This window comes from Streptosporangium sp. NPDC049248 (assembly GCF_040678965.1).
Classification (GTDB): Bacteria; Actinomycetota; Actinomycetes; order Streptosporangiales; family Streptosporangiaceae; genus Streptosporangium; species Streptosporangium fukuiense.
The window spans coordinates 1-115,343 of sequence record NZ_JBFAQY010000031.1 but is presented as its reverse complement, the minus strand read 5'-3'; the positions used below and the strand labels follow the sequence as shown (position 1 = coordinate 115,343).

The 115,343-nt window shown below is 70.8% G+C and carries 75 protein-coding genes, 2 pseudogenes and 1 riboswitch (1 of these 78 running past the window's edge); of the genes and pseudogenes, 26 read left to right on the top strand and 51 right to left on the bottom strand.

Annotation, left to right across the window (positions count from 1 at the left end; translation table 11 throughout):
* The 7 genes from AB0K21_RS37115 to AB0K21_RS37085 form a co-directional block, all read right to left on the bottom strand.
* Positions 1 to 504 carry the 5' portion of a cation:proton antiporter gene (locus tag AB0K21_RS37115; protein ID WP_364156724.1) on the bottom strand. Its footprint begins 825 nt before the window's first position, so 504 of the gene's 1,329 nt are visible here — the first part of the coding sequence; its start codon is at positions 502 to 504; its stop codon lies off the left edge, out of view.
* A 28-nt stretch (positions 505 to 532) separates the two neighbouring features.
* Positions 533 to 1,987, bottom strand: coding sequence for a cytochrome P450 (locus AB0K21_RS37110; RefSeq protein WP_364156721.1), 1,455 nt, complete (start codon positions 1,985 to 1,987; stop codon positions 533 to 535).
* Complete coding sequence (locus AB0K21_RS37105) at positions 1,978 to 3,105, bottom strand: alpha-hydroxy acid oxidase (RefSeq protein ID WP_364156718.1); 1,128 nt, start codon at positions 3,103 to 3,105, stop codon at positions 1,978 to 1,980. Before AB0K21_RS37105 ends, AB0K21_RS37110 begins: the two co-directional genes overlap by 10 nt.
* Positions 3,102 to 4,670: an NAD(P)-binding domain-containing protein gene (locus tag AB0K21_RS37100; protein ID WP_364156715.1), complete on the bottom strand. Its 1,569-nt coding sequence runs from the start codon at positions 4,668 to 4,670 to the stop codon at positions 3,102 to 3,104. Before AB0K21_RS37100 ends, AB0K21_RS37105 begins: the two co-directional genes overlap by 4 nt.
* A 70-nt stretch (positions 4,671 to 4,740) precedes the next feature.
* Positions 4,741 to 6,309, bottom strand: coding sequence for an AMP-binding protein (locus AB0K21_RS37095; RefSeq protein ID WP_364156712.1), 1,569 nt, complete (start codon positions 6,307 to 6,309; stop codon positions 4,741 to 4,743).
* Between the two features lie 318 nt (positions 6,310 to 6,627).
* Complete coding sequence (locus AB0K21_RS37090; protein ID WP_364156709.1) at positions 6,628 to 7,848, bottom strand: MFS transporter; 1,221 nt, start codon at positions 7,846 to 7,848, stop codon at positions 6,628 to 6,630.
* A 95-nt stretch (positions 7,849 to 7,943) separates the two neighbouring features.
* Positions 7,944 to 8,369, bottom strand: coding sequence for a carboxymuconolactone decarboxylase family protein (locus tag AB0K21_RS37085; protein ID WP_364156706.1), 426 nt, complete (start codon positions 8,367 to 8,369; stop codon positions 7,944 to 7,946).
* 133 nt (positions 8,370 to 8,502) lie between these two features.
* Between AB0K21_RS37085 and AB0K21_RS37080 the strand changes: the two genes are divergently transcribed.
* Entirely contained in the window at positions 8,503 to 9,903 is a 1,401-nt protein-coding gene (locus tag AB0K21_RS37080; RefSeq protein ID WP_364156703.1) for a PLP-dependent aminotransferase family protein, read from the top strand.
* Positions 9,904 to 10,404: 501 nt separating this feature from the next.
* Positions 10,405 to 11,859 carry an RICIN domain-containing protein gene (locus AB0K21_RS37075; protein WP_364156700.1) on the top strand — a complete coding sequence of 485 codons (1,455 nt, stop codon included), beginning with the start codon at positions 10,405 to 10,407 and terminating at the stop codon, positions 11,857 to 11,859.
* A gap of 232 nt (positions 11,860 to 12,091) precedes the next feature.
* Here the strand turns inward: AB0K21_RS37075 and AB0K21_RS37070 are convergent, their stop codons facing one another.
* The 8 genes from AB0K21_RS37070 to AB0K21_RS37035 form a co-directional block, all read right to left on the bottom strand.
* Complete coding sequence (locus tag AB0K21_RS37070; protein ID WP_364156697.1) at positions 12,092 to 14,314, bottom strand: DEAD/DEAH box helicase; 2,223 nt, start codon at positions 14,312 to 14,314, stop codon at positions 12,092 to 12,094.
* Between the two features lie 181 nt (positions 14,315 to 14,495).
* Entirely contained in the window at positions 14,496 to 15,800 is a 1,305-nt protein-coding gene (brxD, locus tag AB0K21_RS37065; RefSeq protein ID WP_364156694.1) for a BREX system ATP-binding protein BrxD, read from the bottom strand.
* 123 nt (positions 15,801 to 15,923) lie between these two features.
* Positions 15,924 to 18,587, bottom strand: coding sequence for a BREX-2 system phosphatase PglZ (gene pglZ, locus AB0K21_RS37060; protein ID WP_364156691.1), 2,664 nt, complete (start codon positions 18,585 to 18,587; stop codon positions 15,924 to 15,926).
* The gene (locus AB0K21_RS37055) at positions 18,584 to 22,339 is read right to left on the bottom strand and encodes a DUF6079 family protein (RefSeq protein ID WP_364156688.1); all 3,756 of its coding nucleotides are present in this window, start codon (positions 22,337 to 22,339) and stop codon (positions 18,584 to 18,586) included. The genes pglZ and AB0K21_RS37055 overlap by 4 nt, the downstream gene beginning before the upstream one ends.
* A 4-nt stretch (positions 22,340 to 22,343) precedes the next feature.
* Positions 22,344 to 26,006, bottom strand: a complete 3,663-nt coding sequence (gene pglX / locus AB0K21_RS37050; protein ID WP_364156685.1) for a BREX-2 system adenine-specific DNA-methyltransferase PglX — start codon at positions 26,004 to 26,006, stop codon at positions 22,344 to 22,346.
* Between the two features lie 452 nt (positions 26,007 to 26,458).
* Positions 26,459 to 26,764, bottom strand: coding sequence for a DUF397 domain-containing protein (locus AB0K21_RS37045; protein WP_364156682.1), 306 nt, complete (start codon positions 26,762 to 26,764; stop codon positions 26,459 to 26,461).
* Between the two features lie 44 nt (positions 26,765 to 26,808).
* A complete protein-coding gene (locus AB0K21_RS37040; RefSeq protein ID WP_364156679.1) occupies positions 26,809 to 27,027 on the bottom strand; it encodes a DUF397 domain-containing protein in 219 nt (72 codons plus the stop codon).
* Between the two features lie 19 nt (positions 27,028 to 27,046).
* Positions 27,047 to 27,904, bottom strand: a complete 858-nt coding sequence (locus tag AB0K21_RS37035; protein WP_364156676.1) for a helix-turn-helix transcriptional regulator — start codon at positions 27,902 to 27,904, stop codon at positions 27,047 to 27,049.
* Between the two features lie 229 nt (positions 27,905 to 28,133).
* On the opposite strand from AB0K21_RS37035, the gene AB0K21_RS37030 reads away from it, so the two are divergent.
* Both AB0K21_RS37030 and AB0K21_RS37025 read left to right on the top strand, forming a co-directional pair.
* The gene (locus AB0K21_RS37030) at positions 28,134 to 28,427 is read left to right on the top strand and encodes a hypothetical protein (protein WP_364156673.1); all 294 of its coding nucleotides are present in this window, start codon (positions 28,134 to 28,136) and stop codon (positions 28,425 to 28,427) included.
* Positions 28,424 to 28,831: an ATP-binding protein gene (locus AB0K21_RS37025; protein WP_364156670.1), complete on the top strand. Its 408-nt coding sequence runs from the start codon at positions 28,424 to 28,426 to the stop codon at positions 28,829 to 28,831. Before AB0K21_RS37030 ends, AB0K21_RS37025 begins: the two co-directional genes overlap by 4 nt.
* 599 nt (positions 28,832 to 29,430) lie before the next feature.
* Here AB0K21_RS37025 and AB0K21_RS37020 read toward each other — a convergent pair.
* The gene (locus AB0K21_RS37020) at positions 29,431 to 30,255 is read right to left on the bottom strand and encodes a M55 family metallopeptidase (protein ID WP_364156667.1); all 825 of its coding nucleotides are present in this window, start codon (positions 30,253 to 30,255) and stop codon (positions 29,431 to 29,433) included.
* Between the two features lie 236 nt (positions 30,256 to 30,491).
* On the opposite strand from AB0K21_RS37020, the gene AB0K21_RS37015 reads away from it, so the two are divergent.
* On the top strand, positions 30,492 to 31,532 hold the full coding sequence (locus AB0K21_RS37015) for a DUF6461 domain-containing protein (RefSeq protein WP_364156664.1): 1,041 nt from the start codon (positions 30,492 to 30,494) through the stop codon (positions 31,530 to 31,532).
* A gap of 355 nt (positions 31,533 to 31,887) precedes the next feature.
* Here the strand turns inward: AB0K21_RS37015 and AB0K21_RS37010 are convergent.
* Positions 31,888 to 32,858 (bottom strand): annotated as a pseudogene (locus AB0K21_RS37010) (IS701 family transposase).
* Positions 32,859 to 33,070: 212 nt separating this feature from the next.
* Between AB0K21_RS37010 and AB0K21_RS37005 the strand changes: the two are divergent.
* On the top strand, positions 33,071 to 33,523 hold the full coding sequence (locus tag AB0K21_RS37005) for a GNAT family N-acetyltransferase (protein WP_364156661.1): 453 nt from the start codon (positions 33,071 to 33,073) through the stop codon (positions 33,521 to 33,523).
* A 287-nt stretch (positions 33,524 to 33,810) separates the two neighbouring features.
* Here AB0K21_RS37005 and fxlM read toward each other — a convergent pair whose 3' ends face one another.
* Both fxlM and AB0K21_RS36995 read right to left on the bottom strand, forming a co-directional pair.
* Positions 33,811 to 35,043 carry a methyltransferase, FxLD system gene (gene fxlM / locus AB0K21_RS37000; protein ID WP_364156658.1) on the bottom strand — a complete coding sequence of 411 codons (1,233 nt, stop codon included), beginning with the start codon at positions 35,041 to 35,043 and terminating at the stop codon, positions 33,811 to 33,813.
* Positions 35,044 to 35,126: 83 nt separating this feature from the next.
* On the bottom strand, positions 35,127 to 36,161 hold the full coding sequence (locus AB0K21_RS36995; RefSeq protein WP_364156655.1) for a hypothetical protein: 1,035 nt from the start codon (positions 36,159 to 36,161) through the stop codon (positions 35,127 to 35,129).
* Positions 36,162 to 37,354: 1,193 nt separating this feature from the next.
* On the opposite strand from AB0K21_RS36995, the gene AB0K21_RS36990 reads away from it, so the two are divergent.
* From AB0K21_RS36990 to AB0K21_RS36965, 6 genes are all read left to right on the top strand, one after another.
* The gene (locus tag AB0K21_RS36990; protein WP_364156652.1) at positions 37,355 to 38,398 is read left to right on the top strand and encodes a hypothetical protein; all 1,044 of its coding nucleotides are present in this window, start codon (positions 37,355 to 37,357) and stop codon (positions 38,396 to 38,398) included.
* Positions 38,395 to 39,273, top strand: coding sequence for a thymidylate synthase (locus tag AB0K21_RS36985; RefSeq protein ID WP_364156650.1), 879 nt, complete (start codon positions 38,395 to 38,397; stop codon positions 39,271 to 39,273). The genes AB0K21_RS36990 and AB0K21_RS36985 overlap by 4 nt, the downstream gene beginning before the upstream one ends.
* A gap of 65 nt (positions 39,274 to 39,338) precedes the next feature.
* The gene (locus AB0K21_RS36980; RefSeq protein WP_364156648.1) at positions 39,339 to 39,926 is read left to right on the top strand and encodes a hypothetical protein; all 588 of its coding nucleotides are present in this window, start codon (positions 39,339 to 39,341) and stop codon (positions 39,924 to 39,926) included.
* Between the two features lie 8 nt (positions 39,927 to 39,934).
* Complete coding sequence (locus AB0K21_RS36975; protein ID WP_364156646.1) at positions 39,935 to 40,540, top strand: 3'-5' exonuclease; 606 nt, start codon at positions 39,935 to 39,937, stop codon at positions 40,538 to 40,540.
* On the top strand, positions 40,534 to 41,136 hold the full coding sequence (locus tag AB0K21_RS36970; protein WP_364156644.1) for a hypothetical protein: 603 nt from the start codon (positions 40,534 to 40,536) through the stop codon (positions 41,134 to 41,136). Before AB0K21_RS36975 ends, AB0K21_RS36970 begins: the two co-directional genes overlap by 7 nt.
* Positions 41,133 to 41,609 (top strand): aldo/keto reductase, encoded by a 477-nt coding sequence (locus AB0K21_RS36965; protein ID WP_364156641.1) that lies wholly within the window; start codon positions 41,133 to 41,135, stop codon positions 41,607 to 41,609. The genes AB0K21_RS36970 and AB0K21_RS36965 overlap by 4 nt, the downstream gene beginning before the upstream one ends.
* Before the next feature lie 36 nt (positions 41,610 to 41,645).
* On the opposite strand, the gene pglW is transcribed toward AB0K21_RS36965, so the two are convergent.
* Positions 41,646 to 45,824 carry a BREX system serine/threonine kinase PglW gene (gene pglW / locus AB0K21_RS36960; RefSeq protein ID WP_364156638.1) on the bottom strand — a complete coding sequence of 1,393 codons (4,179 nt, stop codon included), beginning with the start codon at positions 45,822 to 45,824 and terminating at the stop codon, positions 41,646 to 41,648.
* Between the two features lie 378 nt (positions 45,825 to 46,202).
* Between pglW and AB0K21_RS36955 the strand changes: the two genes are divergently transcribed.
* On the top strand, positions 46,203 to 47,270 hold the full coding sequence (locus tag AB0K21_RS36955) for a hypothetical protein (protein ID WP_364156635.1): 1,068 nt from the start codon (positions 46,203 to 46,205) through the stop codon (positions 47,268 to 47,270).
* 190 nt (positions 47,271 to 47,460) lie between these two features.
* On the opposite strand, the gene AB0K21_RS36950 is transcribed toward AB0K21_RS36955, so the two are convergent.
* From AB0K21_RS36950 to AB0K21_RS36905, 10 genes are all read right to left on the bottom strand, one after another.
* Complete coding sequence (locus AB0K21_RS36950; protein WP_364156632.1) at positions 47,461 to 47,808, bottom strand: hypothetical protein; 348 nt, start codon at positions 47,806 to 47,808, stop codon at positions 47,461 to 47,463.
* Between the two features lie 504 nt (positions 47,809 to 48,312).
* Complete coding sequence (metH, locus tag AB0K21_RS36945) at positions 48,313 to 52,026, bottom strand: methionine synthase (RefSeq protein ID WP_364156629.1); 3,714 nt, start codon at positions 52,024 to 52,026, stop codon at positions 48,313 to 48,315.
* Between the two features lie 14 nt (positions 52,027 to 52,040).
* Positions 52,041 to 52,116: riboswitch (S-adenosyl-L-homocysteine riboswitch) on the bottom strand.
* A gap of 59 nt (positions 52,117 to 52,175) precedes the next feature.
* Entirely contained in the window at positions 52,176 to 56,408 is a 4,233-nt protein-coding gene (locus AB0K21_RS36940) for an amino acid adenylation domain-containing protein (RefSeq protein ID WP_364156626.1), read from the bottom strand.
* Positions 56,389 to 56,688: a phosphopantetheine-binding protein gene (locus tag AB0K21_RS36935; protein ID WP_343973501.1), complete on the bottom strand. Its 300-nt coding sequence runs from the start codon at positions 56,686 to 56,688 to the stop codon at positions 56,389 to 56,391. Before AB0K21_RS36935 ends, AB0K21_RS36940 begins: the two co-directional genes overlap by 20 nt.
* Positions 56,685 to 57,113 (bottom strand): aspartate 1-decarboxylase, encoded by a 429-nt coding sequence (panD, locus tag AB0K21_RS36930; RefSeq protein WP_364156738.1) that lies wholly within the window; start codon positions 57,111 to 57,113, stop codon positions 56,685 to 56,687. The genes AB0K21_RS36935 and panD overlap by 4 nt, the downstream gene beginning before the upstream one ends.
* A gap of 13 nt (positions 57,114 to 57,126) precedes the next feature.
* Positions 57,127 to 60,252 carry an amino acid adenylation domain-containing protein gene (locus tag AB0K21_RS36925; RefSeq protein WP_343973504.1) on the bottom strand — a complete coding sequence of 1,042 codons (3,126 nt, stop codon included), beginning with the start codon at positions 60,250 to 60,252 and terminating at the stop codon, positions 57,127 to 57,129.
* Positions 60,253 to 60,260: 8 nt separating this feature from the next.
* Positions 60,261 to 61,673 (bottom strand): amino acid adenylation domain-containing protein, encoded by a 1,413-nt coding sequence (locus AB0K21_RS36920; RefSeq protein ID WP_364156623.1) that lies wholly within the window; start codon positions 61,671 to 61,673, stop codon positions 60,261 to 60,263.
* Positions 61,670 to 64,468 (bottom strand): beta-ketoacyl synthase N-terminal-like domain-containing protein, encoded by a 2,799-nt coding sequence (locus AB0K21_RS36915; RefSeq protein WP_364156620.1) that lies wholly within the window; start codon positions 64,466 to 64,468, stop codon positions 61,670 to 61,672. Before AB0K21_RS36915 ends, AB0K21_RS36920 begins: the two co-directional genes overlap by 4 nt.
* Positions 64,465 to 66,162 carry a fatty acyl-AMP ligase gene (locus AB0K21_RS36910; RefSeq protein WP_343982781.1) on the bottom strand — a complete coding sequence of 566 codons (1,698 nt, stop codon included), beginning with the start codon at positions 66,160 to 66,162 and terminating at the stop codon, positions 64,465 to 64,467. The genes AB0K21_RS36915 and AB0K21_RS36910 overlap by 4 nt, the downstream gene beginning before the upstream one ends.
* Positions 66,159 to 70,469 (bottom strand): SDR family NAD(P)-dependent oxidoreductase, encoded by a 4,311-nt coding sequence (locus AB0K21_RS36905; protein WP_364156617.1) that lies wholly within the window; start codon positions 70,467 to 70,469, stop codon positions 66,159 to 66,161. Before AB0K21_RS36905 ends, AB0K21_RS36910 begins: the two co-directional genes overlap by 4 nt.
* A 143-nt stretch (positions 70,470 to 70,612) precedes the next feature.
* On the opposite strand from AB0K21_RS36905, the gene AB0K21_RS36900 reads away from it, so the two are divergent.
* The 6 genes from AB0K21_RS36900 to AB0K21_RS36875 all read left to right on the top strand — a co-directional run bounded on the left by AB0K21_RS36900 (position 70,613) and on the right by AB0K21_RS36875 (position 78,676).
* Entirely contained in the window at positions 70,613 to 72,109 is a 1,497-nt protein-coding gene (locus AB0K21_RS36900) for an amino acid adenylation domain-containing protein (protein ID WP_364156614.1), read from the top strand.
* On the top strand, positions 72,106 to 73,446 hold the full coding sequence (gene ccrA, locus AB0K21_RS36895; RefSeq protein WP_343981564.1) for a crotonyl-CoA carboxylase/reductase: 1,341 nt from the start codon (positions 72,106 to 72,108) through the stop codon (positions 73,444 to 73,446). Before AB0K21_RS36900 ends, ccrA begins: the two co-directional genes overlap by 4 nt.
* A 9-nt stretch (positions 73,447 to 73,455) precedes the next feature.
* Complete coding sequence (locus tag AB0K21_RS36890; RefSeq protein ID WP_343981567.1) at positions 73,456 to 74,064, top strand: TIGR00730 family Rossman fold protein; 609 nt, start codon at positions 73,456 to 73,458, stop codon at positions 74,062 to 74,064.
* A gap of 19 nt (positions 74,065 to 74,083) precedes the next feature.
* Positions 74,084 to 77,143, top strand: a complete 3,060-nt coding sequence (locus AB0K21_RS36885; protein WP_364156610.1) for a condensation domain-containing protein — start codon at positions 74,084 to 74,086, stop codon at positions 77,141 to 77,143.
* Between the two features lie 88 nt (positions 77,144 to 77,231).
* The gene (locus AB0K21_RS36880; protein ID WP_343974500.1) at positions 77,232 to 77,408 is read left to right on the top strand and encodes an MbtH family NRPS accessory protein; all 177 of its coding nucleotides are present in this window, start codon (positions 77,232 to 77,234) and stop codon (positions 77,406 to 77,408) included.
* On the top strand, positions 77,405 to 78,676 hold the full coding sequence (locus tag AB0K21_RS36875) for a Zn-dependent hydrolase (protein WP_364156606.1): 1,272 nt from the start codon (positions 77,405 to 77,407) through the stop codon (positions 78,674 to 78,676). Before AB0K21_RS36880 ends, AB0K21_RS36875 begins: the two co-directional genes overlap by 4 nt.
* A gap of 190 nt (positions 78,677 to 78,866) precedes the next feature.
* Here AB0K21_RS36875 and AB0K21_RS36870 read toward each other — a convergent pair whose 3' ends face one another.
* The 4 genes from AB0K21_RS36870 to AB0K21_RS36855 all read right to left on the bottom strand — a co-directional run bounded on the left by AB0K21_RS36870 (position 78,867) and on the right by AB0K21_RS36855 (position 85,080).
* Positions 78,867 to 82,040: a BTAD domain-containing putative transcriptional regulator gene (locus AB0K21_RS36870; RefSeq protein ID WP_364156603.1), complete on the bottom strand. Its 3,174-nt coding sequence runs from the start codon at positions 82,038 to 82,040 to the stop codon at positions 78,867 to 78,869.
* Positions 82,041 to 82,552: 512 nt separating this feature from the next.
* Positions 82,553 to 82,996 carry a hypothetical protein gene (locus AB0K21_RS36865; RefSeq protein ID WP_364156600.1) on the bottom strand — a complete coding sequence of 148 codons (444 nt, stop codon included), beginning with the start codon at positions 82,994 to 82,996 and terminating at the stop codon, positions 82,553 to 82,555.
* Positions 82,997 to 83,208: 212 nt separating this feature from the next.
* Positions 83,209 to 84,255, bottom strand: a complete 1,047-nt coding sequence (locus AB0K21_RS36860; RefSeq protein WP_364156597.1) for a hypothetical protein — start codon at positions 84,253 to 84,255, stop codon at positions 83,209 to 83,211.
* Between the two features lie 231 nt (positions 84,256 to 84,486).
* Positions 84,487 to 85,080, bottom strand: coding sequence for a TetR/AcrR family transcriptional regulator (locus tag AB0K21_RS36855; RefSeq protein WP_343974519.1), 594 nt, complete (start codon positions 85,078 to 85,080; stop codon positions 84,487 to 84,489).
* Between the two features lie 137 nt (positions 85,081 to 85,217).
* Between AB0K21_RS36855 and AB0K21_RS36850 the strand changes: the two genes are divergently transcribed.
* Positions 85,218 to 86,480 (top strand): amidohydrolase family protein, encoded by a 1,263-nt coding sequence (locus tag AB0K21_RS36850; protein ID WP_343974522.1) that lies wholly within the window; start codon positions 85,218 to 85,220, stop codon positions 86,478 to 86,480.
* 242 nt (positions 86,481 to 86,722) lie between these two features.
* Here the strand turns inward: AB0K21_RS36850 and AB0K21_RS36845 are convergent, their stop codons facing one another.
* From AB0K21_RS36845 to AB0K21_RS36825, 5 genes are all read right to left on the bottom strand, one after another.
* Complete coding sequence (locus AB0K21_RS36845; RefSeq protein ID WP_343974525.1) at positions 86,723 to 87,331, bottom strand: amino acid transporter; 609 nt, start codon at positions 87,329 to 87,331, stop codon at positions 86,723 to 86,725.
* A gap of 38 nt (positions 87,332 to 87,369) precedes the next feature.
* Positions 87,370 to 89,568: a prolyl oligopeptidase family serine peptidase gene (locus tag AB0K21_RS36840; RefSeq protein ID WP_364156592.1), complete on the bottom strand. Its 2,199-nt coding sequence runs from the start codon at positions 89,566 to 89,568 to the stop codon at positions 87,370 to 87,372.
* Positions 89,568 to 91,355, bottom strand: a complete 1,788-nt coding sequence (locus tag AB0K21_RS36835) for an N-acetylglutaminylglutamine amidotransferase (RefSeq protein ID WP_343974531.1) — start codon at positions 91,353 to 91,355, stop codon at positions 89,568 to 89,570. The genes AB0K21_RS36840 and AB0K21_RS36835 overlap by 1 nt, the downstream gene beginning before the upstream one ends.
* Positions 91,356 to 91,409: 54 nt before the next feature.
* The gene (locus tag AB0K21_RS36830) at positions 91,410 to 93,947 is read right to left on the bottom strand and encodes a carboxylate--amine ligase/circularly permuted type 2 ATP-grasp protein (RefSeq protein ID WP_343974533.1); all 2,538 of its coding nucleotides are present in this window, start codon (positions 93,945 to 93,947) and stop codon (positions 91,410 to 91,412) included.
* A gap of 211 nt (positions 93,948 to 94,158) precedes the next feature.
* Positions 94,159 to 94,551, bottom strand: coding sequence for a hypothetical protein (locus tag AB0K21_RS36825; protein WP_343974536.1), 393 nt, complete (start codon positions 94,549 to 94,551; stop codon positions 94,159 to 94,161).
* A gap of 191 nt (positions 94,552 to 94,742) precedes the next feature.
* Here AB0K21_RS36825 and AB0K21_RS36820 point away from each other — a divergent pair, with 191 nt between their 5' ends.
* The gene (locus AB0K21_RS36820) at positions 94,743 to 95,393 is read left to right on the top strand and encodes a methyltransferase domain-containing protein (protein WP_364156587.1); all 651 of its coding nucleotides are present in this window, start codon (positions 94,743 to 94,745) and stop codon (positions 95,391 to 95,393) included.
* A 57-nt stretch (positions 95,394 to 95,450) separates the two neighbouring features.
* Here the strand turns inward: AB0K21_RS36820 and AB0K21_RS36815 are convergent, their stop codons facing one another.
* Genes AB0K21_RS36815 through AB0K21_RS36770 form a run of 10 tightly spaced genes read right to left on the bottom strand, consistent with a single transcriptional unit; the run spans position 95,451 to position 106,576 of the window.
* Entirely contained in the window at positions 95,451 to 97,091 is a 1,641-nt protein-coding gene (locus tag AB0K21_RS36815) for an ABC transporter ATP-binding protein (protein ID WP_343974542.1), read from the bottom strand.
* Positions 97,088 to 97,876: an ABC transporter permease subunit gene (locus AB0K21_RS36810; RefSeq protein ID WP_343974545.1), complete on the bottom strand. Its 789-nt coding sequence runs from the start codon at positions 97,874 to 97,876 to the stop codon at positions 97,088 to 97,090. The genes AB0K21_RS36815 and AB0K21_RS36810 overlap by 4 nt, the downstream gene beginning before the upstream one ends.
* The gene (locus AB0K21_RS36805; RefSeq protein ID WP_364156583.1) at positions 97,873 to 98,880 is read right to left on the bottom strand and encodes an ABC transporter permease; all 1,008 of its coding nucleotides are present in this window, start codon (positions 98,878 to 98,880) and stop codon (positions 97,873 to 97,875) included. Before AB0K21_RS36805 ends, AB0K21_RS36810 begins: the two co-directional genes overlap by 4 nt.
* Entirely contained in the window at positions 98,877 to 100,418 is a 1,542-nt protein-coding gene (locus AB0K21_RS36800; protein WP_343974551.1) for an ABC transporter substrate-binding protein, read from the bottom strand. Before AB0K21_RS36800 ends, AB0K21_RS36805 begins: the two co-directional genes overlap by 4 nt.
* Positions 100,406 to 101,269 (bottom strand): class I SAM-dependent methyltransferase, encoded by an 864-nt coding sequence (locus tag AB0K21_RS36795; protein WP_343974554.1) that lies wholly within the window; start codon positions 101,267 to 101,269, stop codon positions 100,406 to 100,408. The genes AB0K21_RS36800 and AB0K21_RS36795 overlap by 13 nt, the downstream gene beginning before the upstream one ends.
* Positions 101,270 to 101,294: 25 nt before the next feature.
* Positions 101,295 to 102,461: an MFS transporter gene (locus AB0K21_RS36790; RefSeq protein ID WP_343974557.1), complete on the bottom strand. Its 1,167-nt coding sequence runs from the start codon at positions 102,459 to 102,461 to the stop codon at positions 101,295 to 101,297.
* The gene (locus AB0K21_RS36785) at positions 102,458 to 103,465 is read right to left on the bottom strand and encodes an enolase C-terminal domain-like protein (RefSeq protein WP_364156578.1); all 1,008 of its coding nucleotides are present in this window, start codon (positions 103,463 to 103,465) and stop codon (positions 102,458 to 102,460) included. The genes AB0K21_RS36790 and AB0K21_RS36785 overlap by 4 nt, the downstream gene beginning before the upstream one ends.
* Positions 103,462 to 104,517 carry a PLP-dependent cysteine synthase family protein gene (locus tag AB0K21_RS36780; protein WP_364156575.1) on the bottom strand — a complete coding sequence of 352 codons (1,056 nt, stop codon included), beginning with the start codon at positions 104,515 to 104,517 and terminating at the stop codon, positions 103,462 to 103,464. Before AB0K21_RS36780 ends, AB0K21_RS36785 begins: the two co-directional genes overlap by 4 nt.
* On the bottom strand, positions 104,514 to 105,329 hold the full coding sequence (locus AB0K21_RS36775; RefSeq protein WP_364156572.1) for a DUF364 domain-containing protein: 816 nt from the start codon (positions 105,327 to 105,329) through the stop codon (positions 104,514 to 104,516). The genes AB0K21_RS36780 and AB0K21_RS36775 overlap by 4 nt, the downstream gene beginning before the upstream one ends.
* Entirely contained in the window at positions 105,326 to 106,576 is a 1,251-nt protein-coding gene (locus AB0K21_RS36770; RefSeq protein WP_343974570.1) for an ATP-grasp domain-containing protein, read from the bottom strand. Before AB0K21_RS36770 ends, AB0K21_RS36775 begins: the two co-directional genes overlap by 4 nt.
* Positions 106,577 to 106,733: 157 nt before the next feature.
* Here AB0K21_RS36770 and AB0K21_RS36765 point away from each other — a divergent pair, with 157 nt between their 5' ends.
* Positions 106,734 to 107,693, top strand: a complete 960-nt coding sequence (locus AB0K21_RS36765; protein ID WP_343974573.1) for an endonuclease/exonuclease/phosphatase family protein — start codon at positions 106,734 to 106,736, stop codon at positions 107,691 to 107,693.
* Positions 107,694 to 107,725: 32 nt separating this feature from the next.
* Here AB0K21_RS36765 and AB0K21_RS36760 read toward each other — a convergent pair whose 3' ends face one another.
* Positions 107,726 to 108,940 (bottom strand): MFS transporter, encoded by a 1,215-nt coding sequence (locus AB0K21_RS36760; protein WP_343974576.1) that lies wholly within the window; start codon positions 108,938 to 108,940, stop codon positions 107,726 to 107,728.
* A gap of 239 nt (positions 108,941 to 109,179) precedes the next feature.
* On the opposite strand from AB0K21_RS36760, the pseudogene AB0K21_RS36755 reads away from it, so the two are divergent.
* The 3 genes and pseudogenes from AB0K21_RS36755 to AB0K21_RS36745 form a co-directional block, all read left to right on the top strand.
* A pseudogene (locus AB0K21_RS36755) lies at positions 109,180 to 109,440 on the top strand (class I SAM-dependent methyltransferase); the annotation flags it as partial.
* A 332-nt stretch (positions 109,441 to 109,772) separates the two neighbouring features.
* Positions 109,773 to 111,485, top strand: coding sequence for an ABC transporter ATP-binding protein (locus AB0K21_RS36750; protein ID WP_343974579.1), 1,713 nt, complete (start codon positions 109,773 to 109,775; stop codon positions 111,483 to 111,485).
* Positions 111,482 to 113,377 (top strand): ABC transporter ATP-binding protein, encoded by a 1,896-nt coding sequence (locus tag AB0K21_RS36745; protein ID WP_364156565.1) that lies wholly within the window; start codon positions 111,482 to 111,484, stop codon positions 113,375 to 113,377. The genes AB0K21_RS36750 and AB0K21_RS36745 overlap by 4 nt, the downstream gene beginning before the upstream one ends.
* Before the next feature lie 49 nt (positions 113,378 to 113,426).
* On the opposite strand, the gene AB0K21_RS36740 is transcribed toward AB0K21_RS36745, so the two are convergent.
* Positions 113,427 to 114,323 (bottom strand): helix-turn-helix transcriptional regulator, encoded by an 897-nt coding sequence (locus AB0K21_RS36740; RefSeq protein ID WP_343962559.1) that lies wholly within the window; start codon positions 114,321 to 114,323, stop codon positions 113,427 to 113,429.
* Positions 114,324 to 114,669: 346 nt separating this feature from the next.
* On the opposite strand from AB0K21_RS36740, the gene AB0K21_RS36735 reads away from it, so the two are divergent.
* Positions 114,670 to 115,343 (top strand): M23 family metallopeptidase (locus tag AB0K21_RS36735; RefSeq protein ID WP_364156561.1); only part of this gene is annotated, 674 nt, incomplete at its 3' end.

The following is a 115,343-nucleotide window of genomic DNA, read 5'->3' as shown; positions in this document are numbered from 1 at the left end:
GATCCTGGCCAGCATGGGAAACGCGGTCAGCGACAGCGCTCCCCCGAGGAACAGGGCGAACTCCCACCGGCTGACGTCGGGACGCGAGAGCATGTCCCACAGGAGCAGGCCGACGCAGAAGCCGAGGGTGAGCGCGGGGACGATGCCGGCGACCGCCAGGGTCGCCGCCCGGCGGCCCTGGCCGGGCGCCTCCGCGCCGTGCCCCAGCCCCGCCCCCACCAGGAACATGTACAGCGTCAGCCCGATGGTGCTCAACACGTACAGGACCGGCCTGACGTCGGCGGGAAACACGGCCGCCTGGGCCTCGGGGAACAACGCGCCGAACAGCGTCGGGCCGAGGAGGACGCCGGCGACCATCTCGCCGAGGACGCGCGGTTGCATCATCATGAGCGCCAGCCGGCCGCATACCGCCGCGGCCAGCAGGACGACGACCAGGGCGGGCAGGACCTTGAGGATCAGTTCAAGGTTCGGGTCACCGGCGGTGACCTGTGCCAGTACGGGCATGCTGTCTCTCCGCTCGTGCTTCGGGCGATCATCTGCTTTCCGTGGCGGCCAGGCGGTCGGCTTCCGTGAAGTGGCGCTCACACAGCCGCTGGCGGCGCGCGTCCCAGACCATGTAGGTGCCGAGAACGAGTTGCACGAGGCTGCGCCAGACGTCCTCCCAGCGGTCGCGGAACCGCATGAACACCAGCGTCGCCCGATGGGCCGCCCTCCTGGGGGCACCCCTCGGCACCAGCAGGCACGGTCCCCGGTTGGGCATCGACCGGGTGTGGGAGGCGGAGGTGTCGAGAGTGTAGGCGCGCACGACCTCCCGCGCCGCGACCCGCATGGTGATCGGCGCCAGCCGCCAGGCGGGGCAGGGACGGTTGGCGGCGACGCCGAACGGGATGTGGTTGAGTTCCCGGACCGCGGGCCGGTCCTGGCGGGTACGGCCTGAGTCCTCCGGCTTCGGCGGGACCTGGTGTGAACGGTCCAGATGCGAGTAGTTCGCGTGCGAGCGGTCCGCGGCGAACCGGCCGGGATCGAACCGGCCGGGATCGGAGAAACCCTCGCGGTGGAAGGCTGGGTAGTCGAAGCACAGCACCGAGCCGGCCGGGATCGTCGTGCGCTCGTCGAGGGAGATGTCGCCGGTGGTGACCCGGTGGGCGATGCCGAAGAGCGGGTAGAGCCGCAGCGTCTCGGAGATGACGCGGTCGAGGTGGCGGTCGTCGCCCGTGAGCACCCCTGCCTGGGCGTCCGGGTGCTGGGCGAGGACCATCAGCAGGTGGGCCATGGCCTCCGACATCTGGACGACCGCGGTGTTGAAGAAGGTCCCCTGCAGATAGAGGACCTGCTCCCTGGCCGACAACCCCGCGGGGAGCCGGTCTCGCACCCGGGGCAGCAGGCCGGCGAGATACCGGGTCAGCCGGTCGCGCCGGTCCATGTGCCGCAGCCCGCAGCACTTGAGCGCGGTGACGACGTCGTCCGCGTTGCCCACGATCAGGTCACGCGCCGCCGGCGGGCACGGCTCACCGAAGACGAGCTCGTAGTAGAACTCCGCCCAGACCGGCATCATCAGGTCGCGCAGCCGGACCAGGCCACCCGCGTCCCGCAGCGTCCGGGCGACGCAGCGGCGGGTGAGCTCCTCGGCCTCCACCCGCGGCACGGACAGGAAGCCTCGGGTGGCACGGGCGACCGCGTCGTACCGCTCCCCCGCCTCAAGGTGTTCCTGGTGGATCTCCGCGCCGGGCGACAGCCAGTACCAGAACAGGTCCGACAGCGCGGCCCCCCTGCTCCGGCCGTCGGCCGCCGGATGGGAGTAGAGCTCCCTGAACCTCTCGACGCCGACCAGGTCTCCGGGGACGGTGATCCCCTCCTCCCCGTTGATGCGGGCGAAGACCCGCGTCCGCAACGCCACGATCCTGGCCGGGAGCCATCGGGGCAGGCTCAGCACGGCGGCGACGGCGACCGCGACCGCCACCCCCCTGACCGGCGCGGTCACCGACATGACCGTCGCACCATGCCCGGATCGAGGTCGTGGACCGACGCGCAGCCGCACAGGGTGAGCGCCTGCTCGACCTCCGAGCGAAGCAGGTCGAGCACGCGGGTCACGCCGCGCTCGCCGTCCGCGGCCAGACCCCAGATCACCGGGCGGCCGACCGCGACCGCGCCGGCGCCCAGCGCCATCGCCTTCAGCACGTCGGTACCGCGCCGGACGCCTCCGTCCATCAGCACGGGGACGGCCCCGCCGACGGCGGCCACGATCTCCGGCAGCAGGTCGACGGCGGCCGGGACCGTGTCGAGCTGGCGGCCGCCGTGGTTGGACACCAGCAGCCCCGAGACACCGTGGCCGAGCGCGAGACGCGCGTCGGCGGGATGCGCGACGCCCTTGAGGATGATCGGGAGCGTCGTCATCTCCCTGAGCAGGTCGATGTGCTCCCAGGAGATCTCCGGCGACATGACGATCGGCCGTACCCGCCCGCCGTCGCGCAGGTTCTCGCAGGCCATCCCCTCGGGCAGGTCCCAGAAGCCGTGGTGCCGCTCCCGGTCCCGCAGGCCGCGGGCCGGTGAGTCCACCGTGACGACCAGCGCCCGGCACCCGGCCGCCTCGGCGCGCCGCACGAGCGTCTCGGTGAAGGCCATGTCCGGCTGGACGTAGAGCTGGAACCACAGGGTGGCCTCGGGCGCCGCAGCGGCCACCTCCCCGACGGCGACGGTGGAGGCCATGCTCACGATCATGATCGTCCCCGTGGCGGCCGCCGCCCGCGCGGTGGCCCGCTCGCCCTCGGGGTCGGCGAGCCGGTGGAACGCGGTCGGCGCCACCAGCACGGGCATCGCCGCCCGGCCGCCGGGCAGGGTGACGTCGGTCCGGGGCCTGCCGGCTCCGCGCAGCACCCGCGGCAGCAGGGAGAGCCTCCCGAACGCGGCCTCGTTGGCCCGTACGGTGACCTCCTCCCCGGCCCCGCCCGCGAAGTAGTCGTAGTGCTCCGGGGCGAGGCGCGCGCGGGCCGCGGCCTCGAACTCACGCGGGGTCCACGGGACAGCCGGGGGCGGGATCACCGGTGTACCCGTGTCCGTCACGTGCGGGGACTCGCCCGCCATCCGCGTCGTTCCCACGCCTGTCACGCCGGTAGCGAGGCGGTCTGGCGGGCGAAGAACGCCCGGAGCGGTTCGAGGTGAATCTCCCGGGAGGTCCAGTCGTTCTCCAGGTTCTCGGTGACGTGGTGCACGACCGGCGGCGCGCCGGCCCGGTGGTGCCGCACCACCGGATGCAGATAGTGGCCCTCGGCGGCGCGCTCGGCGTCGTTCTGCCGGATCCGGCCCACCTCGACGTCGAACGGATCGACCTTGTCGTGCTCGGGCCCGTACTCCAATGTGATCGTGAAGTGGCCGCCGTCGCCGATCGGCGGGCCCTCCAGGTCGACCGGCAGCTCCTCCAGATAGCGCGCCCCGCCGTGGCCGTCGAGGACGACGACGTCGCCCAGCAGCCCGAACTGCTGCCACAGCGCCGAACTGCGGTTGACCCGTTCGAGCACCGCCGCCGCGAGCGCCTCCGGATCGGCCGGGAGCTCGCGGCCGGGCCATTCGGCGTCGTGGTACCTGTTCTCCAGGACGCGGTGCAGTGCCCGGGTGCCGTACCGGAAACCGTGTATGAACCCGCTGGTGCCACGCTTGAAGTCGCGGGACTGTGTCAGGGTCCCCGCGAAGTAGAGGTCGGGCACGTTGACCGACTCGTAGGCGGGGGTGAGCGCGGGAAACCTGTCGTTGATCATCAGGTCCGGACGGCACTCGTCGGAGAAGATCGAGGCGTCGATCCGGAAGCCGGTGCAGACCAGAACCCTGTCGTAGGGGATGTCCTTGGTGACCTCGTCGGCGCGGACGAAACTCACCGTCACCAGGTACGAGCCGTCGGCCTGGCGCTCGATCCGCTTGACGTCGCCGTCCAGCAGCGCGTTCTGGGACTTGAGCTGGTAGGTGTCGAGGAAGTTGTTGTTGACCGCGCGCAGGTTCCCGACGAAGTGGGTGCGCCACGCCATCCGGACGGACTTCGGCCCGGCGACGTGGATCACCGCGGCCGTCTCGACCAGGCTGTCGGCCGTCTCGAACGCCGAGTTGCCCTTGCCGATGACGAGCACCCGCTGGTTCACGTAGTCGGACGGGTCGGTGGAGAAGGTGTCGTACGGTTCGGCCGTCTCGATGCCCGGTATCGGCGGCACGTTGGGCCGGCTGACCCCGGTCGCGACGACCAGCCGTCTGGTCTCGTGGGTCCGGCCGAGCTCGTCGCTCACCAGGAAGTGGCCGCTGCCGGAGGCACGGGTGACCTGGCAGACCCGGGCGTCGTAGGCGACGCGCAGGTCGCAGGCCGCGGCGAAGTCGGCGAGATAGCGGACCATGTCGTCGGCATCGGGGAAGTAGCGGTCGCTGTAGCGGGTGAACAGCAGGCCGGGATCGTCCGACAGCAGCGAGTTCCAGTCCATCCGGAGGTTGAGCTCCGGGTCGTCCGAACCGGTGTACCTCTTGTTGATCGAGATGAGCCGGCGGTGGCGCGGGAAGGTCCGGAAGAACGTGCCCGGCGCGGGGCCCGCCTCCAGGATCAGGTAGCTCCGCCCCGCCTTGCCGAGAAGGTATCCCAGCTGCAGCCCCGCGGGGCCGGCACCGATCACCACGTAGTCCAGGGCATTGTCCGGCACGTACACCTCCGTCACAGCGATCCGGTCGAACGGACGCCATCAGTGTTGGCGGGTGATTCTCAGAGAAGGATCAGAGAGCCGACCGGCCGGGCAGATCCAGCAGCGCGCGCTTGTCGGGCTTGCCGCTCGCGGCGACCGGGACGGAAGACATGATCGTGATCGTCCGGGGGACGCTGTTCTCGCCGAGTTCGGCGCGCACCAGCGCGGCCAGCGCGGCGCGGTCCGGGCCCCTGCCCGCGGTCGGCACGACGAACGCGTGGACGGCCTCTCCGGTCAGCTCGTCCGGGGCCCCGGCCACGTAGGCCTCGCCGACGTCGGGATGACCGCTCAGCACCCGCTCGATGGGCCCCGCGTACACCACCATCGCGTTGACCATGATCACGTCGCGGGTGCGGCCGACCAGGTGCAGGAAACCCTTCTCGTCCAGGTGCCCGAGGTCCCGGGTGCGCAGCCAGCCGTCCCGCAGGATGTCACGAGTCTCCTCCGGATTCCCCCAGTAACCCGACATCAGGTACGGGCTGCGTACGTGGATCTCACCGGTGCCTCCCCCGGCCACCTCGCGGTCCCCCTCGTCGCGCACGCTGAGCTCGACGCCCGGGCACAGCCGGCCGACCGAGGACAGGGCGTGGTCCGGGAACGCGGCGATGTCCCCGGGAGTGAGCACCGAGATCAAGCCCCCCTCGGTCTGCCCGTACCCCTGGTAGACCACGGGCCCGAGCCGGTCCACCGCCTCGGCCAGACGCCCCGGGCCGATCGGCGATCCGGAGACCATCAGCGCGCGCAGGCAGCCGACGTCGACCGGCTCGTCCCGAAGCAGGTCGAGCATCTGGCACAGCCGGGGCACGGTCACGATGGAGCCGGTGATCCGGTGACGTTCGATCGCGTACGGGAACAGGGGCCGCCCGTCGTCCTCGGGGATCACCGCGGTGCCGCCGCCCAGCAGGCACAGCCCCAGGAAGTCCAGGACCACGATGCTGGCCAGGGTGCCGAACAACAGGCAGCGCCCGAAGCCCGTGGCGAGCTCGTCCGTGACCGGGGACCACACGCGGGGCTGCCACGACCAGTGCTCGCCGAGCGCGCGATAAGTGATCGCGCAGCCTTTGGGGCGGCCGGTACTGCCGCTGGTGAAGCTCAGGGCGGCCACATCGTCCGGACGGGCGGCGCAGGCGAGCGGCCGCCTCTCGTCGGCGCAGGCGAGCAGGTCGATCGCCGCGAAGGGGGACCGGCCGGGCACCTCGGGGCACGGCCCGAGCGACAGCAGCGTGACGGGTCCGGCGGCCCCGAGCAGCTCCGGCGTCACGGTGGACCGATCGACGAGAAGCGCGTCGACTCCCATCCCGAACACATGGGCGAGCTGGGCCGGCGGGTAGCCGGGCCGGATGCCCATGACCCGACAGCCCAGCGCGTGGGCGGCCATGTGGGCGGCGAACGCCTCGGGGGAGACGCCCGTGCGGATGGCGACGGCCCTGCCGGGGCCCAGCCCGGCATCGAGCATCGCCCCCGCCAGTCGTCGGATGATCTCCAGTAGCTCGCCTCGCGAGACGATCCTGTCCCCCTGCTCGAAGGCCGGGCCGCCGGGTGAGCTCCGCAGCGCTTCGAGAAGGGGGTGCGGGAACGGCGGCTCGGCGGGAACGTTCACGGTCGGCTCCTCTGGTCTCACGCGGGTCACCGCGGCGTCTCCGCGATTCCGAATCTCTTCTGGTGCCTGTTCCGGTCTCTTCCGAGGGGTTTCCGGGACCCTCACAGGTCCCTGCGGCGGCTTTTGGACTCGCCTGTAGCGGCCATGCCGCCGGATGACCGGCATGGCGCTCACCACGAAACTAGACAGCGCAGATCAGAGAATCATCAGAGATCCCGCCCGACCGGCCGCCGGTCGTCGTGCTGCCGTCCGGCAGGCGCCGGGTGTGGGAGATCGGCCTGCCCCTGCTCGCCGGGGATCTCGTGGTAGACGCGGCGCTCACCCGGGCAGATCTGGGCGAGGAACCCTGTGGCGAGGCATGGCACCGACGATCGGGAGCACCAGAATGGCCAGCACGCCACCGATCCACAACACGCTCACCGTTGAGGCGGTGTCGACCACCAGGCCGCCGGCGAGGGCGCCCAGGGCGATGGACAGGTTGAACATCGACACGTACAGGGAGGACGCGGCCTCGGTGGCCGTCGGCGCGGCGTTCAGGATCCAGGTCTGGAAGGTGACCGGGACGGCGCCGTAGCCCAGACCCCAGACGATGAGTATCGCGGCCACCGAGAAGGTGTTGTGGTCGGTCACCGCGAGGGCGGCCATGGCCGCGGTGAGGAGTACGGAGATGCCGCACACGGTCTGCCGGAGACGCTTGGTGATCAGGGCGCCGGCGATGAAGTTGCCGCAGATGCCGGCGATGCCGAAGACCAGCAGCAGCACACTGATCATGCCGTCCGCCACACCGTCGTGCTGGAGGATGGGCCGGACGAAGGTGTAGGCGGTGAAGTGCCCGGTGATGACCAGGAAGGTCATGGCGATGCCGACGCGTACCGCGCTGTGCGTCCGGAACACCCGTGGCAGGGCCCCGAAGGTCATCGTGCGCTCCGGTGCCACCTTCGGCATCACGACGACCATGCAGACCAGCGAGATCAGACCGAGCACACCCACGACCGCGAACGCGGTTCGCCAGCCGCTGAGGTCGCCGACCAGAGTGCCCGCGGGCACACCCAGCACGGAGGCGGTCTCGACGCCGCCGAAGACGACGGCGGTGGCCCGCACGACGTGGTGCTTCGGGACCAGACGCAGGGCGATGGCGCCGGCCAGGGACCAGAAGCCGCCGACGCTGATGCCGATCAGAAAGCGGGCCAGCAGGACGACGGCGAAACTCGTGGCGAAGGCGGAGGCGAGGTTGGCCGCGCCCATCATCCCGATCAGCACGGCCAGCACCAGCCGGCGGTCGATCCTGGCGGTGGCCACGGTGACCAATGGTGCCGCGACGGCGGCGACCAGCCCAGGCACGGTGACCATGAGCGCGGTGGTGCCCTCGGAGACGTCCAGCGCGGTGCCGATCGGGGTGAGGAGTCCGACGGGCAGCAGTTCGGAGGTCATCAGGGCGAAGATTCCCAGCGTCACGGCGAGGATCGCGAGCCAGCCCCGGACCGGTGAGGGGCTCGTCTCCCGGGCCACGTCCGGTGGCGGGAAGTCGACGGATGTCATGCTGTCGGCCTTTCCTGGAAGTCGTGCGAAGGGCGGTGGCCGCGGGGACGCGGGCCACCGCCCGGGGGTGGAGGAGAACGAGGGCGCAGGCGTGACTACTCGGTTCCGGGGGTCTTGCGCGTGGTCACGTTCATGCGGTTCCAGGCGTTGACCGTGAAGATCATCGCGATGAGCTGGGCGAGTTCTTCGTCGTCGAAGTACCGCGTGGCCTCGTCGTACACCGCGTCGGCGACCCCCTGGGGAAGCAGGGTCATCGCCTCGGTCAGGGCGAGGGCCGCGCGCTCCTTGGCGGTGTAGAGGCTGGACTCCTGCCAGGCGCTCAGCTGGTAGATGCGCGCCTCGCTCTCACCCGTCCGGCGGGCGTCACCGGTGTGATAGTCGATGCAGTACGCACACCGGTTGATCTGGGAGGCGCGGATCTGCACCAGCTCGATCAGGACCGGGTCCAGTCCCTCGCGGGCCACAGCGTCCAGGGCCAGCACGGCCTTGAAAATCTTGGGAGCGACAAGCGACAAGTTCATGCGTGCGGGAATGGCAACGTTCGTCATGCTCATGACCCTAAGGACACGATCGACCCAAGATATGGTGCATTCTCGTGGATATTCTGTGGGCCAATTTCGGGCACGACGGCCAGGGCCGGCGCAGGGTGAGGCGATGAGCGGCCTCCGTCCGGAAAGCGGCGGCGACCTGCACCTGGATCTCACCGGTGGCGGCGGCGCGCGCGTGCGGTTGATGCGGGCCCTGCGCGAGGCGATCCACTCGGGACGGCTGGCACCCGGTACCCGGCTTCCGCCCTATCGCACCCTCGCCCTCGACCTGGGAATCGCCCGCAACACCGTCGCCGCCGCGTATTCGGAGCTCGTCGAGGAAGGCTGGCTCACGTCTCGTCAAGGTTCCGGCACGCACGTCGCACACCGCGCCGCGCCTCTGGAACCCGGCCGTCGGCGCTCACCCGCGCGTCCGTCCCGCCAACGGGTCATCTACGACCTGATGCCCAGTTCCCCTGACGCCGCCGCCTTCCCGCGCTCGTCCTGGAGCGCCTCGGCCCGGCGCGCGCTGGCCACCGCTCCCAACGACGCCTTCGGCGTCGGCGACCCCCGTGGCCGGCCGGAGTTACGCCAGGCGCTGGTGGAGTACCTGGCTCGTACCAGAGGCGTGCGCACCAAGGCGGAGCACATCGTGATCTGCTCGGGTTTCGCGCACGGGCTGCGGCTGGTGTGTCACGTGCTGCGCGGTCTCGTCGCTGTCGAGTCCTACGGACTCGACTTCCACCGCTCCATCATCACCGAGGCGGGCCTGAAGACCGTGCCGCTCACCGTGGACACCCACGGCGCACGAATCAAGGAACTTCCGGCCACGGGCGCGCAGGCCGTCCTGCTGACACCCGCGCATCAGTACCCCACTGGAGGCGCACTGCACCCACAGCGCCGGGCCGCGGTGATCGACTGGGCACGCGCCACAGGCGGTCTGCTGCTTGAGGACGACTACGACGGCGAGTTCCGCTACGACCGCGAACCGGTCGGCGCCGTGCAGGGTCTCGATCCGGACCATGTCGTCTATTTCGGATCGACGAGCAAGAGTCTGTCCCCCGCGCTCCGGCTCGGCTGGATGGCACTGCCCGGCCGGCTGGTGGACGACATCGTCGCCGCCAAGGGCCCGCGCGAACTCTGGTCGGGCGTCATGGACCAGCTCACCCTCGCCGACTTCGTCACCGGCGGCGCCTACGACCGCCAGTTGCGCCGCATGCGCAGGATCTACCAGCGCCGCCGTGACCTGCTCACGGCCACGCTCGCCGAACGCGCCCCGCACGTCAGCGTCAACGGCATCGCCGCGGGCCTGCACGCCGTGCTCGAGCTTCCCCCGGACACCGAGCAAGCCACCCTCCGCGCCGCACGCCGCCTCGGCCTCGCCCTGGACGGCTTGGGCTCGTATCTGCACCCCGACAGCATGATGCCGCCACGCGACGGCCTGGTCCTCGGATACGGCACGCCACCCGAGCACGCGATCACAGCCGCCCTGGAAGCCCTCTGCCTCGCCTTGCCCGAACCGCCGTAGAAACCCCCGCCGCTCGGGCCGGCGTCACCCCCGAGTGCCCGCCGCAGGTACGGCACGCTCGCGCCCTGGCGGGCACTCCCGCGCGGGCTTTCACTCCCGGCTTGAAGGCCGGAGCACTGGCCCGCGCTTCGGTAGCGAGATGTTGACATCCCGCCTGCGAACACTAACACTTTGCGGCAATGCAATAGAGATATGAATATAACCCGATCGTCGGCCCTTCATCGGGAATCAATCGCCCCATTGCCAAGCTCGCAGGGACGAGGTTCGCGCATAAATGTTAGCGTTAACAGTTCTTCGCGCGCCCGTCGATGCCACCCCACTGCCCTACACCTGGCGGTGAACCCCGATGACCCCATCTGGATGCCCCTGAACCAGAACGACCCGGTCGTCACGCGGCCGAGGACCCGACCCAGGAATCAAGTTCTAGTGATTGGACATTTCATGGCACTGATCACGGCGCCTGATGGTCACTCATCAGGACCATCGCGGAGCGCCCGGCCGTTGCGCCGGTTACTGATCACCCTTGTGGTGACCGCGCTCACCACGGTGACAAGCCTCGTCGTCTCCGCGCCGCCGGCCAATGCCGACACCATCGCATTCCGAGGCATGAACTGGGCCGTGCTGGGTGGCAACTCCAGCACCGGCCCGCTCGTCGTGCAGGGCCTGAGCCAGTCCGACAGCAACGCGACAGTCCGGGCCAAGGCCGGCTCGTTCTACGACAACGTGGCCTACACCATGGGGGTCAACACCGTCCGGCTGCCCATCAACACTCACACCGTGGCCAACACGACCTGGTGGAACGCCTACCGCGGCGCCATCGACGCCGCCACCGACCGTGGATTCAAGGTCATCCTGGCCTACTGGGAGGACGGCGCCGCCTCCGGCGGCAGGATCACGAACCTCACCGCATGGAACGCCATGTGGTCCACCGTGATCAACACCTACGGCTCGAACGGCAACCTCTACTTCGAGCCGATGAACGAGCCGCACGGCTACTCCTCGGCCGAGTGGCGCGACGTCGCGGCGAACTGGCTCGGCCATCACACCTCGGCGGTGCCCGGCCGGGTGCTCATCGGCGGCACCGGCTTCAGCCAGGACCTGCGCGACATCTGCAACGACAGCCGCTTCAACTCGACGCTGCTGTCCTTCCACTCCTACGCCTCCTTCTACAGCGCGATGACCTACGACGGCTTCCGAAGCCACATTCAGACGCTTCTGGGCGACTGCGCCTCCCGCGCGGTCGCGACCGGGTTCGGCGCGCCGATGTCCACCGGCCTCGACTACGGCGACCCGAACAGCACCGACAACTTCGTGCGCTACTTCCGCGCCATGGCCCAGGTCATGCGTGACAACCTGATGGGCGGCACCTACTGGCCCGCCCTCGGCGGCACGCCGACCGGAAGCCTCGGCTACGACCAGTACTCGCTGTACGCCCTGGGTGGCAGCGGCACCAATCTCAGCGTGACCGTCCGCAACGGCCACGGCGCCAACCGGCTCCGGTATGCCTGGGGCGACACCGTCGGCGACTCCACCCCTCCGCCGGCGTACAGGATCAACGCGCGCCACAGCGGCAAGGCCATGAACGTCCAGCAAGCGAGCACCAACGACGGCGCGCGCGTCGACCAGTACACCTACGGCGGCAACGTGTGGCAGCACTGGCGGTTCGACGACGTCGGTGGCGGCTACCTGCGCGTCTACAGCCGCCACAGCGGAAAGTGCCTCACCGTGACGGGCGCCTCAACCGCCGACGGCGCGGAACTCATCCAGTACACCTGCGGCGGCGGCACCAACCAGCAGTTCCAGATGGTCGCCAACGGCGACTACTTCCAGCTCCGGGCGCGACACAGCGGTAAATGCGTGGAGGTACCGTCCGCGTCGACCGCGGACGGCGTGATCCTCAAGCAGTATCCGTGCGACACCGGCACCAACCAGCAGTGGTCACGCACGGCCGTCTAACGGTCGCCTCGACATGACCGCGGATCCGCGGTACATGCCTGCGGATCCGCGGTACAAGCTCGCAGTGCCGATCTCGTGCCGTGTGCTCGGTGCGGGGGAAGCCAGATCGCCGTGGTGCCGCGTTGGCAGTTCATCGGTGATCGGAAGTGAGGCGGACGACGGCTCCTTGAGATCGGCGGTCGGCTCTCTTTCGGACAGCTATGGATGACCGGACGGAAGAAGGGGTGACGGATCATCGGGAGATCGACCAACGGATAGGACCGCCGAGGGCGGCGGCGGCGCCGTTGAGGTCGGCGAGGCGGGTGGCCAGGGTGGCGACGGCCAGCCGTTCGGGGAGCGCCACACTGAACTTGAGGCCGTGCAGGGCCTTCTCGTCCACGTCGGGAAGGCAGAGCCGCTCGGCGGCGTCGACGGTTCCCGCCCTCCACATCTGGTGGGTGATGTCGCTCCTGAGCCGGATGGACGCCTCGTCGACGCGCTGGCCGGGCACCACGATGCCGTCAAGAGTCGCGGCCAGTGTGGCGTTGGCCCGGAAACCGGCCCAGGTCCACCAGCGCACGTCGTCCGTCGCAAGATCGCGGGTGATGACCGTCCCCGCCGGGTGAACGGATTCGACGGCGTCCTCCCGCAGCACGGCGAGCCGCTCGACCGCTCGCCTGCTGAGCCGTACGGGCGGGTCGGCCCCGAGCAGGACCGCGCGCATGGCCTGGGAGAGCGCGCCAGACAGACCTCCGTAGCCGCCCCCGCCCCAGCGGGCCTTGCCCCGGCCGTCGGCGGCCTCGACGAAGCAGCGTCGCCGTGACCAGTCGATGTAGGTGACCCGCCAGGTGCGTCCGGCGAGCAGCAGCAGGCGTGGCCCCTCGATCTCCTCGGTGAGCAGCGCGGGGTCGGTCCGGCCGATCTCCTTGCGTCCGGACAGCACGGTGAACTCGGGGGCCGAGGTGAAGACCGCGGTCATGTCCATGAAGTGGCGGCGGCCGAAGCGCCGTTCGGCTTCGGGGCCGACGAAGAGCATGCCGCCGTCCTCGTCGAGGTAGCCGTGGCCGACCAGATGCCTGAGGATCACGGTCGCCGACGGGCCGAACGGGCCGAGGCCGTTCCACCACTCCTGCCAGGTACGGTCGCCGACCCGGTGTTCCTGCAGGCAGAGGGCCAGGATCTGCTGGGCGACGATGTGCCGGGGCTCGGGCGGCGCGGTGACCGGTTCGACGAATCCCTCACCCCACAGCTGCAGGAGCCCGGCGGCCTGGAGCAGGGACTCCTCGTCCAGCGCGAGGAACAGGCAGTTGCGTTCCGTTCCCGGCCTGCGCCCGGTGCGGCCGATCCGCTGCAGGAACGAGGCGACCGTGGACGGCGCGTTGATCTGGACGACCCGGTCGAGGTCTCCGACGTCGATGCCGAGTTCCAGGGTGGAGGTGGCCACGATGACGCAGTCGCGCGCCTCAGCGAACGCCTGCTCGGACTGGCGGCGCTCGTCCGCCGACAGCGAGGCGTGGGACAGGAAGGTGGTGACGTCGCGGGAGCGCAGCGCGTGGCCGAGTTCTTCGACCAGGCGTCTGGAGTCGCAGAAGACCAGCCGTTTCTCGCCACGGTGCAGCGCGGCGAGAAGCGCCGCGGCGTTGGACACCGATCCGACGTAGTCGAGCTGGACGTCCCCTGGCGGCACTCGCGCGGGGACGGCCGCCGGCTCCGGGGTCGTACGGATGGACCCGGACGGGGGATCCGGGACCCCGCATCCCGGCGAGGACGAACCTCCCACCTCCGGCGCCACGACCTCCCCTGGCCTGACGCCCGCCCCCGATCCCTGCAGCCAGCAGAGCAGTTCGGCCGGGTTCCCCACGGTCGCCGACAGGCCGACCCTCTGGATGGGGCGGCCGGTCAGGTGGGTGAGGCGCTCCAGTACGGCAAGCAGGTGCCAGCCACGGTCGTCGCCCGCGAACGCGTGGACCTCGTCCACCACGATCGTCCGGAGACACTCGAAGAGCTGCCGGTGGTCCACGTTCACACTGACCAGCATCGACTCGATCGACTCGGGCGTGGTGAGCAGGATGTCCGGCGGATCGCGCAGGATCTTCCTTCGCCGGCTGGTGGAGACGTCGCCATGCCAGAGCGCCGCGCGCCGGCCGGTCCAGCTCGCGTAGTTCTCCAGGCGAGGGAGAAGATTGTTGAGCAGCGCCTTGATCGGGCAGACGTAGAGCAGCGAGAGCCCTCGCCAGTTGTCCGAGGCCATCCGGCTGAGCAGCGGGAACATCGCCGCCTCGGTCTTGCCTCCGGCGGTGGGTGCCAGCAGCAGGGCATCGGATCCGGTGAGCAACGGTTCGACGGCCGCCTCCTGCAACGGCCGCAGCCCCGGCCACCCCAGGGTGTTGACGATGTGGTGCAGGACGACGGGGTGCAGGTCGCCCGCCCCCAGCGAACGTCCGGCAGGACGGGAATGCGACTCACCCAGGTTCACATGAGGTCCAGCTGGAGGAGGCTCGGGCCGACTGCGTTCAGCGAACGCTCAGCAGGACGAGAACGCAGCTCACCCGGATTCACAGAAGGTCCAAGAAGGCACGGGCCTACCCATCCAGCAGAACGCGACTCACCGCGATTCACAGGAGGTCCCGCAGGGCGAGGATCCGGCTCGCCCGGGTTCATGGAAGGTCCAGTGCGACGTCGTCGACCGAAAACGCGTTGCGTTCGATCTCGTTGAGCTCCCCCGAGCCCATAGTGAGCCGGTAGTGCTCACGAGGGTCGAAGTCGGGGAACTGGTCGACCCGGTCGAGCACGTCTCCGACGAGCTTCTTCAGAAAGACCCTCGGCGCCACCCCGACCTGGCCGCCGAGCGAGCCCGCGACCGCCTCGGCCAGCAGCGCGACATAACCGTCGTCGACCAGGTCGAGGACGCGCGGCGAGGCTCCGGCGGCGTAGAGGTCGCGGACTCTGCCGCCCAGTTCCAGCAGCCCGTCGCGGGTGAAGCCCGGCAGCCGGATCTGCACGGCGCGCGGGTTGTCGAAGCGCGGCTCCGTGGTGAAGTCGGTGGCCAGCCGGGAGGCCAGCGGGGGTAGCCGTTGCAGGCCCTGGTGCCCTTCGAAGAACGCCGGGGTGCCGGTGACGAGCACGTAGAGGCCGGGGAACCGGCCGGAGTCGATCTCGTCGACGAGCTGCCGCAGCGCGTTCAGCGCCTTGTCGCGAACGTCGGAGCGGACCCGCTGCAGCGTCTCGACCTCGTCCAGGACGAGCAGCAGCCCCGGATGGCCGGAGTCACGCAGGACCGTCAGCAGCCCCTGCAGGAAACCGAGCGCGCCGAAGTGGTCGAGGTCGCCGCGTACCCCGGCGGCGCGCTTGGCCGACGCCGACACGTGCGGCTGTCCCCCCAGCCAGGCGAGCACCCCCTCGGCGGTCGCCGAGTCTCCCGAGGCGACGGCCGTACGGTAGCCGCGCAGCGCGGCGGCGAAGGTGGGAGCCGACCGGCTGACCTCGGCGAGCCGTTTCTCCAGCAGCGTCTCGACCGCCCGGTCCAGCGCCTCGGCATCGGTCTCGGAGACCCCGGCCGACAGGGCGTCCTCCTCCAGGGTGAACATCCACGCGTCGACGACCGAGCGCAGCGCGCTGGGCGGGAACTCCGCGGTCGACAGGTTCTCGCAGAGCCGCCGATAGACCGTCTCCAGCCGGTGCAGCGGCGTCTCGGTCTCGGAGATCTGCACCTCGGCGACGGCCATGCCGTGCCGCTTGGCCCGCTCGGCGAGCCACCGGGCGAAGAACGTCTTGCCCGAGCCGTACTCACCCCTGACCGCCTTGAAGACCGCACCCCCCTGGGCCGCCGTGTCCAGCTCGGCGTCCAGCGCGCCGGTGAAGCGGTCGAGGCCGACGGCGAGCAGGTCGAGCCCGGCGGAGGGGACGGTCCCGCGCCGCAGGGCATCGATCACCTCGCGGCGGCGGCGTTCACTGACCTTCACGACCCGTCCCTGCTCTCACACCCTGCGGCGGCCTTCGGCCTGCCGGGCTCGTACGACCCACCGTGGCTTTCACGGCCGACCTCGCCTCGCGACCGAGGCGGTCTCCAGGGGCCGTATCGTCCCTCATGGCCTGACGACTCCGAACTGCTCGGCGAGCAGTGCGACGTCGAGCACCACCGTCACCTCGTCGGGGTCGTAACCTACCGGATCGTAACCGTCGACGCTGAGCACCCTTCGCACCGCCGCCAGCACGTTGCGCAGCCGTGCGGCGGGGACCTCCGCGACGGCCGACAGGGTGCTCTCGTGCAGCCGCTCGCCGTTGGCGAGCAGGGCACCCAGCACCGCGCGGACCCGGGCGTCGTCGGGAGCGGCACGGCCCGCGCGGGCTCGCTGCGCGGCGTACGTCTCGGAGCCGAGGAGGTCGTCGAGGAAGCGTTCCCAGCCGGGCGTCGGCGCGGGAGCGGTCACCTCCTCGATACCGATCAGCTCCGCCTGCACCTCGACGGTCATCGCGGGAAGCCCTGCAGCCACCTTCCCGGCGGCCTTCAAGGGTGCCGTACGACGAACCGCGCTGTGCCACCAGACGGGCTCCTGCGCCGGGGCGGGCCGCCATCCGGCGACCTCGTCCACCGGCGTGGCGCTGAACACCGCGAACGGCACCGCGACCTCGGCTCCGGACGCGCCGCCGTGGTAGCCGGCGCGCTTGTGGCCGTAGCGGATGTCCTCCTGCCAGGGGAGCACGACGTTGCCTCCGCCGAGGAGGACCCGCCTGCCCCTGACGAGGATCTCCCCGCTGGCGGACGGCGTCGTGGCGGGCCGCCAGCGGCCGGACTGCGATCCGGTGCCGGAGCGCAGCGTGCTGTGGCGTTCCACCACGTGGCCGTGGTCGGAGGTGAGGACGAGCAGTCTCCCGGCGGTACGGGCCGCGTCCAGCAGGGCCGGCAGCTGCTGCACCCGGTCGGCCTTCCACTCGACGGCCTGGCCTGTCTTGTCCAGCGAGTCGTCGATGTCGTTGAGCACGACGCCGACCGTCCGGGCCGGTCCCTCGATCGCCGACTTCACCGCCGGGGAGAGGGCGTGCCCGTCCGGGGCGCGCAGGTCGTCCTTGTGGAACAGTTTCGCCTGCGCGTCACCGACCGCTCCGGGGAAGACCCTCTTCTCGTCGTACTGGTCGCCGGTCTGCAGCGTCCCGGTGAGCAAACTGGTACGGCAGGTCTCGGTGACGGTGGGCAGGGCCGGGAGCAGCACCCGCCGGTGCCCGAGGGAGTCGACGAGCTCGGTCCACCGTCTGGCGGCGAGGCTGTCCGCCAGTTCGGCGAGGACACCTGCGGACATCCCGTCGAGGACGACGAGCAGTGACCGGCCGAGCGGGCGGACGAGCGTGGCGAGCGCGGACTCGATCGGGACCAGGCTGCCGGGGGCGCTGTCGGCGGCGACCGCGACGGCCAGGTGTTCGGCGAGCCGCCGGTCGCGCCCGTCCCGGCGGGCCGCGACGGCGGTGAGCAGTTCCTGGTAGACGGCGGCGACCTTGCTGTCGGCGTCGCGTACGGCGCGGAAGGCCCACTCCACGTGGGCTCCCGACCTGACCTGGTCGTGCAGGGCGTCGGCGAGGGTGGCGGCTGGCTCGTCCGGAGTCGCCAGCCATCGGACCAGCCGCAGGGCCATCCGCGCCGCGTTGGTACGCGCGTTGAACCCCGACAGGTCGTGCGCCACGAGCGTGCGGTGGGCCTCTTCGAGCTGCTTCAGCGCGGCGGCGTCCGGAACCGGGAGGCAGCGCCGCACCGCCGTGGCGAACGCGCGCAGCCGCAGCTCGTAGGAGCCGGGCAGTAGCTTGGAGGTGACCAGGAGCTTTTCCGCGTTGAACTCGCGCAGCAGCGCCTCGGCTCGCTCCAGCAGGCTGTCGGGGCGGTCGAGCTGGCTGATCAACGCCTCCGCCGCCCGCCCCCAGGTCTGTGCCTGTTCGGCGGGCAGGTCGGCCCCGCCGAGCCTGGCCCTGACCAGTCCACGGGCCTCCGCCACGGTGCCCGCCGCGCCGTGCCAGAGCAGGCCCGCGACCAGGGCGAGCGGCACGGCGTCGCCACCGTGCCCGGCCGCCGCGGCCCGCAACGTCCAGGTCCCCGCGATCCCGGTGACTCCGCTCAACCAGCCGGTGAGCCCTTCGCGGACCTCGGCGGGCAGCGAGGCCAGCCTGCCCACGGCGACCGGATCGAGACTCCAGCGCAGCAGCTCGAGCGCGTCGGGGTGGGCGGGCGAGACGTAGTGCTCGCCCTCGCGCGATACGCCGAACACCACCGAGGCGAGATGGCCGAGGGCGTGGTCGCGGGTGAGCGTCCCGCCGGGGGCCTTCGGCCAGCCGTCGGCGGGCTCCCAGCGGGCGAGCGCCGCGGCGGCCCACCCCTGTTCGAGCAGAAGCGGGTCGATGTCGCGGGCCTCGAAGGACTGCTTGAGCATGTCCCAGGGACGCAGGGTGAGCAGCCGTCCCTCGTTGACGAGATGCGCACGGATCCCGATGCCCAGGTCGGCGTCGTCAAGGTCGGTGAGGACGACCAGGTAGCCGTCGCCGTGCCGGAACATCGCCTCCCGGACGGCCAGCGGGGACGGGCAGATCTCGACCCGGACGGGGCTGTCGCCCACGGAGAACTCCGGTTCACCCGCCCATTCGAGGCGTGCCTGGATGCCGACCACCCGCTTCTCCCGGCCGGAGCTCTGGAGTTTGCGGACGATGGAGCGGACCAGCGGCGGGGTCGCGGTGGCCAGGGAGGAGCGAGACTCGGTCACTGCTGTCATCTCTGCGCGCTCCAGCTGACGGTGATCTGCGCGCCGGGATGCGCCTCGGCGAAGGCCCGCAGCTCCTCCAGGACCTCGGCGACCCGTGCGGCCCCGACCGTGCGGGTCCCGGTCGCGGCGGAGGTGTCGCCGTCCACCTGCCCTGTCGGCTTCACCTGCGATTCGACACCCTCGCCGCCGGGAACGACCGACGGCTTGGCACCGGGCCGATCGACGATGGGCGGATCGACAACGGGCGGCCTGACGACCGGTGGATCGACGATCGGCGGGTCGACGATCCGGACCTGGGCCGCCAGGATCATCTGCGCGGTGCGCCGCGTCTCCCCCAGCACCGGCCCCAGCGGTCCCTGGAACTCGTTGCGCGCGGCCACGTCACGGAGCCGCTGCAGCGCCGAGACGGCCTGCTGATCGCGGGACATGGACGCGATGGCGTCCAGCAGCCCCCAGTCCATCTCCTTCAGCCGCTCCGTGACGTCCCGCGCGGACGTGAGCGACTTGGCGAGGACCTCCTCCGCCACCGACATCCCCGAACCGGCGAGAGCCTCGGCGAGATCGGTGGCATCACTCCTGTCGAGGAGCCGGGTGACCAGCGAGAACCCGTCCCGGGCGGTGGAGAGCCTGCCGGCCTCCTCGGTCAGGCCGAGGACGCGACGGTGGTCGTCGAGCCTGGTGACGAGTTCGCGGGCGGGCGCCTGCAGCTCGCGGGCCGCCTCCCGGATCTTGACGGCGAGACGGTTGACGTTGGCCGCCGTCCGCATCGGCGTGACGTGCACGCCGAAGATCTTCGCCGCCCGGTCCACCGCCCGCAGCCAGGTGGACGCGTCGGGCAGCCGGGGAAGGCGCAGCTCGTAGCCGCCGTCGATGCGCTCCAGCGGCGGCCGGGCGACGGGACCGCTGCCGTTCTGGAACCACTCGCGGTCCTGGATGAGCGCGAAGGCGGCGATGACCAGGCCCCGGACGGAGGCGTCGAGTCCGCGCCGGTGGGGCTCGTCCAGCCATTCGATCAGCCGGTCGACGCCGATGACCTCGTTCAACCCTTCCTGGGCGGCGCGCTGGGTGAAGTGCTTGCCCCAGGGGAAGGTCTCGGCGCTGAGCAGGAAGGCGTTCTCCAGTGCCTCGCCGACCTGGAGCGGGTTGGCGACCTTACGGAGCGCGTCCCGGTCCTTGCCGGGGATCGGGACGCGGCCGGTCTCCTCCGCCGCGGCGTTGTCCAGATACTGCAGCACGGTCGCCACCTCGGCCCTGCGGATCTCACCGGCGAACTCGGGGTGCGCGGGGTACTGCGAGGTGAGCATCTGGTCGAGCAGGTGGGTCAGGCACTCCGACAGCCGCGCACCCACCGGGGCCCCGAGGGTGAGCCGGGGGTCGAGGGTGGCGAGGAACGCGCTGTGACCTCGGGCGACGTCGATGTCGGTGGGCTGGCGGGTGGCCGCCCCGTACGCCTGCTGGATGACCTGCTTGAGCTTGGCCTCCAGCTGGCTCTTCCGGTTCGTCAGCAATGCCTTGGCCGCGGCCCGGTCCTGGACCGAGAGGTTGCTGGCGTTCTGCTCGTAGCGGTCGTTGGAGGCGAGCAGGTAGCGGAGCGAGACCAGCTCCCCGAGGTCCTTCTCCCGTTCCTCGGTGAAGAAGGCGGGGATCCACGCCACGCTTCTGCTCTCGACGCCCTCGCGTTCCAGTTTCTCGAACCGGGCGAGGTCGTGGTCGGGACCGTGTCCGGCGTCGTCGAACGGGAAGTCGAGGACCAGTTTCCACCGGTCGCCGTCGGCGAGCAGCGCGGAGTCGGGCAGCTCGTCGGCGTTGCGGATGTTGCCGTAGACGACGTCGACGACCCGGCGGCTGCCCCGCCAGACGAAGGAGTGCGTGTAGGCGCCGCCGAGCGTGTCGGCCGACCCGGTCACCCCGAGCGACTCGAAGACGAGCTCACGCAGCAGGCGGCGGCGCTCCCCCTGGGTGTCCTGGTTGCTGACCCGCTCCAGCACGCTCTCGTAGTCGACCCCGGCGAGCTGGATGGTGATCAGCGGGTTGGCCGGGTCGTCGGTGAGATGGATCTCGCTGACCCCGGAGGCGGCCAGGTCGCGGAAGAGCGCCAGCACTCGCTGGCCCTCCATCCCCTTGAGCGGGGTGGCGATGGTGCCGTGGTTGAGCGCGGCGAGCTTCTGCGCGGTGAGCGTGCTGAGCGCCGGGACGCCGGGGGCGAGCGCGGCCAGCAGCGCGGTCTTGACCAGGCGGGCGTCGACCGTGAACGGGTGGGTACGCGGCAGCTCCCGGGTCTCCTCGACGGAGCCGAACCGGTGCTTGGCGAGCAGCCGGGGCAGCAGCTTCTCGTCGTACAGCGTGCGCGCGTTGGTGAAGTGCTGCTTCATCTCGCTGGTGAGCGGCATGACGCCGGAGTCCATCAGCACGTCGTAGACGTCGCCGACCGGGATGATGTCGTCGACGGTCAGCTCGTTCCGGCCGCGCCGGAGCAGCTCGGCCATCGTCCGCAGCGCGGTGCGTTCCCGCTGGAGCAGGCCGGAGAGCGCCACCATGGTGGAGACCAGCGCCGGTGAGAAGGGGTAGGTGCTCTGGAAGGCCGCCCCGTCGGCGGAGCCGTCCGGCCCTTCCAGCAGAACGTTCCACACCTTCGGCTCGCGGGTCACCTTGGCGAAGGCCGCCTCCAGCGCGCCTTCGGCGCCGGGCCTCTCCTTCAGCAGCCGGCGCTTCACGATCACCGGGAGGTTGCGGTTCTCCAGTTTGATCTCGTTGAACCGGTCCTCCCACCAGCGGAACGTCTCGCCGATGGCGTACTTCTCCGCGCCGGGGGTGTTCGCGCCGAGGAACTCGCGCAGGTCGCGCTGGCGGGCGACGAACGACACCAGCGGGATGGCCCGCTGGGTGGAGGCCGACTCGACCAGCTTGGCGACCTTGGAGCCCTCCTCGCCGACGAAGGCCGGGTCGGAGCTGCGGGAGGCGAGCCAGAGGACCAGCTCGTCGAGGAAGAGCACCACGCAGCTGTACCCGAGCCGCTGAGCGTGCGCGCTGACCACCTCCAGCCCTTCGTCCAGCGGCAGGTAGGACGCGCCGCGCGTGTAGCCGGTGAAGTAGGCCCCGACCAGGGCGGAGACCAGGCTGCCGCGCTCGGCGTCACCCACCTCGGCCCGCCGTGCCCGCTGGTACGAGGCGGCGTCCCAGTTGTTGCCGCCCAGGCCGCCCCAGCCGGGATCGGACGTCTGCCCGAGACCGCCGAAGAACGCCTGGTCGCCGAGGCGGGCCCGCAGGTTGTCGGCGTCGACGAAGAGGCTGTCGGTGCTGTGCACCTCGGGCAGCGACGCCCCCGGCTCCAGCCGGCGGATCTGCTCGACGTAGCCGCCGAGCACGGCCGCCTCGACCGTCTCGGCGCCGATCAGGTGGTAGGTGAGGCAGAGGATCTTCCGGTTGGCCAGCCAGCCGTCGTGCTTGGCGAGCGTCGGCTCCAGCCCGCGCAGCCCCCGGGCATCGGGGTTGTGGTTGAGCACGGCGTGCAGCACCGACATGAAGTGGCTCTTGCCGGAGCCGAACGAGCCGTGCAGGAACGCCGCGTCGCTCTTGTTCTTCTCCAGCGCACCCTTCACCAGTGCCAGCGCCGCGTCGAAGCTTTCCGCGAGCTGCGGGGTGACGACGTAGCTGTCCAGGGTGGCCTTGACCTCGGAGACACCATCGCTGAGCTTGAGCACGAAGTCGTTCGCGCTCAGCTCCTCGTTGATGTGCAGGACGTCCCTGAGCGGGGTCGCCATCTCGTCAGCTCTCCTTCTCTGCGGTCGGTACGGCCTCCGCACCTCGTACGGGCTCGGTGGTCTGCGTGGCCTTCGTGGTTCGCGCGGGCTTGGTGCTCCGGGTGGCGCCGCGCTTCCTCGCCTCGGGACGCCAGGCGGCCAGCGCCTGGCGGGTGAGCCCCCGCTCGGCGAGCTGGCTCTCCAGCCACGCCGTGAAGTAGTCGGCCGGTGAGCCGCCGTAGAGGTCCTCGTAGTCGTGGTGCCACTGGTGCAGCCACGGCTCCAGCTCGGCCAGCCCGGCAAGCAGCGGCGTGGCCCGGCCGTCGTCGGCCGGGTAGCCGCGCTCGATCAGCAGGTTGGCCAGCGCCATGGCCTGCTGGAGGTGGTCCCAGCCGGCCCAGCCGTAGACGGGGGTCGCGTCGTTCTCCCGCTGCGCACCGAGATAGCCGACGAACCGCTCCTTGGGCACGTCGAGCTTGCCGCGGTGCTTCCAGTAGGAGACGTTCGCGAAGTCCTTCGGGGTGTACTTCGGCGGGACCGGGATGGTGACCTTCTCCCCCGCGTCCTCCCTGCGCTGCAACGCCCAGACCGCCTCCCAGTCCTGCCGCTTGAGCAGGCCGGTGGCGGAATAGCGGAGCGCGGCGAGGTAGGGAACGTGCTCGTCCTTGAGCAGGGCGACCAGCTCGGAGGTGAGGTCGTAGTCGGGACGGCCGACGTAGAGGTCCATCACCTGCCGGAAGTCGGCGTCGGTGCGGACCAGGTCGGCGAGCTGTCCCACACTGAGCGACCGGGGTGCCCCGTCCACGATCCAGAGGCTCTCGTCCTCCAGGCGATCCAGCAGCCAGGTGCGCAGGGCTTCGGCCCGCGTCTTCTCGTACGGCTCGGCGGACCAGCGCCGCTTGCACTCGGGGGTCTCGACGAGGTTCATCAGCGGCTTGTTCTTGATGATCTCCATCCGCCGCCGGACCAGGTCCTGGTACGCCTGCGGCCAGTGGGAGGGGACGTCTCGAATCGGGGTGGAGTGGTGCCGGTCGAACCAGACGGTCTCGGTCTCACCATCAAGGAGTTTGGCTCCGAGGATGATCTCGAGCGCTCGCTGCCCAAGCTCCAGACCTGGCAGATCATCACCGCTGTAGGTGAGATCCTCATCGAGGATGCCGTAGAGCCGGTAGACCTCCCAGTCCAGTTCCTCCTGGACGAAAATCATCTCGGCTTGAATCGCGTCGTGCTGCTTTCGCGCTTCTGCCAATGTTTCACGATTCGGTACGGCCTGCCCGCAGACTGCCTGCGGCGTTACCGAGGCAAGCTCCTGAGCGAGTGCGTCAAGCCGCCGAGCCCGCTCCAACGGCGCCCCACTCGGCAGCGGGAATTCCTGCAACTTGGTCCCGGTGAACTCGTAAAACCGCTCCCAAGCAGCGCTTGTAATACCACCGCCCTCTCCTCGGTTGCCCTTGTCATGACAGACCTGCTTGAGCCAGAAGCAGGCGGTGGAGGAGTTAAGCAGGCCAAGCAACCGCAGGTGATCGTCCTCCGTAGCCCCCTCGGGCAACTTGATCACTGGGGCAGACTGCTTGAAGACCTTCCCACCCCGATCCAGCACGAAGTGGTTATGTGTCGCCACAAAAGCAAACGTAATCGATAATTTTATTACATATCGTTCGGGAACCCATCGATACCAGGTCCACCAAGCCGTCCCAGATTCGGCCTGTTCTTTACTACCAGGGCCGTTGTTCGATCGAAGAATTCGCCGAAGATTCCATAGGTGCCGCCCCCAAGAAGAGGAGTGATCATAAGCAAGTGGACGCTGCTCCTCATCGAAAGGCACGAGAACATCTTCAGCGCTGTTTACGTTCCAGTCTCGGACTATTTCTCCGATGATGAGAGACCTGCTAAGAGGGAAGCCGATCCGCCACCTGCGGAGCTGAGGTGTTCCAACAAAAAAGGCATCATCTTGTCCGGGGAAACTCGCAAAGCCTATGGGGCGACCGATCTTAGCTTGTAGCTTGTTTCGTGATACCTCAATGATCTCAATGAGATCGCTTGAGCTACCACCAGACAACGCCCATGGATGGGCGGCTAGGCGATCTCGCGACAAATCAACTACAGATATATATTCATTTTCTGTACCAGGTTGATCGATACTGTCAACAATAGAGCGCCACACAAGCCCTTCTGCGGGATTCCTAGGTTGAGACGGTTCGCCACGAACACCAAGAACTGCACGAATGTAACTCAGTCGATTCCGGAATCGATTTCTTCCTACTAAAATAACCGTCGGCGTCCCATGTCCAGGGATGTACGCTCCCGAAGCATCGATAACCTGGACCAGATCCACCCGGCGAGCAAAGAAATCTTCAATTAATTTCTTGCCAAATTCTCGCTTCATAAAGGAGTTCGAAGTGATCTGACCAACCCATCCTGGGCGATCATCGTCCTTGACCGAAAGTCGGAAGAAGAGTTCAGCAAACGGAACTGACAGCGCATATTTTCCAGAGCAGGTTTTATACCGTTCCCTGTAAGCTTCGCTGAGCGCTTTGTCCTTGACTGTGATATAGGGGGGATTTCCCACGACTACGTGATAACGGCCGTAGTCGAGGATGCCAGGGAAGCGGTCGACGTCTTCCCAGTCATAGAGGTGCGAGGCGAGCGGGTCGTCCTCTACGACGCCGAGGGTCATCTGGCGTCCGCCGCCGAGCTGGCCACCGCCGTACAGCAGCGTGTCACCCGTGGCGATGTTGAGGTTGAGCGCGGGGACGTCCAGGCCGTCGAGACGGGTAACCCCACACGCCTTCAACGCCATCACCATCAGGCGGAATTTGGTGATCGCCGTCGCGGTCGGGTTGATGTCGACGCCGTGAATGGCATCGAGCACCTTCTGCACCCGTACCCGCTCGTTCAATCCCGGCTGATGCGTGATCCACTCCTCCAGCAGTCGGTCGAAGGCGCCGAGGAGGAAGTGTCCCGATCCGCAGGTCGGGTCGATCAGCTTGAGCCCCTCAAGCCCGAAGTCGTTCAGCGCCGGGTCGAGGACCTGCTCAAGGATGAACTCTTCGACGAAGACCGGCGTCTGAAGCAAGGCATATCGCTTGCGGATGTGCTCCGACAGGTCCTGGTAGAGGTCGCCGAGGAAGCGAGTGTCCAGATCCTCGCTGTGAAACTCGTCGTGTGCCAGCCGGATGCCGTCATCGTCCCGGCGGCGGAAGACCGCGATCAGTTCCTCGGCCTGGTCGGCGGAGATGTCCCACCACCAGACGAAGTCGGTGTCGGGGAAGAGCGCGTGCCCGGCGCGGGTGGAGCGGAGCCAGGCGAAGGACTCTCGGAGCCATTCGCGGGCCGTCAGCCGAGGGTTGCGCTGGATCCAGGCGGCCTCGGCGTCGGCCGCGTCAGAAGTGGCGTGACCGGCGGCGTCGCGGGAGGCGATCCAGCGGTGAGCGGTGAGGTCGTTGTCCTCACAGAAGCGGATGAACGCGCAGGCGATCACCCAGGAGCTGGCGGCCTGGGCGCACTGCGCGGTGAGCCAGTCGTTCCAGCTCTCCCCGGTCCGGCCGATGCCACCGGCGGTGCGGTGCGTCTCCCTCAACCGGTCACCGATCTCCGGGACCCGTCCCACCTGTTCTCTCAGGTCATCGGCGACCCGCCCCACCTGCTTCTGAAGATCCTTGAGCAGCGCAGCGGAGATAACCGACACCTGATCACTCTTCCTGTCCCGTCGCCCAGCGCATCACAATGCTTCGTGATGCACCACATTGCTTCGCCAGTCTGACAAGTTCGACTCAGAATGATCAGTCAGACCGATAACAATATGGGCGCACAAAAGACGGGAACGGCAACCCTCGGTTACGGGTTCCGGTCAGGCCTTCACCAGCGGCTGAGCCCTCAGAAAAGCAGCAAACTCCTTATTAGCATTACGGTCAGACCGTATAGTCTCACGCCTCGACCTTGAGACCGTCGCGAAAGGCGTCCTGCTCAGCGCGGCAAAATCCGACACCAAGCCATAAAGGCCCTCGAAGCCACCAGCGCACCGCCCTGCCACAGGCGTGGTGCCGCTCCCCCTCAGGAGCGGCACTCTTCAACAGCGGTACGGCTGACCGTGCCTCGACAGTCCAAGCCATCGCCATGGCCGGTACGGCGGATAGGCCGTCAGACGGTCAGATCCGCGAGGGAGCCGCCCTTGATACCGGCAATGAAGGTGTCCCACTCAGCGGATGTGAAGGCCAGCACCGGCCCCCCGGGGTCCTTGGAATCACGGACTAGAACGAGCTGGTCAGTGCCCGGGGCAGGTTCGGCCTCGGACTGAAGGGTGTCGGCGAGGTCAACTTCGACACAGTTCTGGCCAGCCCCACATAGGGAACTCTTCCGCCAGACGCCGACTTCAACGCAGTCTGAGCTGTTCCAGCTGCGAGAGTTCTTTCGCCACGTCACCCGAGACAGGTCCAATGCGGACATTTCGCCCCCTGCGTAAGGACAGCCAATCTGATCATCGATCGTGATCAGCTGACCGGATTGTCAAACTCACCACCTTTGATGCCACCGATGAAGGTTTGCCACTCAGTGGAGGTGAAAATCAGTGCCGGCCCGCTCCGATCCTTGCTGTCACGAACACCTACGCGTCCTTCACTCAACGAGGCTACTTCGACACAACTACCACCGTTCCCACCACTACAGCTGCTCTTTCGCCAGACCGCCCGAGATAGTTCTTCATGGGACACTTTGATGCCCTTTCAACGCTTATAGATCTTCTTTTGCGAGCTTCGCGATCATATCGACTGAATCCCGGGGATCGAGAGCCGAAGCACGCAGGTGGTCATATGCCAGCGTATATGCCCGAATCTCTTCTGCCTTCTCCAGATAGAGACTTCCGGTTACGTACTCCAGGTAGGTGACTTCATTCGCCCCCTCGGAGAAGGACAGGATGGCGAACGATCCGAGCATCGCCGCATGCGCGCCGATGGAATATGGCAGGACTTGGATGGTCACATTGGGCTGAGCCGAAATGTCCGCGAGGTGCTGAAGTTGTTCTTTCATAACACGGGTACCACCGACGCGGCGGCGTAGCGCGGCCTCGTTCACGATCGCCCAGAAGTTCATCGGCTGCTCGGATCGGGTGATGACATCCTGCCGGGCCATGCGCAGGCTGACGTGCCGCTCGATCTCGTCGGGTGCGTCGGTCACCCGTGCCGCCCGGTAAATGGCGCGAGCGTAGTCTTCGGTCTGGAAGAGCCCGTGAACGAGCTCGGGTTCGTAGTTACGAAGTGACGACGCCTCCGCTTCCAGCCCTACGTAGACCTGGAACCACTGCGGGATCACATCGCTGTAGGCATGCCACCATCCTCGCTCCTTCGCCTGCTTTGCCAGTTGGACGAGCGCGTCGTACTTGGTGCCCTCACGGAGTCCGTAGAGCTGCAGCATGGCCCGGACGTCGTTGACGGAGATCCGCAGCGTTCCGCCTTCCACTTTGGTCATCCTCGACGTCGACCAGTTCAGATGATCAGCCACTTCCTCTTGCTTGAGGCCGGCCGCGATGCGGAGCTGTCGCAACTCCTGCAGCAACCGTCGATGGCGGACGGTCGGCGAGAAGCTGGCCATGAGTCTCCCTCCAAGACACCTGTTTGATCACACATCGTAATGAATCTTTAACTGGTTGTACGAAAGTGCTTGCAGGTTCAGATTTGCAGGTGCAGATTTAGCACGTGCTCGCTCACCGAGAGTGATGGTACGTCGCAATCGCAGGCTTCGCAGCCCGTTCCGCGTAAGCCGCAAGCCCATCACGTCCAACGCCGAACAGCTTCAGGACCGACGGAGGGATGGCAGGAAGATGAAGGTTCGCGATCTTCAAGGGTGGGGCGGTGAGTTGCTGGAGTTGGCCTGGGAGTTGAACGATCTCGGGTTCGACTCCGTAGTCCGGCTCTCGCCCGACCGGCGGCCGAGCGTCGAGATCTTCGTACCGCAGAGACAGCCGAGGATCGCCACCGCACAGCGGGGCCGTACCTCGGTGTTCACCTGGGAGCGGACCTCCGCCCGAGCGAACCGCGACCGGTTCGACCACGGCCGACAGGGCCGGAGCAGAATGCGGATGGCCGCGGAGCGACTCCTGGAGGTGGCGCGATGAGGATGCCGGAGCCGCTGGGGCGGGCCGACCTTCCGGCCGAGGTGGAATCCGTCCCCCTGGCCCGCCGCTACGTCCGCGACCTGCTGGACCGCATCGACCACAAGCAGACCGACGACGCGCTGCTGCTGGTCAGCGAACTCTTCACCAACGCGGTACGCCACTCCGACTCCGGCCGTCACCCCGACGGCCGGGTCTCCGTCGCCGTCGCGAACCATGATGGAACGCTCCACGTCGACGTCATCGACGCCGGATCAGCCGGACACGTCCCTCGGATCTGCCCGGACGTCGACCCCGACAGCGGCGGCGGACGCGGCCTCTGGCTGGTCCAGGAACTGTCCACCGCCTGGGGTTGGTACGAGACCCCGACCGGCCGGGTGGTGTGGTTCCGGCTCTCCGAAACCTGACCGGCGCGAAGGTCACGCCTCCTGATTCACGGTGGCCCGCAACCAGTCCAGACAGGCGACCACGACGTCCCAGACACTCTCGGTGGCGAGCGAGGTCACCGGGAAGGCCGGGGAGAGATCCCGCTCCGCCGTCGGGATCTCTCCCCGGGGGCGGAGTTGAACCGCTCTCTCAGTTCCTCCCGCATGGCGACGTCGTCGAACGGATGCCTCCTCATGAGGACGCTGACGGGGATCACCACCTTCTTCGGATGGATCCGAAGAAGGGCCAACCGCGTTTTTCCCCGCTTGAGGACGGCCGCGCAGGAAGCGCCACCGGCACCGTACCGGATCCCTCCTCCGCCCGATGCCCACTGCTCCAGCAGCCGCTGGACCGCCCCGGCTGCCTGCGGCCCGGCCTCAACGCAGAGTTGATCGCCGCCCGATGGCCCTGGGCCACGCAGATCATCACCGCCGTCACCCGCTGCAAGCCCTGCCGGCGCCCCCCTGACCACAAACCCCCAGCTCATACAGTCACTACGGAAGAGCCACACCCAAGCTGGACGGCGGCGGCCGGCGGCCGCTGCGCCTGGTGGCTGCGGACGTGGGCCTGATGTGACCGCTCAGGGGCTGAGGTGGGTCAGCACGGCCAGGAGCTGGAGCATGCTGTAGGCGGCCGCCATGTTCTCGGCGTTGAACGCCACCGTGCGGCCGGTTCTGGTGACGCCGGGAATGAGGGCGGCGAGGTCTGCCGAGCGCGGCTGGTGCAGGTCGACCTCGATATCGAGCGGGCGTGGAACCGACATGGGCCGATGGTCGGCGTGCAGTCGTATCGCTTGGCCTGCGCCCCGCCGCAGGCGGTCGTGTGCCTCCTGCGGGTGCAGGGTGTCGGCCGCGTGCTGGCCGAGCCCTCGTTTGACCGGCACGGTGACGCCGCGGGGCACCAGCGCGCTGAACTCCTCGCAGGCCGCGGCATCTCCGCCGGCCAGCACGACGGGCACGCCGTAGGAGCCGGCCAGCAGGGTGTTGATTCCGATCTCACCGTGTGAGGCGCCGTTGATGCGGACGTCGAGGATGGCGTCGGCGATGGTGTGGGCGAGCACGGCGCCGGCGGCGCCCGCGCGGGCGTGGTACCCCACGAACATCGCTACCTGGGCGCCCGCCTGCAGGCCCGCCAGCATGCCCAGTTCGCGGGGTTTGCCACGGATCAGCCGGGCGCGTCGGTCGAGTTCTTCGGGCAGGATGTTGCGGTACGAGCCGTGGGCATCGGCCACCAGCACCTCGGCCGCCGGCTCGGCATCGATCACGCCTTCCACCACGGCGTTGGCCTCCGCCGTCATCAACCTGCGGCCGCGCTCGTAGTCGTGCCGCTCCGGGGTGGTCTCCGCGGGATGAACGATGCCGGCAATCCCCTCCATGTCCACCGAGATCAATACCTTGATTCCCATGGCTAGTTCTAGCACGTGCGCGGGGCGGTGCCGCGGCCGCCGAAGAATGTCTCGAACACGTCGATGGGCAGGCCGGCCCGGCGGGCGTCACAGGTGTGGCCGGAGGGGTTGTGCAGATGGATCAGGCCGTGGTCGTGCTATGTGAAGATCTATGACGGGCAGCCACTCGCTCAGTAAGCGCTGAGCCGGCGGGCGTTCCAGGACGCCCGCCGGCTCCTCACGATGGAGACCGCGGCATGAGGGAAGACGACTTTACTCATTACGAGAGACTCGTCTCCGCGTGGTTCTCCGATCCAACCTGCCTGACCTGGTGCGAGGCATCGGGGCTGGACGACGTGGCGCGAGCCTTCGGCGCCGACCTCGCCGCGGCCGAGTCTTTGAGCTTCGAGGACGCCCAGCTCGAGCAGTGCAATGCGGACATCCCCGGCATCCTGCCCAGTCTGGTCGCCGGGACGATCGGCGACTGGACGCTGGTCGTCGAACCGAACGGGTGCGAGGGCGCAAGACCCGAAGTGCTGAAGGCGTTGTCGGCCCGCGGGCGAGCGGTGAACGTTCTGCTCAACGGAGGCCAGTACGACCGGCTCAGCTACGCCGCCGCCGGGCGGTTGCTCGCCGTCCGGCTGACGTCCTCCCCCGCCCGCCCCGGCCGCCTTCCGGGTGACGCCGACGCCGTCATCGACTCGGTCATCGACTCGGTCGGCACCGATGACGTCATCGGGCTCCAAGCCGCCTCGCTCCTGGCGGCGGAGCACATCACTGGTGCCCGCCTCACGGAAGAGTGGCTACTGGACAGCGGCCTCACGCGCCTGCTCGTCGAGAATCCGCTCCCCGACGACATCGTCCCCGATCAGTTACGCAACCACCGCGTACTGAACCGACCCGAAGTGCGGGCGATCCTCGATGATCTGTCGCCCGGCAAGGTAGCTCCCATCCGCTACCTGATGACGGAGGCGGTGGTACAGGGTTCGCAGCTGTTGCACCCCACAGTGGATGAGGCGCTGGAGTTCCTGCGTGGCGACGACGACACCACCCGGCGGCGGGAGGTCCGCCGCCAGGTCGCCTTACTGTGCGACGACGTCTCACGAGAACCTGGCCCGGACTGGACACCGCGCCGTGCGGCCGTGAAGGTGCTGCTGGACGCGCTGGGAGACGACCTCACCAAATCCGCGGACGCGGTCGCGGGCCACGCCTACATGGGACATCTCACCGACGATCAAAAAACCATCGTCGTCATCATGAAGCGGTGCCTGCATCGAATCAGCCGCACAGCGTCCTGAACGCGCAACCGTTCGACCTGTTCGGCGCCAAAATGCAGGCAAGTAGCTCTGACCTGTGGTTGACCGGGCCCCTCGCCGATACTGATTGATCAATCCCGAGACAGCCTTGGTCTGTGAACCGGTACCCCATATCGGTTGGCAGGGGTGAGCTGGATTTCGATGGCGATCTGGTACTACATTCGTAGGTCGGCTGGGAGGGGGGCGTCGCGCCTTCAATAGTGGCTGATCAGGGCACGTATCTGGTGAAGCCGCCGGAAGTCCGACCAGGCCATGACATGATCGATGGCATTGGCCGCGGGGATGAACAGCCGGGCCAGAACACGACGGATCTCGGCCAGAGACAGCCGCAGGGGCCTCAGCGCGGTGGTGCCTCCAGGGACGGATGGTCTTTTCCCTCGTCAGCGGTTTCATCAGCGTCGGCGGGCAGGGTGGCGCGCACGACGGGCGCCTGCTCGGCCACGGCCACCGCGGTCCAGTCGTAGGCGCGCGCGCCCTTGCTGCCGTTCCCGCACGAGCGGCGCTCCCAGATCTGCGGGACGCCCCGGGCAAGCAGCCGATCCAGCACGTGCCCGACCGGCTCGGCCCCGCCCCGCACGGCGGCCAGGGGCAGATCGACGGGCACCGCCATGACGTAGCCGAGCGCGTGTTCATGGCAGAACGCGCGCAGGTGCGGGTCGCGGCCATATCCCGCATCGGCGCACAGGTAACGAAACAGCGTGCCGGCCGCGATCTCCTCACCGAGCATGTCGATCACCAGCTGGGACTTGGTGCGGAAGGTCACGTGCTCGGGCGCACCCCGGCTCTGCCGCGGCGCCCACCATCGTGCGCCCAGGACTCGGGCAGATACAGACGCCGGTTGACGAACGCGTACCCGGCGTCCGAGGCATAGGTGAGCAGGGGCATGACCTGGCAGTTCTCCACCTGGCCGGTCAGTCCGCAGTACTGGTCGGCCACGCCGGCCGACGCCTCGCCCTTCTTGATCGCGGCCGTGTCGTCGGCGATCAGTACCCCGTCGGTGCGGCCCAGGTGGGCCGGCACGTAGGAGCGGACCTCGTCACGCAGGGCGTCGACGTCCCATTTCGCGCGGTCCAGCAGGTGCTCGAACCGGTGGGCGGTGGCGTGCCCGATGTGGTCGGCCAACTGCCAGGAGTTCTTACGCGGCGCATCGGCCAGCGGGGCGCGTACCAGGTCGGCGAAGGCCTGCCGAGGCTCGGGCCGGGTGAACAGGGGACCGGCGATCCGCGTGGCCAGCGCTGTCAGCTCTGTATCCCAGGACACGACCTGATCGTAGGAAAGGAAGGAAGTCACGCGCCCGAATCGACACATACGCACGAGCACTGGCCGCACGCTGCGACCTCGGCACCAAACCCGTCCTCGACCTCGCCGAACTCCTGCCATGGGAACCCGAGGCCACGCGGCGCAGGCGCCACAGTCGTCACTGACGTGATCGGGATCTGCTAGTTTTACCCCTTACGGCCGGATGTTGCTTCCGGCCGGAACATGTTTGTATGACCACATTTCAAGCAACCGTGCGGCCCGTGAGCGCCGCAGACCGTCTCATCGTCGAACGGCTCTGGCTCATGTTCCGCCACGACATGGCGGAGTTCCAGGGCGGACTGCCCAGCCCAGACGGCACCTATCACAGCGACCGGCTACGCTCGGCGTTCGAGGACGACGACTGGGCGGCCTATCTGTTCACCAGCGGGGACCAGCCTGTCGGGTTCGCGTTCGTGCGCGCACTGTCCGGCCCGGCGCGCGTGCTGAACAGCTTCTTCGTGGTGCGCGGCGCGCGCAGAACCGGGATCGGGCTGAAAGTCGTACGAGAGGTGATCTCCCGGCACCCCGGTCCATGGAAGATCGCTTTCCAGGACTCCAACACGGCGGCCGTCGCGTTCTGGCGGCGCGTCGCCACCGAGATCGCCAGCGACGCGTGGACGGAGGAGCCCGAAGACGTTCCCCCGGACGTGTGGATTTCCTTCTCAACCGCCTGACCAGGGATCAGAACGGGAGCGTAACTGGCGGGGCCGTGGTGAACGCGCCCCCCTGCGTCAGGAAGATCGCGGCACGCGAGTTACCCGAGATAGATAATCGCCTACGGCGCAATATGACGGCCAAGGAGCGATCTTGGTGACAGCATGGCTGCCTGCGTGACACCCATCGTGCTTCGGCTCAACAGCGTCGCCGCATGCCGACATGATTACGAGCCACTTTCCCTGAAAAGGTGCCAAGTATCGAGAAAAGTCTCACCTTCAAGAAGACCGGTGCGTCTGCTCAGCGGCTACTGCCAGGTCATGACCAGTTGGGTGTGCCGCTTGCGGAAGATCCGGCCGATCGCCGGGGCAGGCGGGAGGGCATCGGCGGGGTAGAGGCTGAACGTCGGGGCGGGGTGGGTTCGCCAGTCGCGGTCCCACGTCTGAATGTGGTCATGGAGGCGGCGGGCGAGTTCGTCGCCGGCGGGCCCGTATCCGCAGGTGCCGAACTCCCACCGGGGCTCCGCCGTCTCCTCTGCCCGGGGCGGTTCGCGGATCGTGAGGTAGGCGAAACTGTCGACGGTGATGAGCACGGGGCAATACCAGCGCATCGCGACCTCGACCATGCCGCAGTCGCGGTCTGGGTCCTGCCAGATCATGCCGAACCGATCATCTGTGGTCGCGATCCACAGGTGCATCGAGTCGAACGACTCACCCCGGCCGGCCGTGACGCCGGTCCACAGCTCGCTACGGGCACCGGTCAGGGCCTGGTCGAGCGCGGCGACGTCAAGGGCGGGGCCCTCTTCGAGCGTCAGCCTCACCGCACCGTCGGCCAAGACCACCTCTTGATCCGGGAGCGCCCCGGCTCCCTGAGCCGCGACGAATCCGCACACCGTGGGGTTCAAGCCGACGAAGTGGTCACCGTCCCAGACGAAGGTGAAGGACCGGCTGACCGTGGAGAACCGCAGCGGCACCACCATCCGCCCGGCCGGAGCAAGCAGAGGCCCCCACGGGATGTCCCAGACCCCGACAGTGACGATGATGGCGTCAAAGCCGCCCTCGGGAGCGTGCTCGGCGGCGACATGCTCGGCATCGCCCAGCACGACCTGCACGTTCGGGTAGCCGGTCGCGGCGAGGAACCGGGCCGCTCGCCCGGTGACGAACGGGTCGATGTCCACGCTGACCACCAGCCCGTCCAGGCCGACGATCTCGGCGATGAGCGCCGCGTTGTAACCGCCGCTGCCAACCTCGAGAACTTTCGCGCCGGGGGTGAGCTGTGCGGTTTCGAGCATCTCGGCTTGGAGCCAGGGCGCGCTGATCGAACTCGTCGCCCTGCCGTCCGGGCCGCGTTTGGTGACGACCACGTCCTGGGCGGAGTAGGCGGCCTCCAGCGGCGCCTCGGGCGCGAACCTCTCGCGCGGTACCGCGGCGAAGGCCGCTTCGACCTGCGGGGAGCGGATCGAGCCCTGTTCCTTGAGCGTTGCGACCATGTCGGCGCGCAGCAGATCAGGGGTGGCGGAAGGCAGGGTGTCGGTGGTCACCGGCCGACTGTAGTCCCTGCGCGCGACAGTTTCCGCGCGGTAGCGGTCCCATGCCTGCGTGTTCACTTCAGGAAGCGCAGGAGTTACCGGGGTAGCTGCGCCTCTCGGCTGAGTCGGGGCGCGAGGTCGGCCATCTTCTGTTGGAACGTGGTGACGATCGTCGCCTGCGGATAGGTGTGCTCCAACACGGTACCGAGGACGGTGCTTCGGTCGGTGATAGCTGCGGCGTATCGCGGAGCGGCGATCGCTGTGATGCCGTACGCAACGGCCCGTTCGGGATCGCCCAGCCGGGCGCAGGCGATTCCCAGATCCAGGGCGGTGATCGCCCGTCGGGTCGGGGACAGGTGTGGGGCCTGCTCGTAGATCTCCAGTGCCTGTTCGGCATAGGCGCGGGCCTGCTCGTCGTGGCCGAGCCACAGGTTGGAGGTGGCGGCCACCGACCAGGCTCGTACTGCATCGGCGCCAAACAGCCCCGATACGTGCGCCGGCAGCCGCTCGGTCTCCTCGTGCAGGGCCGCCAGTGCCTGGTGAGCGGGGGCGGTGTGGCCGAGCCGGGCGTGGATGCGAGCCAGTTGCCCGATCAGGCGTGTGCACGCTGCGGTCGCGGCTGGTGCGATCGCCGCTCCTTGTTCGGCGGCGTGCAGCGCGTCGCGGGGCCGGTCGTCGTACAGCAGGGTCGTGGCTTCGACGTCCCAGGCCCATGCGGTGATCTCGTCGTGGCCGACTTCTTCGGCGTGATGGCGTGCGTCGGCGGCGTAGGCGAGTGAGGTGCGTACCTGGCCGCGGTCTTGAGCGGCCCATGCCAGGATCACCGACAGCCACGCGGCGGCGATGTACAGCTCACGGCGTTGGGCGAGCGTCATGCGCAGGTGCAGGAGTTCGGCGACGTGGCGACGATCGGCGAGCACACTGTGCCACAGCTCTTCTGTGCTGTGGCGGGGATAGGCGTGCCCGTAGTCGCTGATGATCTGGTGAAAACGTTCGATGCTGCGGGGCCCGATCTCGGTCTGCTCACTGTGGCGGGTGAGCTCATAAGCTTCACGCTCGGTGTCAGCCAGCGCGCCGGAGACGACGACGGTCGCGTTGAGCCCCAGGCGGAGGGCGTCACGACGCTTCACAGGATCATCCCCCGGCGGGTGTGGTGTGTAGTCGGCGGCGAATCCGAGCTGGACCGGCCCCGTGCTGAACAGTCGGCTGATCCGGTCTTGGTAGTCACTATCAGGGGGGTGCCCGCTCTCCCATCGACGCCAAGCCCTGTCTGTGGTCCCACGTGGTGGCAGCTCGGCGGCTTGGCCGGTCGCTCCCAGCTGGTCGAGTGTTTCAGAGACGCTCCATCCATGAGCGAGCCGGTGGCTTTTGAGGAGGCTGTGCCTACAGCAGGCATGGATGTCGCGGGCAAGGTCAGACAAGACCTGGGCGGGCATCTGCTCACCGCCGTAGCTCATCCGGGCGCGATCTCGGATCGCGGCGGCGCACCGCGTATCGTGCGGTTGGCCGGTGAGGTGCTGCGTCACTGGTATCTCCGGGTAAATGTGGCGCTCCCACCATCTCCCGAGCTGTCATGTAGAGCAATAGGGCACCGGCTGACCTGTCGGCGGACAGTGGATGTCCGCCGACAGGTCAGCACTTGCCACTGGCACAGATCACCGGCCGCGCTGGACAGTTGAACCAACCCCGGTGAACCAACCCCGGTTGCGGCACGACCGATCGGGTGCTCACCCGTCACCCATACTCATAGACGTCAGGAGAGATGATGATCTTTCGGCGGCTCCGGTGGTGACCGGCACTGTGCCCGCCCGGTCTGTGGGCGGGCGACGGTGACGTACTTACCTTGCGACTCAGACCCTCTCCCGGCAGTGGTGCGCCTCTTCAACACTGTCCTGGCGAGCCAGAACCGGCAGCGCGCGCAAGGCTTCCGGGTCAGCGACGTCCTCAACCGCCTCAGCGCACGCCTGCATGTCTTCGGATCTACCCGACCATCAGCCCCAACGACCCCAGCCTGCACTTGGCGAACGACATCCCGGGGTGGGCCAAAGCCGCCGAGAATGGCCTGTCCTGCTGCTGGTGGGTCAGGAGACGAGGTAGGGGCCGCGAGGAGTTCGAGGCACCCGCCGACACCGCCGACAAGAGAGATGACGTGGCCTGCCGGATCGCCGCCGCCCTCTACACGGTGCCGCGCGCAGTTGACGTCATGAGACCAGCGCGGTCACCTGCAAAGAGCACACTCTTGGGTCGCCGCGCTTCGGGCTGCAGATGCCTGGTGGTGGACAGGTCCGAACTGTGGCCACTACTGCGAAGGAGAGTGCGCAGGATGAGGATCGGATACAGCTTCTGGGGCTTCCTCGGCCCCGGCATCGTCGACACCCCCGACGGCGGCCGGTTCTGGCGTCGCGGCATCATCGACACCCTGCACGAGCACGGACACGAGGTGATCCTGCTGCAGCAGGACCGCGACCACCTGGAGGCCGGCACCACTCTGCCGTACTGGTGGGAGGCTGGATTCCCTCCGCTGGACGTGCTGTTCTGTGAGTGGCGGTGGCCGCTGCCCGGCCGCAACACCACCCCGTGCGGCAGCCCCGGCCACACGTGCGACCTGCACCGGCAGGCTGACCTGGTCCACCACTACACCGAGGACCTGGCCACACCAACGGTGCTGTGGGACACCGACCGGCAGATGAGCTCGGATGACCCGCTGCGCGGGATGTCGCACGTCATCGTGTGCGACACCGCGCTGTGGCCGTCGCCTCCGGCGCCGACGCTCGCCACGATGGTCCCGGACGCCATGGTGGACGCGGCCGACCCGGCGCAGTTGGCGGCCACGCCCCGCCCGTTGGATCTGGCCTACGTCGGCAACCAGTACGACCGCGACGAGGCGTTCGACCGCTTCTTCGTCCCCGCAGCCGCGAGGGTGTCACACCGGGTGGCGGGAAAGTGGACCCGCACCGAACGGTGGCCGCACGTCACCTTCACCGGAAGGGCCGCGTTCACCGAGGTCACCCCCATCTACCGGGGCGCGTTGACCACGGTGTTGCTGATGCCCGACCGATACGTGGCAACCGGGAACATCTCCCAGCGGTTCCCCGAAGCGGTGCTGGCCGGGTGCCTGCCGCTGACCCCGACGACGCTCATCAACGCCGGCCAGATCACCCCGACCGAGTTGCACGTCGCCAACGGCGGCGAGGTGGTGGAGCGGATCGCCTGGCTACGGGAGATCCAGGGCGGCCCGGAGCACGCCGACCTGATCGCCGCGTGCCTGGACCTGCTGGATCTCTTCCGCCACTCCCGGCAGGTCGGTGAACTGGAGCGGCTGATGGCCACGTTGACCCGCCCCACCGCCACGAGAGGGAACCCGTGACCGGCATCCCCGGCCCTGTCGGCCTGCCGACTTTCGCGACGTTCCACGACGCCTACCGGGCGGTGCTGCACCAGATCCTCGCCCAGCCGCACCACGCGGCGACCGCGCGGGGCACGACGTTCAGCGAGGTCCTCGGCGTCGGGTTCACCCTCGCCGATCCGCGCCACCGCATTCCCTGGCTGGCGGCCCGCCGCCCGAACATCGTGTTCAACCACGCCGAGGCCCTGTGGTACCTGTCCGGCCGGGCCGACCTCGACATGATCGGCTACTACGCGCCCCGGCTGCGTGCCCTGTCGGCCGACGGTCAGCACCTGACCGGCACCGCGTACGGCCCCCGCCTGTTCGCCCCGGCCGGAGCTTCGCAATGGGAGCGTGTCGTCGACCTGTTGCGTGCCGACCCGGGCACCAAACGGGCCGCGATGCTGATCATGCAGCCGGGCGAGCTGCTCGACCCCGCCAACCCCGACGTGGCGTGCACCCTCAGCCTGCAGTTCCTCATCCGAGACGGCGCACTGCACACCATGGCGTTCATGCGAGGCAACGACGCCTGGATAGGCCTGGCCTGCGACGTGTTCTCCTTCACGCTGATCGCCGAGTACACCGCTCTCGCGTTGGGCGTCCGGCTGGGGACCTACACACATCTGGTGTCGTCGATGCACCTGTCCGTGGCTGATCTGCCGCGCGCGCAGGCCGCCCTCGCAGAGCCCATCATCCCGGTGCCGGACGCGCCGGCCATGCCGCCCACGAGCCCGGAGGCGCTGGCCACCGTGTTGTCGTGGGAGCAGCGGCTGCGCCTGAACGACACCCCGCTGAATCTTAAGGCCGATGACGTGACCGGGCTGGGTGCGTACTGGCAACACGTGCTGCTGCTGTAACCAGCCTGCGCATCCTGTATGAGCACGCCACCCGGTACCGCACCGTCTTGTACTGGCGCCCGATCGTGCCTGACCTCAACGACTCCGACGACCACATCCAGAAAGCTCTGGAGCTCTCGCAGCACGCGCACGCCACGGTCTTCACCGGCCTGTTCTTCCGGCAGCAGATCGCCGCTTACTACCGCGACCACGGCCTGCCAGAACCATACGAGGACACTGCCCGCCGCAAGATCATGCCCGAGGAAACCGAACAGCGGATCCTGCGGGCGTTCCACCGCCCCGCCGACCAGCAACTGCCGTGGGGGCCGCTGTTTCGCAAGACGAGCTGCGGCGTCGCCTACGCCCACCACGAGGCCGACTACAACGGCCACTACGGCATCCGCGAGCTCTGCGACATCTGCCCCCTCGCCCAGCTCAACCTGTGCCGCGACGCCTGGAAGGCCCCCGACCTCGCTCACGTCACCGGCCAAGCCCACGCCCTCGGCGCGGTCGGCGATGTGCAGATCACCGACCGCGCCATCATGGTTGAGGGCCTGGACGAGCCGCCGCGCTACTTCCTGCAACACACCCACCGCTACCAGGTCCACGACCGCAGCAAGCCCCACCACTACCGCAGGCACGGCCGAGCAGACATCGGCTGGCCGACCACCTAGGAGAGATCGTGAACTTCGGCACCTGGCCGCGCCTGCTCGTCGTCGATGTGGAGGGCAACGGGGCCAACCCGCCCGACCTCGTAGAAGTCGCGACCATCCCCATCACCGCAGGCCGGCCGGTGCCTCAATCAGCGCGCTCCACCCTGATCCGGCCTCCACGGCCCATCACCGCGTTCGCCACCCGCATCCACCACATCACCAACCACGACGTCGACAGCGCCCCTTGCTGGGAGTCGATCGCCCGGGCGGTCCAGGCGAACCTCGACGGCGTGTGGATCGCCGCCCACAACGCTCACGTGGACTACACCGTGCTGCGCCGCCACCTGCCGGACTGGCAACCGGATGGGGTCATCGACACCCTGCGGCTGGCCCGCGCCACCCTGCCCGACGCCCCCGGCCACAGCCTCGACGCGCTCTTGGCCCACACCGATATCTGCCTGACCGGCATCAGCGGTCAACGCCACCGCGCCGGGTTCGACGCCCACGCCACCGCGCTGCTCCTGGTCAACCTCGCCGCCCACTACCCCACCTGGGATGCCCTCACCACAGCGGCCATCCCCCCGGGCATGCCCGGCCATCCCACCCCTGACCACGAGGAACAAACCCTATGGTGAGCACCCCCATCCACCTTGGCATCGCCGGAACCCACGGCACGAACACCACGACCCTGGCTCGCCGCATCGAGATGGAGTTACGCGGCACGGGCCTGACCGTGGCACGCATCGGCGGTCTCGCCAAACAAGCCGCTGAGCGCGGATTTCCCAAGATGACCCGACACACCACCGCCTCCACCGAATGGATCATCACCTTCGGAGCCGCAGCCGCCCTGCACGCGGAGCTCACAGCCGACGTCGTCATCGTCGACGGCACCGCCCACAACGCCGTGGCCTACTACCTCGCCGCTGTGCAACATCACGACCGACAGCCCACACCCGATGACCTCGACCACCTGACCACTCTCGCCCGCATCCACACCCGCCGTCAGATTCTGATCATGGCAACCGTCTTAGACCCCGCCGCCCCATTCGAAGCCCACCACGGCAAAGACCCCGACTACCCCGATGCCGCTTTCCGGGCCACCGTCGACCAGCGGCTCCACCGCCTCCTCACCGACCAGCGCCCCGACTACATCGCCGTCTCCCCGCTCGATCACGCCCCCGCAATCCAAGCCGCCCTCACCACCGTCGTGGAAAGGCTGGACACGCCGTGAACGCCCCCTTCCTCGGTGGCGCCATCACCATCGCCGACAAGCGAATCTCCCGCCTCGGCTTGGGCACCATGCGCCTGACCGACCCCGGCACCTGGAACACGCCCAGCGACATCACAAGCGCCATCACGGTGCTTCGTGACGCCATGACGCTGGGCATCACTCATATCGACACCGACGACGCCTACGGCCCCACACCGTCGAAGACCTCATCCGCCAAGCCCTGCACCCCTACCCGACAACCTCCTGCCGGCCACCAAGGTCGGAATGATCCGCCCCTGCCCGAACATCTGGAAACCACTCGGCCGGCCGGACTAGAGGACTTTCTCGCGCTGCTCCACTCCTCCGAGGACGGCCGCCCCGACGACGCGGTGAAACTGGGAGCGGCCTATCTGCCGAACCAGATGATCGACAACGTGATCGTTGGGAACTGGCCACCGACCTCGCTCGTCGAAAGGCTCACGCCTCCGAGCTGAGCCTCGCCGGCGAACCGCTTGCCGGGGATCCGGCGACTACGACGCCCTGGAACGGCGGTGCGTCTCGATCCACTTTGTGGGGATCTTCAACGCGCCGAGGATGCCGGGGGCCGGCCGGTCCTCGATGTGCGGTGCGCCGCCCCGCTCGACCGGCAGTAGCAGCCATCGGGCCGCGGGCCGGGCGGTCGCCTTGTCCGCCAGCCGTTCCAGCACGGCCATCCGGTCGTAGCGGGCCAGCGGCGCCGCCTCGACGACCAGCAGCGGCTCCGGTTCGGTGGTCAGCCGCTCCTCCAGCCCGGCCGCCGCGAGGGCGACGAGCCGTCGCAGGTTCGCGGCGTCCTGCGGGGCCGCGCCGGGACGGTCGGAGCGCAGCACCAGGGACCAGTCCACGCCGAGCGCGTCGGCGGTCGTCCGCATCGCGGTGAGCAGCTCGGCGGTGACGTCGAGTGTCTCTGCGCCGAAACGGGTGCTCAGCGCGGGGATGGCGTCGAGGTAGTAGCGGTAGTTCACGCTGAGCGTGACGAACCCCCGTTCCTGGAGCGACAGCCGCATCCGGCGCTCGAAGTCGGCGACCTCCCGGCCCGACTCGCTCTCGCTCAGGCTCGTCACCGTCCGCCCCCGGGAGGACGGCAGGAGGGTCGCGAGCACCTTCCGCGGCTCGTAGGTGCCCTGTCCCCGCGCGAAGACCAGCGGGACTCCGGCCGCCTTGAGCAGCATGTTCAGCGCGCGTGGCTCCTCCCCCGGCGGATCCTCGGGGAAGGGGCCGACCCTCGGGTAGCGGGCGCGCACCCGCGTCCTGAGCTGTTCGGGATTCATCCCGTGGCGGACCACGCCGAGCGAAGAGGCCATCTGCTCCAAGGCACGGCGCGGGTCCAGCCCGTCGGGGTAGATCTCTCCCCGGCCGTTGGCCGCGGCCGTACGGGAGGCGGCGGCGGCGAGCAGGGCCAGGCGTTCGGCGGGCAGCTCCGCCGCCCCCTGCGGCAGCCGTACCGCGCGCAGTCTCTCCTCGGTGCGCGCGGCGGTCGGCAGCGGACTCTCCTCGGCCAGCTGATCGGCCGCCTTGCCCAGTCGTACGGCGTAGTCGAGCAGGTCGGTGCCCGGCACGGCGTCGGGGTCGGTGGGCTTCTCCAGCGCGACGACCACCGAGTGGTGGGAGTGCCGCTGCAGAAGCCTGGCCTCCCCGCCGCGCTCGGTCTCGACCTCGACGGCGGCGCGGACCAGGCCCAGGGCCCGGCGCATCCACCGCTCCCCCGCCGCCTCGGGACTGCGGGAGGCGAGCAACGCCTCGGCGATGCCGGTCGCGGCGATCACCCCTCCGGCGTCCTCGACGATCTCGACGATCTCCTCGCGGACCTGGGTGAGGCTTCTCCGCTGCCGCCAGCCCCGGCGTGCCTTGGGGACGATCTGACCGACCCGGCCCGAGGTGACCCCGGCCGCCCTCGCCAGCTCGGCGTTGCCCGGCCAGCCGGAGTCGGTGTCCTCCAGCCCGAGGTAGCGCCGGAGCACCTGCGCCTCCGCCGACTCCTTCGCGAGGCCCTTCGGCACGAGGGAGGCGAGCACCGAGCCGACACCGCGATCGGAGTCGTCGTGCGACACCTCCGGCTCGGGGACGGCGGCGACCGGCTGGAGCCGGCCGCGCCACTGCTTGGCCCTGCGCCTGATCTCCCGCTTGGTGGGATCGGCCACCCCCGACAGCCGGGAGAGCTCGAACGGGGAACGGGCCAGCAGGTCGCGGACGGTCCTGACGTCGATGCGGTGCAGCGCGTCGACCGCGCGCGGGGTGAGCCCCGCCGAGGCGACGGCCGTGTCGAGGACCGCCCTGGCCACCGCCTGGTCGAGCTCCTCGCCCGTCACCGGGTTGACGCTGGTCGGCGTCGCCGCGGCCGGTGGGACGGCCGCGAACGCCGACTGCCAGGCGAGCCGCATCGTCTCGATCGAGTCGTGGCGGGCCTTGACGTCACGCGCCAGCGCGCTGCGGAAGAAGGCGATAATCCCGTCCCTGGCCGGTCCGGGCTCGAAGTCGTCGGGGGCGATCGTGACGTCGGCGTCGATCACCGCCGGATGGCTGCCGCCGGTTCCGTAGACGGGGGTCCGGCCGGTGGCCATCTCATACAGGGTGACCGCCACCGCGTACCGCTCGGCCGCCGCGTCGTAGCGGGGCCGGTGGATCGGGTCGAAGAACGGGTCGAGGTAGGGCGGCGTGCCGACCCCGGTCTGCTCCAGCGGCGCCCGCGACAGGGAGAAGTCGAAAAGCGACAGGTGCACCTCGCGGCTCTTGCCCCGCTCGCGGAAGGCGAGGTTGTCGGGCTTGATGTCGCGGTGGTTGACCCCGGCCAGGTCGAGCGCGGCGAGGATCTCCAGCAGGTCCCTGCCCCAGCGGCTGAGGAAGTCGAGCGAGAGCCGCCCCTCGCGGCGGATCAGGGCCGCCAGACTCTCCCGGCCGGCGTCCTCCAGCAGCAGTGCCGTACGGCCACCCACCACCAGCGGCCCCTCCAGGCCGCCGGCGATGCGCGGTTCGCGGGCGAGATGCAGAACCTCGGACTCGTCCAGCAGCCTGCGACGGGCACCGTCCTCGTCCAGCGCGACCTTCAGCACGACCTGGCCGTGCTCGGGGTCCCGGACCAGCAGGGCGAGGGCGGTGGAACCCTGGCCGAGCCGCTGGAGGACCTCGAACCGGCCGGGCTGCTCCCTGGTACCGATCACCGAACCGGGCGTCGCCTCCAGAGGGTCGACCTGCTGGGCGACCTCCTCCTGCAGGAGAAGATCCTGGATCAGGTTCTCCAGCTCCTGGGCGAACCTCTCCGCCGACTCCGTACGCAGGTCGACGTCGCCCGCCGTGGCGTTCCTGACCAGGTCGATCATCGCCTGGGAGGCGCCGTCCAGTTCTACGCCGACGTCGAGGCCGCGCTCGCGGGTGAGCCGCTGCTGGAGCTCCTCACCCGTGTCGGCGGGGGCCGCCCCCGTGAAGATCAGGAAGGAGACCGAGCCCAGGCCGAAGACGTCAGCCAGCACCGGATCGGCGTCCGGGTCGTGGAGCGTCTCGGGGGCGAGGTAGCCGTGGGCGGCCCGGTCGGTCAGGGCTTCGAGGGTGCGGGTGCCCACCGCGTAGCTGCCGTAGCCGGGCGAGCCCGGGACCAGGCGGCCCGCGGTGTGCCAGTCGCGGATCCGCACGCCGTACTGACCGAGGGCGAGGGTGCGCACGAAGATGGAGAGCGGGCTGAGCCTGCGATGGACCAGCCGCCGTGAGTGCGCGTAGCGCAGCGTGTTGGCCAGCGTGCGGACGAGTTTGATCCGCTGGTCGGCGGAGAGGTCGTCCCCCTGCTGCATCAGGAAGTGGTCGAGACGCACCTCGGTCGCGTCGTGGTCGAACACGACGGCCAGGCCGCGTTCGTGCTCATAGAACTCGATCGCGCGGGCGATGCCAGGGTGGTTGACGTTCTCCAGGGTGACGAACTCGCGCTTGGCGGCGCGGAGGGTCGCGGCGCGTTCCTCGTCGGAGACGCCCCGATCGACCAGGTAGAAGCGGACCCGCCGGACGCTGTCCAGCATGGGATGGTTGGCCAGGTAGTCCTGCCAGCCGGGGCCCTCGGCCAGGGGGGTGTCGGTCAGCTCCAGGTTGCCGACCCTGCGGTGCCGGACGCTGGGACGCACCCCCGCCTTGTTGATCAGCCTCGCCAGCTCGACCGAACGCCTGCGGTCCACGGCGTTGCGGGGGTTCTCCGGTGTGACGGCCAGTTCGTCCTTGATCAGCCGGTCCAGGCCCTCGGGTCCCTGACCGTCGATCCGGTAGACGCCCTGCCTGCCCCGGTCGGTGAACCTGACCTCGGTCGACGGATGGTGGAGGACCACGCCCGCGTGCACGAACGGCAGGTCGCGCCCCCCGGCGTCGACGAGGAGCTGCCTGAAGTGTTTGGCCTTGCTGTCGGCGAGGATGCGTGGGTTGTCCTCGGCGCGGCCGTTGTGGAACCAGGTCTGGTGGTCGCCGGTGATCCGGCCTGACCAGTGCTTCAGCTCCAGCAGGTAGATGCCGCCCCTGCCGATGACGAGGAGATCGACCTCGTACTGCCGACCGCTGCGGGTGGTGAAGGTGAAGTTGCTCCACGCCCGATAGGGGTCGTCGTCGTCGAGCCTGGCCCGGATCGCTGCGAGACCGCCCCGTTCGTGGGTGTGCTCGGAGGGCGCGACCTCAATCCAGCGCTTGCTGCCGGGCTCCATCCGCTCCTCCGTTCCTCGGCGGAGAGTCTAGCCCCGGGGGAGGCTTTTTCTCGTCGGTCCTTCCTCCCTCCACGAGAACGCGGACAGCCCCTGCACCTCCACTCGAATCACAGCGCCTCACGACGCAGTCCGAACCGTACAGTCCCCCGCCGTGCAGCTACCCCCGAGCCGTCAAACGCACCCGACAAAGCGACTACAGAGAACGCCGCCCCTCCGATCCGGCACACAGAGCCGCCCACCGTCGCACTCCTGCCCCGAGCCAGAGAGTGATCGTTAGCTAGACGGTATTTGGCCCGGCAGGATCGGGAGTTGCGCTCGATTAAGTAACTTTAATGCGGCTTGAGTTCCGCTAGAGGAGGCTTCGGCTACCAGTAGAAGATGAATAATTTTCCAGAGTGGGATAGTCGAACCAGGGTTGACCAAAGATTAAGTGAAGCGGCGCTGCGTCTCGCTGCCACCACCGATCGCATTGGCGTTCGAAATGTATGGCAATACTTGCGTCACAACTGGCCTTACCTCTTGTTGTTCTTTTTTATTGCCGTTCCAATGTATTGGATAGCAGCGGCACTAACGATACGCTCCAAACTCTACTCCCCCTTCGGGGGTATGCCGACTTCTGATCAAGTCAGTATCTTTCAGACCTTCATCGGCGGCGGCCTTGCCACGGCAGCCACCTTGTTTGGCGCTCTTTTGACACGGTCACATAATAGGCGCGAGCATCGACGTCTTCAACTCCAGGCCGTTCTCGAAAGTTTGAAATCGCTCCCGGAGCGGGAAATCAAAGGTCGAATGTCAGGAGTTTTTCCGGCAATGGTGATGCTTGGCCAGCAAAATGTGGCTCTTCGCGCACTCGACGAGGCCGTTAACAAGGATTTCCTGAGCATGGATACAGTCGTCTGGATAATCGATGAAATCCTTAACAGCGGATACAAGTTCAGCCGTGTTGGCGGTGACGGCGACTTCATCGACACGGGAGTAGCCGATGAGGCGGCATCACTCCTTCACAAGTATGCGGAGAATGGACTCCTCACACAAACATCGCCTCGCGATGTATGGTTCCCCGGTTACTTCTTTAGAGGGAACTGGAACAGGACCATGACGTTTTACTCTAAAGATTTTACGCTACGCGCGTCAGCTCACACACTCTTGTCGCAAGAAAAGGGATGGTGGAGTAAGGCCGCTAGCAGTCAACTACCAGATTTCCCGACCAAGACCTGGATAGACTGCGCTAAGCGGGATTTCGAGCCGACCATTCGTTCGGCTGCGACCATACTACTGGATGCACTGATCACAAGCTTTCCGGAGTCGCCTGGAGCCTCAAAAGAGAAGGTCCAACTCCGAAATTCGGCGAAGAAGGCCGTAGCAAAGAGAAAGAGAAGGATTACGGACGTACCACAAGAATATCATGAGCTGGCGTACAAGATCCGAAACAAATGGAGAAGATAGCAGGCCGGTCTGTGCGATCACCTTTAGGATATAGATTTGCTCCGCGTTATATCGGTCCGCCTTCGAACCACAGTCGCACACCAAAGGCGACAGGACCACGAGTTGACTACATCGACAGGTTCCGCACTGTTGCGCTCGCCCCAGCGGCCGACTTCCGAGAAGCCGTGTCTCGCCACAACACAAGAACACTTCAATAATTATTTTGTTCAAAATCCATACACTTGGCCATTTTGTCCATTTTCTTCTCCAGCTTCTTCGCCTTGATGGGTTGTCTCACCCGGAAGGTGAGCAGGCGTATCAGCATTGCGAACAATATCACCAACGTCACCAACGTTGGCCACTTCCACCAACCGTGAACAGTCCAGACCACCCATGTAATAACTATGAGTGAAAAACCTGTGAATATCTCCCTGGTAAGGGTTTGGCCCTCCCTCACCAGCCCGGCGGCCTGCTTGCGTAGTTGCTCCTCATTCTGGCTCTTCGAAGCCACCTCGCTCTGATCAGAATTCTCGTTTTCTATCCAAATAATGCGGATCATCTGAGGTAACATGCATAATGACTTCCCATTGCTCAACTGTGCTAGACAAGAATCTTTGTGCTCAACGAGCAAATTTTTCTTCTTTTAAGCAAGTTGTCAGATCTTGGTAGCCGCTACTGAGCCTGAAAACCGGGCGGCGCAGCCGGTGTGCACGACGTACAGGATGGCGCCCAGCGCTGAGAATGCCGGGAGGGCGGCCGGTCCTCGATGTGCGGCGCACCGCCCCGCTCGACCGGCAGCAGCAACCACTGGGCCGCGAACCTGGCCGTCGCCTTGTCCGCCCAGTACGACGGACTTGGCCACGTCCTCTACCTGCTGGGATCAGCGGACCGGCCAGCAGGTGTGTGATCGGGCACCTCATCCGCTATCTCGTCGGCCTGCGGCTTCCTGCCCCCGGTGCCGTCTACCCCCGGAGAGCCCGGTGCCGTCGGCCCCACGGAGAGCAGAGGCCAAGGCGACGCAGCCCCCGCATCGCTCACGCGCGACGCGGTGAGCCGGTGCGGCCTACTCGGGGTCGTAGGCCAGGTTGGGCCGCAGCCAGCGCTCGACCTCGGCGAGGTCCATGCCCCGGCGCTTGGCGTAGTCCTCGACCTGGTCCCTGCCGAGCCGCCCCACGGTGAAGTACCGCGACGACGGGTGGGCGAAGATCAGCCCGCTGACGCTGGCCGCAGGGGTCATCGCGAAGGACTCGGTCAGGCCCATCCCGAGCTTGTCGGAGCCGAGCAGCTCGAACAGTTCCCGCTTCTCGCTGTGGTCCGGGCTCGCGGGGTAGCCGAGCGCGGGACGGATGCCGCGGAAGCGCTCGGCGTGCAGGTCCTCGAGGCGGGGATCGGCGTCCGGCTCGAACCAGGCCCGCCGCGCCTCCAGGTGGATGTACTCGGCGAACGCCTCGGCCAGCCGGTCGGCGAGGGCCTTCACCATGATCGAACGGTAGTCGTCGTTCTGGGCCTCGTAGCGGGCCGCGAGTTCCTCGGCGCCGTGGATCGCCACGGCGAACCCGCCGAGGTGGTCTCCGGCCGGGGCGATGTAGTCCGCCAGGCACCGGTTGGGCCGGCCGTCGGGCTTGGCCGTCTGCTGGCGCAGCATCGGCAGGCGGAGGCTACGCGTACCCGCCGCGCCACCGTCGAGCGCGCCGGGGAGCGCGGTGTCGATGACGGCGTCGATCACGATGTCGTCGCCCTCGGAGTGGGCCGGCCAGTAGCCGTAGGCACCCTTGGCCTGGAGGCTTCCCTCGGCGATGATCTGGTCCAGCATGGTGTTCGCGTCGTCGAAGAGCTCGCGGGCCACCGGCTGGTCGAGGATCGCCGGGTACTTGCCCCTCAGCTCCCAGGCCAGGAAGAGGAACTGCCAGTCGATCATCTCCCGGAGGGCGGTAAGGTCCGGCTCCACGACGCGGACGCCGGTGAAGTCGGGGACGGGCAGATCGTCGAACGGGACCCGTTCGGGGTTCGCCCGGGCCTGGTCGACGGTCAGCAGGGGGGTGCGCTGCTTGCCCGCGTACTGTTCGCGCAGGCGCTCCTGGTCGGCGCGGTTGCTCGCGTCCAGTTCCTCGGCCCGCTCGGCGTCCAGCAGGTCGGAGACCACGCCGACGACGCGGGAGGCGTCGAGCACGTGGACCGTGCTGTGGTCGTAGGCGGGGGCGATGCGGACCGCGGTGTGCTGGCGCGAGGTCGTGGCGCCGCCGACCAGCAGGGGCAGCTTCAGCCCGCGGCGTCGCATCTCCTCGGCGACGGTGACCATCTCGTCCAGCGACGGGGTGATGAGGCCGGAGAGTCCGACGACGTCGGCCTTCTCGGCGACCGCGGTGTCCAGGATGACCGAGGCGGGGACCATCACCCCGAGGTCGACGACCTCGTAGTTGTTGCAGCCCAGGACGACGCCGACGATGTTCTTGCCGATGTCGTGCACGTCGCCCTTGACGGTGGCGAGCACCACCTTGCCCTGGCCCCGGCCGGTGTCGAGACGTCCCTCCAGCCGCGCCTGCTCCTTCTCCGCCTCCATGTAGGGCTCAAGGTAGGCGACCGAGCGCTTCATCACCCGCGCGCTCTTGACCACCTGCGGCAGGAACATCTTCCCGGCGCCGAACAGGTCGCCCACGATCTTCATTCCGTCCATGAGCGGCCCCTCGATCACCTCCAGGGGGCGCTCCCGCTGCTGCCTCGCCTCCTCGGTGTCGGCGTCGATGAAGTCGACGATGCCGTGCACCAGGGCGTACGACAGGCGCTCCTCCACCGGGGCCTCGCGCCAGGACAGGTCCACGACGCGGCGGGTGCCGGACCCGCTCACCGTCTCGGCGAAGGCGACGAGCCGGTCGGTGGCGTCCTCGCGCCGGTCGAAGATCACGTCCTCGACGAGTTCGAGCAGGTCGGCGGGGATGTCCTGGTAGACCGCGAGCTGTCCGGCGTTGACGATGCCCATGTCGAGGCCGGCGCGCACGGCGTGGAAGAGGAACGCCGAGTGCATCGCCTCGCGGACGACGTCGTTGCCTCGGAAGGAGAACGACAGGTTGGAGATGCCGCCGCTGGTCCGCGCCCCCGGGCAGCGCTGCTTGATCAGCGGCAGCGCCTCGATGAACGCCTTCGCGTATCCGTTGTGCTCGCTGATGCCGGTGGCGACGGCGAGCACGTTGGGGTCGAACACGATGTCCTCGGCGGCGAACCCGGCCTTGCGCGTCAGCAGGTCGTAGGCGCGGGCGCAGATCGACACCTTGCGCTCCACGGTGTCGGCCTGCCCCTGCTCGTCGAAGGCCATGACCACCACACCGGCCCCGTAGCCCCGGATGATCCGCGCCTGCTCCAGGAACGCCTCCTCGCCCTCCTTGAGGCTGATCGAGTTGACGACGCCCTTGCCCTGCACGCACTTGAGCCCGGCCTCCAGCACGCTCCACCGCGAGCTGTCGATCATGACCGGGATGCGGGCGACCTCCGGCTCGGTCGCGATCAGGTTCAGGAAGGTGGTCATCGCCCGCTCGCTGTCGAGCAGGTCGGCGTCCATGTTGACGTCGAGCAGGTTGGCCCCGCCGCGCACCTGTTCCAGGGCGACGTCGACGGCGCCCTGGTGGTCGTCCGCCTCGATCAGGCGCCGGAAACGCGCCGAGCCGGTGACGTTGGTGCGCTCCCCGATCATGACGAATCCGGTGTCCGAGCCGATCTCGAAGGGCTCCAGGCCGCTGAACCGGGTGCGGGCCGCCGGCGCCGGGATCTGGCGAGGCGGGAGGCCGGACACGGCGGCCGCGATCCGCTCGATGTGCCCCGGCGAGGTCCCACAGCACCCGCCGACGACGTTGACCATGCCCGCCCTGGCGAACTCGTCGAGCAGCGCCGCCGTCTCCTCCGGGGTCTCGTCGTAGCCGCCGAACGCGTTGGGCAGGCCGGCATTGGGATGGCAGGCCACGTAGGTGTCCGCCAGGCGCGACAGCTCGGCGACGTGCGGGCGCGCCTCCTTGGCGCCCAGCGCGCAGTTCACCCCGACCACGAGCGGTTCGGCGTGCCGGATCGCGCTCCAGAACGCCTCGACGGTCTGCCCCGACAGCGTGCGCCCGCTCAGGTCGACGATCGTCACCGAGATCCACAGCGGCAGGTGCGGGGCGACCTCGCGCGCGGCGGCGATCGCGGCCTTCGCGTTGAGCGTGTCGAAGATCGTCTCGATCAGCAGCAGGTCGACCCCGCCGTCGGCCAGCGCCTGGATCTGCTCGGCGTAGGCGGCGCGGACCTCGTCGAACGTCACCGCCCGGTAGGCCGGGTCCTCGACGCGCGGGGAGAGTGAGAGGGTGACGTTCAGCGGGCCGATCGAGCCGGCCACGAAGCGCCCGCCCGCCTCGTCGGCGGCCTGACGTGCCAGCTGGGCGCCCCGCAGGTTCATCTCCCGCACCCACGGCTCCAGCCCGTAGTCGGCCTGGCCGACGCTGGTCGCGGTGAAGGTGTTCGTGGTGGTGATGTCCGCGCCCGCCGCGAGGTACCGCCGGTGGATGTCCAGGATGACGTCGGGACGCGTCAGGTTCAGCAGGTCCGGGTCGCCGGTCAGGTCACGCGGGTGCTCTGCGAACCGCTCGTCGCGATAGTCGGCCGGGGTGAGCGAGGCTCCCTGCAGCATCGTGCCCCAGGCCCCGTCGAGCACCGCGATCCGCCGCTCCAGCAGCTCCCGCAGTGCCCGTACCCGGTCGTCCGCTCCCGGCGCGCCGTGCCCGTGCTCGTCGCTGTGCCTCGAAGAATCGTTCATCGGACCACCTCCCGTTGTGGGAGGCGCCCTTGGTAGAAGATCGCGGTCGAGCGTGGCGGGCCTGAGCCCGTTGCAGCGCCTCTCGACCTGAAGATCGAGCGTACCCAAAAACGAATGAGGACGCCAAGGCCTATCCGCCGCCGGCGCCCTCAGCCGGCGAGGAAACGGCTGATCAGGTCGACGTGCGGGGCGCGGAGAAGTTCGTGGTGCTCTCCGGGGATCTCGTGGACGGTCAGGTCGGAGACGGTCTGGCGCCACCCGGCCTCCTGGACGGCCCGCAGCCTGGGCGGGTGCAGCTCGCTGGTCAGGAGGGTGACGCGCCCGTGGAACCAGCCGGCCCGGTAGCCGGCCAGGCCGCGCAGGCTGTCGCGCCAGAGCCGCAGCAGCTCCGGCCCGTACGCCTCGTGGTAGGCGGCCACCTGGGAGGGCGTCATGCCGATCCCGGCGAAGAAGCCCACCTTGGAGTCGAGCAGGGCCTGCCGGGCCTCGGCAGCGCCCAGCGGGGCCAGCCGGTCGATCAGCGCCTCCAGTTCGGCCAGCTCGCCCAGCAGGTCGGTCACGAACACCTCGGGCAGCACCGAGTCGATCAGCACCACCCGGTCGACCTGGTGGCCGAGTTCCTGTAGCCGCCTGGCCGTCTCGAAGGCCAGCACACCGCCCGCCGACCAGCCGGCGAGCGTGTACGGACGCGCCAGGTCCAGACCCGAACCGGCCAGCTCCCGGGCGTACCTGGCGGCCATGTCCGGCAGCGAACCGGCCTTCACCCCCGACTCCAGCGCCTGCAGCGCGTAGACCGGCCGGTACGCGGCGAGCCTGGCCGCCAGTCCCGCGTAGCAGCGCGCGGAGCCGCCGAGCGGATGGAAGCAGTACAGCGGGGCTCCGGCGGGTGCGGAGACGGCCAGCGGGGTGATCACGGGGAGCGAGGCGGCCGGAGCAGCGTCACTTCCCGGCTCGGCGCCGTGGCCGGGCTCCCGGGCGGGACCGGAGCCGTTCTCCTTGCCGTGACCGGGACCGGAGGGGGCGGAGGCGGGGCCGTGCGCGGAACCACGGTCCGCGCCGTGCCCCGAAGACCCGCCGGAGGCGTGCCCGAAGCCACGGTCGGCGCCGGGGACGGCCGCGGACACCAGGGCGGCGAGGCCGCTGACCGTGGCGTCGGCCAGGAACCTGCGGAGCTTGACCTTCACGCCCAGCCGCTGCTCCACACTCGCCATCAGCCGTACCGCGCCCAGGGAGTCGATCCCCCTGGCGAACAGGTCCTCGTCCGCGCCGACGTCGTCGGAGCCGATCCCGAGCAGTCCGGCGATCAGGTCGGCGATCTGCCCCTCGACGGCGGTGCGCGCCCGGCGCGGGGCGGGCTCCTGCCCCGTGTCCCACGCGGTGTTCACCTCCGGCAGCGCGGATCGGTCCACCTTGCCGTTGCGGTTGAGTGGGATCGCGGGCAGCGGCACGAAGACCGAGGGCACCATGTACTCGGGCAGGCTCCTGGCGAGACCCGCGCGCATCTCGGCCGCCGTCGCGGTGCCGACGACGTAGGCGACGAGCCTTCGCCCTCCTCCGGAGCCGGGCCGGGGTTCGGGAACGGGTACGGTTCCAGGTCCGGGCCGGGGCCCGGGGACGGGCGCGGTTCCGGATCCTGGCCGGGGTTCGGGTACCGGGGCGGTTCCGGGTTCGGTTCGGGGGTCGGGTACGGGGGAGGCGACGACGACCGACTGGTCGACGCCCGGCAGTTCGTCCAGGGCGGCCTCGACCTCTCCCAGCTCGACACGGAATCCCCTTATCTTCACCTGGTCGTCGAGCCTGCCGAGGAACTCGAACTCCCCGTCGGCGCGGAGCCTGCCCAGGTCCCCGGTGCGGTAGAGCCGCGAGCCCGGCGGGCCGAAGGGGTCGGGCAGGAAGCGTTCGGCGGTCAGCGCGGGCCTGCCGTGGTAGCCGCGCACCACGCACTCGCCGCCGATGTAGAGCTCGCCGGGCACCCCCATCGGGAGCGGGCGCATGGCGTCGTCCAGCACGTACATGGCGGTGCCGGGAATGGGTCTGCCGATCGGGACCAGCTCGCCGCCGATCGGGCCGGTCACGGTGTGCACGCAGTTGGCGACGGACGCCTCGGTCGGGCCGTACTCGTTGAGCAGCACCGGCGCCGGGTCCAGTGCCTGCCAGAACGCCAGCGCCCGGCTGGGGAAGGCGTCGGCGCCCACCACCAGGACCCCGGCCAGACCCGCGGCCTGCTCGGCGGAGAGCTGCCCGGCCAGCACCTCCAGGTGTCCGGGGGTGAGCTTGACGAACCCGTACGGCCGGGCCGACAGCGCGGCGCCCAGCTCGTCCAGGGCGGTGTCCTCGGCGGCGACGTGCAGGCTCTGGCCCACCACCAGCGGGGTGTAGATGTTTGGCACGACCATGTCGTAGGCGACCGAGGAGAACAGCGGGGCCCCGCCCACCCCGCCGACGGCGTAGGCCGACACGCACCAGTGCAGGAAGTTCACCAGGCCCCGGTGACCGACCATGACGCCCTTGGGCCGCCCGGTCGAGCCCGAGGTGTAGATGAGATAGGCCAGGTTGCCGGGCGCGGCGGCCGGGTCCGGGTCGGCGGAGGGATACCCGGCGGTCTCCGCTTCCAGGGCGGCCGCGTCGTCCAGCACCAGCCGGGCGCCGGAGTCGGCCATCATGTACTCCAGCCGGGCGGCGGGTAGACCGGGGTCGAGCGGCAGGTAGGCGGCCCCGGCCTTCCAGACGCCGAGGAAGGCGGCGACCAGCCAGTCGGAGCGCCGCAGGCGGACGGCGACGACGCTCTCCGGGCCCATGCCCCTGCCGCGCAGCCAGTGCGCGATCCGGTTGGCCCTGGCGTTCAGTTCCCGGTAGCTCAGCCGGATCTCACCGAAGGTCAGCGCGACGGCCTGCGGGGTGCGCCGGGCCTGCCGCTCGAACAGCTCGTGCGCGCAGACGTCCGGCGAGCCCGGCGGTTCCGGTCCCCGGCAGGCCGCGAGCAGCGCCTCGCGCTGGGCGGGCGGGAGGATCTCCAGCGTGCCGAGCGGCGCGTCGGGTGCGGCGGCGATCTGGGCGAGCAGGTGGACGAAGGAGTCGGCGAGCCGCCGGGCGGTGCCGGTCTCGAACAGGTCGGCGCGGTAGGTCAGGTGGCCCAGCAGGTGGTCGTCTTCCGGCATCAGGGACAGGGCGAGGTCGTACTTGGCGGCGGTGTCGGGGAACTCGAACGGCTGCACGGCCAGGTCGCCGAGCCTGGTGGCCCCCGGCAGGCCGGCGTGCAGCTCGTACAGGACGCGGAACAGCGGGGCGCGGCCCTGGGCCAGCATCGGGTACGGCAGGTGCTGGTGGGTGAGGGTGTTCAGGCAGTAGGCACGGACCCGGCGCAGCAGTTCGGTGAAGCTCGGATCTCCCGACAGGTCGGCGCGCATCACCACGGTGTTGAAGAAGGCGCCGACGAGGTGCTCGGAGTGCGGCACGGCGCGGTTGGCGACGGTGCTGCCGATGGCGACGTCGTCCTGGCCGCAGTGGCGCGACAGCAGCGCGGCGAACGCGGCGAGCCCGGCCATGTACGGGGTGGCCCGGCAGCGCCGGGCGACGGCGCCGAGCGCGGCGGCGGTGGCGGCCGGCACGGTAAAGGTCACCACCTCCCCTGCCGCCGAGGTCTCCCCGGAGGTCTCCGCGGCGGGGGCGCGGTCGGTGGGCAGATCGAGCGCGGGCAGGCCGGCCAGGGCGCCGCGCCAGTGCGCCAGGGCGGGTGCCAGATCCACGGCCCGCTCGGCCGCCACCACCTCGTCGTACCCGGCGGGCAGCGGGGGCAGCGGGTCGGGCAGACCGGCGAGGCGGGCCCGGTAGAGGGCGTCGAGCTCGCCGAGGAAGACGCCCATGGACCACTCGTCAAAGGCGATGTGGTGCACGGTGAGCACCAGGACGTGGTCGGCGGCGGCCAGCCGGGCGAGCCGGGCCCGCAGCACCGGCCCGGCGGCCAGGTCGAACGGCCGCCGGGCCTCGGCGACGGCCGTCCCGCGAACCTCCTCCTCCGAGGCCACCGGGTGTACCGGCAGCTCGACCGGCGCCGGTGGCAGCACCGAGGCCACCGGCCGCCCTTCGACGTTCGGGTAGACGGTGCGCAGCGCCTGGTGGCGGGCGACGAGGTCGCCGAGCGCCCCGGCGAGTGCCGGGACGTCCAGCGGGCCGCGCAGCCGCAGCGCCAGGCAGACGTTGTACTCCGTCCCGGCGGGGTCCAGCTGGTGGCCGAGCCACATTCGTTCCTGGGCGTACGAGAGCCCTCCCCCGAACGGCCGGGACGTCCCGGGGAGCGTGGACTCGGGCGTCGGCGTCCCGGCGGGGGACGCCCCGGACGAGGACGGCCCGGGTGGGGACGTCTCAGGCGCTACGACCGGCACCTTCCACCTCCAGCGGCGAGTGCGGTGAGTGCGGTGACGCTCCGTCCTCCAGCAGGCCGAGGACGACCTGCGCCAGCTCGCCCACCGTCGGGTGGGTGAACACCTCGGCGACCGGCACCTCAACGCCGTGCCGCGCCCGGATCCTGGCGACGAGCTGGATGGCGACCAGCGAGTGGCCTCCGGCCTCGAAGAAGTCGTCGTCGGAACCGACGGCGTCCAGGCCGAGCAGCAGCGCCCAGTCGTCGGCCAGCGCCTGGTGGACGGGGGTGTGCGTGTTCATCGTGGCCTCCTGGCCGCACCCGCGGGTGCGAACTGGTCTTCGGCCCCCGGCACCGGGCGGGCGGGGTCGTGGTCGATGTGGACGATCCGGTTGGACCCGTCCACGTGGACGACCCGGGGCCGGTAACTTCGCAACTCCGCCCCCGAGTACTGGCCGTAGGAGATCAGGATCACCATGTCCCCCGGGGCGACCAGGTGCGCGGCGGCTCCGTTGATGCCGATCACCCCACTGCCGCGCTCCCCCGTGATGACGTACGTCTCCAGGCGGGCGCCGTTGGTGATGTCGACGATCGCCACCTGCTCGCCGTCCAACAGGTCGGCGGCCTCCATCAGCTCCTCGTCGATCGTCACCGAGCCGACGTAGTGCAGGTCGGCGTGGGTGACCGTCGCTCGGTGGATCTTGGATTTGAACATCGTGCGCAGCATCTCGGACTTCCGTTCACGCATGGGGGACCGGTGACAGTGCCGAGAGCGGCGCGTGCGGGTCACGCACAGCCGCTCCCAGCAGATGCAGCCATGCATCCACCAGGCTCTCGACGGTGGATCCGTCGAACAGACCGGTGTTGTAGGCGACCTCGCCGATGATCGAGTCCGGGGTCTCCGCGACCGAGCAGACGAGGTCGGCGACCGTGGTGCGGGTCGCCAGGTCGATGGGGGTCACCGTCAGCTGTGGCAGGCGCACGCCCTCGGCGCCGGTGAGCGCGCTGAGCGGGACGCCGTTGAAGATGACGTCGAAGAAGGGGGAACGTCCGGGGGCGCGCGGCGGGCGCAGCGCCTGGACCAGCCGCTCCAGCGGGACGTCCTGGTGGGCGTAGGCGCCGTGGACCACCTCACGGACGCGGCCGAGCAGCTCGGCGAAGGTCGGGTCGCCGCCGCAGGGGGTGCGCAGCACCAGCGTGTTGACGAAGAAACCGATCATCTGCTCGGTCTCCGGGCGGGTACGGCCGGGTACCGGGGAGCCCACCGCGACGTCGGCGCCGCCGGACGCCTGGAAGAGCGTGGCCTGGAAGGCTCCGAGCAGGGCGGCGAAGAGCGTCGTGCCCGCCTCGCGGCCGAGCCGGCGCAGCTCCTCGGTGACCCGTTCTTCGATCATGAAGGAGACCCTGGCGCCCGCGTAGGTCTGCACGGGCGGGCGCGGCCGGTCGATGGGCAGCTCGGCCGGGGTGATCCCGGCCAGCTGGGCACGCCAGTAGTCGAGCTGCTCGCCCCCCGCGGCGTGCGCACGCTGCCAGGTGGCGTAGTCCACGTACTGCGCGGCCGGCTCGGGGAGCACGGCGGGCCGCCCGGCCAGCGCGGCCTCGTACAGGGTGGCCAGTTCCTGCCAGAGCACCTGCTCGGAGGCGGCGTCGTAGGCGACGTGGTGGACGACCAGGGAGAACACGTGCTCGTAGTCGTCCAACCTGGTCAGCCTGGCCCGCACCGGCGCGGCGGCGGCGAGGTCGAAGGGGGTCTCCCAGTCGGCCTGCAGGGCGTCGGAGGCGGCGCTCTCGCGGGCGATACGGGTCTCGCCGGGCGCGACGCCGAACCTCAGCCGGGGTCCGCGGGCGTCGATGCGCACCTCGGGGATGCCTTCGGGGCTCTCCACGTACCGGGTCCGCAGGATCTCGTGCCGGGCGATGAGTTCGTCGAACGCCTGGCGGAACGCCGCCACGTCGAGGTGGCCGCGCAGGCGGCAGGCGGTCGGCACGTTGTACGCGGTCGAGCCGGGCGCCAGCCGGTGCAGGAACCAGAGGCGTTCCTGGCCGTAGGAGAGCGGCAGTGTGCCCTCTCGGGACACCCTCGGCAGCGGCGGGAGCTGCTCGGCGCGGGTCTCGGCCACCTCCTCGGCGAGCTCCTCCAGCGACTCGGCGGAGAAGAGCAGGTAGAGCGGGAAGTCGATGCGCAGGTCGTCCTGGATGCGGAACATGACCTGGGTGGCGAGCAGGGAGTTGCCGCCCAGCTCGAAGAAGTTGTCGTCCAGGCAGACCGTGTCCAGGTCCAGGACGTCGGCCCAGATGGTGGCCAGCGCCTGCTGCACGGCGGTGACCGGGGGCCTGCCCCCGGCCCGCTCGGCGGGCGCGGCGATCTCCGGCAGTGCGGCCCGGTCCACCTTCCCGCTGCTGGTCAGCGGCATCCGGTCGACCACCGCGAGCTGCGCGGGGATGAGGTAGGGCGGGAGCCGGTCGACCAGGTAGGCCCGCAGCTCCGCCGGGTCGGGGGCGGCACCGGAGGCCACCACGTAGCCGAGCAGGCGCTCCCCGGTCACCGTGACGGCGGAGCGCTCGACCCCGGGGTGGGCGTCCAGGGTGGCCTCGATCTCGCCCAGCTCGACCCGTACCCCGCGGATCTTGACCTGGTGGTCGGTGCGGCCGAGGAAGTCCAGGGCGCCGTCGGGGCGGCGGCGCCCCAGGTCGCCGGTGCGGTACAGCCGCGAGCCCGGCGGGCCGTACGGGTCGGGGACGAAGCGCTCGGCGGTCAGCGCGGGCCTGCGGTGGTAGCCGCGCGCCAGGCCGATCCCGCCGATGAACAGCTCGCCCGCCTCGCCGTCGGGTACCAGATCTCCCGCCTCGTCCAGCACGTGCACGGTGTTGCCGGTGAAGGGCGTGCCGATGGAGACGACCGGGCCCGCGTGCGGGTCGTGCGGGTCGTAGGTGTACAGGGTGGAGTCGATCGACACCTCGGTGGCGCCCCACTGGTTGTGCAGCCCGCAGCCGTACACGCCGATCTGCTCGTGGAAGGCGAGCGCCAGGGGTGCGGTCAGCGCCTCTCCACTGGAGATCACGTGGCGCAGGTGCGGCAGCGGCGGCAGCCCGGCCCGGCGGTGCGCCGCCAGGAACAGCGCGAGCATGCTGGGCACGAACTGCACGACGGCGGCACCGAAGCGCATGGTGGCCTCCAGCAGCGCCACCGGGTCGCGGTGCTCGCCCGGCGGCAGGATCGCCACCACCCCGCCGATCGACAGCGGCCAGAACACCTCCACCGCCGAGTCGTCGAAGCTGAGCGTGGTCTTGTGCAGTACGGCCTCGCCCGGTTCGAGGCGGTGCTCGGCCTGCATCCACCGCATCCGGTTGACCCAGCCCCCGTGCGTGCTGGCGACCCCCTTGGGGGTGCCCGTCGAGCCGGAGGTGTAGTAGAGGGAGACCAGGTTCTCCTGGCGTACCCCGGAGCCGACCGGGGTCGTCGGGTGGCGGTCGATCAGCGCGCTGTCGCGGTCGAGCAGCACGACGCGGGTCAGGTCGCCGGGCAGCAGGTGGGCGAGTGCCTGCTCGCCCACCGACACCGGCGCCGCGCCCTCGGTGACCATGAGCCGCCCCCGGGCGGGCGGCGCGTCGGGGTCGATCGGCAGGTAGGCCCCGCCCGCCTTGAGGATGCCGCACAGCGCGATGACCAGGTCCAGCCCCCGGTGCACGCACACCGCCACGGGGGTGTCGGCGACCACTCCCAGCTCGCGCAGGTGGTGGGCGAGCTGGTTGGCGCGCCGGTCCAGCTCGCGGTAGGTCAGGGTGTGGCCGTCGGCATCGATGACGGCCACGGCGCGCGGGGTCCGCTCCACCTGGGCTTCGACCAGCTCGTGCAATCCGGCCACGACTTCTCCTAACGGTTCGCCGACGCCAGCAGGGCGACGCGGTCGATCTTCTTGGTGGGGGTCAGCGGGAAGGCGCCGCGCACCTCGATCCTGGACGGGATCATGTAGGCGGGCAGGTGGGCGGCCAGGTGCTTGCGCAACGCCCGGGGGGTGACGTCTCCCTGGGCGAACAGCAGCAGGCCCTCGTCCACGACGTGCGCGGCGGCCAGCTCGACCAGCGGGTGCTCCTGGGCCACGCACTCGATCTCACCCAGCTCGATCCGGTAGCCGCGCAGCTGGACCTGCCGGTCACGACGCCCGGTGAACCAGAGCCGGCCGTCGGGGCGCAGCCGGCCCAGGTCGCCGGTCCGGTAGAGCCTGCCGTGCTCGGGATGGTCGACGAACCGTTCCGCGGTCAGCTCGGGGGCACCGCCGTAGCCGAGGGCCACGCCGGGCCCGCCGACATGGATCTCGCCCTGCTCGCCGTCCGGTACCCGCTCGCCGGCGTCGTCGAGCAGGACGATGCGGTAGCCGGCCAGCGGCCTGCCCACCGGCAGCGGGTCCGGCTCTCCGGCGGTGACGAGCCCGGCGGTGCACCACACGGTGACCTCGGTGGGGCCGTAGAAGTTCCAGACGCGTCCGGCGCGCCCGGCCAGCTCGGCGGCCAGCCGGGCGGTCAGCACCTCGCCGCCGCAGACGGCCTGCAGCTCCGCACGCCCCGGCGTCAGGTACGGCAGCAGGAAGTGCCAGGCGGTGGGGGTGGCGTGCACGACGGTGACGCGGTGCCTCTCCAACCAGCCCACCAGCCGTTCCGGGGCGGCCTGCAGCGTCTCGGAGGTCACCAGGGTCGCACCGCCGTGACTGAGCGGGACGAACATCTCCAGCAGCGCGATGTCGAAGGAGAAGGTCTGGTTGGCGGCGTACCGGTCGGCGGGGCCGGGGTCGAGCAGTTCGGCGACGGCGCGCACGCAGTTGTGCAGCGAGGCGTGCGAGACCAGCACCGCCTTGGGCCGCCCGGTGGAGCCGGAGGTGAACATCACGTACGCGCACCGCTCGGGGTCCGCGTCGCCGGTCCGCAACTCGGTCGTGTCCTCAGCGTCCTCGGCGTCCTCGGTGTGCGGTACGGAGTCGAGGAGCAGGCTCATGCCCGCCTGGCGCTGCTGGAAGCGCAGCCGCTCGGGCGGCAGGGCCGGATCCAGTGGCAGGAAGACCGCGCCGGCCTGCCAGATGCCCAGGATCACCGCCACGTAGTCGGCCGAGCGGGGCAGCGCGACACCGACCACGTCACCGGGGCGCGTTCCTCTCTCCCGCAGCACGTCGGCCACCGCGTTGGCACGGGCGGCCAGCTGCCCGTAGCTGAGTTCGGAGGCCGGGTCGAGGGCGGCGACCGCGCCGGGCGCGCGTCTCACCTGCCGGGCCACCTCGTGCAGGACGGTGTTCACGCGACCATCTCCTGAGGAACGGTGCCGATGTGACCAGGCGCGGGCGGCGTGGACCATTCGCGGGACCAGGGCAGCAGGGGGATGGAGGCCACGGCCCCCGGCGGGTTGAGCGCGGCCCAGTCGAGGTCGTGGCCGAGCTCGTAGAGGCGGATCAGCACGCCGGGCAGGTCGCCGGCGTCGGCGCAGCGCACCGCGCGGGCCTGCCTGCCCCCCTGGGCGCCGCGCAGCCGGGGACCGAGTTCGGCGGCACCGATCTCCACGAAGGTGCGCACCCCGCGGTCCAGCGCGACGGCGAGCGCGTCGCCGAGCAGGCTCGGGGCGGCCAGGTGCCGCGCCCAGTGCCGGGCGCCCTGCGCGCGGCCGTCGACCGGCCCGCCGGTGAGCGTCGACAGCGCCACCGTCTCGCCGGCGTTGACGGGCAGCCCCTCCAGGGCGGCCTCCAGCTCGGCGGCCAGTGGTGCGGCCAGCCCGCTGTGGTCGGCGGTGGCGGGTCCCAGGTCGCCGCAGAGCACGTCTCCCGCGGTGAGGGTGGCGGCCAGGGTGGCCAGCGCGGCCCGGGGGCCGACGATGACGCAGGTCTGCGCGTCCTCCACGGTGGCCACCGCGAGCGCGGGACCGATCCGCGCGCACAGCGCCTCCGCCAGCCTGCGCGCCAGCCGCACCCGCAGGGCGTGCACCGGCGCCGGATGGGCCAGCAGCCTGGCGCGGTGCCCGGCGACGGTGTCCGAGGCGGTGGGCGACAGCGCGCCGCGGTAGCGGGCGGCGGCGACCTCCCCCGCGCCGTGGCCGATCACCAGGTCGGGACGGACGCCCGCCCGGCGCAGCTCGGCGGCGAGGTCGGCGTGCGCGGCGGCCGTCCCGGCACCCGGCTCGTCGGCGAAGACCAGGGCCAGGCCGCCGGGTGCCGCGCCGCCGGGTGTCGCGGCGGTCAGGTCGGTCAGTGCCCTGTCGAGCTCTCGGCTCAGCTCGGCGGCGTCGGCGCCGGTCACCCCGACCCGGTAGGCGTGGTGGTCGCGCCGTTCCCCTGCGGTGTGGCAGGCCGCCGCCAGGTCCAGCTCCGGATCGTCCAGCGCGGCCCGCCAGCGCACGACCAGCTCCCGCAGCCCGGCGTGCGTGTGCGCCGACAGCGGCAGGTAGCGGCGGGGGTGCGAAACCGCCGCCGGTGGATACGACCGCGTCTTCGCGGACGGTCCCCCCTCGCGGTCCTCCCGGCTCCGCCGGGCGGTGACGCCTGCGGGCGTGACGGGCGTGCGCCGCTCGGGTGGCGCCTGGAGGATCAGATGGGCGTTGGTGCCGCCGAAGCCGAAGGAGCTGACGCCGGCCAGGCGGCCGGTCCAGGACTCCAGGCTCCGCTGCACCCGCAGGCCGCCGCCGGACCAGTCGAAGTCCTCGGCGAGGTCGGTGGCGTGCAGGCTGGCCGGCAGTGCGCCGTGGAAGAGCGCGAGGGCCGCCTTGGCCAGGCCGGCCGCGCCGGCCGCCGCCTCCAGGTGCCCCAGGTTGCTCTTGACCGAGCCGACCCGCAGCGCGGCACGGCGCGGCGCCGTGCCCAGCACCTCCGACAGGGCGCGCAGCTCCATCAGGTCGCCCAGCCGGGTGCCCGAGCCGTGCGCCTCGACGTAGCCGACGTCACCGGGGTCGACTCCCGCGGCGCGGCACGCCGCGCGCAGCAGCCGTACCTGCGCGGGGGCGCTCGGCGACATCAGGCCGTTGGTGCGCCCGTCGCTGTTGACCGCGCCGCCGAGGATGAGGGCGTAGATCCGGTCTCCGGCGGCGAGCGCGTCGCCCAGGCGCCGGAGCGTCACCATGACGGCCCCCTCGGAGCGGCCCATGCCGTCGGCCCCGGCGCCGAAGGACTTGCACCGGCCGTCGGGGGCCAGCACGCCCGCCGTGCGGAAGCACAGGCCGATGTCCGGCGAGAGGATGGCGTTGACCCCGCCGGCGAGGGCGGTGTCGCACTGGCCCGTCCGCAGTGCGGTCACCGCCTGGTGGACGGCGACCAGCGACGACGAGCAGGCGGTGTCGACGGCCATCGAGGGGCCGTGCAGGTCGAAGACGTAGGAGATGCGGTTGGCGGCCACGCTGTGCGCCACGCCGGTCGGGGTGTAGAGGCCGGGTTCGGTCTCGGCGAGCCCCGGGCTGAAGCTGTGGACCAGGAAGTCCCCGCTGCTGATGCCCGCGAACACGCCCGTCTGGCTCCCGGCCAGATCGGCGAGGCGGAGCCCGGCGTCCTGCAGGGACTCGTGCGCGACCTCCAGCAGCAGCCGCTGCTGCGGGTCCATCGCCTCCGCCTCGCGGGCGTTGACCGTGAAGAACGCCGGGTCGAAGCCCTCCACGTCCGGCAGGAACCCGCCCTCGCCCACCCCCGGCTCGCGCCAGCCCGGGTGGCGCGCGGCCCGCTCGCCCGGCACCGTGCCGACCGCGTCGACGCCGTCCGCCAGCAGCCGCCAGAGCCGTTCGGGGCCGTCGGCTCCCGGCAGGCGGCAGCCGATGCCGACGATCGCCACCGGTTCGACGACCTCATGCCCACCCGGGGCGCGGGAGGTGTCGTGCCCGGGGGTCCCGCGGTCCGGCCGTCCCACGGCTCCCACCAGGTGTTCGGCCAGGGCGCGCGGGGTGGGGTGGTCGTAGAAGACCGTGTTCGGCAGCGGGGTGCCCAGCCGGGCCTCCAGTTCGGCGGCGAGGGCGACCGCGTCGGCCGAGCCGATGCCGTAGTCGATGAACAACCGGTCGGCGTCGACGTCGGCCAGGCCGGCGCGTTCGGCGACCAGGGAGGTCAGCAGGTCCAGGACGCTCATCGCCCGGCCGCCACCGGGTCGGCGTCCGCGAGGGCGGGCGAGGTCCATCCGGCCAGCACGGTGAAGCGGCCTTCCGCCAGCATGGCGCGGCACTCGCGGCGCCGGATCTTGCCGCTGGTGGTCTTGGGGACGCTGCGCGGCTCGACCAGGAACACCCCGTCGAGCAGCACGTCGTGCTCCCTGGCCACCGCGAGGCGGATCTCGGTGATCAGCTCGTCGAGGTCCCCCGCGGTCGAGGCGGTGACCTCGGCGACCACCACCGCGGCCTCGGCCTGCGGCACGTCGCCGGTGGGCTCGGTGGCGAAGGCGGCGCCGCAGCCGCCCCGCACGGCGGGGCTGACCCGCTCGACGGTGTACTCGACGTCCTGGGGATAGTGGTTGACCCCGTTGATCACGATCAGGTCCTTGTGCCGGCCGACGATCACCACGTCGTCGCCGTCCAGCACCCCGAGGTCCCCGGTGCGCAGGAAGTTCTCCTCGCGTCCGGGCAGCCGGGCGTGGAAGGTCTCGGCGGTGGCGTCGGGGCGCTGCCAGTAGCCGGCCGCCACCGAGGGCCCCGACACCCACACCTCGCCGACCTCGCCCGCCTCACATGCCAGTCCGGTGACGGGGTCGGCGATCTCGACGACCATCTCGTCCAGCGGGGTGCCGCAGCGTACGTAGTGGCGCTCCCCCACCCGCACGCCGGGGTCGGCGGCCGACAGCGGCCCGGCGGAGACGACCAGGGTGGCCTCGGCCATGCCGTACGCGGCGTACAGGCTCGCGGCGTCGAGCCCGGCGGGAGCGAACCGCTCGGCGAAGCGCCGCAGGGTGTCTCGTCTGAGCGGCTCGGCGCCGTTGAGCGCCACTCGCCAGCGGCTCAGGTCCAGGGTGGCGAGCTCGGCGTCGGTGACCTTGCGGACGCACAACTCGTAGGCGAAGTTGGGCGCGTAGGAAAGCTGCCCGCCGTGGTCGGAGATGGCTCGCAGCCAGGCGAACGGCTGCGCGGCGAACGCCTGCGGTGACATCTTCACCACGTGCGCGCCCCACAGCAGCGGCGACAGCAGCGATCCGATGATCCCCATGTCGTGGTAGAGCGGCAGCCAGGAGACCGTGGTCGTCTCGTGGCCGGCCCCGACGGCGGCGGCCACCACGCGGGCGTTGTGCGTCAGGCCACCGTGGGTGACCATGACGCCCTTGGGGTTGCCGGTGGAGCCCGAGGTGTACTGCAGGAACGCCAGGTCTTCCGGGGTGGGAAGCGCCCAGTGGTCGGCGGCGTCGCCGCGGAGCAGGTCGGCGAAGTGCAGCCAGCCGCGGAAGCCGGGCAGGGTGGCCGGCGCGTCCGCGCCGGGGAGCGGTTCGGGGGCGATCGCGTAGGCGGCGCCGGAGTCGCGGGCGATGGAGGCGATCTTCGACCAGGCGGACCTGAAGTGCGCGAGGGAGGGCAGGTAGACGGGCACGGGCAGGGCCCCGGCCAGCATGCAGCCGTAGAAGACGGGCGCGTACTCGGCGGAGGAGGGGCAGACCAGGAGCACCCGCTCGCCGTACGCGCCGGCCTCGGTGAGGCGGGTGGCGACCTGGCGGGCGCGCAGGGCCAGCTCGGCGAAGGTCCACCGGGTGCTCTCGCCCCTGCCCAGGAAGGTCAGCGCCGGGCGCTCGCCGTGCTCGTCGGCGGTGCTCAACAGCGACGCAAGCACCGAATCATGAAAAGTCATGCCACACCTCCGATGTGGTCGTTGAGAAGCTCGTCCAGCAGGGCGTCCACCTGGGCGTCGGACAGGGCGTCCAGCCGCGCCGCCATCGGGTCACGGGTGTCGGTCTCGCCGGCCGGCCGCTCGTCCAGATGGGCGCTCACCCGCCCGGCCAGCTCGGTGACGGTGGGACCGTCGAGGAAGGCCGGGGCCGGCAGCCGCACCCCGAGCCGGGCCTCCAGGAGGTTGCGCAGTTCGACGGCCATCAGCGAGTCCAGTCCCAGCCGGGTCAGCGACGCCTTCGGGTCGATCGCGGCCGGTGAGGTGCGCAGCACCCCCGCCACCCACTCGACGAGCGCCCGCTCCAGCTCCTGGGGGGTCGTGATGCTCAGCCGGCCGGTCCCGGTGTGCCCGGCCGCCAGCCCGGCGAAGATCGACCAGTGCTCGTGTCCGGGGTTGTTCGCGAACCAGGTGGGCGCGTCCAGCGGGACGACCGCCACCTGGGCCGGCTGCTCGGCGAGCAGTTCGGCGAGGATCCGCAGGCCCGACGCGGTGTCGATGGAACCCATGCCCCGGTCGGCCAGCCTGCCCGCCCGGTCCGGGCGGGCGGCGAGCCCGGTCTGTGACCAGACGCCCCAGTCGACGCTGGTGGCGGGCAGGCCCCGGCTCCTCCGCCAGTGCGCGAACCCGTCCAGGAAGGCGTTGGCCGCCGCGTAGCCGGCCTGGCCGCCGGAGCCGAGCAGCCCGGCCGCCGAGGAGAACAGCACGAACAGTTCCACCGGGTCGCCGCAGGTCAGCCGGTGCAGGTTGCGGGTGCCGGCCACCTTGGGGCGCAGCACCTCGGCCACCTCGTCGAGGTCGACGGCGGCGACGGTGCGGTCGCGCAGCACCCCGGCGGCGTGCAGGACGCCGCGGATGGGCGGCGCCTGGGCGCGGAGCCCGTCGAGCGCCTTCTCCAGCGCGTCCGCGTCGGCGACGTCGGCGGCCAGCACCACGACCCGCACGCCCTCCTCGCGGAGTGCGGCGATCCGCTCCCGTGCGGCCTGTCCGGGCTCGTTCCTGCCCAGCAGGGCGAGATGCCTGGCTCCCTGCCGTACCAGCCCCTCGGCCGCGGCCAGGCCGAGACCGCTCAGACCACCGGTGACCAGGTAGGTGCCGTCGGCGCGCAGCCGGGGCCGGTCGAAGGTGAGCACCACCTTGCCGATGTGCCTGGCCGAGGCCATGTGCCGGAACGCAGCCTCGGCCTCCGCCGCCGGGAAGGCCGTCACCGGCAGCGGGCCGAGATCGCCCGCCGCGACCGCGTCCACCACCTCGCGCAGCATCGCGCCGGCCAGCGCCGGGCGCCGTCCGGCCAGTGAGAACGCCTCCACCGCGTGAAAGGACAGGCTCTTGGCGAAGGGGGCGAGCGGCAGCGGCCGGTTCTCCGCGATGTCGCGCTTGCCGAGTTCGACGAACCGGCCGAAGGGCGCCAGGATCCGCAGCCCCTCGTCGACGGCCGGTCCGGCCAGGCAGTTGACCACCATGTCGACCCCGGCGCCGCCGGTGACCTCCAGGACCTGGTCGGCGAAGTCCAGCGAGCGCGAGTCGAAGACGTGCCGGACGCCCTGTCGCCTGAGCCAGGCCCGCTTGCCGGGCGAGCCCGCGGTGGCGAGGACCTCCGCGCCCGCCCGCCTGGCCAGCCGCACCGCCGCCTGGCCGACCCCCCCGGCCGCGGCGTGGATCAGTACCCGCTCCCCCGCCTCCAGCCGGGCCAGCCGCTCCATGCCGTAGAGCACGGTGACGTACGCCGCGGGGAGCGTCGCCGCCGCGGTGAAGTCCAGATCGCCGGGGATGGGCACGGCCAGCCGGGCGTCCACGGTGACATGCGAGGCCATCGCGCCGATCTCGGCGACCAGGGCCACCACCCGGCTGCCCACGGCCAGGCCCGTGACGCCGTCGCCGACGCCGGTCACCTCGCCCGCGCACTCCAGGCCGTAGCCGAGTGGCTCCGGCTGCTCGCCCAGCATGCCGATCCCGCGCAGCACGTCGTTGAAGTTGAGCCCGGCGGCGTGTACCCGGATCCGTACCTCTCCCGCGCCCGGTTCCCGGGGAGCGTCCTCGGCCAGGCAGAGGGTGGCCAGGTCCTGCCGAGCGCGCTGGACGAGCCGGTGCGGGCCGCGCGGCCCGGCCGGTCGCGGGGTGAGGCGCGGCGCGAACGGCCTGCCGCCTCGCAACGCGACCTCGTTCTCACCCGCGAGCCTCCAGGCGGGGCGCCCGGCACCGGCATCGGCGCCGAGGTCGGCCGGGGTCCAGGACGGTCCCGGCTCGGCGTCCAGGTCGATCAGGGTGCAGCGCAGCTCGGGGTGTTCGTGCCTGATCGTGCGCGCCATCCCCCACACGGCGGCGGCGTCGGGGTCCACCGGGTCGCCCGGCTCGACCGGCTGGGCGTTCCTGGTCACCACCCACAGCCGGTCCGGCTCCGGCCGGGCGATCAGTTCCCGGGTCAGTTCCAGCAGCGACCGCAGTGCCTCCTCGGCGGGCCGTCCCGATTCGACCCGGTGGACCACGCCGCCGAACGGCTCGTCCGCGCCCGTCTGCACCGGCACCCAGCGCGTGCTGTAGGTCCAGCCGCCGGCCCCGGCGCCGCGCGCGATCCGGTGCAGCCGCACCCCACGCAGCGCCAGTACCACCCGGCCGTCCTCGTCGCAGGCGTCGATGTCGAGCGTCACCTCCGCCCCGTCACCCGGGTCGTCGCCGGTGCCCGTCGCGGACACGACCCTGGCGTGCGCCCAGCGGGCCGCACCGACCTCGCCGAGCACCGACACCCGGGCCACCGCCCGGGGCAGGTAGAGGTCGTCGCCTTCGGCGAGGGCGGGCGCCGCCGCCTGCAGGCAGGCGTCCAGCAGCGCCACGTCGAGGCGGTACGGCCAGGGACCGGAGGCGGGTTCGTCGTCGCGGGCCCGCGAGAGGGGGGAGGCGGCGCGCAGGCGGGCGAGGGACTCTCCGGGGGCGGTGAAGACCTCCTCGATCCGCTGGAAGGCCGGACCGTACCGCATCCCCCTGGCGGTGAAGCCCGAATACAGCTCCTCGGCTCCGATCCGGGTGGCGCACCTGGACCTGAGCGGCGACAGCTCCAGGTGCGCCACGGCCTGCGGGGTCGCGCGGGAGGCCGAGGCGTGGGTCCGCCCCTCGACGGTGAGGTCGATCGCGTCGCCGTCGAGCCGGGTGGCCAGGCGGCGTGGCGTGTCCAGGAGCAGCGGGGCGTGGAACTCCACCCCGGCCAGCGCACCGTAGTGCTCCAGGGCGGCCGCCAGGTATCCGGCGCCGGGGAAGACCGGCCGGCCCTCGACCCGGTGGTCACCCAGGGGGCCGTCCGCGGTGAGCTTCACCTCGCGCAGGCGGGCGAGCGAGCCCGCGAAGACGGCGCCGTCCTCCTTGTGCACGGACGCCAGCAGCCGGGCGTCGACGTCGCGCAGCCCGGACAGCAGGGTGGGGTGCGGGCTGAGCTCGACGAACGTGTCGTAGCCCGCGTCCAGGAGTTGCCGGATCACCGGCCAGAACAGGACGGGCTCGCGCAGGTTGCGGCACCAGTAGTCGGCGTCGAGCACCGCGCCGGGGCGGCCGGTGACGGTCGACCAGAGCGGGATCCCCGCGCGGTTCGGCACCAGTGCGGCCAGTTCCTCGCGCAGCTCCGGCAGCAGGGGGTCGACGTGGTGGCTGTGACCGGCGACGTCGGCGCCGACCAGGCGGCAGAAGACGTCCTCCCAGCGGAGCTGCTCGACGAGCGCGTGGACCGCGTCGTGGTCGCCCGCCACCACCGTCGAGCCGGGCGCGTTGGCCGCGGCCAGGCAGATCCGGCCGGCACCGGCGGCACCGGGGAACCCGGGTGCGGCCCCGCGGTGGCCGTTCCGCTCGGCGACCAGGGCGGCGGTCTCCTCCCAGCCGAGGCCGACCAGCGCCATGGCGCCCGTCCCGCTGAGCCTGCGGTAGAGCCGGCTGCGGACGCCGACGGCCCTGGCCGCCTCCGCCAGGGTCAGGGCGCCCGCCACGTGGGCGGCGGCGATCTCGCCCAGGCTGTGGCCGACCACCGCGGCGGGTACCACGCCGTTGGCCGCCCAGAGCCTGGCCAGCCCGATCTGGAGGGCGAAGAGCGCGGGCTGGACCACGTCGATCCGGTCGGCGTCGGCCCTGCCCGCCAGCACGTCGGTGACCGATCGGTCCGTGTACGGTTCGAGCGCGAGCTCGCACTCCCGGATCGCCGCGGCGAAGACCGGTTCCTGCTCCAGCAGGGCACTTCCCATGCCACGCCACTGGGCACCCTGGCCGGGAAAGACGAAAACGACACCGTTCATGCCGAGAAGCATCGCCAGGCGCGGCTCCGGCGTCTTCCGTCGCGGGACGCGGACGGTACCTAGCCTCCCGGCCTGGTCGCCGGAAGAAGCCTAGCCCGCCGACGAATACCCATATGTCGTGCTATTGGAGATCGTCCTGATCTGTGGACGAAGAATTCGGCTCCCTGGCCTCGGCCTTCTACGAGCACGTGCGGCGGCGGCCAGACGCGCTCGCCGTCACCGACGAACACCGATCCGTGAGCTACGCGGAACTGGCGGGCGCCGCCTCCGAGATCCGCCGCTCGCTCGACGAGCTGGGGCTGGCCCCCGGCGACCGGGTCGGCATCTTCATGCGGCGCTCCTGGCGGGTCGTCGCCGCCATCGTGGCGGTGATAAGCCACGGCTGCACCTACGTCCCCCTGGACCCCGACTACCCCGCCGAGCGGGTGCGGTTCATGGCCGGCGACAGCGAACTGCGCGCCATCTGCGCCGACCCGGACGGGCCGTGGCCGTTCGCCGCGATACCGAGGGTCGAGGTCACCGGGGCGACCGGAGACGTGCTGCCGCCCGTCGAACGTTCCGGTGAGATCCCCACCCACATCATCTACACCTCCGGCTCGACCGGGACCCCCAAGGGCGTCGCCACCCCCGAGGGCGCGGTGCTGGAACTGTTCCGCTCCGCCCGCGAGCGGTTCTCCTTCGGCCCCGGCGACGTGTGGAGCTGGTTTCACAGCCACTGCTTCGACTTCTCCATCTGGGAGATGTGGGGGGCGCTGCTGCACGGCGGGCGCGTGGTCGCCATCCCGGTCGCCGCCGGGCGCGACCCACGGCTGCTGCTGACCACACTGGACGCCGAGCGGGTGACCGTGCTCTGCCAGGTGCCCAGCATGTTCAAGTACCTGGCCTGGGCCATGGAGCAGAGCCCCCGGCCGCTCGCGCTGCGCTACCTGATCTTCGGCGGCGAGGCCATCGACCGCGACACCATCCGCGCCTGGATGGACCTGACCGGCGGGCGGGAACAGATCGTCAACATCTACGGCCCCACCGAGACGACGGTCTTCTCCACCTGCACGGTCGTGGACCGCGCGACGGTGCAGGACACCTCGGGGCCCACGAACATCGGCCGGGCGCTGCGCCACGTCCGCACCGCCGTCGTCGGCGCGGACGGCCAGGCGGTGCCCACCGGCGCCGAGGGCGAGCTGTGGGTGGGCGGCACCGCCCTGGCCACCGGCTACGTCGGCCGCCCGGCGCTCAACGCCGAGAAGTTCCCCCTGGCCGACCTGGGCGACGGCCGGCGGCGCTGGTACCGCACCGGCGACCTGGTACGGCAACTTGAGTCGGGGTCCTTCGAGTATCTGGGCCGCATCGACTCACAGGTCAAGATCCGCGGCTTCCGCGTCGAGCTGGGCGAGATCGAGGCCGTGCTGCGGCGCACGCCCGGCGTGAGCGACGCGGCCGTGATCGTGCGGACCCCGCCCGGCGGCGAGCCGCTGATCGTCGCCTACCTGGTCGGCACCCCGCTCTCCCCCCGCGAACTGCGCGCCCTGTGCGGCGAGCGGCTGCCCGCGCACATGGTCCCCGCCCGGTTCCGCACCGTTCCCGTCCTCCCCCTGAACCCCAACGGCAAGCTCGACCGACTCGCCCTGGAGGCAGCGCGATGACCACCGCGATCCGAGACGCGATCCTGTCCGGCGAGAACGCCCCCGGCCACTTCGAGGCGCTGGCCGTACCGGAGTCCTACTGGGGCGTCACCGTGCACGCCGACGAGGTCGACATGTTCGCCGGGATGCGCAGCGAGGACAAGGACCCGCGCAAGTCGCTGCACGTCGAGGAGGTCGCCACCCCCGAGGTCGGTCCCGGCGAGGCACTGCTGGCGGTGATGGCCAGCTCGGTCAACTACAACACCGTCTGGTCGGCGATCTTCGAACCGGTGCCCACCTTCGGGTTCCTGCGCCGCTACGGCCGCCGCAGCGAGCTGGCCCGCCGCCACGACCTCCCCTACCACGTGCTCGGCTCGGACGTCAGCGGCGTGGTACTGCGGGTGGGCCCCGGCGTCACCAAATGGAAGCCCGGTGACCGCGTCGTCGCACACTGCCTGTCGGTGGAGCTGGAGGACCCCGAGGGGCACGACGACACCATGCTCGACCCGCAGCAGCGGATCTGGGGATTCGAGACCAACTTCGGTGGCCTGGCGGAGCTGGCGCTGGTCAAGGCCAACCAGTTGATGCCGATGCCCGCCCACCTGACCTGGGAGGAGGCCGCCTGCTCCGGGCTGGTCAACTCCACCGCCTACCGGCAGCTGGTCTCGCGCAACGGCGCGGCCATGAAGCAGGGCGACACCGTGCTGATCTGGGGCGCCTCCGGCGGGCTCGGCTCCTACGCCACCCAGTACGCGCTGAACGGCGGCGCCACCCCGGTCTGCGTCGTCTCCTCCCCCGAGAAGGCGGAGCTGGCCAGGAGGGCGGGCGCCTCCCTGATCATCGACCGGTCCGCGGAGGGGTTCTCCTTCTGGCTCGACGAGCACACCCCCGACGTCGCCGAATGGCGGCGCTTCGGCAGCCGCATCCGCGAGCTGACCGGCGGCGACGACCCCGACATCGTGTTCGAGCATCCCGGCAGGGAGACCTTCGGCGCGAGCGTCTACGTCTGCCGGCGCGGCGGGACGGTCGTGACCTGCGCCTCCACCACCGGGTTCATGCACTCCTTCGACAACCGGTACCTGTGGATGAGCCTCAAGCGCGTCGTCGGCACGCACTTCGCCAACTACCACGAGGCCTGGCAGGCCAACCGGCTCGTCGCCCAGGGGCGCGTCCACCCGACCCTGTCGCGTACCTACGCCCTGGAGCAGAGCGCCGAGGCCGTGCACGACGTCCGCCGCAACACCCACCAGGGCAAGATCGGCGTGCTCTGCCTCGCCCCCGCCGAGGGGCTCGGCGTGCGCGACCACGAACTCCGCGAACGGCACCTGCCGGCGATCACACGTTACCGGTCCTCCTAGGAGACAGCGATGACCTCGACGATCCTCCAACCCGGCGCGGGTGTGCGCGGGGGTGGCAAACCACTGGAGATCTGCGTCTTCTGCGGCGCGGGACGGAGCAACTCACAGGTCATCGTCGACATGGCCAGGGCGACCGGCAGGCTCATCGGGCAGCGGGGCCACCGCCTGATCTACGGCGGTGGCGGCTCCGGCCTGATGGGCGAGGTGGCGTGGGCCGCCTCGGAGACCGGTGCGACCATCCGGGGGATCATCCCCCGGTTCCTGTACGAGCGGGAGCGGGCGATCGCCGCGCCGGCACAGGAGACGCACCTGACCGACAGCCTGCACCGGCGCAAGGAGCACATGCTGCGTGGCGCGGACGCCTTCATCGCGCTGCCCGGAGGCTACGGGACACTGGACGAGATCCTTGAGGTGATCTCCGCCACCTACCTGGGCATGTCCGAGAAGCCGCTGGTCATCGTGAACGCCGAGGGCGTCTGGGACGGCTTCATCAGCCTGGTCGAGACCCTGCGGCGGTTCGAGCTGATCTCCCTGGCCGGGCAGCCGACGTTCCACTCCGTCGCCTCCCCCGAGGAGGCCGTCTCCCTCGTCGAGCGGCTGACCGTCCCGGCGACCTGACCCCCACTGGAGGACTTCGATGGAGACCCGAGCGCCGCTGTCCCAGGCCGACAAGCGCGCCCTGCTCGCCAAGCTGATGAAATCGGGCGCCGCACCCTTTCCGCTCTCCTACGGCCAGCAGTCCCTGTGGTTCATGGACCGGATGCGCAGGGAGGCCAGCGTCGCCTACAACATGCCGTTCGCCTGGACGGTGCACGGCGAGGCGGACCCTGAGGCGCTGCGCGGCGCGTTCGCCTGGCTGGTGGCGCGGCACCCGATCTTCCGCACCACCTACGGGCACGTCAAGGGCACGCCGGTGCAGCGGGTCGCCCCGGAGGGGGAGCTGGACTTCCGCGTCGTCGCCCTCGCGCCCGAGGAGGACCTCGCGGCCCTGCTCGGCGCCGAGGCGGCCCGCCCGTTCGACCTGGAGCGCGGCCCGGTGCTGCGGGTCGTGCTGGTACGGCGCCCGGCGGCGGCGCCGGTTCTGCTCTGGGTCACCCATCACATCGCGATCGACGGCTGGTCGCTGTTCACGCTGCTGGAGGAGCTGGGGCAGGCGTACACGGCGCTGCGTGGCGGCTCCGAACCCGCCTGCCCGCCACCCGCCGCGACCTACGCCGACTTCGTGGCCTGGCAGGCGGCGATGCTGGCCCGGCCGGAGGGCGCCCAGATGGCGGCCTACTGGACGCGTCTGCTGGCCGACCCGCCGCCGGTGCTCGCACTGCCCGCCGACCGGCCGCGCCCTGCCGACCAGACCTTCCGGGGCGCCTCGCACGCCTTCCGGCTGGGCGCCGAGCGGTCGGCGGCGGTCGGGGAGCTGGCCGCGAGCGGCGGGGCCACCCTGTACACGACGCTGCTGGCCGCCTTCCAGGTGCTGCTGGGCCGGGCCTGTGACCGGCGGGACTTCCTGCTCGGCACCTGGACCTCCGGGCGCAGCCGCCCGGAGTTCTCCGACGTCGCCGGCTACTTCGTCAACCCGGTCGTGCTCCGCGCCGACCTGTCGGGGAACCCCGGGTTCTCGCAGGTGCTCGACCGCACCCGGCGGGCGGTGCTCGACGCCCTGGACAACCAGGACTACCCGTTCCCGCTGCTGGTGGAACGGCTGGGCGCGCACCGCGACCCCAGCCGCTCCCCGCTGTTCGACGTGGCGTTCACGCTGCGCGCCTCGCACCGAGGGGAGATCGTCCGCAGCGAGTCCGCCGAGGCGGCGTCGCCGCTGGGCGCCCCCTCGGCGGGCGAGCGGGGCATGCTGCTGCGGTTGGGCGAGCTGGCCCTGTCGACGTACCCCCTCGACCAGCGGACCGTCCGCTTCGACGTGGAGCTGGAACTGGTCGCCGCGGACGGCGAGATCTCCGGCCTGCTGCGCTACAACACCGACCTGTTCGACGCGGACACGATCGCCTGGCTCGCCGAGGGCTACCTGCGGGTGCTGGACTTCGCGGCCGGCGACCCCGGCCGTCCGGTGACGGCCTTCCCGTGGGAGCCCCGTCCCGGCGCCGGGGCGGGAAGCGAGGAGCCGGCCGCCGCGGCGGTGAGTCCCCCGCCTGTCCCGCACGGCCCGGCCCCGCACGCGGGCGCCCCGGCCGAGCTGCTGGACGTCGTCACCGCCGTCTGGAGCGAGGTGCTCGATCTGGAACCCGGCGAGATCGGCCCGGACGACGACTTCTTCGGCCTGGGCGGCCACTCGCTGGCCGCGGTCCAGGTGGCGATGCGGATCCAGGACCGGCTGGGCGTGCAGGTGTCGATCTCCGACGTCTTCCACCACCTGACGGCCGCCCAGCTGGCCGCCTGGCTGGCCGGTCCCGCCGGGGCCGGGCCCCGCCCGCTGCCCAGGACTCCCGGCGCCGGATACCCGCTCTCCTACGCCCAGGAGAGCCTGTGGGTGCTGAACCAGCTGGCCCCGGCGAGCCTCGCCTACAGCGCGCCGCACGCGTTCCGGCTCCGTGGCCCCCTGGACGTCGAGGCGCTGGAGTGGGCGATCGGGCGGGTGGTCGCCCGGCACGAGTCGCTGCGCACCACGTTCACGATGACCAGGCAGGGGCCGGTGCAGCGGGTGGCGGACCCGGCTCTGGTGCCGCTGCCGGTGGTGGAGACGGCCGACGCCGCCGGGCTCATCCTGGACGAGTACCGCAGGCCGTTCGACCTCGCCACCGGCCCGCTGCTGCGGCCCGTGCTGTACCGGATCTCCCCCGCCGAGCACGTGCTGCTCGTCCTGGCGCACCACATCGTCTTCGACGGCTGGTCGACCGCGATCTTCTGGCGGGAGCTGTGCGCCCTGTACCGCAGCAGGGTCGAGGGCTCGGCCGAACCGGCGCCGCCCGGCACCCATTACGTCGACTTCGCCGTCTGGGAACGCGAGTCGCTGACCGGTGAGCGGCTGTCCGGCCTGCTGGACTACTGGCGAGGGCGGCTGGCGGGCGCACCGCGCACCGCGCTCCGCACCGACCTGCCCCGCCCCAGACGGCCGCTGTTCCAGGGCGCCCAGCACGCCTTCGAACTGCCCGTCGACGTACGCGGGCTGTGCCGCGCCACCGACACCACACCGCACATGGTCTACCTGGCCGCCTTCAAGGTCTGGCTGGCCCGCCGCACCGGCGTGCAGGACGTGACGGTCGGCTCGGTGGTCTCCGGCCGCTCCAGGAGCGAGGTCGCCGACCTGATCGGGCACTTCGTCAACACGGTGGCGGTCCGCACCCCGCTGGCCGGGGCGCACACCTTCACCGAGGTCGTCGGCCGGGTCCGGCAGAGCCTGCTGGGCGCCTACGAGCACCAGGAACTGCCGCTGTCGAAGCTGACCGCGGAGCTGGGCAGGGACCGCAGGACCCCGTTCGACGTGCTGTTCACCCTGCACGACCGGCGCCTGCTGGAGTCGGCCGACGACCGGCTGCCCGGGGTGACGGCCGACCGGCTGGTCATGCCGCTGGGCACCTCGCAGTTCGACCTGGCCCTGGAGGTCACCGACCTGGGCGGCCACGCGCGAGCGGTCCTGGAGTACGACACGGCGCTGTTCCTTCCGGAGACGGTCGCCGCGATGGCCGGCGAGCTGGAGCGGTCGATCACCGCCCTGGTGTCCGGCCCCGGCCTTCCCCTTGCGAGATGACACGGCGTACCGCGCGGGCGGCGCGCACCTTTCGGACGCACGCCGTGCGGGACGACTCGACCACGATCGGTGACCTGGAGGTTCTGACGTGAGCACCTACGTAGTGGTGGTCAACCACGAGGAGCAGTACTCCATCTGGCCGCACGACCGGGCCCTGCCCGCCGGGTGGACCGCCACCGGAGTCCTCGGCGGCCGGGACGACTGCCTGGCGCACATCGAGCGGGTCTGGACGGACATGCGCCCCAGATCCCTGCGTACGCCATGACCGTCCTGCAGGGGACCCGGCCCCGTGTCAACGCCGGGCGTCTGGTGGAGCAGGTGGCCGGGCTCGGCGCCATCGGCGCGGTGCCCGGCGGCGGGGTGACACGGCTGGCGTTCACCCCCGGGGATGTGGAGGGCCGCGCCTACGTCGCGCGGCTCATGGAGGAGGCCGCCCTGGCCGTACGGATCGACGCGGCCGGCAACCTGATCGGCCACCGCCCCGGCGCCGTGCCGGGAGCGCCCGCGCTGGTCCTGGGCTCGCACATCGACACGGTGCCGGACGGCGGCGCCTACGACGGGGCCTACGGGGTGCTGGCCGGCGTCGAGGTGGCCAGGACCCTGCACGAGGAGGGCGTGCGGCTGAACCACCCGCTCGCGGTGGTGGCCTTCTGCGACGAGGAGGGCGCCCACGGGACGATGGGCATGCTGGGCTCGCACGGCTTCGCCGGGGTACTGCCGCCCGGCGCGGCACGCGCCCTGGACGATCGCGGCATCCCGGTCGCCGACCTGCTGGCCGCGGTCGGGGGCGACGCCGAGCGGCTGGCCGAGGCCGCCTGGTCACCCCGCGACATCGCCGCCTACCTGGAGCTGCACATCGAGCAGGGAGCGGTGCTGGAACGCCTGGGCGTACCGATCGGGGTGGTGGAGACGATCACCGGGCGGGTGAACGTCTCGGTCACGGTCGACGGCGTGGCCGGGCACGCGGGCACCACGCCCATGGAGCACCGGGCGGACGCGCTGGACGGCGCCGCCCGGCTGGTGCTGGCCGTGCGGGCCATCGCCGCCGACGAGCGGGTGGTGCTGCGCGCCACCACCGGGACATGCGCCGTCGAGCCCGGCATGTGGAACGTCGTCCCCGGCAGGGTCCGGCTGGGGGTGGAGTTCCGCGACACCTCGGCCGGGGCGCTGGAGGCGGCACTGGCGCGGCTGGCCGAGGCCGCCGCGGAAGTGGCCGGCGCGACCGGCACCCGCGTCACGGTCGTCCCCGGTGCGCGCACCTCTCCGGTCGACTGCGACGCGGACCTGCGGGAGCTCATCGCCCGCGCCTCGGCCGAGCAGGGCCTGCCCTACCACCGCCTGCCCAGCGGCGCCGGCCACGACGCCCAGATCGTGGCGCGGATCGCGCCCGTCGGGATGATATTCGTGCCGAGCAGAGACGGGGTGAGCCACGCCCCCGGGGAGTACACCGCCCCCGAACACCTGGCGTGGGGAGCGGACGTGCTGCTCACGGCGGTGCTGATGCGCGACGCGACCCCGGATATCAAGCGGTAGCCGATGTGATATCGACTCGATCGCGCCTCATTCTACGTTTGTCGCAGAACGGAAGAAGGAAAGAAAACACCACGAATGAATGAGGTTGAAAATGTCTCGGTGGATTACCTGGGTCGCGAAGGTCACCGCCACTGCCGCACTCCTCACCCTGCCTGTGGCCGTCGTTCAGGGTACGATCACCGCAGCCTCGTCAGTCGCTCACATCACTGGCGACAGCACATGGACCTGATGATTCAGCGGAAATTCCCGATAAAGTAGCCAGTCGCGCCCTGATCAGCCGGTAATCCTCGGAATCGGTATCGGTACAACAATCCAGGGCGCGATTCAGCGCATCGGAGGCGGCGGCCTCGTCCCCTTTGAGGACGAACACCTCCCCCAGCGCGGACAGTGCCCTGAACTGCCACAGCCGGGTATCCAGCTCGGTGGATATCTCGAAGGTCTCGAGCAGATAGGCCACCGCCTCGTCGAACCGGCCGCGCCGGGCGTGCAACTGGCCGAAGGCCAGGTGGATCCGCGCCTCCACGAAGCGCTCACGCACCCCCTGGGCGATGGCCAGTGCCTCGTCGAGACTCTCCACGGCGGCCTCCAGCCGGTTCTGGCGGACCTGTATCTCCCCCAGCCCACACAGGATGTACGCCTGCCCGATGTCGTCCTGCCGCTCCCTGACCAGGGCGAGCGCGGCCCGGGAGGTCGCCTCCGCCTCCCCCAGCCGCTCCTGGCGCAGCAGTGTCTCCCCCAGCCTGTTGAGTATCTGCGCCTGCCCCCGCTCACTGCCCAGCTGCCGGAAGACCTCCAGGGCCTGTCTCAACAGGGGTTCGGCGAGCTCCACTCTCCCCTGGTCGACGTGGACCTGGGCGATGCCACCGAGCACGTGGGCCTCGGCGAAGCGGTCCCCGACCGCGACGAAGATCCTCTTCGCGGTGAGGAACCCGTCGAGCGCCGTGTCGAAACGGCCCGCGAGCCGGTCCAGCAGCGAGATGTTGCGCAGCGCCAGCGCCATCCCGTACGAGTCCTCAAGCCGTTCGAACAGCTCACGCGCCGCCCACAGGCACTCGCCCGCCCGCTCCGGCATCTGCTGGAAGAGGTGCATGCTTCCCGTCGAGCAGAGAACGGCCGCCTCACCGCGCAGATCGCCGGCCCGACGAGCGGCGGCGAGCGCCGTCTCATGGGTGGTGCGCCAGTCGTCGAAGTGGCTCCGGGCCTCGAACAGGGTGGTGGCGGTGACGGCGAGGTCCCAGCACAGCTCGGACGCGCCGATGTGGGCGGCCTGTGAGATGGCGGCGACCAGAGCGCCGCGTTCGGCGTCCAGCCAGTCGAGTGGCCGCTCCAGGAGCTCGTCCGCCTCGGCCGGCCGCCACCGGGGCACCGTGCCGTGCAGCTGGGTGAAGGCCCCGCCGTACTCTCGCTGGTGTGCCTCCTCGGCCAGTACGAGCCAGCAGCTCAGGGCGCGGGTGACGGCGGCGAGCCGGTCCTCGGGCGGCTCCTCCTCATCGGCCCGCTCCCTGGCGTACAGCCGCACCAGGTCGTGGAAGCGGTAGCGGATCTGGTCGGCGCCGTCGGGGCCGAGCACCTCGACGAGCTGGGCGTCCACCAGCTGGTCGATCAGGTCCTCGGCGTCGAGGCCGTCGATGTCGAGCAGCGCCGCGCCCGCCCAGGAGGCGAAGTCGGGCGCCTCGAGCAGCCCCAGCCTGCGGAACATCAGCGCCGCCTCGGGGTTCAGGTCGCGGTAGCTGAGGGCGAAACTGGCCCGTACGGTCAGCTGGCCGTAGCTCAGCTCGTCCAACCGGCGCCGCTCGTCGGCGAGACGCTTGGCCAGGCGGGCCGGGGTCCAGTACGAGCGGGTGGTGAGACGGGCGCCCACAATCCGCAGTGCCAGCGGCAGCCCGTCACACAGCTCGCCGAGCAGTGCGGCGGCCTTGGGGTCCTCGTCCATGACCACGGAGTCGGCGACCCCGGCGAGCAGCGCGGCGGAGTCCGCCGCGCCCAGCACCTCCAGATGGATCACGCTGGCGCCCTCCCTGGCGGCCAGGTCGCCCAGTGGGTCCCTGCTGGTCACGATCACACAGCAGGTGCCGGAGCCGGGCAGCAGCGGCCTGACCTGGTCGATGACCCGGGCGTTGTCCAGCAGCAGCAGCACCTGGCGCCTGCCGATGACGGTGCGCAGCAGGCCGGCGCGCTCGTCCAGGTCCTCGGGGATGCGTTCGCCGGCGATGCCGAAGGCCCGCAGGAAGCGGTCCATGACCGCGCCGGGGGTCAACGGCTGGGCGTTGAGGTCGTAGCCGCGCAGGTTCACGAAGAGCTGGCCGTCGGGGAACCGGGAGGCGACCCGGTGCGCCCAGTGCACGGCGAGTCCCGACTTGCCGACCCCGCCCACCCCGGTGATGAGCGCGATGGTGAGCAGCCCCTGGCCGATCCGTTTGTCCAGCAGCGCGTCCAACTCGGCGATCTCGGTGGTCCTGCCGACAAAGTAGGGCGCGTCCGCGGGCAGCTGCGCGGGCACCACCCCGTGCTCGACCGGGGCCGCCACGACGGGCTCCGCGGGCACGGGCTCCGGTCCGGCGGCGGCCTCGGAGGCGGGCATGCTCACCCGGACGGGTGCCGGGGTCAGCTCGGGGGCGTCGCGCAGGATGGCGTCGTGCAGGGCCTGCAACTCGGTGCCCGGCTCGATGCCGAGCTCCTCGACGAGTTGCATCCGCCCGATCCGGTAGGTGTCGAGCGCCTCCGCCCGGCGCCCGCACCGGTATCTGGCCAGCATCAGCTGGGCGCGCAGCCGCTCGCGCAGGGGGTTGGCGTCGACGAAGACGGCGAGGTCGTCGATCAGCTCCCGGTGCCGGCCGAGGGCGAGCTCCAACTGGACGCGCTCCTCGGTCAGTGTCAGCTGACGGTCGTCCAGCCGTCGCGCCTCGGACTCGACGAACGCGCTCTCGATGCCCGCCAGGACCGGGCCGCGCCACAGACCGCACGCCTCGGCGAACAGCCGGGCGGCGCCGGAGAGGTCGCCGGCGCTCTCCGCGGCCCTCGCCTTGGCGGCGAGGCGCTCGGCGAGCAGGACGTCGACCTGGGAGGGGTCGGCCTGCAGGATGTATCCGGGCGAGGAGGTGCCGAGCAGGTTCGCCGGGGCGCCCGCCTCCAGGAAGGCCCGGCGAAGCCCGGAGACACAGATGACCACCTGGCTGCGGGCGGTGGGCGGTGGGTGCTCACCCCATATCGCCCCGGCGAGCAGGTCAACGGGGGCGACCCGTCCCGCGCGCAGGATGAGGGTGGCGAGAATAATTCGCTGGCGTGACCCTCCGATCGAGACCCGTTGCTCACCTACCAGGACTTCAAGTGGACCGAGAACGCGAAACGACAGAGCAGTGTCCATGCGCCACCATCAGGGAGTGTCCGACTGCCCCTTGCGTAGGGTGAATTACCTATTCACGAAAAACACCATTTCAGCAGCATTTATCATGAGATGTCCAGTCTTATTTTGCGGGCGCGGCCCAACACGGCACCACTTGCGGGATTGTTGGAGATTACCGCGGCCGGACATCCGTATTCACACCGAACGACGCAGCCGGAACCACGAGGGGCCAGGCCCGGCGTGCGCGCACCGGCGAAACGGGAACCCCGGAAACGGGGACGCTCCGGCGCGAGCCGGAAGCCGCCTGTGAGCGTGCTCACAGGCAACGGAACCGGAAGAACGCGAAGAGACACGACAGAGCAGGGCGCCTCCCCGAAACCCCGCCCTCCGAAGCGAAGCGATCACCTGGCGGGGCGACCCTCCCGGCCCGAGGACAGCCGGCGGTTCGTCTCACCTTCCACCGGAGTCCCCCAGCCCGGTCACGGCTTGAGGGACTCCGATATGTGTCATCCGATCAGGCTCAGGCCGAACCCTCAGGCCAAGCCGGCCTGAAGGCACTTCTTGAGCGCGTCCCTGGAGCTCTGGTGCAGGGGCGCGACCTTCGAAAGCGCCACGTCACGCGCCTGCAGATACTTGGCCCCGGCGGCGTTGTACGCCTCCAACGCCTTCTTGGCCGCGGGATCCGCCTCCGCCGCCCCCGCCCCGAGCGGTTGCGAGGGCGTCTTCTGCGAGAGCTTGCCCACGTCCGCGGCGGCGCCGACCTTCACCAAGGCCTCGTGGGCGGCCTTGACCTCCGGAACGGCATCGACGCCCGCGATGGCGTCCTCGGCGTCCAGCAGCGCGAGATGCTCCTGGGCACACGCGGTCGGCGCGGGAACGGTCGCGCCATCGGTGGCGGCGGTGGCGATACCGGCGGTGGCCAGGGTGGCGAGCAGGCCGACGACGGCGAACCCCGCCGCGGCGATGCGGATGTGCATGGGTACTCCCATTGGTGCTGAGGGTTGATCTGCACGTGACCTCATGCGCCATGATGACCGTGAGTAATCGCCGGGACACCTCAAGTTCACCCCAAGGATCGTGAGCACCGCGCACTCCCACGACCCCAGCCGGGACATCGGCCACAATCCGCCGCCCCGCTCATCCCGATCACGGACCGGGCCGCCACCACCTGGGCGAGACGACGGGAGGATCAGGGCAGGCCGTTCCTGCTCTTGTAGTCGTTCCAGACCTGCACGCAGTAGGCGTAGCGCCAGTCACCGGAGGGCAGATGGCGGCAGGCGTAGGCGGCGCTGATACCGGCGGCACCCCCGCCCCCGGCGCTCGGATCCGGCGGCCCGCTCCTGGACGCCGAGGGCGAAGGCCTCCTGGCCTCCGGGGCACCCGTCCTGGCCGTACGGGGCTGCGACCGGGCCTTGCGCACCCCGGAGCGCGACCGCTCCGATGCGACACCTCCGGCGTTCCCTCGGCCGCCGGTGGCACTTCCGGTGGCACCGCCCGCCTCCCGTCCGACACCTTCGGTCACCGGCGTGGCGCTCCCGGCCTCGCCCGGCCCGGCGCCGGTCCACGTCGAACCTCGGCCCTCCCGGCTCTCGCCGCGCCGCTCCACCCGCTTGACCCACTCGTTCCCGGGCCTTCCGGCAGGGCCGAAAAGGGGCCGCTCCAGATCGTGGCGCGGCATCTTCCGCCGCCCTGCCACCCTCCCCCTGCCCTCCAAGGTCTTCCGCTCTCCCGCGAAGCCCCCCGCCCCGGCCACCGGGGCTCGCGGTGACGTGAACACCGTGTCGTGATCCGCGACGAGACGCCCCGCGGGGGACGCGGGCACCGTGCTCGCGGTGGGCGTACCCGCCCACGGGGACCAGCCGGACGACCAGACACCGACCCCCGCGGCGACGAGGAACCCGGCGACCAGTGCCGGCCCCAGGAGCTGGTCGCGCGAGAGCCTCGACCACGGCCGCAGCCAGGGGCTGGGCGGCGGCGGCATGGAGAACGGCCTGCTGTCGAGGTATGTCCAGGAGCGGCGGGCCGACGGCCAGACGGTGTCGTCACCCGTCTCCTCGTCCTTCCTGTGCCGCGCGGCCCTGTGGGGTGCCGGTGGCCCATCGGGCTCGGGGAGGGTCGCGGGCCCGGCGGAGCGCGGCGAATCCGGCGGGCGGAGCCACGAGTCGCTGTACGGCATGCGCCCTCGCGGTCTGGCGTTGAGGCCGTGGCCGTGAGTCCGATCATGCTCACCGTACATCTCGCCTCCCGTATCGCGTCCGACCTCCCCCAGCCTGGCAAAAATCACACACTGTATGCGGCCCATGACAGTACGGTCTTACCGATCTGTTATCAGCAGCAGGCCGCAAAGATAAGGAAATGCGGCGAAAGACCGGCCTCGCCGGTAAAGGCGAGAGCCGCCCACGCCCTTTACAATGTAGATTCCTAAAATCTCCAGCGCCCCATCGGCCATCACGCCCCGAGCGGCGGCTCAGGGACCGGTCCAGCCTGTTTCCAGCAGGTCGAAGACGGCGTCGAGGGCACGCCGGGGGTCGGGCTCGCCGGCGGCGAGGTCGGGGACCTCCAGGACATAGCGGGCCAGCGCGCGGACGGTCATGTCGCCGGGATCGCGCCCCGACTCCGCCGCGATGATCTCGGCCAGGGCATCCTGACTGCGGTTCCAGAGTCTGCGCTGGTAGCCGCGGAGCGCGGGGGTGCTCATGACCAGTTCGGTACGGCGCCTGAGCTGCGGGGAGAGGGTGGCGGCGAAGGGGCCGCGGGCGGCCAGGAACTCACGCAGCGCCCGCAGGATGGGCTGCCCTTCGGGCCGGTCGCGGACCGCGGCGACGATGCCGTCACGGCGTTCGCTCCCGTCGTCGAAGATCAGGCTCTCCTTCCCGTCGGGGAAGTACGCGAAGACGGTGGCGATGGCGGTGTCGGCCTCTTCGGCGATCTGGGCGATCGTCACGCTGTCATAGCCGTGCCGCAGGAACAACCCGATCGCGGCGTCACTCAACGCCTGCCGGGTCTGGGCCTTTCTGCGCTCGCGGCGCCCCATGGTCTGCACGCCGCCCAGGCTACCCAACTCCAGAACGATACAAAATATGAACTGATTTCAAATTTAGAGTCATTCTGGATATAGTCGCGACAGCAGCCGGCGGACCACCAGAAGGTGATCAAATGACTGCATTCCGTGACGACTGATGCGAATAGGAGGACAGCATGGCTACAGCGATCGTCAACGCGCGTGTCTTCGACGGGGAACGGGTGCTGGGCGAGCCGACCGTCGTGATCGACGGAGGGATCATCAGCTCGGTCGGGGAACAGGCCCCCGCGGGGGCCGACACGGTCGACGCGCGCGGCGCCACGCTGCTACCGGGCCTGATCGACGCTCACGTGCACACCGGCGAGCAGGCACTGGCACTGGCGTTGCGGTTCGGGGTGACGACCGAGCTGGAGATGCAGGGCACCAACACCGGGAACAACCGGGCGCACATCACCGGCAACGACGCGATGGCCGACGTCCGCTCGTCGGGTATGGGCATCACCCCGCCCGGCGGGCACCCCAGCGAGCTGATCCCCAAGGATTTCGACCCCCGCGAGCACAGCGAGAACGCCGGAGGCCGGAAGCCCGGGGGCGAACCACCGGTGATGCCGTTCTCGACCACCCCCGAGGAGGCCGTCGCCTTCATCCCCCGGCTGGTCGCGGGCGGCTCGGACTACATCAAGTTCATGATCGACGATGGTTCCGTCGAAGGCCACCCCGGTCTGCCCATGCTCGACCAGGCCACGCTGAACGCCGGGGTCGCCGAGGCGCACCGGCACGGCATGCTGACCGTCGCGCACGCGCTCACCGTGGACGCGACCAGGATGGCGATCGAAGCGGGCATCGACGGCCTGGCACACCTGTTCATGGACCGGCCGCACACCGGCGAGATCATCGACCTCATCGCGCGGGCGGGGATGTTCGTCGTCCCCTGCGTGGTGCTGAACGCCTCCATGATGGGCATCACCGGCGCCGAGTTCGCCGCCGACCCGCGCGTGTCCTCCCGCCTGGACCAGGCGTGGCTGGAGACGTTGCGCTCCAGCTTCGACCGCTACCCCCAGGGCGACATCGACGACGTCCTGGCTTCGGTCAAGGCCCTGCACGACGCGGGAGTGGACATTCTCACCGGCACCGACGCGTCGATACCGGTGCCGTTCCTGGGCGGTCTCGCGCACGGAGCCAGCGTCCACCACGAACTGCGCTACCTCGTCCAGGCCGGTCTCACCCCCACCGAGGCGTTGCGCTCGGCCACCGCCACCACCGCGCGCCGGTTCGGTCTCGACGACCGCGGCCGCATCGCGCCGGGGCTCCGCGCCGACCTGCTCCTGGTCGACGGCGACCCCACCGTCACCATCGCCGACACCCTCAACACCCGCGCCGTCTGGCGCCGCGGCACCCGCCTGCCCACCCCACGACCGGCCCCCCACCCGGCCGGGTGAAGCTCCCGGGCCGTACGCTGCTTCCTGTCCTCTGAGGGAAACGATTCGGGAACGTCGAGGAGGGGCCGGCGGGCCTGCGGCGGGTGCCCGGAGCGGAGCTGGGTGTCACCCTTGAAGCAGGCCAGGCGAAGGGAGGAGAACCAGTCGAACCATTCCGCCGGGGTGCTCCCAGGATGTCCTCGGCGTGGTTTCCGAGCCCACATCGGTATCTACGACCTCCGCCTGACGGTCGGCTCTTTCGCTCAGCGGCGGAGGCGCGCCTGCCAGGGGTGGGTTCCGTGTTCGGTCGCCAGAGCCTCGTCCAGCCATGCCCTTCGCACGTCGTCAAGCCGGGGCAGGACCTCGTCGAAGTCGAGTTCGTCCTTGGGACGTGGCGACTTGGCCTTGTACAGGAGCTGGATCTCCGGTGCGATCCGTGAGAAACCGTCCTCGGCGACCGTGAACGACGCCAGCGGACGGCGAATCCTCGGATCTCGCCGGTACACCCAGTCCTGCCCGTCGGCCTCGTCGAGCATCAGTTGGATCCGCCACGGACCGTCGGGGTCCTCGCGGACCCAGACGTCATGGACGCCCGGCGGGAGGATCTCGCCCTGTGGCCAGTGGCGCAGCGTACCCGGCGGGTCGGCGGCCCAGCAGTCCCATCCCGCGAGCAACCGGCGCGCTGCGGCCTGGTCCCGGCGGAGGATCCCGACGTCGATGTCCGCGTGCTCGCGGTAGGCGCGGCCGACCTCCAGCTCGATCGCGTATCCTCCGCCGATCCACCAGGGCGTCTCCAGTCCGCCGAACAGCTCGACGACCTCGGCCAATGGAGCCGGCTCCCATGCTCCCCACGGTGTCTGCGTACGCGGCATGTCGTCATTGTCACCGAGCCTGCCCCTGTGGGAAAGCCTCATGCCGGGTCGGGGGCGGTCAGGTGCCAGCTGAGCCATTCGACGACGTTCTTGACGAAGGTCACCCGGTTGGCGAGCTGCCGGATCTCGTGCCCCTCGTCCTCGAACAGCAGCAGCTCGCAGGGTATGCCACGGGCCCGCGCCTCCCGCAGCACCTGCTCGGCCTCGTACACCGGGACGTTGGTGTCGCGGGCGCCGTGCACGACCAGCAACGGGGCGGCCAGCCGGTCGAAGGAGTGCAGGGGCGACAGCACCCGCAGCAGGTCACGGTCGGCGACCGGGTGGCCGTACTCGCTGACGGCCGCCGCGGCGATCCACGGCTCGGTCCGGTCGTAGAAGGTCTCGAAGTCGGCCATGCCGCAGACGTCGACCCCGGCGCGGAAGAGGTGGGGGTGGGTGACGAGGGCGGCCAGCGTCAGGTAGCCGCCGTAGGAGCGTCCCATGCAGGCGATCCTGGCCTCCTCGGCGACACCCGACCGCGCCAGTTCGACGGCGCAGTCGGCGACGTCGTCGATCGCGTCGAAGCGGAGCCCGTGGTTGTCGGCGTTGCGGAAGGCCCTGCCGAACCCGGACGAGCCGCGGACGTTCGCCGCGAGCACCCCGATACCGGCGGCCAGCAGGTTCTGGAACAGCGGGTTGAAGGTGGGCCGTTCCTGGCTCTCCGGACCGCCGTGCAGGTAGACGACGAAGGGCATCGGGCCCCGGGCTCCGGGGACCCGGTAGAGCCAGCCGGTCAGCTCCATGCCGTCGCGCGCCTGGAAGCGCATCAACTCCGCCTCGGCCGCCCCGGCGACCGGGGAGTCCCCCGCGATCCGCCGGTAGCCGCCGTTCTCCAGATCGCAGAGCACCACGTGGGAGGGGGCGCCGGGCCCCTCGACCGCCAGGACGGCCAGGCTGCCGTCCAGGGAGACCCTGATCGAGGAGACCACCTCGGCGGGCAGCGGCGGGAGCGGACGCACCGCACCGGTGTCCAGCTCGATCACCTCCAGTTCCGACCGTCCGCTGTCGTTCCACGCCAGGACGGCGCGGTGGCCGTTGGCACTCAGCGCGAACTGGTCGAGTTCGGCGTCCAGTCGCTCGGCCAGCACGACCTGCGTGCCGTCCTCACCCACCGCGAGTAGCGCGGCCCGGTCGCGGCCGACGTCGGACAGCAGGTAGGCGACCGTCCCGTCCGGAGAGAGGATGCCGTAGTCGGTGGAGCCGTTCAGCCCCGCCAGCAGCGGCTGTTCCCCGGGTCCTGGAAGATCGCCCGCGGCCTCGTCGGGCAGCCCCGAGGGCAGGCCGGGCGGGAAGTCCTCAAGATGGCCTTCGGGAAGGTCGGAGCGGAGCCCGGCCGGAGGGGCGGCGGACGGACCGGAGCACAGGCCGGGAGTGAGGTCCTCGGGAAGTCCCGCGACGAGGTCCCCGGTCTCCAGGGGGCCGGGGGCGAGATCTCCCGGAGCGGACAGAGCGGACGCGAGTGCCCCGGGACCCGCGGAGCCGTCGGGACCGGACATGCCCGAGGTGAGGTCGCCGGGATGGGCGGCGGGAAGGCCGGTGGGATCACCGGGGAAGGCGGGAAGGTCGGCCGCGTACATCCGGCGCACGCCGCGCGGGCCGCGCCGCAGCAGCATCCGGCGGTGGTCACGGCTGATCGCCGCCGGGTGCATCAGCGCGCCGCCCGCGACGACCTCCCGGCTGCCGGAGCTCGCGTCGATGAGCACCGCGTCCGTACGGCCGGACGCGGAGACCTCGGCGACGAGAAGGATCTCCCCCTGCCCGGTCCAGCGTACGAACGACGCCGATCCCCCCTCCGGCGCGGCCAGCGGGCGCAGGTCGCTCCCGTCGGGCCTGACCGTCCAGACCTGGGTGTGCTCCCCGCCGCCCGGCACGACGAGGACGGCCAGCCGCCGGGCGTCGGGAGACCAGCTCACGTCGGCGGCGGGCTCAGGACCGGTGTCGAGAGACCACGCCTCCGCCTCTCCCCCGGCCGGCCCCCCGGCCGACCCTCCGGCCGACGACGTCTCGACGCCTCCTCCCTGGAGCAACGCCTCCAGATCGCCGCCCAGAAGCTGGACCCAGACGCGCGGAGAGCCGTCCCTGTCGGCGATGAACGCGACGGCGCTCAGGTCGGGCGCCAGCGCGGGCGCCCGGCAGTTCCAGGCGGTCAGGCCGGTGCCCGCCGAGGGGCGGGCACCGGCTCCCGGCATGTCGGCCATCAGACTCCCTGTGCCTGCAACCACAGCTCCAGGAGTCCGAGCTGCCACAGTGCGTTCGCTCCCAGGGTGGTGCGGTGCTCGTCCGGTGCCGCGAGCAGCTTGTCGACGTACGGCTGGTCGAACAGGCCGCGTGACCGCGCGGCCTGCCCGGTCAGCGCGTCCCTGACGAGTTCCAGGAACGGACCGTGGATGTGCCTGATGGCGGGGACCGGGAAGTAGCCCTTGGGCCGGTCGATGATCTCGGCGGGCAGCAGCCCGCGCGCGGCGTCCTTCAGGACGCCCTTGCCGCCGGAGGCGATCTTGAGGTCGGGAGGGCAGGCCGCCGCCAGCTCGACCAGCTCGTGGTCGAGGAACGGAGTCCTGGCCTCCAGCCCGAAGGCCATGGTCATGTTGTCCACCCGCTTCACCGGGTCGTCGACGAGCATGACCTCCGTGTCCAGGCGCAGCGCCGCGTCGAGCGCGGTGTCGGCACCGGGCGCCGCGAGGTGGCGCCGGACGAACTCGCCGCTGACGTCCCGCTCCGGCATGTACTCGGGCGACAGGATCCCGGCCAGCGTCCCGTGCGAGCGGTCGAAGAACTCCCCGGCGTACGTGACGGCCGCGTCCTCGCGCGACACGCCGGCCAGTGGCGGGTACCAGCTGTAGCCGGCGAACACCTCGTCGGCGCCCTGGCCGGACTGGACCACCTTGACGTGCCTGGAGACCTCCTGCGACAGCAGGTGGAAGGCGACGCAGTCGTGGCTGACCATCGGCTCGCTCATCGCCCGCACCGCGTGTTCCAGGGCGGGCAGCAGGCGGGTGTCGTCGACGGGGATGCGGTGGTGGTCGGTGCCGAACTCATCGGCGACCAGGTCGGAGTAGGCGAACTCGTCGCCCCGCTCCCCGCCCGCCGCGGAGAACCCGATGCTGAAGGTCGACAGGCCCGCCTGCCCCTCTTCGGCCAGCAGCGCGACGATCAGGCTGGAGTCCAGGCCGCCGGAGAGCAGCACGCCCACCGGCACGTCCGCGACCATGCGCCTGCGCACGGCCACGCGCAGCCGGTCGAGCACCGCCTCGCGCCACTCGGAGGGGGACGGTCCGGCGTGGTCGGGCAGGGCCGAGCGGGTGTAGGGCGGCTGCCAGTAGCGGCGGTCGGTGACGGTGCCGTCGGGCTCGACGGTGCGCACGGTGGCCGGGGGGAGTTTCCGCACACCGGTCAGGATGGTGCGCTCGACCGGCACCACCGAGTGGAAGGTCATGTAGTGGTGCAGTGCCACCCGGTCGATGCCGGTGTCCACTCCTGTTCCGGCGAGCAACGCGGGCAGTGTGGAGGCGAACCGGAGGCGATCGGCGTCCTGGGAGAGGTACAGGGGCTTCACCCCGAGGCGGTCACGGCCGAGGGTCAGCCGGCCGGTGTCCCGCTCGGCGACCGCGAAGGCGAACATGCCCTTGAAGTGGTCGACGCAGTCGATCCCCCAGCGGTGGAAGGCCTTCACCAGCACCTCGGTGTCGGAGGTGGAGAAGAAGCGGTAGCCCCGGCCCTCCAGCTCCTCGCGCAGCTCACGGTAGTTGTACAGGCACCCGTTGAAGACCGCGGTCAGGCCGAGGTCGCTGTCCGTCATCGGCTGGGCGCCCCGGTCCGACAGGTCGATGATCTTCAGGCGCCGATGGCCCAGCGCGACGGGTCCCAGCGACCACAGGCCCGACCCGTCGGGACCCCGATCGCTCATCACCTCGCTCATCCGGGCCACCGCGGCGACGTCCGCGGGACGGCCGTCGAACCGGATCTCACCGCTCAGACCGCACATCGGCACCTCCCGATGACCCGCTCGTCCCGCAGCCGGGCGGACTCGGCCCTGAGGTCACACATCGGCGTCCCCTCCCGGCAGCCAGGTGTCCTTGGAACCGCCGCCCTGGGAGGAGTTGACGATCAGGCTGCCGGCCGGTGCGACGCGGGTCAGCGCCGCCGGCGGCACCGTCGCCGTCTCCCCGAGGCAGACGAAGGCCCGCAGGTCGACCACGCGCGGGCTCAGCCGCTCCCCGTCAAAGGTCGGGTGCGTCGACAGCTGGACCGTCTCCTGGGCGACCCATCCCTGGGGCGCGGCGAGGATCTTCTCCCTGATCCTGCCGAGCTCCTCGGCGGACGCCTCGGGACCGACGACCACGCCCTGGCCGCCGAATCCGTCCACCGGCTTGACGACCAGCTCGGCCAACCGGTCGAGCACCTGCTCGCGGTCCGCGGCGTCGCGGCACAGGTAGGTGGTGACGTTGTCGATGAGCGGCTCCTCGCCCAGGTAGTACTCGATGAGGCGGGGCACGTACCGGTACAGGCACTTGTCGTCGGCGACGCCGTTGCCCGGCGCGTTGGCCAGGACGAGCGTGGAGCGTTCGACGGCGTCCATGATCTCCGGCCCCAGGGGGCCTTCGAGCAGCTCGTTCTCGTCGACCCGGCGGTAGAGCACGTCGATCCTGCGCCCCGCGGCCTCCAGATGACCGTTCCCGATCTCCAGGTCGGCCGGGACCACCAGGATCGCCCCCATCTCCTCGGCGAGCATCCGGTGTTCGTAGTAGGCGGAGTCGTCCGGTCCCGCCGAGACCACGGCGATGGCCGGCGAGTCGGCCGTGCCCGCCGCCGTGCCCGCCGCGAGCAGTGCCTCCCGCAGTGTCCGCAGGCTCTGCCGCGGATCGGCGATTCCCTCGCCGGGGACGAGTTCCGGCAACAGCTCGGCCATCAGGTGCCTGTTGGTCACCGCGTATCCGAGGCCGGAGGGCACCCGCAGGTTGTCCTCCAGCACCGCCCAGCGGCCGACGTGGTCGCGGACCAGATCCAGCCCGGCCACGGCGCAGCGCACGGTACCCGGCGGCACCCTCCGCCCGTGCTCGCGGTAACCGGGGGACTCGTCGACCACCCAGGCGGGGAGCACACCGTCCCCGATGATCTCGCGCTCACCGTACACGTCGCGCAGGAACGCCTCCAGCGCCCGCACCCGCTGCGGCAGCGCCCGCTGGATCTCGGCCCACTCGCCGGGCGGGACCAGCCTTGGGATCAGGTCGAACGGGAAGATCCGGCTCTCGCTGCCGCCCTCCACGTGGAAGGTCATGCCGTTGCGACGCTGGTAGTCGTCGCGGATCCGCTCCCTGCCGCGCAGGCCGCGGGCGCCCAGCCGGTCCAGGGCCCGCAGCACCGGCTGGTAGGACTCGCGCACCGTGCCCTCGATGATCGCCTCGTCGCCGGGGGCGTCGTAGCCGTCGAGGAGACTGGTGTGCATCCTCGGTGTCGGCCCGCCGAAGGCGGTCTCCCAGTCCTCGGACCGGGTCTCGGCGATGACGAGGTCGACCACGTCGGCCAGCCGGCCGTCGCGGGCGAACGCCTCGCGCTGGCGGGCCGAGGAGCTTCCCCGCGCCAGCGACTCCCGGACCAGGGACGCGACGAGCTCGAGGTCGCCGGACTCCTCCAGCTGTGGCCGCAGGCCGTCCACCATCCTCCAGATCACCTCGGCGGCCGGGCCCGGGGTGCCCTCGACCGGGTCGACGAGCTCGCCCTCCAGCCCTGAGCGCGCCGCCCGCCACGTCGCGGCGCGGACCATCTCCAGCCGGACCGAGCGCTCGGGGCCGTGCTGCACCGCGTCCAGCTCCCTGGCCACCAGCGCCCGGAACAGGCCGGCGATCAGCACGATGTCGCCCACCCGGGGGCAGGCGTCGCACACTCTCAGCTCGACGGTGGGCAGGTGGGCCGAGGGCCGGATGTCGAAATAGATCATGCCGGGGTCGGTGATCACACCGGAGCTCACCAGCTCCCGCACCACCTTGTCGTACTCGGCGGCCGACTCGAACCTGGCCACGGGCCCCGCGGTGGGCCAGCGCTGCCAGAGCAGCGGACGGTAGCTGGCGTACCCGGTGTCGGCTCCCAGCCAGTACGGCGAGCTGGAGCTCAGGGCGAGCAGCGGGGGCAGCCAGGGGGCCAGGCGGTGGGCGACGGCCACTGCCAGGTCACGGTCCTCGACCTCGGCGTGGAACTGCGTGCCGCAGATCAGCTGCTCGCGGGTGAGCAGCTGGTAGTCGGCGAGCATCTGCTCGTAGCGGGGGTCCGGGGAGATCTTCAGCGCCGCCAGGTCCACCAGCGGCACGCTCCCCGCCGCCACGATCCCGAGCCCGAGACCGTCCGCCGCCTGGATCACCGTGCGGCGCAGCGCGGTCAGGTCGTGCCCGAGGTCCTCCAGATGCACGAAGGGCCTGCTGTTGGCCTCCACCACCGAGCGCTGCAGCTCATGGGTGAACCGCTCCGCCGGTAACTGCTCCAGCAAGACACCGGCCCGTGGGACGAGGTGCCGGGTGTCGACATCGACGACGTGGAACTCCTCTTCGACGCCGACCGCGATCGGCCCCGCCAGACCCGCCATTTCATCACTCCTGAAGTACGCCGACTCACCGGAATTTTTTGTCCTTTGCCCGAAAAAAGCAGTTCCGCACTTCACGGGCCGTTCCGGAGAGAATCGGAACCATGAACTCACTCTCCGTGATCGGACGGGGCCCTCCCCCGCGACCCCGCCCGGTCGTCGGCGGTGAGTCGGAGACGCCTGGCGAACTTCCCTCGGCCAAGGCCGAGGAGTCTCACCGAATCTCGGGCGGATCCTTGGGCGACGGGCCGAAGGTGTCGGGAAAGGCACGGTCTCCGAGCGTCTCCGGATCATCCGGCGTGCCGGACGGATCGAGGAGGTGCCGCACGGGCGGCCTGTCGAGGAATGTGGAGACGGCCTCGACCACCCCCTCCCCCAGCGGGCGGAACGCGTCGACCACTGCCTGGGCGGGCGGGCCGAGGCGGCTGCCGACCTCCTGGAGAAGATCTTCCAGCACCTGCGGCAGTGGCGGCACCGGCAGGCCCAGCTGGGACTTGGAGTGAGCCTTCTCCGGCGGCGTCCAGCGCATCGAGTCGTCACTCATGGCGAGCCATTCGTCGACGGCCCCGTCGATGGAATCGAGCACGTGATCGGAATCGTCTGGCATGGCGGCTCCCCTCACCGACCGGGATCCGATAAGACGACGGTACCTCGCCACGCCATTACCGGGCAGAGGCGGGTCGGCGGCGGAAGCCTCGCGGACGGCTTCCGGGCCGTCCATCCCCGGTACCGCGGAAGTTCGATCATCAAAGCCCGCTAAACTGGCATAACCCCCTCAGCTGGGGGAATGAGCTGTCGGTGCTCTCTCAAACTCGTCCCGCCGGCGGGGACACGCTCACCTTCCTCCGTGCGATCATGCGTAACCCCCAGCAACTGGGCGCGATCGCACCCAGTTCGAAGGCCGTCGCCCGCCTGGCCGCGTCGGTGGTCCCGGCCACTCCCGGAGCCGTGGTCGTCGAACTCGGCGCCGGCGGCGGGGTGATCAGCGACGCGATCCGCGACCGGCTGCCACCCGGAGGGCGACAGCTCGCCGTGGAGGTCAACGAGGGCATGGTGAGCCATCTGCGACGCAGCAGACCCTGGCTTGAGGTGATCGCCGCCGACGCGGGGGACCTGGGCAAGCTGCTGAGGCAGGCCGGCCTGTCCCACGCCGACGCGATCGTCTCCTCCCTTCCCTGGACCCTGTTCGAGGAGGCGCGGCAGAGGCGCGTCCTGGAGGAGATCTCGGCCTCGCTCGTCCCCGGCGGCACCTTCAGCACCGTCACGACGCTGACCGTGCTGCCGCTACAGCGCTTCCGGCACTTCCGCGGCCTCCTGGAGGGCACCTTCGCCACCGTCGGCACCCTGGGCCCGATCTGGCGCAACGTGCCGCCCGCCCTGGTGTACACCGGGGCCCGGGCAGGTGAGCGGCCGGTGGAAGACCTCCCCGGCGAGCCGGGCGCGGGCTGACCGCCGTCGCCCCCCGGAGTGACCCCGGCGGCGCGACGACCACCGGCCGGCGCAGGCTCATCCCTGGTCCCGCTGGAGGACCTGCGCGTCGAGCAGGTCACGGGTCAGCGGGTGCCGGGGGCGGCCCAGGACGCGTGCCGCGCTGCCCTCCTCCACGATCCTTCCCCGCGAGAGGACCGCGACCTGGTCCGCCAGCCGGGCGACGACACCCATGTCATGGCTGATCAGTATGAGGGTCAGACCGAACGCGCGGCGGAGCTCGCCGAGCAGGTCGAGAACGCCCGCCTGGGTGATCGTGTCCAGACCGGAGGTGATCTCGTCGCAGACGAGCACGTCGGGGGAGGCCAGCAGTCCGCGGGCGAGCGCCGCGCGCTGGAGTTCGCCGCCGGACAGCCCGGTGGGCCTGCGGGCCGCCGGAAGCGGGCCGAGCCCGACCCTGCCGAGCATCTCCAGGGCCGCGTCCGCCGCCTCGCCGCGCCCCATGCCGCGCAGCCGTACGGCGGTACGGCTCACCTGGTCGAGCACCGTCCGGTTCGGGTCGAAGGAGGCGTGCGCGTCCTGGAAGACGTACTGCACGCGGGCCAGGTCCGCACGGCGGCGCCGTGACGGTGACCGGGCCAGCGCCCGCCCGTCGAGCAGCACGGTTCCGCGTGTGGGCTCGTGCAGCCCCGCGACGCAGCGCGCGAAGGTGCTCTTCCCGCTTCCCGAACGCCCGACCAGTGCCACACACCGCCCGGCCGCCACCTCCAGCGACACGTCGTGAAGCACCGGCACCGAGCGGTGTCCCGCCGCCAGGTCCTTCACGGCGAGCCGGACCGGCCCAGGCGGGACCTCACAGGAGGCGGGACTCTCCGCTGTGACGGACGGGCTCCTCCAGCGGATCCCGTCCATCCGGCCGGCAGGCGGGCCCACCCTGGCGGGGGGCGAGGTCACCGGGGCTGGGGGCTGGCTCGCCGGGAGCCGGGCGGCGAGCAGACACCGGGTGTAGTCGTGCCGGGGCCGGGTGAGCACCTCCCCTGCCGGGCCGCTCTCCATCACCCGGCCTCCGCACAGCACGACGACGTGATCGGCGAGTGTGCGCACCAGCTCCAGGTCGTGGCTGAGCAGGACCACGGCGATGCCCCGCCCCACGAGGCCCTTCAGCTCGTCGACGACCTCCCGCCTGGTGACGGCGTCCTGACCGGTGGTGGGCTCGTCCGCCACGATCACCGACGGAGCCGTCAGGAGCGTCTGGGCCAGCACCAGGCGTTGCTGCTGGCCCCCGGAGAGCTGGTGGGGGTAGCGGCGCAGCAGGTCCTCCCCCCCGGGCAGTCCGGCACGGCGCAGCACGGACGAGATCCGCTCCGCCTCCCCCCTTCCGGATGCGCGCCGGTGTGAGAGCCCTCCCTGCCCGTACCTGGTCTCCGGCGGCGCGTGCCGCCGGGCGATCTCGCGCAGCACCGCGCCGACGCGGCGGACCGGGTTGAGCGCGGACGCGGGATGCTGCGGCAGGTAGCCCACCGTCCCGGCCACCTCGACCGTCCCGGACAGCACCACGCCGGGCGCGTGCTCACCGAGCAGCGCCCTGCCGATCGTCGTCTTGCCGCTGCCCGAGGCTCCGACCAGGGCGAGCACCCGTCCGGCGGCCAACCCGAAGGAGACGTCGTCGACCAGCCTGCCACCGCCGGCCTCGGCGCGCAGTCCCACGACGCGGATCACGCCGCCTCCCCTCGGCGTCCCCGCACCCCGTCGAAGAGCAGGTTGAGCCCGACGGACAGGCCGACCAGGAGCAGGGCGGGAACGACCACCGCCCAGGGCTGGAGGAACATGCCGGCGCGGTTGCGGTCCACCATCACCGCCCAGTCACCCGCGTCCGGGGGAACGCCGACGCCCAGGAAGCTCGCCGTCGCGACGAGATAGAGCGCGCCGACGGCGCGGACGCCCAGGTCGGCCAGGAGGGTGCGGAGCATCGACCGGCCCACGTACCCGATCGCCCGGCGCCACCAGCCCTCGCCCTGGAGCCACATCGCCTCCATGGCGGGCCTGGCGGCGATCTCCAGGGCCGCCGCGCGGGAGATCCTGGCCACCTCCGGCAGGCTGATCACGGCGACGATGACCGTCAGGGCCGGCGGTCCCGGCGGGGCGGCGGCGGCGAGCAGGATGAGCAGCAGCAGCGAGGGAATCGCCAGCAACAGGTCCAGGGGCCGCATCAGCAGCTCGTCGAGCCACCGGCGCCGGGTCGTCGCGGCCAGCACGCCAAGCGGCGTGCCGACGAGGAAGGCCAGGACGGTGGCGGCCAGGGCCACCAGCACGACCGTCCTGCCGCCGACGAGCACCTGCTGCCACACGTCGCGTCCGACGAAGTCCGTCCCCAGGAGGGATCCGGAGCCGAACGAGACGCCGCGGGGGCTCGGCTCGCCCGCGAACCAGGGGCCTGCGAGGGCGATCACCAGCGGCACGCCCAGCAGCGTCCCGCCCAGCGCCCACCTCGGCACAGGTCTCATGCCGTGCCTCCCGCGCGCGGGGCGAGACGGAACGCGACGACGTCGGCGAGGAGGTTCACGACCACGGTGGTGACCGCGAAGACCAGGGCGAGCCCCTGGATCACCGGGATGTCGCGCGCGGAGACCGCGCTCATCAGCGAGGTGCCGAGGCCGGGGATGACGAAGACGGCCTCGACGGTGATCACGCCGCCGAGCAGCCAGTCCGTGGTCCTGGCGAGCTGCTGCGCGGCCGGTGCCACCGCGTTGGGCAGGACGTGCGCCAACGTCACCCGCCTGCCGGAGAGACCGAGCCTGCGAGCGTGACGGACGTACTCCGAGCCCAGGGCGTCGATCATCCCGGCCCTGACCAGTCTGCTGATCGAGCAGATCGGCCGGGCGAGCAGCGCCAGCAGCGGCAGCACCAGTACGGCCGGCTGCGCGAACAGGTTCGTGCCGACCCCCACCGCGGTGGGCGGAAACCAGCCGAGCCGCAGTGCGAACAGCGCGACCAGCACCACGGCGAGGGCGAACTCCGGCACCGAGTACAGGGCGACACCCGCCGCGGTCAGGATCCGGTCGGGCAACCGGCCCTCGCGGAGCGCGGCGACGACCCCGGCGGCCACGGCCAGCGGCACCAGGAGCAGCAGGGTGACGGCGGCGAGCTGAACGGTCGGCCCGGCGGCGTCGGTGAGGAACCCGGTGACCGGGCGCCCCGCCGTCAGCGATACCCCGAGGTCACCGTGGAGCAGGCCGAACAGCCAGTCGGCGTAGCGCGCGGGTGCGGGCCGGTCGAGCCCCAGTTCCTCGCGGATCCGCTCGATCCGCGCCGGGTCCGGCGCGTCACCGGCCAGCACCACGGCGGCGTCCCCCGGCAGCGCCTCGGTGAGGGCGAACACCAGCGCCGTGACCGCCACCACCTGCGCGAAGCCGAGCGCCAGGCGACGGGCGGCGTACCTGGGCAGGCTCGTCCGGTGTGCTCCGGCGGAGAGACGGGGTGCCGCGCGCGGGATCCGATTGCCCGTCAAGCCAGCCAGACCTTGTCGAAGCGGGCCCAGTCGAGGGTGTTGGCCGGAGCGTCGACGACGCCGCCCACTCCCGGTCTGGTCGCGACGAGCCAGTCGGCGAAGCCCCAGACGAGGTAGCCGCCCTCGGCGTGCTGCATGCGCTGCATCTCCGCGTAGACGTCGCGGCGGGCCCTCTCGTCGGCGAGCGAGACGGCCTTGGCGTAGAGCGCGTCGAACTCCGGGCGTCTCCACTTGGTGATGTTGGTGGTGGACGGGGTGAGCAGGCGCTGCGCGAAGTGGGACTCGATGGGCATCGCGCCGGAACGGAAGCAGCAAAGGCTGCCCCTGTCGAGGACGTCCTTCCAGTAGGTGTCCTTGTCACCCATGGCGACCTCGACATCGAACCCGGCCTGGCGCATCTGGTCGGCGAAGACGCTCGCGGACTCCACGAAACCGCCGGCCGCCGCGGAGGTGTCGAGCCGCACCTTGAGTCCCCTGGCACCGGCCTTGTCCACCAGCCACTTCGCCTTCTCCAGGTCGTGGGCGCGCTGGGGGATCTCCTCGGCGTAGTACTGGTAGCCCCTGCCGAACAGGTCGTTGCCGACCTGCCCGGCCCCGGCCAGCACGGTCTCCACCAGTTGCTCCCGGTCGGCCAGCAGGAACATGGCCTCGCGCAGGTTCCGGTCGTCGAAGGGTGGGCGGTCCAGTTTCATGGCGAAGGCCTGCATACCGCTGTTGGTGAGCCGCGTGACGGCCAGCCGGTCGTTGCCCCGGTAGGTCCGCGCGGTGGTCGCGGTGATGTCATGGGCGTAGTCGGCCTGCCCGCCGAGCAGGGCGTTGACGCGGGCCGGCTCCTCGTTGGCGATCAGGTACTGCAGTTCGTCGAGGTGGGGCGCGCCCTCCCAGTAGTCGGCGTTGCGCCGCAGCAGCAGAGAGCGGCCGGGCTCGAAGGAGCCGAAGCGGAACGGACCGGATCCGACCGGTCTGGTGAAGTCCTCGACGCCCTCGGGGACGACGAAGACACCGAAGGCCGCCAGGATGTTGGGGAACTCGGCGAACGGCCGCCTGAGCGCGAACTCGACGGCGCGCTCGCCGACGGCCCTGCTCGCAGCCAGGTCGATCACCGCCAGGGTGGTCTTGGCCCGGAAGGCGCGGGCGGGGTCGGCGATCCTCGCGTAGCTGTACAGGACGTCGTCGGCGCGGACGGGCCTGCCGTCATGGAAGGTCGCCTCGCGCAGGGTGACCCGCCACCTGGTGAGGTCCGCGGAGGGTTCCCAGCTCTCGGCGAGGCGAGGCAGGACGGACAGGTCGGGGCCGTAGTCGGCGAGCTTGTCGAACAGCGCCTTGGACCGGGAGGCCTCGACGAACAGGTTGGACAGGTGCGGGTCCAGGGTCTCCTGGGCCCCGCCCCCGGCGAACGCGGCGCGCAGCCGGCCCCCCTTCCGGGGCCCGCCCGTCGCGGCGGTCCCCGGCGCGGGGCCGGTGCCGCATCCGGCGAGCAGGGCGGCGGACAACCCGGCGGCGGTGCCGAGGAAACCGCGGCGGTTCAGGGAGTGCATCGGAAGGGGGTCCTTTCATCGGCCGAACGATCGGTCGGGTGATCTGCGGGACGGACCTCGGGGCGGCCCGCCGGATCTCGCAGCCGGGCCACGAGGTGGAGCCGGTCGCCGGACAGTCCGGGCCACAGCGGCGCCCCGGGAGTCCAGGAGGGCCGGGTACGCGGCCCCGGCCCGTCGAACAGGGCCAGCACCTCGAATCCGGCGACGTCGAGGAAGTACTCCAGCTCCCGGGGAAAGAGCAGCCGCCAGGCCGAGCGCTGGTGCAGCGGCCCGGCACGTCCCGGCCACTCCCAGGTGCGGTGGCGACGGAGCAGCTGGGCGGCGTGGTCGATCCACAGGCGGGTGTGTGAGGTGTAGGCCACGCCCTTCCAGAGCACCGACGTGGTGACGGTGCCCTCCAGCAGCCCGGTGTCGCCGAGGAAGAAGGCGCCGTTGCGCATCTCGGCGACGAGCAGCCCGCCCGGCACCAGGTGCCCCCGGCAGCGGGACAGGAAGGCCGTCAGGTCGGCGTTCTCCTGGCAGTAGAGCAGCGCGCTGTCCAGGCAGGTGATCACGTCGAACCGGCGGCCGAGGTCGAACGACCTCATGTCGGCGTTGACGAACTCCACACCCGGGTGCCGGCCGCGCGCGTGGGCCAGCATCGGTTCGGAGAGGTCCAGGCCGGTGACGGTGTAGCCGTTGCGGGCCAGGTGACCGGCATCGCGGCCGGTGCCGCAGCCGATGTCGAGGAGCCGGCTCCCGCCGCCGAAGCGGCGTGCGACGTCGTCGGCGAAACGGGCGGCGAGGTGGTCGGGGTCGGGGAAGCGCAGCTCGTACAGCTCGGGATTGTCGGTCAGGAGGTTCACGGCCACACCGCCCCCTCCGATGCGGGGATGTTCATCCAGATACCGTCCTTTCCGGTACGCCGACCTGGCGGACCGCGAGCGCGGCGCCCAGACCGATCACCGCGCAGAGGGGCCAGGCGAGCCGGCCGGCCGTGTCGCCCGCCCAGCCGACGGCGACGTTGCCCACCGCGGCGACCAGGCCGGAGGCGAGGTAGAACATCCCGAAGTAGGTTCCGGTGACGCCCTCCCCGCCGAAGGCGGGGATCAGTTCGAGCACGAACGGCTGCGCGATCATCACGCCCATGGCCAGCCCGAGCGCGGCGAGCAGCACCGGGACCAGGCCGGGCAGCAGCGGAAGCAGGAAGGCCGCGCCCATCGTCGCCAGGCCGAGCGCGATGGCCGTGCCACGGCTGAGGCGGTCCTGCAGCCATCGGGTGACGCGCACCTGCAGCAGCAGGGTGGCGACGGTGGACACGAGGAAGAGCACCGCCACGGAGGCGGCGGAACCGGTGACCTCCGCCGCGCGCATCGGCAGAATGAGGTAGAGCTGGTTCTGCAGCGCGAACATCCCGCTCAGCGCCAGCGTGAAGGCGACGAACCGGCGGTTGGCCAGGCACTCCCGCCAGTCGGCGAGCACCGACCCCCCGGCGACCGGGACGCTCCGGGGCGGCAGCGTCAGCGCCTGCGCCACCGTCAGCCCGGCGAAGATCAGCGCGGCGACGACGGCCGCCACGCGGAAGTCGACCAGCAGCAGCGCGCCGCCCAGCAGCGGACCGAGCAGTGCCCCGGTGTTGGCGAACACGTTGAACAGGGAGAACGCCTCCGCGCGGCGGTCGCCCGCCTCGGTGGCCAGGTAGGAGCGTACGGCCGGGTTGAACAGCGCACCGGCCAGCCCCGACAGCACGGAGGCACCGAGCAGCACGGGCAGCGAGCCGTCGATCGCGAAGAGGCCGAAGCCCGCGGCGCGCAGGGCGCACCCCGCGATGATGACAGTCCGCGCGCCGAGCCTGTCGGAGGCGGTCCCGCCGATCAGGAACAGCCCCTGCTGGCTGAGGTTGCGCACGCCGAGCACCACTCCCACGACCGTGGCCGACAGCCCCAGGTCTCCGCCGAGATAGCCGGCGAGGTAGGGGACGAGCAGGTAGAACCCGGTGTTGACCCCCATCTGGTTGACCAGCAGGAGGCGCACCGACAGCGGAAAGGAACGGAACGCCCTCATGTCGCCGGCCTGACGCCGAGACCGGGGCGGCCGGAGAGCCGCAACACGCCGTCCTCGCCACCGAGGCCGGTCCAGGGGTCGCGGGCCAGCAGCAGGTGTCCGTCGAGGTCGACCCAGCGGGCCTGCCCGGCCAGGTGCGCGGCCGGGGCGATGCCGAGCGAGCTGGAGACCAGGCAGCCCAGCATGACGTCCATACCACCGCGCCGTGCCGCGGCGATGGCGCCGAGCGCGGCCAGCACGCCGCCGCACCTGGCCGGCTTGATGTTGACCCCCTGGACGGCTCCGGCCAGCCGCTCGACCTCGGCCGCTCCCCCGGCGTCCTCATCGGCGATCACCGGTATCGGGGACCTCGCGCCGATCCAGGCCAGCAGGTCGGGACGGCCGGGCGGGATGGGCTGCTCGACCGCGTCCAGGTAAGGCATCCGCTCCAGCAGCCCGACGGCCCGCTCGGCGCTCCAGGCGCCGTTCGGGTCGAGCAGCAGGCGCGCGCCGGGAGCGGCGGCCCTGACCGCGGCGACCCGCGCGACGTCGTCGTCCGGGTCGGGCGACCCGGCCTTGATCTTCAGCACGGTGAATCCGCGCGCGTGCAGGCGACGGGCGGTCTCGGCCGCCCGCTCCGTGCCGCAGATCCCGATCGTGTACGCCGTGGGCACCGGCTGCCAGGAGGGAGACCCGGCGAGCCGGTGGACGGGCAGCCCGTCGCGCCCGCCTATCAGGTCCAGCACGGCGGCGTCGAGACCGGCCAGCACTCCCGGCGGGCACGGCAGGCCCGGCAGCTCCGCGAGGAGCGTCTCCGGGTCCGGCCAGGTGCCCAGCCCGTCCAGCGCGGCCGTGACGCGCGGCACGTCCAGGCCCAGGTGGACGCTGGTCACGATCTCGCCGTACCCGGTCACCCCGTCGTGATGGAGCGCGACCCTGACGGTGTCGCGCGCGGACATCGTCGAGCGGGAGATCCGGAAGGGCTCGCGCAACCGCAACGGGACGATCTCCCAGTCGAGCCTCATACCGGGACCTCCATGGCGCGCAGCGGGTCGACGACCCGGCGGCAGCGCGCCCAGCCCGTCACCTCGACGGCACCCGGGTGGCTGATCTCCAGGGGGCGGGTCGCCGGCCGCCCGGCAAGCCTCCGGGCGCGGAGGTAGTCGTCATTGAAGATCGAGTCGAGGTAGCGGTGCGGCCCGTCGGGGAACACGGTCACCACGCGGGCGCCCGCCTCCACCCGCGCGGTCCAGGCCGCGACGAGCGCGACCGCCCCGGTGCTCCAGCCTCCGGTGACGAAGGTGTGCCTGGCGAGCCGGTGGCAGGCGTCGGCGGCCTCGGCGGGTCCGACCCAGTGCACCTCGTCGAACTCCTCGTAGGCGACGTTGCGCGGGTGGATGCTGCTGCCGAGACCGCGCATGAGGCGGGGACGCGCCGGCTGCCCGAAGATCGTCGAGCCGACCGTGTCGACACCGACGAGCCGTACCCACGGCCAGTGACGGCGAAGCTCGGAGATCACGCCCGCGCTGTGCCCGCCGGTGCCGACGCTGCACACGAGCACGTCGGCCGCGTCCAGCTGGCCGACCAGCTCGCGTGCCAGGGAGGCGTATCCGGCACGGTTGTCGGGGTTGTGATACTGGTCCGGCCAGTACGCCCCGGGCAGCCGGTCCACGACCCGCCCGAGCCGGTCCAGCCGGGCCCGCTGCCACCCTCCCACGGGGTGCGGCCGGTCGACCGTCTCCAGGCGTGCGCCGTACGCCCCCAGCAGGGCGCGCATGCTCGGTTCCAGCTCGGCGTCGACGACGAGCACCACCGGATGCCCGAGGGCCTGACCGGCGAAGGCCAGCCCGATGCCGAGGGTCCCGCTGGTGGACTCCACCACCGGCGCCCCCGGCCTGAGCTCGTTCCTGGCCCGTGCCCCGAGGAGCATGGACACCGCGGCCCTGGCCTTCATGCCACCGGCGCCGAGCCCTTCGAGCTTGGCCCAGAATCCGGGATGCGGGTGGGGCAGCGGGGTCCTGATCCGAGTGACGGGGGTGTTGCCCAGCAGGGCGAGCAGCTCCGGTGCGGAGGTCATCGCGCCTCCTCCGCCTGGTAGCGGTAGACGGTGGTCGGGCCGCCGTCCAGCCAGAAGAACGGGTACGGCTCCGCGGAGACGGCGGTGACCCCGGCGCCGACGAACCGCCGGAGCACGGCGCTGCCGGTCTGGGCGAAGAGCACCAGGGGTTTGCCGGTGCCGCGCGCGTGGCGCAGCAGCGGCTCGAAGGTTCCGTTGCCCAGCGTCATGCCCGAGGCCAGCACCGCGTCGCAACCGTCGAGGGCGGCCTCGGCGTCGGTCACGTGCGGTTCGCCCCACTCGGTCTCGCCACCTCGCAGGTCGCACGGCACGTAACGGATGCCGCGTTCCCGCAGACGCTGCAGGAGGGAGTTGACCACGCCGACCACCAGCACACGTCCTCCGGACCGTACCGGGAGGAGGTCCACGACCGCGGCCGCCCTGGCCAGGGACTTGTCCAGGGAGGAGCCCGCGGGCACGGTCACCGCGTCGGCGGGGTCGTGGGGTCGCTCGTGCATCAGATAGGCGTCCAGGGCGGCCGTGCGCACCGCGGCCAGCGGGTGCGACAGCAGCGTGGCCACGTCTCGGCCCACGCATTCGTACACCGCGTCGTCGGGTATCCCGCCCGGCTCCACCGCACAGGACCCCACCGCCCCGCCCAGCCGAAGACTGATCACGTGGTTGCGGTAGCCGCGGCCCCGGGTCGCGTGGCGGGCCCCCTGCCTGGTCACGAACCCGACACTGATCCGCTGCCGCGCGGGGTCGGAGCCCACCCGGCCCGCCAGCACTTCCGCCACCAGGGCGTCCAGGTCGCTCACGGTCGCCGGCTTCACGCGTACTCCACGGTCAGGGCGGCCACGAGACGTTCGGCCCGGGAGCGGGCGCCCAGGCCCGCGGTGTCGGCGACCATCACGTGCCCGAGGTAGCCGTTGTTGCTCGTCGGCTCGCTCGTCGGGAATCCCGGGGCCTTGACCTGCCATTCGACGACGTCGCCGGCCTCGGCGAGCCGCCCGGTGCCGTGGATCGCGGAGAGCGTCCCCGGCCGCCGGGAAAGCAGGAAGGCGATGGCCGCGCTGCGCACCCCGGTGTCGGCGGGGGCCGGCCGGGGCCGCTCTCCCAGCGCGAGCTGGGCATAGGCCATCGGTATGTCGACGCCCGTCACCCGCCGGACCAGCTCGGTGATCTGGTTTCCCGCGGGCCGGGGGTTGATCTCGACGACCCGGGGGCCGTCCGGGGTCAGTTTCAGCTCCGTGTGGGCCACGCCGTGGTCCAGACCGACCGCCGCCAAGGCCGAGAGTGCCGCCTCCCGCGCGGACCGCGCCGTGCCGGGGTCGAGCGCGGCGGGGAACATATGGCCGCTCTCCACGAACCATGGCTCGCCGGCGAGGCTCTTGTCGGTGATCCCGATGATGGAGGTCTCACCCTCGAAGGTGATCGACTCGACGCTGATCTCGGGCCCGGTCAGTACCTCCTCCAGCAGGACGACGGGCAGCCGCCGCTGCCGGCGCGCGTTGACGGGGAAGCCCTCCAGCGCCAGGTAGGCCTCGCGGAGCTGCTCACGGTCGTCCACCCTGCGCACGTACATCCCGGCGCACAGGTCGACCGGTTTGATCACCAGGGGGTAGCCGATCTCTCCGGCGCGCGCGGCCGTCTCCGGCCATCCGCTCGTGACGGCGAAGGCGGGCCCCGGCAGTCCGGCCTCTCTCAGCGCCTGCCTGGTGAGGTCCTTGCGGTAGGCCCGCTCCACCGCCTCCGGCCCGACCCCGGGCAGTCCCAGATGGGAGGCGAGGCGCGCGGCCGTCGCGAGGTAGTAGTCGCACGAGGAGATCACACCGTCGAAGCCGAAGACCTCGTGAAGCCGCTCGACGCGCCTCAGGAGCGCGGGGACGTCGTTGGTCTCGGCGGTGACCACGTTGTCGGCGGCGAGCAGGGGGTGCGCGCAGGCCCCGGACGGAACGCGCAGGTAGTGGTGCAGATCACGAGTGAGGAAGGTGAACCGGTGGCCCGCCTCCCGGATCGCCCGGGGAAGTAGGGAGCTCATCGCCCCCACCCAGCTCTCGACCATCAGCAGATGCCCCAAAACGCCTCCTTAGCCATAGGCCGGACAAAAGAGAATGATAATGACTTTCATTTTCTTTGCAACCCCATGGGGGGCGCCCACCGGCCTCTCGCATCTGCGCGAACAAAACCCCCGATCTCCACCGAATCTGCACGGAAGACCGTTACGCTCCGGGTTCATGATCAGATCGAGATGGGCGGGCCTGCTGATCTGGCCGATGGTGCTGCCGTTCGCGGTGTGGGCGGCGCTCAGGACCAGCGGCTGGACCCCGGTCTGGCAGTGGGTCCCCCTGGTGGCCTTCACCCCGTACGCGGCGGTGGCCTCGGTGATCCCTCTGCTCCTGGCCCTGGGACTGCGCCGCTGGGCGGCCGCGGCCCTCGCCCTGGTCACCGGCGCGGTGCTGGCGACGGCCGTGCTCCCCCGCCACTTCGCCGACGGCGACCAGCCCGCCTCGGACGGGCGGCTCCGGGTGCTCGCCGCGAACCTGGCCGTCGGCGCGGGAGACACCGACGCCCTGATGGATCTCGTGCGCTCCCTCGATCCGGACGTGCTGGCCCTCCAGGAGCTCACTCCCGCCGCGCGCGAGCGCCTGGAGGCGGCCGGCCTGCGCAGGCGCATGCCCCATGTGGTGGATCGCGCGGTCGGCGGGGTGCACGGCTCCGGCATCTACTCCAGGCATCCCATCACCGAGAAACCCCTGATCGCACTGGGCAGGTTCCGGCAGGCACGGGGGGTGATCAGGCATCCGAGCGGCCACGAGATCGAGGTCGTCTCGGTCCACCCCTGCGCGCCCAGGTACGACTACAAGGTCTGGTGCTGGGACCAGGGGCTGCGGGCGCTGCCCAGGGCGGGCGGGCAGCTGCGGGTACTGGCCGGCGACTTCAACGCCACCCTCGACCACGGGCTGGTACGCGACCTGCTCGGCAGCGGCTACCGCGACGCGGCCGACGTCACCGGGCACGGCCTGGTCCCCACCTGGCCGCAGCAGGGCTGGGAGCCCCTGCCCGGCGTGACGATCGACCATGTGCTCGCCGACTCGCGCATGGCGGTCAACAGCTTCGGTGTCCACCCCCTGCCGGACAGCGACCACCGCCCGGTCTTCGCCGAGCTCGGCCTGCCCCGGTTCACGGGCCACTGAGCCGGGCCGTGCCGCGATGGGCCCGGCCCGGCTCACCCGGGTTCACGGACCGCCGAGCGGGACCCGCCGAGGAACAGCACCAGGGCGAGAAGGGCGTACGGCACCGCGGCGGCCGTGAAGATCGTGGCGTGATCGGTCAGCGCCGAGGCCGCGGCGTAGCCGCCGTAGACGAGGATGGCGCCCACCTCGGTGCCCAGCCCGGCCAGCGAGGTCACGGTGGCGCGGGCCGGGCCGGTGATGCTCTCCTGCAGCCGCGCGTCGGCCAGCACCCCCGCCATCTGAAAGGCGCAGAAGGCCACCGCGACCGCGACGAACCCCGCCGCGACCCCGCTGACCGCACCCGCGCCGAGCGCCAGCGCTCCGAACGCGAGAAGGGCCGCGAACTCCCCGCCGGTGAAGCTCCGCCCGGTCACCGCGAGCACGCCGCCGACCGCGACCCCCGCGGAGACCAGGAGCACCACGAGTGGCACGGCCTGCGTGGCGACCCCGGCGCCGGCCGCGAGCAGCGGGACGTACTCCTCCAGCGATCCCCACAGTGCCGTCACCGCCGGCACCAGCAGCAGTGCCCGGCGCGTCGTCCGGTCGGCGCGCGCCTCCCGCAGCCCGGCACGCAGGGTCGCGGCGTAGCCCCCCCGCGAGGTCTTCCCCCGCCGCCCGGGTACGCGATGTTCGGGAAAGGTCAGCGCGACTGCCGCGGCGAGCAGGCAGGCCAGCACACTGCCGGCGCCGACCAGCCGGTAGCCGCCGAAGGCGAACACCGGGGCGGCGACTGCCATGGACGCCATGACGGCGCCCGTGCCGATCGCGCGGGCCCGGCCCATGATCGCGGCATAGCGGCCGGCGGCGCCCAGCCGGTCGAGCTCGGTGTAGACCAGTGCCTCCAGCGCACCCGACTGCAGCGCTCCCGAGGTGCCCCACAGGACGAAGCCCGCGGCGAACACCCAGTAGGAGGGGGCGGCGACCCACAGGCCGAAGCCGAAGGCGGCCACCAGCGGCGCTAGGGCGAGCAACCCGCGCCGCGAGACGGTGTCGGCCCACACTCCTGACGGGACCTCCATCACGACGGAGGTCAGTGACCAGATCACCAGGAGCGAGGAGATCTCAGCGGTCGACAGGCCCGTGTCGACGAAGAGCAACGTATAGAACGGATAGAGCAGGACGAACTCATCAAGAAAGGTGTAGGCGTAGAGCGTCGCGGCCAGGTGCTTCGCGCGCCCGCCGGGCACCCGAAGAGAAGAAGCGGTCATGGGGTCCTTCTCGCGGAGACTGTACGGACTCGGGATGCTCGGCATCTCCGGGGGTCCGCGGCAGCTCGCGCCGGACCGGCCTCTGGTTCAGGATCAATGTCGCCAGGTCATGCCGCCGACCCTACAGCCGTCTCGCCGGCCGCCGCCTCCCTTTTTCCCGCCGTCTCCCGTGGGGTACGGGCTCCCGCCCTCCCGGCTGAAAGCCGGAGGACCACCGTCCTCGCCCGGGATATCCGGCCGCCGAGACGGCACGGCTCGGGTTCGCGGTGACCGGGCTGGGCATGAGCCGCACGTTCGTCGAGATCGCGACCGAGAGGGCCCGCCGGACAGGCGTCCACGCCGACTTCCAACGGGGCGACGCGGCCGACCCTCCCTTCGACCCGGGCTCCTTCGAACTGGTCGTCTGCCAGACCGCCTTCAAGAACTTCGGGCGGCCCGTCGGCGCCCGTGACCGCCGCCGGCATCGTCGTGGCCCTTCTTCATCTCATCGGCCTTTCTGACCCGGCGGTTACAGGATGGGAGCCGTCACATCAATTGCCGACCCCGTACTCGGGCACGGAAACTGAATGGTCGCCCGCGCCGTGCGGGTGAGGGTGATCCGACGGGGCGTCCACCTGGAGCGGTGGTGCGGTAGAACGGTTGAGCGGGGATGTGCCTCCGGTTCGCCATGCCCTCGAACGGCGATCACCTGGTGTGAGCACCGTGAGGAGCGTGCCGCCTGTTGATGCCTCCTGATACTTCGGACACCGAAAACTCGGACACGGAAACAGAGTCCCCGACCCGACAGTCCCCACCCCTCCCCCGCCTCCGCGGGGCCCGCTCCCTGTGGCGGTTGAAGTCCTACCTACGCCCCTACGCCACCCGCCTGGTCGTCGTCTGGGTGCCGGCCTTCGCCGCGGTCGGGATCGGCATCACCATCCCGCTGATCGGCAAGGAGATCATCGACGGCCCCGTCGCCCGGGGTGACAGCGAGGCACTGCTCCCCCTCGCGCTGCTCGCCCTGGGCCTGGGCATGACCGAGGCGCTGCTCGTCTTCCTGCGGCGGTGGCTGCTGGCCGACGCGGTCCTGGGCCTGGAGACCGGCATCCGCGACGATTTCTACCGCCACCTGCAGCGGCTGCCGATGGGGTTTCACGCCTCCTGGCAGTCGGGCCAGCTGCTGTCCCGGGCGACGACCGACCTGTCGGCCATCCGGCGCTTTCTCGGTTTCGGCCTGCTCTTCCTCGTCCTGGTCACCGTCCAGATCGTGACGGTGACCGGGCTGCTGCTCCGCATGTACTGGCCGCTCGGGCTGCTGGTCGTCGTCTCCGCGGTGCCGATCGTGCTCACCTCGCTGCACTTCGAGCGCAGGTACATCCTCATCTCCCGCCGGGTCCAGGACGAGCAGGGAGACCTCGCCACCGTCGTCGAGGAGTCGGCGGCCGGCATCCGGACGATCAAGGCGTTCGGCCGCGGCCGGCACGTCTCGGGGATCTTCGAGGAGGGAGCGGTGAAGATCTACGAGACCTCGATGGAGAAGGTCCGCCTGTCGGCGAGGTTCTTCACCTTTCTTGAGGTGATCCCGAACATCACCCTCGCCCTCGTGCTGCTGCTCGGCGCCCTGGCGGTCGGCTCCGGCACCCTGACGCTGGGCACGCTGGTGGCCTTCGCCACCCTGATGCTGCAACTGGTCTGGCCCATCTCGGCGCTCGGCTTCATTCTGACCACGGGCCAGGAGGCGATGACCGCGGCGGACCGGGTGATGGAGGTGCTCGACACCGAACCGGAGATCGTCGGGGGCATCCGCGTGATCGAGCGGCCCCGCGGCCACCTGCGGTTCGAGGGCGCGGGGTTCCGCTTCCCCGGTGCCGCCGAGCCGGTGCTTCACGATGTCTGGCTGGAGGTGCGCCCGGGGGAGACGGTGGCGGTCGTGGGCGCGACGGGGTCGGGCAAGACCACTCTGACCTCCCTGGTGCCGCGCCTGTACGACGTGAGCACGGGCCGGATCACGATCGACGGCGTCGACGTCCGCGACCTGCCGCTGCCCGAGCTGCGCTCGCTGGTCGCCACCGCCTTCGAGGAGCCGACGCTGTTCTCGATGAGCGTCAGGGAGAACCTCACGCTGGGGCGGCACGACGCGGCCGAGGAGGAGATCGCGGCCGCGCTGCGGATCGCCCAGGCCGGATTCGCGTACGAGCTGCCCTGGGGCCTGGAGACCAGGATCGGCGAGCAGGGCATGTCCCTGTCCGGTGGCCAGCGTCAGCGGCTCGCACTGGCCAGGGCGGTTCTCAGCCGTCCCAGGATCCTCGTTCTGGACGACACCCTGTCGGCCCTGGACGTCGAGACCGAGGCCCTGGTCGAGCAGGCGCTGCGGCACGTGCTGCGCGAGGCGACCGGCATGGTCGTCGCCCACCGGGCCTCCACGGTGCTGCTCGCCGACCGGGTGGCCCTGCTGCTGGACGGCACGATCGCGCACGTCGGCCGGCACCACGAACTCATGGCGAGTGTGCCCGAATACCGCGCGCTGCTGTCCGCCGACCCCGACGCGGAGGAGGCGCGGCTGTGAACGGCACGACTCCCCCGGCGGAGACCTCCGCGAAGATCCCGGCAGAGACCGGGAACGGCTCCCGGGAGTGGCGCGGGGTCGCCGCCGAGAACCAGGACGAGTTGTCGGAACACGTGTCGTTCCTGCTGCGCAGCAGGTCCAGGCGGCTGCTGGGCGAGCTGCTGCGCCCGTACCGCAGGAAGATCGTCCTGCTCGTCGCGATCATCGTGACCTGCAACGTCGCCTCGCTCGCCATCCCCTACCTGGTCAAGGTGGGCATCGACGCGGGCATCCCGCCGATGGTCGCGGGCGCGGGGCCGGGAGCGCTGGTGACCGTCGTCTCGGCGATCCTGGCCGCGGCGGTCATCCAGCTGGTGACCCGGCAGATATTCCTCAGGATGGCCGGACGCATCGGCCAGAGCATCCTGCTGGAGCTGCGGCGACGGGTCTTCCGCCACTTCCAGAGGCTGTCGCTGTCGTTTCACGACGACTACACCTCGGGCCGGGTCGTCTCCCGGCTCACCTCCGACATCGACGCCATCTCCGAGATGCTCCAGTCGGGCTTCGACGATCTCGTCACCGCCGTGCTGACGCTGGTCGGCACGGCGGTCCTGCTGCTCGTCCTGGACGTCCACCTCGGCGTGGTCGCGCTGCTGCCGCTGCCGGTCCTGGCGCTGTTCACCAATTGGTTCCGGCGGCAGTCGAGCATCGTCTACCGCAGGACCCGGGAGGCCGTGGCCCTGGTGATCGTCCATTTCGTGGAGTCGATGGCCGGCATGCGCGCGGTCCAGGCCTTCCGCAGGGAGCCGCGCAACCAGGAGATCTTCGCCCAGCTGAACGCCGACTACCGGGACGCCAACCTGCGGAGCATGCACCTGGTCGCGATCTTCTCACCGGGGGTCAAGCTGATCGGGAACGTGACGGTCGCGGCGGTCCTGCTCTACGGCGGCATGCTGGCGATCCAGGGCGAGGTCACGGTGGGCGTGCTGGCGGCGTTCCTGCTCTACCTTCGCCAGTTCTACGAGCCGATGCAGGAGATCAGCCAGTTCTACAACACCTTCCAGTCTGCGGGGGCGGCGCTGGAGAAGCTCTCCGGCGTGTTGCAGGAGCGGCCCGTGGTGGCCGAGCCCGGCGACCCGGTGGTGCTGGAGCGCCCGCGCGGCAGGGTCGAGTTCCAGCATGTGGAGTTCTCCTACCTGGACGGCACCCCCGTGCTGCCCCGGCTGGACCTGCTGGTCCCCGCCGGGCAGACCGTGGCGCTGGTCGGCACCACCGGGGCGGGCAAGACCACGTTGGCCAAGCTGGTCGCCAGGTTCTACGACCCGGTGGCGGGGCGGGTGCTACTGGACGGCATCGACCTGCGCGACCTCGGTGAGGAGTCGCGGCACGCCGCGATCGTCCTGGTGACGCAGGAGAACTTCCTGTTCAGCGGCTCGGTGGCGGACAACATCAGGTTCGGCCGGCCGGGCGCGAGCATGGCCGACGTGATGGCCGCGGCCCGTTCGATCGGCGCCGACACGTTCGTCTCGGCGCTTCCCGAGGGGTACGACACCCAGGTCGGCAAGCACGGCGGCCGGCTGTCGGCCGGGCAGCGGCAGCTGGTGGCGTTCGCCAGGGCGTTCCTGGCCGATCCCGCGGTGCTGATCCTCGACGAGGCGACGTCCAGCCTGGACGTCGCCGGCGAGCGGCTGGTGCAGCGGGCGATGCGGACGATCCTGGCGGACCGGACCGCTCTGATCATTGCGCACCGCCTGTCGACCGTCGAGATCGCCGATCGGGTGCTGGTGATGGACGGCGGCAGGATCGTCGAGGACGGCCCACCGGGCGAGCTCGTCGGGCGGGCGGGCCGCTACGCCGGCCTGCACCGCGCCTGGCTCGACAGCATCTCCGACCGGCGCGACCTTCCCGGCTGACCGGAAACGGCGCTGTGATGGCCCAGGTGTGGGCCATCACAGCGCCGTTTCAAGGCACGAACTCGCATCCTGGCATGGCTGACACCGGGTGGACGGGGGCATCGACGTGCTCGGCCCCGACGAACCCCCACCCCGACCAGCTTTCCTTTCCCGGCTCCGAGCGGTCCCCTCGGGTGTAGTACCAGATGTTCCCGCCGTCGCTCTGGACCCGTCCGAAGGCCCAGCAGACGAACCAGCTCTTCGGGGTGTCCAGGATCGCTATCTTCTCGGTCGTGTCCACGCCGAGGTACAGCGGGGCCTCAGGCCGGTTGGCGCACACGAAATCCGTGCTCCACACGTGGCCGCCCTGCCGGGCGTCGACGTGCCTGACGCCCCGGCGGATGATGCAGGAGTGCGCGCCGACGGTCACCGAGGCGACCGACGCCTGCTCCGCGGCCTTCGCTCCCCCATCCCGGCCGCTCTCGAAGGGCCACACCAGGAGCGCGGTCAGGGACAGGACGGCAAGGACGGTCAGGACGACCTGTACGGGCCGCGTGCGGCTTCCGCCTCCACGGAGGATCGTCGGGCGCCCACCCGTACCGATCGCCGCCGGCGGGTCCTCCGGCTCCGCGGCGACCAGCAGGCTCCGCACCGCGTCGGGCTCCTCCCGCTCCGGCTCTCCCCGCTCCTGGTCCTGCCTGGCCACCCTGGACTCCGCCTCGGTCGCCTGGGCGCGTACCCATCGCCGATGCAGCTCGGCGAGCTCCTGCCGGTTCGCCCGGCACTCCTTGGCGAACTGTTCCAGGACGGTGAAGCGCGGTGGTACACCGTCTCCCGAGCAGTAGCGGTGAAGCGCGGACTTGCTGATACCGAGCCGCTTGGCGAGCGCGTCGTAGCTCCGGCCGGTTTTGGCCTTCAACTCGCGTAGATATGAGGCTAGATCCTCAACGGCGGACGGTTCCGACATCTTCGCTCCCCAAGCCCGGATCCCCCCGAGTTTGACGCCCGCAGGCTAACAGGAACGACCACTCGTTGTCCCGTACGCCACCTCCGTCCCACCCATGTCCCACGACGCCTGGGATTCCGCTGGTCAGCATGCCTCCATGTCCCATTCTCCCGTCCTGTCCCATATTCGTTGCCGCCGGGCGGCGGGCCGGTCACGGTGATGACCAGCAACCACGCCGAGATCGCCACCTCGGCTCGACCGGCTCCGGCCCCATGGGCCGGAGCCTGACTCGTCAGGGGGACACATAACTATGAATCCACTCGTTTCCACCGATCCGCGACGGCCCAGAACATCCCGCCTGTCCTGGATGAGGGTGGCGATGGTGGCCGCGCTGGTCGTGCTCACCGGCGGCACGGCGACCCCGCCGGCGCACGCCGCCGCGGCCCCGGCCTTTCAGACCCCCTTCCCCTGCGGGATGGCGGTCGACCTGACCACCGGCCCCACTCACGACCGCGCGCGGGGCAAACTCCTCGACATGTACCGCGCGCCCTGGAGCAACAGCCAGATCCAGTCGGGCACGCCGATCATGGCCGCGGCCGGGGGCGTGGTCACCGCGTCACATTTCGAGTCGGGCGCGGGTCACCTGATCAAGATCAACCATGGTGACAACTACTACACCTTCTATATGCATCTGAAGACGAAGAACGTCACGGTGGGCCAGCAGGTGACCGCCGGACAGCAGATCGGCGAACTGGGCAACAGCGGGACGAACTCCGGCGGCACGTTCCACCTGCACTACGAGGTGTTCCGCGACACCAACGGCGACGGCAGCGGCGCGGTCTCCGAGCTGATCTATCCGACTTTCAACGGGGTCGAGTACCACCTCAGCGAGGGCGGGAACCCGTACGTGACCACGGTCACGAGCCGCAACTGCGGTGCCACCCCCAATCTCGGGGTTCTGGACTTCTACCTGTCGGACAACCTGACCTCCGGCGCCCACACCCAGCCCGTCGTCTCCTACGGCAACAGCCCGATGATCCC

Excerpts from the sequence above, each read along its gene's own strand:
- AB0K21_RS36800 (WP_343974551.1), bottom strand. The coding sequence starts at position 100,418 with ATGCACTCCCTGAACCGCCGCGGTTTCCTCGGCACCGCCGCCGGGTTG.
- AB0K21_RS36890 (WP_343981567.1), top strand. The coding sequence starts at position 73,456 with ATGACCTCGACGATCCTCCAACCCGGCGCGGGTGTGCGCGGGGGTGGC.
- AB0K21_RS37110 (WP_364156721.1), bottom strand. The coding sequence starts at position 1,987 with ATGTCGGTGACCGCGCCGGTCAGGGGGGTGGCGGTCGCGGTCGCCGTC.
- AB0K21_RS36790 (WP_343974557.1), bottom strand. The coding sequence starts at position 102,461 with ATGAGGGCGTTCCGTTCCTTTCCGCTGTCGGTGCGCCTCCTGCTGGTC.
- AB0K21_RS36885 (WP_364156610.1), top strand. The coding sequence starts at position 74,084 with ATGGAGACCCGAGCGCCGCTGTCCCAGGCCGACAAGCGCGCCCTGCTC.
- AB0K21_RS36955 (WP_364156635.1), top strand. The coding sequence starts at position 46,203 with ATGAATAATTTTCCAGAGTGGGATAGTCGAACCAGGGTTGACCAAAGA.
- pglZ (WP_364156691.1), bottom strand. The coding sequence starts at position 18,587 with ATGACAGCAGTGACCGAGTCTCGCTCCTCCCTGGCCACCGCGACCCCG.
- AB0K21_RS36860 (WP_364156597.1), bottom strand. The coding sequence starts at position 84,255 with ATGTACGGTGAGCATGATCGGACTCACGGCCACGGCCTCAACGCCAGA.
- AB0K21_RS37035 (WP_364156676.1), bottom strand. The coding sequence starts at position 27,904 with ATGGCCAGCTTCTCGCCGACCGTCCGCCATCGACGGTTGCTGCAGGAG.
- AB0K21_RS37030 (WP_364156673.1), top strand. The coding sequence starts at position 28,134 with ATGAAGGTTCGCGATCTTCAAGGGTGGGGCGGTGAGTTGCTGGAGTTG.
- AB0K21_RS36765 (WP_343974573.1), top strand. The coding sequence starts at position 106,734 with ATGATCAGATCGAGATGGGCGGGCCTGCTGATCTGGCCGATGGTGCTG.
- AB0K21_RS36935 (WP_343973501.1), bottom strand. The coding sequence starts at position 56,688 with ATGAACACGCACACCCCCGTCCACCAGGCGCTGGCCGACGACTGGGCG.
- AB0K21_RS37045 (WP_364156682.1), bottom strand. The coding sequence starts at position 26,764 with ATGTCCGCATTGGACCTGTCTCGGGTGACGTGGCGAAAGAACTCTCGC.
- AB0K21_RS37025 (WP_364156670.1), top strand. The coding sequence starts at position 28,424 with ATGAGGATGCCGGAGCCGCTGGGGCGGGCCGACCTTCCGGCCGAGGTG.
- AB0K21_RS36850 (WP_343974522.1), top strand. The coding sequence starts at position 85,218 with ATGGCTACAGCGATCGTCAACGCGCGTGTCTTCGACGGGGAACGGGTG.
- AB0K21_RS36905 (WP_364156617.1), bottom strand. The coding sequence starts at position 70,469 with ATGAACGGTGTCGTTTTCGTCTTTCCCGGCCAGGGTGCCCAGTGGCGT.
- AB0K21_RS36870 (WP_364156603.1), bottom strand. The coding sequence starts at position 82,040 with ATGGACACTGCTCTGTCGTTTCGCGTTCTCGGTCCACTTGAAGTCCTG.
- AB0K21_RS36865 (WP_364156600.1), bottom strand. The coding sequence starts at position 82,996 with ATGCACATCCGCATCGCCGCGGCGGGGTTCGCCGTCGTCGGCCTGCTC.
- AB0K21_RS36950 (WP_364156632.1), bottom strand. The coding sequence starts at position 47,808 with ATGATCCGCATTATTTGGATAGAAAACGAGAATTCTGATCAGAGCGAG.
- AB0K21_RS37055 (WP_364156688.1), bottom strand. The coding sequence starts at position 22,339 with ATGGCGACCCCGCTCAGGGACGTCCTGCACATCAACGAGGAGCTGAGC.
- AB0K21_RS36990 (WP_364156652.1), top strand. The coding sequence starts at position 37,355 with ATGAGGATCGGATACAGCTTCTGGGGCTTCCTCGGCCCCGGCATCGTC.
- AB0K21_RS36785 (WP_364156578.1), bottom strand. The coding sequence starts at position 103,465 with ATGAGGCTCGACTGGGAGATCGTCCCGTTGCGGTTGCGCGAGCCCTTC.
- AB0K21_RS37015 (WP_364156664.1), top strand. The coding sequence starts at position 30,492 with ATGAGGGAAGACGACTTTACTCATTACGAGAGACTCGTCTCCGCGTGG.
- AB0K21_RS36845 (WP_343974525.1), bottom strand. The coding sequence starts at position 87,331 with ATGCCGCGTACGCAGACACCGTGGGGAGCATGGGAGCCGGCTCCATTG.
- AB0K21_RS37085 (WP_364156706.1), bottom strand. The coding sequence starts at position 8,369 with ATGAACTTGTCGCTTGTCGCTCCCAAGATTTTCAAGGCCGTGCTGGCC.
- AB0K21_RS36780 (WP_364156575.1), bottom strand. The coding sequence starts at position 104,517 with ATGACCTCCGCACCGGAGCTGCTCGCCCTGCTGGGCAACACCCCCGTC.
- AB0K21_RS36835 (WP_343974531.1), bottom strand. The coding sequence starts at position 91,355 with ATGTGCGGTCTGAGCGGTGAGATCCGGTTCGACGGCCGTCCCGCGGAC.
- AB0K21_RS36825 (WP_343974536.1), bottom strand. The coding sequence starts at position 94,551 with ATGCCAGACGATTCCGATCACGTGCTCGATTCCATCGACGGGGCCGTC.
- AB0K21_RS36910 (WP_343982781.1), bottom strand. The coding sequence starts at position 66,162 with ATGACTTTTCATGATTCGGTGCTTGCGTCGCTGTTGAGCACCGCCGAC.
- AB0K21_RS36875 (WP_364156606.1), top strand. The coding sequence starts at position 77,405 with ATGACCGTCCTGCAGGGGACCCGGCCCCGTGTCAACGCCGGGCGTCTG.
- AB0K21_RS36740 (WP_343962559.1), bottom strand. The coding sequence starts at position 114,323 with ATGTCGGAACCGTCCGCCGTTGAGGATCTAGCCTCATATCTACGCGAG.
- pglW (WP_364156638.1), bottom strand. The coding sequence starts at position 45,824 with ATGGAGCCCGGCAGCAAGCGCTGGATTGAGGTCGCGCCCTCCGAGCAC.
- AB0K21_RS37020 (WP_364156667.1), bottom strand. The coding sequence starts at position 30,255 with ATGGGAATCAAGGTATTGATCTCGGTGGACATGGAGGGGATTGCCGGC.
- AB0K21_RS36970 (WP_364156644.1), top strand. The coding sequence starts at position 40,534 with ATGGTGAGCACCCCCATCCACCTTGGCATCGCCGGAACCCACGGCACG.
- panD (WP_364156738.1), bottom strand. The coding sequence starts at position 57,113 with ATGCTGCGCACGATGTTCAAATCCAAGATCCACCGAGCGACGGTCACC.
- AB0K21_RS36830 (WP_343974533.1), bottom strand. The coding sequence starts at position 93,947 with ATGGCGGGTCTGGCGGGGCCGATCGCGGTCGGCGTCGAAGAGGAGTTC.
- AB0K21_RS37090 (WP_364156709.1), bottom strand. The coding sequence starts at position 7,848 with ATGACATCCGTCGACTTCCCGCCACCGGACGTGGCCCGGGAGACGAGC.
- ccrA (WP_343981564.1), top strand. The coding sequence starts at position 72,106 with ATGACCACCGCGATCCGAGACGCGATCCTGTCCGGCGAGAACGCCCCC.
- AB0K21_RS36760 (WP_343974576.1), bottom strand. The coding sequence starts at position 108,940 with ATGACCGCTTCTTCTCTTCGGGTGCCCGGCGGGCGCGCGAAGCACCTG.
- AB0K21_RS36915 (WP_364156620.1), bottom strand. The coding sequence starts at position 64,468 with ATGAGCGTCCTGGACCTGCTGACCTCCCTGGTCGCCGAACGCGCCGGC.
- AB0K21_RS36810 (WP_343974545.1), bottom strand. The coding sequence starts at position 97,876 with ATGAGACCTGTGCCGAGGTGGGCGCTGGGCGGGACGCTGCTGGGCGTG.
- AB0K21_RS37080 (WP_364156703.1), top strand. The coding sequence starts at position 8,503 with ATGAGCGGCCTCCGTCCGGAAAGCGGCGGCGACCTGCACCTGGATCTC.
- metH (WP_364156629.1), bottom strand. The coding sequence starts at position 52,026 with ATGAACGATTCTTCGAGGCACAGCGACGAGCACGGGCACGGCGCGCCG.
- AB0K21_RS36840 (WP_364156592.1), bottom strand. The coding sequence starts at position 89,568 with ATGGCCGACATGCCGGGAGCCGGTGCCCGCCCCTCGGCGGGCACCGGC.